Here is a 91,168-nt window from a genome sequence, read left to right as displayed (position 1 = left end):
CTAATTCATTGAAAAGTGTTTGCGGCATTGCTTCGACCAAGGCATTGACCGCAAAAGCGACATCTGATTCTGGAATAAGCTGTTCCAACTCTAATGGTAAAATCGTTTGATTGATGGTATAATTTTTAAACATAAAAGCACGCTCCTTTGGGTTTCGGTTTGGTCACTTTAATCTTATAAGGTTGCGTGCTTTTTGTGTACCCCTAAATCAAAAAAAGTGGGACAATGATCAGATTTTTTCTGACTATTGTCCCACTCTCTTATTGGTATTGCTTCCACTAATAGCTATTATGCTAGGAAGACGGTGGTCGTGGTTAAGAAGCGGTTACTTTTATCGAGTTTATCAGCGGCAAATGTTGGCAAGAATGCTAAAGAGTAGTGGGCTCTTTGAAAAGAAGGAGCAAAAAAATGCCGATCGAACAAAGGAAAAGCTGATTTTTCCTAAAGTTTATTATCGCAATACCAAAGAAATTCTTTATTTAACGGTACCAACAGATGGAATGAACTGGCACGATCACTTCCAAAAAATTGCGAAAACCTTTGAAGAAATGTACATTGCAGACTTTATGGATGAGCAGAAAGAAATGGGATTTACTACGTATTCGTTAATGATAGATGTGATCAGCAAGCGAATCAATAGTTCAGATTGTATGGTCACAAACGGACAAGTGAAGTTGATGGATGGGGGAGTATGGGATTACGCAGAAGTACCGCATATGCTGGTTGTCGGTGGAACTGATGGAGGAAAGACTTATTTTCTTCTCACTCCTATTCAAGCGCTCATCAAAGATGGAACAGTAGATATTTGCGATCCAAAAGAAGCAGATTTAAAGGACTTACATGACCTTTAGTGATGAACATAAGAATAAAGCCTTCATCAACAAACCCATTAAAGGAAGAGGGTATGTGGACGATGGCTCTGGTGTTTCTAGAGAATTTTATGCGCCGTTAGTTCCAAAAAAACTATAACTTTTTGGAAGGGTTCAGAAAAATCGACTCTTTGAAGCTATTGGATACAAGGGAAGTTGATCCAACAGAAGACGAAATTGAAGAGGCGCAGGATGCTTTTAATATTAACAATAATTGTGAATAAAATCTTATTTTATTAAGGTCAGAAAGAAAAGATAAGGGAGAGATTCCTTTTCAACATCAAAATTTATGTAATTTCCATTTATAGAAAAATGTGCACGAATATAAGCATTAACCCGCATGTTTTTGTTTTTTTCCCATTTTTGCATAATGACCGGAAATTCTTTATACAATGTTTCTTTATCAATAAAAAATGCAGGCTTCCCATTTGCATATTTTAAGTTAACGTTGTCAGAAAAGCGAATATTGAAATCTTTACCTTCGGTTTTTGGTTCATTTATATAGGCTTCTCCAAAATAGATAAGAATACGGTCAAATCGTCTTTCGGATGACAAAATATTTTTAGCTACTGGAATAAAAATATTTTTGATTTTGATTGTATTTCCTGTTTTTTTATCGAGTACTTTTTCATCAGGATTTAGTTCATATTCGTTTACTTGTTTCCGTAAACTGTCTATTCGTGTTTGTTTTTGTTGTTTTGGGAGTGAATTTGTATTTTTTGAAGGAACAGTTGATTGTTGTTTAGTTAAATTTTTAGTTCCTTTTTTGCTAGAGATTTTTTGATTTTCTTTAGTAGTCTTGTAAGTAGTATCATAAAGATACAGAATATTTTTACCTGTGAAAACATCTTCAAATTGTTTTTCAGTTGATTGATAATTTGGTTTTGAAGAAGCTTCATCTTCAGTATTCTTATCTGAAAATTTGCAATCAGGGTGATGCTTATTGATGCTTTGACGCCCTTCAACGAATGCTGCTGTTTTATTCTTTTTATCAATACAGCGACAAGTTATTGGTGCTTCACATTTTTCATGTGCAGCACAAATAAAGTCTTTATTATTTGTTATCTTATCAGGATGTAGTAATTGAGCTTCTTTTGGGGAAACCACGGGATGTTCTTCTCGTACCTTTAAGTCTAATGGTACAGCTTCTGGATGTTTTGCAACCATTTGTTCACCTCTTCGATTAGTAAGCGTTTACTTTATGATATCAAATATATTTTTTTTGGCAAATAATTTGTTAAATTATAGATGAAGTCACTCAAAAAACGCATTTTATTGGATTTGATGTAAAAAATTTGACTGCCCATGATGTGACAGCCTATCCCAAAACAAAAGAACAGAAACAAGCTTTTTGTAGAGAAGTGCGACAAATTCAAGAAGCGCATCCTAGGTTTTCAATTGAGGTAACTTATGATTGCTCTCAAATGGAGATACTGTCTAATGTACAACGAAAACAAGAAATTCAAAAGATTGGTGAGTTGGTTAAGCAGTTTGAAGGTTTTATCGAAGTAGATAAGGGCTATCAAGTGAACTGCTATATAAAAACTGAAGGGCGAGCAGAAGTAATTCGGAGCAATCGCTATAAATGATACGATATGATTTTCTGGTTGGATGATAAACATCTCCAGTGTTTATAAATGTGAAAGATCTCTATAGCGATGGAAAAGCGCTATCCTTTAAAGAGTGAAAAATTTTTTCAGCACTTAGAAGACATTGTTACACAATTTCATTCTGAGTTAGAGATTGTTTCTCGTTCAGAATTATTGATTTATGCAAGTTCAGAAAAAAGACAAGAGATTTCAAAAAATGCCATGAAAAAATATAATCAACTGAGAGTTCATATTACAGAAGGACAGATTGAAAATCTTTTAATCCAAGTTTTGTTAAAGGAACCTGCTAAGTAGTTAGAAGACAAACTAGTAAATATAAAAAAACCAATTAATAACCAATGAAAAAAGGAAAGGGAAAAGTATTTTCGGTTTCTTTTTTTCGTTGCCAACCGTTCGAAGTTGGAACGGTTTAAAGGATACGCTTCGTGGGTGAACAAGGTCTCCTTGTGAGAGCTAGGTATTGAACGACCAGTGGTCAAACGAAAAGAAGCAGAAAGGTGTCCTTTCTGCGACTGTGCGTGGGTCAAGGAGGGCGAAGCCCTTCTTGACCGTTACCCCAACGAATAACATGGGGGTAACTTTTTAATAATAGTCTTAAATAACAGCTAAAAACCTTTCAAACGAATGGTTTTTGACAGATTTATGCAATGAAACTTTTTTCTGGTTTTAGGAAACTATTTTATTGAGTATATTTGTAAGTCATATATCCTCTAGAGTCACCACTAAATCCTAATTTATTATAAAACTTGATTAATTGTTCTTGGTTTAGTTCATTATAAAAGCTTATAGCAGAGGTACTTGCAAATAATGATATGCTTGAGAAGAGTTCAACTTTCCCCCAATGAATTGCTTTAGTCATCATATAAGTAGCATCCCCTTGATTTCGATAATTATTAGAAACTCCTAATTTCCTTATTCTTAGTGCATTTTCATTTATCATGACACCTAATTCCAGTTTTCCAATTAAAGTAGCAAAATCTTCAAATTGTAAGTTAAATCCTAAGTCAAACATCCATTGTTCACTGGGACGATTTAGTTCGTAAATATATATGGCTTTACTAGGATAATTATCTAGCTTATCAATAATCATTACATTTTTATTGGCTAAAAAATATTCATATTCTGAACAACGTTGATTTCCTTTCTTTTTTTCATGATATTGATTTTTATAATATTCAAGATCCTTAATTTTTCTCTCTAATTGATTCATTTTTATTTTAGAAATAAACACAAATTTCCTCCTTCTATATTAAATATTGTTATACTTAAATTATATCAAAATTGAGTATGGAGGGACAATTGTGGGGAGATCATATGAAAGTCAGTTAAAGTATATAGAACAAGAAGAGGTAAAAATTAAGGATAGAATTCAAAAAGTGTATGGGAAACATTCTAATTCAGATTGGAGATTAGAAGATGTTGACTATTACAAAAAAAAAACTGCTTGTGATTATCCTGATTGTCGTCATGGAAGTGTGAAAAATGGCATTAATAATGTATGTATGGTTATTAATGTGAGAACAGATGAACGTCTAAATTTAGGAACAAGATGCTATTTTAAATTTTTATTTGGTATTTCAGATTTAAGTGAGTGTCAAAAGAAGGCTGCGAATCATTTAGTCAAAACGATAAAGAGAGAAAAGATAGCGATGGCTAATTTATCAAAGGAAAAGGAAATTACAATAGATGAAATATTTCAAAAACTGGAAGGGATGCGAAAAAAGTTAGCGAGCATAGGTATTTTCATGAGTGATGGACTTTATAAAACAATAGAAGAAGATAGCGATCTGGAGATGTTACGTCTTGCTAAAATTTTGGATAACTCTATTGAAAAATATAACGTTGAAATAGATAAACTAAAAGAAAAAGATGATAAGAGAATGGAAACGAATAGACAGAATCATGAGGCTAATGAAGCGGATAATAGAAAACGTAATTATTCAGAACAGCTTGTGAATAATAGCTTAGATAATTTTTGGAAAGTCCATAAAGAAAACAATGGAATTCGTAATTGGAAAAGGAGGTAATATGCAAGGAAAAGAAATCAAAAAAGTACGTCAGCAGCTTAATATGAAACAAAATATTTTTGCAGGTAGGTTAGGCATTTCTAAATCCTATTTGTCTAAAATAGAAAATAATGAACAAGTGTGCAAAAAATATTCAGGATTGACTCCAAAACAGTTGTTTTGAAAGATTCAATGTTGTGAGGCAAAGCGTCTATCGTTGAATACCTCTCTGACTAATCAAGAGATTTCAGAAAAACTAGGCTTTAAAAATAGTTCTCACTTTTCAACAGTTTTTAAAAAGACTGAGGGGGGGGGGGCTCTCCACATGAGATGCGCAAACAAAATTTATTAATTGATGGATATTGATATTAAGGAAACAGAAGCGATTTATCAGTAAATGACTTTGTTGCTCAAAGAAATCAATCAACTAACAGATAATTACGAGGATTGGAAGAATTACTTATTTGGAAATAGTGTGGAACAAAAGGAAGCTTCAACTAGTTTCTTTAAAAAAGAATTGGAATATCAACAATACATGAAGGAAAAATCTACTTGAATAATAAAGGAAGGATATTTTCCATCTGTAAAGGGTAGGTAGAGTTATACGAATATCAAAAAACTCTTTTGACGACTGGCTAAACAATTTTTTAGATGCTTAATTGTCGCTAGGAGAGGTTAACTATGACTACAGTAATTCAATGAAATAATTCATGTGTTGTTGTATACAGATACATGGATTCTGAGAACAAAAATGGAATTCTTACTCTACTAAAACAGAGGCGAATAAACGCAAGAAGTTTGTTGAATATTATTCAATCATTACCTAATGAATTGAAAGAAAAGTTGCTACGCTTCGATGAAGATAATTAATAGGTTAGGTTTATGAAATAATTGATTAGGTAAAATGTATTAGCAACTGGTTAGCAAAAGTGTTAGCAGAAACGAGGTATTTTGATGATTTTTCGAGAAAACAAAAAATCTGTTAGCAGATTTTAAAATCAACTAACAGATTTGTTAGGAAAACATTAACAAAAAAATTCAATTTGCTAACAAATTAAAAAATTACCAAAATATTTTTACATCAACGTTTATGACGTGCCAGGAGGGATTCGAACCCCCGACCGCTCGCTTAGAAGGCGAGTGCTCTATCCAGCTGAGCTACTAGCACAGTTAGTAGTTATTCTACTGTTATAGTGTTGGGATAAACACATAAAATGACTTACCTGTAAATCAGCAACATCAATATCTTAACAAAAAAGCGAGTCTCTTGCAAGGGAAAATTTCACTTTAAAAATAACTATTTTTTTGAAGATTGATTCATAGTTGAAACAGCTGACAAATTCGCCTCTAAATAGAAAAGAGTCAACGTTATTATATAGTAGGGAATAAAAGAAAATGAGTAGGTTCAGAGCTATGAATCTGTGATGCAAAGCTGTTTCTTCATCGATACAGCTTTGCATCACCATAGCTTTTATCCGTTGATTAATAAAATGTAGTATGGCTGACTTTCCATTGCTCCAGCTTGATATTCAGCCAGAAGCTATAGATCCCCAATGTGATGATCGTCAGCAGCAGCCATTTGATCCAGCTGCCGAATAGTCCAACTGCTGTACCAGTGAATTGACAACGACGACCGTCAATCACTGTGTGCTCGATTTTCCAACGATACATCATGCAGATTCCCCATGGTGCACAAATACCAAACGTAAGACCGGTGATAAGACTAGCAATAATAGCAGTAATAATATAACTACCAAGCCCTCCGTCAAAATAAGACCCTTTCATCATGAACTCCTCCTTGATTTTGATTTCAAATAAATACAAGTATCTATTTTATCATAGGGAGAAGAAAACTGCGAAAAAATATGGGTCAGTTCAAAAGTTAGAAAGGGGATAAAGACATGGAAATGATTCGTTTTTCTGGAAGTTTTCATTGACTGTATAGAAGGTTTTTGGTATGATATTAATGTTGTAATTGTGGTCTCCACAGCTACAACCGCTCAGAACAAGTCATGTAAGTACATTTTTGTCACTTGGGATGGCGAGTCTAAGTCTAGAAGAAGGAGGTGCTGTATAGCATGTACGCAATTATCAAAACTGGTGGTAAACAAGTTAAAGTTGAAGTAGGTCAAGCAATTTACGTTGAAAAGTTAGACGTAGAAGCTGGCGAAAAAGTTGTTTTTGAAGAGGTGATCCTAGTTGGTGGCGAATCTACGAAAGTAGGAGCTCCAACAGTTGCAGGTGCAACAGTTGAAGGAACTGTTGAAAAACACGGCAAACAGAAAAAAGTGGTTACTTACAAATACAAACCGAAAAAACATACCCATCGTAAACAAGGTCACCGTCAACCATATACAAAAGTAGTTATTGAAGCAATCAATGCTTAATTACTTGTATTGACAGGAAAGAAGGCCTAACTTATGATTAAAGGTTCTTTCAAACGAAATGAAGCAGGAATGATTGTTTCATTTGAGTTAAGCGGACATGCCATGGCAGCCGAACATGGTGAGGATATCATCTGTGCTGCTGTTTCGATTCTTGCCTTTAATACGGTAAATGGGATCGAGGCTTTAGCTGGATTTCAGCCCATTGTTGATATGGATGAAGTTGAAGAAGGCTACATGTACGTGGAAACGATTTTTGATGTAAATCAGGAACAGACGAATATCTCTCAGATTTTGCTTGAAAGTCTTTTGATAGGCCTTCAAGGGATTGAAGAAGAGCATTCGGCGTTCATTCAAATTATTACTGAAAATTAGGAGGTGCGATCATATGTTAAAAATTAACTTACAGTTTTTTGCCCATAAAAAAGGTGGAGGTTCTACTTCCAACGGACGTGATTCTGAATCTAAACGTCTAGGCGCGAAAAGTGCTGATGGCCAAACAGTTACAGGTGGTTCAATTTTATACCGTCAACGCGGAACTAAAATTTATCCAGGTGCTAACGTTGGTATCGGTGGAGATGATACATTGTTTGCAAAAGTTGACGGAGTTGTACGTTTCGAACGTAAAGGCCGCGACAAAAAACAAGTATCAGTATACCCAGTAGCTAACTAATCTTTTAAAGATATGGCTAGAATCCTTATATGATAAGGGTTCTAGCTTTTTTATTTTCTCTAAATGTTCAGTTGTTTTTCAAAGGAGACGGCAACAGGATGTTGAGTCAAGCTCTAAAGATCAAGATAGAAGAGAACAAAGCAGAATAGAAGAACAAATGAAAACAAATCAATCGTTAGCTTGATCGATGGAAATGACCTGAGATTGATGTAGTTACAAGAACTTCTTTGGGATTGATTTCTAATTCACTCACAAGGAGTGCTTTCACTTCTTCTACTGAATATGTTGTATTCAATCGATAAAGCTTAGACCCATAATCCTGCCATTCGCCCAGCTGCATTAATTTCTCGGAGAAAAGGATGTCTGGTTTTCCTTTTTCAAATAAAGCAAAAAAATCATCAATATATTGACCATCTGGGGTTATAAATGGATTATCTGATGAGCGTTCTATCGTTTTTCCAAATTTCTCATAATTTTTCTTAGGTGTACTCAGGTAACGCTGATTATTTGCCGGGATAATCATTCTTTTGAATGAATCAACTTCTCGTTTAAACATAAAGCTCCCTCCAATTAGTGAATTTAATTAGAGTATAGCCCATTAAAGGAATAAAGCAATACTTTAACTATGTAAAGAAAGGCTGTGTGGGCGGAACAAAATCAGATTTGGTAAAACCTAAGCAAAACAGATGAAACTGAAGGTCTCTTTATTGTCTTTTTTTAAATATATACTGGAAAATGATCTAAATCCTCTTTTTATCGATATTTATTCGTTTTTTATCTGAAAATAAAAAAACAATCGTGATTTTATGTTAATAAAACATGGATTATCTGCTATCATTGAGGTAGTGCTGACTTCCTATTATTTTTAAGGTATTAGAAGCTATAAGAGGAGCGGCATTCAAGAACTCATTTAGATTTGCAGTGAGTGAAAACAGTAAGGGAATGGGGAGAAAAGAGTGATTAAAAAAACAAGGAATAAGAGGAAAATGGGGATAGTTAGTGTTCTATTTTCGTTGTCGGTATTCTCGTTTTCAGGCGATTATTCTGCGCAAGCAGTTGAACTACCGATTTATAATCTAAATCAAGCGTTAAGAGATGATGCTGCTTCTACAGTGCACTTGAACTATCGAACTGCAGAGGTCAGTTCTAGTCGCGATGCTCAGCCGGAAACAACGATCTACTATTACTTGGCAGATGAAAGCTTCAACCTTGAAACGAACAAAAAAGTTTCAGCTGCAGCAACTAAAAGCAGCAAGATCTCTTACCACAAAGCAGATATCAATAATCTGATACAAGGAACAACCTACAGCTATCGAATCGTTGATGATGTTACTGGAGCAGTTTCAAAGGAATATTCATTTACAACAAAAGCAGCGACAAACAGCTTTTCATTTATTGCCGCTTCAGATGCGAATTATCGAACAACATCTTCGTACCAGAATTTTTATGGGAACACATTAAATACAGCAGTTGCAAAATATCCGGAATCAGCTTTTATTATGCATACTGGGCAAGCGAATAGCTCGCTTTCCTCTGAAGCCTATTGGAATGGGTATTTCCAACAGGCAGGAAGTACCTACGAAAACTATCCGTTAGTTGCTTCGACTCTGTCAACAGGATCAAGCAATAAGGCATTCATGCTGAATCATAATCTAGCAGCATCAGGAAATGACATGGCAAATTCTTCCTTCGTCTATGGAGATGCACTATTTCTACAGTTGAACACTAAGCTGACCTCTACTGCAAATATTACTAGTCATATCAAATGGTTAGGTGAAGAGGTAGCAGCTAAAGGACAGAATAAATGGAAGATCGTTTCGATCGGTGACAGCTTTTATGGCGCTTCTTCAAATACATCGACAATCAAAAAGAAACTGGAAGAAGCTTTTGCCAACTTAGGTATCCATCTAGTTATTCAAGGAAATGAGGCGGCTTATCAACGTTCTTATCCAGTGAAAAATGGTACAGTGCTTTCTGATTATCCAAGTAATCAAACGATTGCTGCACAGGATGGAACAATCTATGTTTCGCCGGGAGCTTCCGGAATTGAGCAGAAAGCTGGCAATTCCAGCAAACGTGAATGGATCAACGTAGCCAGTGATTTCAGCAGCAGCGGAGAAAAGAAGCTTGCTGAGAAAAAAATGTACACAAACATTCAGGTTACAGCAGAAAAAATTGAAGTTACAGCCTTAACAGTTGATGGTGAGCAGGTTGACTTCTTTGAAATCAATCATTCTGCAACACCTGAACGTGAAGCGAAAGAGCTGACACTCTATGCATTGAATAATGCGTTTGGTACAGATGCGAAAACTACTCGTTCAATCAGCTGGCAGACAGATACAACGATGACATTTAGTCAGCCATTTGTAGAGGTTGTTCCAGAAGGATCAGCCTTCACAGCTGAAAACTGGAAGGTATATTCCGGTACATTGGAAAAAAATAAGCAAATCTTTACCAAGAAAGCGACAAGTAAAGTTCAGCTTGACGGATTAACACCGGGAACGACCTATCAATACAGGGTTGGGAATATCTTTACGAATGCAAAAACTGGTTCTAAAACGACTTACTATAGCTCAATCTATAGCTTTACAACAGATACTGAACAGGCAGAGCCGTTTACGTTTCTGCATTTGGCAGATTCCCAGAGCTCGATTGCCGGCTATGCTCCATATTTTGGAAATACTTTGAATCAAGCCTTGAATCGTTTCCCTGATGCATCGCTTGTTATCCATACAGGCGATATGGTGGAAACGCCGAACGAAGCCAATTTTACCAGCTTCTTCAATGCAATGGGAACTAAGATGTCAGGAACAGCCTTTCTACCAGTGTTAGGAAATCATGAGTATAAAACGAGTGAGTCCTTCTATCAGTCTGTTTTCAATGTAGACTCAGTCAATGGTTTTCCTTTGAACTATTCATATGTTTATGGGGATGTCCTATTTTTCAATATTAATTCAAACTATGATTCTACTGCAAATCTCGATAAGCAGATTGCTTGGATGAGAGCAGAAGCGGAAGCGAACGGAAAAGGGAAGTATATCGTAGTTTCCTTCCATAAGAGTCCGTATGGCGGGAAATGGACAAGCTCATCCAGTTCGGTATTAGGATCAAAAAACATTAAAGCGAAGCTTGTTCCTGTGATGGAAGACTTGGGCGTAAATCTAGTATTGTCTGGTCATGACCATAACTATATCCGCAGCTATCCAATCAAAAATGGGCAGCCTGTGACAAATATGACAGATACCTCAGTGATTTCAACGAGTCAAAATGGGACTATCTACATGGTTTCTAGAAACAGTGGAGAAAAGACTTATAAGCTGGAAGATCCGAAGGCTTGGACAGATGTTCGCTGGGCGCCGACAGGGGATATCACAGGTAAGGATAATCTACCGGAAAATACAGTCTTTTCCGCAGTTAGTGTAACTGACAGCGGCTTGAAAGTGACAGTTTACACTGCGGCTTATCAGGTAATTGACAGTTATATGATCACTAAATAATCTTCGTTCAGCTCAATAAGAGAAGTAGAGAGAACAGATACGAGATCAACGAAGCACCTTCGACCTTTTTGGAGTAGGAGGTGCTTTTTTTATAATCATATCAGCTGTGTTTTAACTTGAATCTGTAATAAGTCTTTTGAAGTGAAGAACTGAGTAGGGATGCTGAATTTATCTATAAAGATGACGTTTTTCTGTATTCTTGAGCGTATTAGTTGATTCAAATGGCAAAGTTATGTATCTTCGGTCTTAGGAGAGTGCTTCTGCCGTTTTAAAGTGATGGAAGCATCTCAAATAAAGGAGGTGAGAAGGTGTATGCGGTGAAAGTCTTTCATGGATATATTGACAGCTGCGGCAGACGAACACGCAAAAAGGAAGAAGCGTTGATCTTTTATGATATTGGTCAAGCGGAGCAGTTTGCGAAAAAAATCGGCGGCCGTGTAAAAGAGTTGATGATCGTTGTTGAAAAATCAGAGAAAACAGGAGCGTTAATGTAGCGATGGATGAATGTTTTATGCAAAGAAATAGTTGTTTTTAAGACAGAAGCTGACCCTAAAGAAGGTTCGCTTCTGTTTTTTATTGTGGTAAAAACTCTCTAAAGAGTTCGTATTTAAAAAATATTAACTTTATTACATTATAATATTTAAAAAACCGTTTGAATATGGTACACTCAGTTTGGAAACGCAAACAATAAGATACAAGGAGAGAATTTATGGATAAAATGAAAAAAATAGTTCCTTTGTTATTTGCTATTATTTTGGGGTTATTCACAACGAGTGCATCATTGACAGGAACTGGTTCTGGGGAAATCGTTCATGCAGAAAGTAAACAGTCAGACTATCGCAATGTTATGTATTATGGTGACTGGTCAATTGAGGACAGCGAAGGGAATTTTTTCCCGAAGGATATTCCAGCTGAAAAGCTGACTCACTTGAATTTTGCCTTTTTGGATTTTGATGTGGAGGGAAATCTGGAATGGACGGATGAGTTTGCGGCATTAGGAACAGCTGGGGGAGAAAGTACCGTTGTCGAGTATGCGCCAAATGCAGGTTTGCTGAATGGATTGCAGGAACTTCGCCTGAAGAATCCTAACTTAAAGGTTGGTATCTCTGTTGGCGGCTGGACGAAATCAGGAGATTTTGCATTGAATGCTCAAAATGAGACATATCGAAAGAATTTTGTTTCAAATCTGATCAAGTTTGTTGAATACAACCAAATGGACTTTTTAGATATTGACTGGGAGTATCCGGGCAGTGTCAGACAACCGGATTTGGTAGATAGTAAAGAAGATGAAGGAACGCCGGAGGCTTCTGAAAAAGACCGTGAGAACTTTGTTACTTTACTAAAGGAATTAAGAGCAGGTCTGGAAACATTAGGCAAGAAAACCGGAAAGGATTATGAGCTTTCTGTTGCTTTAGCGGCAGGACCTTATACTCTGAATATGGGAACGGATATTGCCGGGGTATTTGAAGTGGTCGATTTTGCAAACTTGATGACTTATGATATCCACGGAGCATGGGAAAATACAACGAATCATCATAGTGGTTTGTATACTAGCTCTAAGGCACCTCAAGGGAACGGACAGCCTTGGTCTTTCAGTACGAATGACAGTGTGAATTTTTTCCTTAATAATGGAGCAACACCGGAAAAAATTGTCATTGGTGCTGCTTTCTATAGCAGAGGTTGGGGAAATGTGGAAAATGATGGCCCTGATCCTGAAAATCTTCCCGGCATGTTCGGTAGTGCAGCTCTTGCGACAACTGATGCAGATGGGAACAAGAGTAGAGGGGCAGAAAATGAAAAGCCTTTAGTCAATGGAGATGGTGGACGTAATGGCGGAATCTGGGCTTATCGCTCATTCGATTTGTTGAAGAAAAAATATCCAGATTTAACGGAATACTGGGATGATGAATCAAAAGCTTCTTATATGTATAGTGAATCATCAAAGGTTTTCTTCACTTATGATAGTGAGCGGTCGATTGCAGAAAAAACAAAATACATTCGAGAAAAAGGCCTGGGTGGAGTAATCACTTGGATGCAGTCTCAGGATAAACCATCAAATGAAGAAAGTTTGAAGCGGGATACATTGACGACCGCTATCTATAATGGATTATACAAAGACACAGACCTGCAGGTAAATGAGGTCGAATCATTGCCTTTGACAGTCAAAACAGAAGTAGAGCCTCTAGTTAATGGAACAGAGGGATATAAAGTAACAATCACAAATGAAGAAACATTAACAGAGACAGACAGTGTATTAAAAGCAGTTGAAAAAAATCATAAAACCATCAAAAATCCTGTATTGTCTGTCCCTTCCGAATCAGGAGAGACATTCAGCCTGTCAGCTGGAGCAGAGAAATCAGCTAAAACCTCTGTAAAACCGTTTCAAACATTGGATCTGTCGGCAGCAGGAATATCATTTATTGCACCTGGCGAGACTGTGACATTTGAGGTGTATACAGATGCTGACTTTGCTCATATGAAGCGCTTGACTTATTTGAACTTGGAACAAAGAATTTTGACAGATGGTGTGGCATATGGCACACAGAAAATTTATGATTTACCAGCTTCTTATGAAAGTACGGGAAAAATAGCGATTCGTCTAGTTAATGAAAAGAATGAGCTTTTGGCGGAAGAACTTGTTCGCCAAGGAGAAGTAGGAACGACGCTTGAAATGGCAGCACCTGCTGTGGAGGGATATAAGACAGCCACTACCACAATCAATGAGGTGTTCAAATATTCTCCTCAAAGTATTTCGATTGCCTATACATTAGACGATCCTGAAGCAGTTACTGGCAAAGTAATTATCAGTCATGTGGATGGCAAAGGAACTAAATTAGCTGAGGATGTGGAGCTTGTCGGTGTCGTTGGAGCAGAATACCAGACAACAGTAAAGGAATTTTCAGGCTATAAACTGGAAAAAACACCGGAAAATGCTGTCGGTAAATTTACAGCTGAGACGCAGCAGGTAAGCTATGTTTATGAAAAGCTGCCGGAGGAAACAACAGATTCTTCTTCCAGCTCAACGTCAGAGACAAGCAGCAGCTCGACATCTGATTCTTCAACATCATCTTCATCGACAAGCACAACAGGCAGCACTACTACAGAAGCAGCAGCTGAAACCACTAAGAAACCAGGCGGCGGAAAGTATCCTGAAACTGGGGAGCAAAGCCAAAATATTTATCGACTTCTTGGATTTGTTGGGCTGATCGGTGTATTGTTGAGCTTTGGCTATATTCAAAAACAGAAAAAGAATGCTTGATGTAATGTGTGAACAAAAAGCATAGAATGAACGCTCACTCCTAATAAAAATATAGATAGTAATAAAAAACCGACTTGAAAAAAGTCGGTTTTTTATTGCTGTCTATCTTAAAAGTTATTGAATCCTAAAAAAAACACGAGGAATGTTTATGCAAATATACAAACGATTATACATTTTTTTTGGAATTGACTGAATATTATGAATTCATATTGAAATTTCATTCTTTTTCAACAGATCGAGAGTGGAAATCGGCATTTGTTTTGTGATGAATCTCACAACGGTGCCAATTTCCAAATGCTACAATTACGCTATAAAAGCAGAAACAAGTGAAGGAAGCAGCTAAATCCCATCAAGCAAGGAGAGCCAATGGGTATCTATATGCGTAGCTGCTATTTTTTCATGTATGGGAGAAGTGGATTCAACTTGTTTGCATCTAACGAAATGGAAGCGTATACATTCTCGGGTGTAAAGAATTTTTTGACTGAGGGGAGGAGGAATTCGTGCAATTGGATGAATCACGTTTCGTGGGATCAAAAAAAGGCTGTATATCCTGTTAAATAAATGATTTATATCTAGCATTCATTTATCTATACCATGCTTAAAAGCCAATGGATTTTGGCCCAATGATGGATGTTGCAAATTCATAGAGCGTTCCTGTCATTTCACTCTTCATCCTTGTATATGGGGGAATTCTTCACGCAACAAATCATTGAATAGGATACGTATATAAGCCTGTAATTAAATTATTTGAGAGTGGAGGAAAGATATGGAAGAGAAGCGAAAAGGTATTAGTAAAATAGGGCTTGTTGCTTTGGTAGTCAGTTCTTCAATAGGAAGTGGTGTTTTCGGGATAACAAGTGATTTAGCTGGTTCTGCTGCACCGGGGCCAGCCATTATAGCTTGGGTGATCGTAGGGATTGGAATTCTAGCATTGGTACTTTCTCTGAATAATCTTGGGGAAAAACGTCCGGACCTAGACGGCGGGATTTTTGGTTATGCTGAAGCAGCCTTCGGGAAGCTGGGTGGTTTTATCAGCGGCTGGGGTTATTGGTTATCCGCATGGTTAGGTAATGTGGCCTTTGCGACTATGTTGATGAGTGCTCTTGGGGAGTTTATTCCGGTTTTTAAAGGAGGGCAAAATGTTCCCTCGATTTTACTTGCCAGTGTATTTATTTGGAGCCTGACATTTTTAGTGAACAATGGGATAGAGAGTGCCAGTTTTATCAATACGATCGTTACGATATGTAAATTAGTACCACTGTTTCTATTTCTAGTTATGGGGATAGTGGCCTTTAAAGCCGGGGTTTTTACTGCTGATTTTTGGGGAAATGCAGTAGATAATCTGGGAAATGCCGGCAATAGTGCGACTGGTCTTTGGGATCAAATCAAAGGCTGCTTGATGGTTATGATGTGGGTGTTTGTAGGAATAGAAGGAGCCAGTGTTTTGGCCAATCGTGCAGAAAAGCGTTCGGATGCACAAAAAGCTTCAATCATCGGATTACTGGTATTGTTATTCATTTATATTTTAGCATCACTGCTGCCTTATGGTGTGATGACACAAGCTGAGCTAGCTGAGATTTCTCAACCGGCTATGGGAAATATTTTAAGGTATATTGTTGGCGGTTGGGGAGCTGCGGTCATTAATATCGGCTTGATTATTTCAATTATTGGTTGCTGGTTGTCTTGGACAATGCTTCCTGCAGAAACGACACTGCTGATGGCTCGCGACGGGATGCTTCCAAAGAGCTGGGGGAAACTGAACTCTAAAAAAGCACCGAGTTATTCCTTATTTGTCACAGCAGGCTTGACCAATGTTTTCTTACTTACGTTTCTAGTTACAGATTATGCGTACCAATTTGCTTATTCATTATGTACAGCGGCAATTCTGATTTGTTATCTACTGGTAGGTCTTTATCAAATGATCTATTCCCGACAGCAAGGGGATACGAAGCAATTATTGATTGGTGTGCTTGCCACTGCATTTCAGATTGTTGGGATCATGCTGGCTGGCTTCACTTATGTCCTGATGTGCAGCATTGCATATATTCCGGGCTTTTATTTCTATATGAAAGCTTGTCAGGAAAAGGGCTATGCAATTAGCGGGAAAGAAAAAATGATCATGGGCTGTATTGCTGCAGCAGCAGTTGTATCAATTGTGATGATTGCAACTGGAATGATTACTGTATAGGAGGTAGAAAAAATGCAAATAGCAAATTTTGGAGTGGAAGAATGGCTAAATACATGGGAAAAAAAAGCAAAATATGATATTTCTCAGAGCTCTATTGAGGCATTGACCTTGGAAGAATTGATTGGTTTAGATGGAACCTCTGTCAGAGATTACTTTGAAGGTCTAGGTAAGCGGGCGTTGGATTATGGTTGGATCGAAGGTTCAAATGAGTTCAAAGAGCTTGTTGCTTCCCTTTATCAAACCGTACAGTCAGAAAATATTTTACAGACAAATGGTGCGACGGGTGCCAATCTATTGGCATTATTTGCATTGATCGAACCGGGGGATCATGTAGTATCCATGCTGCCGACGTATCAGCAATTATATGATATTCCTAAATCACTTGGAGCCAGTGTTGATTTTGTTGAGCTGAGAGAAGAAGATCAATGGCAATTAGATTTGGATGTGTTGAAAGCGAAAATTCAGCCAAATACAAAAATGATTTGCTTAAACAGTGCGAATAATCCGACAGGAACTCTTCTTGATAAAGCGACAATGTCGGCAATTGTGGACATGGCGCAGGTGGTAGGGGCTTACATTGTTGTAGATGAGGTTTATGCACCATTGACAGATGAAGGTGAATTTGTATCGATAGCGGATCTCTATGAAAAGGGAATAGCAACGAATTCTTTATCAAAAACGTACTCTATCCCAGGTATTCGAATTGGTTGGACTGCTTCAAGCAGTGAGGTTGCAGAGCTTTTTCGTAAATATCGTGATTATACAATGATCTGCGGCGGTGTGGTAGCTGATGAACTGGCTATTCATGCACTGAAAAATAAAGATAAAATTTTAAAACGGAATAAAAAAATCGTTGCGGATAATTTGGCCATTCTAAAAGAATGGGTAGAGCAAGAGCCGAGGGTAAGCCTCGTTTCTCCTCATTACGTATCAACGTCATTTATTAAACTGGACATTCCTCAAGATGATCATTCCTTTTGCATTGAGCTATTGGAAGAAACAGGTGTCCTATTGGTTCCGGGGACTGCTTTCGATTTACCCCAGCATGCTCGCTTGGGTTACTGTTGTCGAGAAGAAAATTTGCGTAAAGGGCTGGAACTATTATCTGAGTATCTTAGAAGGTTCGATTGAAGGGGAAAGGAAATCTGAGCTTTAGCGGAACAGAGTAATGACTCAAAGGATGGGGGAGTTCAAACACTGATTTTGTTGAGTCAACTTAGTTGTGACCTCATTGGAAGCAACACAATAGAGAGTGGGACAATAATCTGTTGCCACTCTTTTCCATACCCTAAATCCGAATAAACGGCGAGTCAGAAGTAGCTCCTACGACAATAAGCCGGAATTCAACAAAAATTTGTGAAACAATTTTCGTGCATTCCGGCTTATTGCTTGTAGCTAAACACTTCTGTCTCAGCCTCTATTGTACTGAATAGCTGCAGACAGACGACAGGAAATTCATCTGTGTTGCGGATACTATTTATAATGTATCACTCATGGATTTCAAGGGGCAAACCATCCGGATCAAAAAAGAAGGTCATCTTTTCTCCAGTAAACTCATCTGTTCGAATCGGCTCACACATGATTTGGTGCTGTTCTAAATAAGCCTTGACCTCATCAACGCTGTCTACTCTGAAAGCGAGATGTCTTAGGCCCAATGCCTCAGGATAGGATGGTCGCTTTGGAAAGACATCGCTGATAAAAATCTCCAGTTCCTGATTGCCCAGCTTTAAATCCAGCTTGATATCATTTTTCTCACTGCGGATATTCTCACGAATAATAGCAAAGCCTAGAACATCTACATAGAAATGCTTGGTTTTTTCATAGTTTGATGCATTGACTGCAATATGGTGAATTTGTTGGAAAAACATAAAAGGAAAACCTCCTGAAAAGTTGTGATTATTGAACACTATGATTATAACAAAAAAGAAGAAAGAGTGATAAATTTTCCCTTTGGAGTGCTGAAAAATGGATATAGCTTAGTGATTTGAGAAACTATTGGTATAATGAAAGAAAGTAGAGGGGAGATGGGTTTTATGGAGCTACATGAACGAATTCTCAAATTATTGAGTTCGAGTACAGTATTTTTGATTGCAACGGTCGATCAGAGGGGCTTTCCCAATGTCATCACTGTATCCAGACCATTATGGCGAGAAGGATTGTTGAGAATGCGCTTTTACATCGATGGGGATGGAGAGACAGTTCAAAATATTTTGAGAAACCCGAACGGCTCAGTCTGCTGCTATCAGGAGATGCAGTTTGAAAGTATGGCGCTTAAAGGCAAATTTACGATCGAACCGATAGATTCCATAGATGAGGTTGAATCATCTCTTACGGATTATCAACGAGCATTAGCACATAAACAACCCGTCATTCTTACCTTTGAAACATGGACGGCGAAGATTCATACGGATAAACAAACGAAGGAAATTATTGTATAAAAATGGAGTAAGCAGTCATCAGGTCGTGAAGACAAGACCATGATTGCTTACTCCATTTTTTATATATACAAATCAAATACAACGATTTGCGGCGGGACTCCTATTCTAACTGGAATCATGGAGGTTCCCAGCCCGGTATTCACGTAGAGCTCAGTCTGATCTCCCAGAGAATAAAAGCCGCTGATATATTTTTCGGCTAAAGCAGTTGTTACTGGGAAAAAAGGGATGTTCACTTGACCACCATGGCTGTGACCGCTAAGAATGAGTGAGACGTCAAAATCAACTGCAGGCTCAACAACATCCGGTTCGTGACTCAATAACACGGAGTATGCCGCATCTGTTCGATAGCTCATAGCGCTCTCAATAGATGGGGAACCAAATAGCGAATCATCGATACCTGAGAGATAGAGATTTTTTTGGTTGCTGGTCTGGATCATTTCTCCGGTATTTTCCAATAATTTAAAACCACCAGCTGCCATGAGTTGCGCATAAGCGTTTACTGCACCACCACCATAATCGTGATTTCCCCACACGGCAAATTTTCCTAAAGGAGCTTCGATCCTGCTTAACAAAGCGGCGGTTTCTTCTACCGGACCATAGTTAGCGAAGTTATCGAACAAATCTCCGGTAAAGGCAACGATATCAGGTTTTTCTTCATTTACAGCGGCAACGATCTTTTCCAACTGTTCAATGGAATAATTCTTTTGAAGATGGATATCTGAAAGTTGAAGTAATCTGATTGAATTTTGTCCATTGTTTTCGCCTAACTCGTGGTGTTTTACGGTAATTCTTTTTGGTTCTATAAAAAAGCCATAGACGGTCAAACTGACGCCTAAAACTAGAAGACTGACAAAGCTGAAAAGAACAAATTTTTTCATGACATTCCTTCTTTCGGTAATTTTTATAAAGTGTGTGTCTGAAAATTTGGATTCTATCACGTCTTTCAGATATGCTCTAGTATAAAGGAAATGTTGCGGGAAAATTCGTTTTTTACGGATTCTTTAAAGTAAATTAGAAAAAATGATAAAAGTTGTTTCAGCGTTGAACTTTGATATAATAAATAGAAGCAACTAACTTGGGAAAGAAGGAATGATCAATGATCGTAAGAGTAAATAAATTAAGACAGGAAATGAAGAAAAATGATATTTCTGCTTTTCTGGTCACCAGCCCATATAACTTACGCTACCTGACTAATTTTACAGGTTCGACTGGCTTGGCTGTAATCACGATGGATAAAGCATTTTTTATCACGGATTTTCGCTATACAGAACAGGCAGCACAGCAAGCAGCAGGTTTTGAAATCATCAAGAATACCGGACCAATCTTCGATGAGCTGACGAAGCTTGAGGCTTCTGAAAAGCTTGCAAATATTGCCTTTGAGGAAAACCATGTCAGCTTTGCTGAATACAGTGTCTTAGAAGAAGTGTTGGCTTGTGAGTTGATCCCTGTTGCAGGGATGATCGAAGAGCTGAGAGAAGTAAAAGATGAAGAAGAAATTGCTATCATCGAGAAGGCTTGCGGCATTGCAGATTCTGCGTTTGATCATATTCTTAAGGTGATCAAACCGGGGATGACTGAAATCGAAGTAGCAAACCAGCTGGACTTCTATATGCGTTCCTTAGGTGCCTCTGGCGTATCCTTTGATACAATTGTAGCAAGTGGTTTGAGATCAGCGATGCCCCATGGGGTTGCCAGTGAGAAGCTGATTGAAAAAGGTGATTTTGTGACACTGGACTTTGGCTGCTACTATCAAGGTTATGTTTCTGACATGACAAGAACTTTTGCTGTCGGCGAACCTGATCCTAAGTTGAAGGAAATCTATCAGATTGTGCTGGAAGCACAATTGAAGGTGTTGGATGAGGCAAAACCTGGATTGACAGGGATTCAACTGGATGCAGTGGCTCGCGACCATATTGCTTCTTATGGTCACGGTGAAGCATTTGGTCATAGTACTGGACATGGAATCGGTCTTGAAATTCATGAAGGACCAAATGTGTCATTCAAATCTGATAAGCAATTTGTTGTAGGAAATGTGATTACTGATGAGCCGGGTATTTATATTCCGGGACTGGGCGGTGTGCGAATTGAAGATGATTTGCTGATCACCTCCGAAGGTAATCGTGTGCTGACGCATTCACCAAAAGAATTGATTATATTATAGAAGAGTAGTGAAATAGTGGGAACTGAACATTCAGTACCTTAATAAGAAACGGTTTAATGAGGAGATGCTGTCTCTACGATTCGGCATTATTCAATTATAATGACTGAAGCACCATTATTTCATTTTTGAGAGTTGGGACATACTGTTTATCACAGCCATCTTTCAACTTTTTCTGGTAGCGTAACGAATCGTTTAATGTTAAACTAGGAACGAGTAAAAAGTATGGACGATAGAGGAGGACTCAGATGATTTCTGTTAATGATTTCAAAACAGGTTTAACAATTGAGGTAGATGGCGCCATTTGGCGTGTCATAGACTTTCAGCATGTAAAACCTGGAAAGGGAGCTGCCTTTGTCCGTTCTAAGCTTAAAAATCTCCGCACTGGCGGTGTTCAGGAAAAGACATTCCGTGCGGGTGAAAAAGTAGCGAAAGCTCAAATCGACAATCGAAAAATGCAGTACTTATATGAAAGTGGCGGAAGCCGTGTCTTTATGGATCTGGAAACCTATGAACAAATTGAACTTCCGGATGAACAAATCAAAGACGAACTGAAATATATGCTGGAAAATATGGAGTTGAACATCATTATGTTCGGTTCAGAAATTTTAGGTGTTGATTTGCCGAATACAGTGATGCTTGAAGTAACAGCGACAGACCCGAATATCAAAGGCGATACTTCTTCAGGCGGTTCTAAACCCGCTACGATGGAGACAGGACTAGTTGTCAACGTACCGTTTTTTGTGAATGAAGGCGATCGTCTGATTGTGAATACAGCAGATGGAACTTATGTGTCACGGGCTTAATAAAAGGGAGGACCTATAATGGCAGAAGAAAAGAATCTTATTATTAATACAAAAGATGCTCTTGGAGAAATCGTGATTGCTCCGGAAGTTATCGAAGTTATCATCGGTATTGCAGCATCTAAGGTAGAGGGCGTTTACGGCATGAGAGGAACCTTTGCCAATAACGTCACAGAATTTCTTGGACGTGCAGCGCATGGAAAAGGGATTTATTTGAATGCTGAAGAAGAAGGCTTGAAGGTCGATGTTTATTGCTATCTGAACTATGGTGTTTCTGTTCCTAAAGTAGCGCTTGAAATGCAAGAACGTGTGAAGCAGCAAGTACTATTCATGACAGATATCGATCTTATCGAAGTAAATATCCATGTTGTGGCTGTTATTCCGGAAAGAATACCTGAGCCTGATTTCTCTGAACTGTTCCCGGAGGATGGGGAAGAGAATGAGTAAAGAGTTTACTCGTCACGAGATTAGAGAAAAAGCACTACAGTCCTTGTTTCCGCTTGATTTCAACAGCGATCTGACAAAACAGGATGCCATTACTCATGCTTTAGAGCTGGATCACGCTGAAATGATCAGCGAAGACGGCGAAGACTTTGTTCCTGTCTACTTAGATGTTTTGGTTGGCGGCGTCTGTGAGAAAAAGGACGAGCTGGATCAGACGATCAATACGCATCTAGGGAAAAACTGGACGATACAGCGTATTGCAAAAATGGATTTGATCATTCTGAGAATGGCCATTTTTGAAATGAATTATGTTAATGATGTACCCAACACAGTTGCGTTGAATGAAGCGATCGAGCTTGCTAAGAAGTATAGTGACGACCGCTCCAGAAAATTCGTCAACGGTGTGTTGTCTAATGTAATGAAGGAAATAGAATAAACTGAAACTCCCGAGCTGTCCATAACTGCCGTACAATAACGGCTGAGGATCGTTCCGGGAGTTTTTTGACTTCCTATCGATAGCCGATTCCGCCTAAAAAGTACAAAACACTACTACTTATAGTGTCAAGCAAGAGGGATTTATGCTAGAATAAAAGCATTGAAAAATTCTGTCAGAGAAGGCTTCTATTTACTTATTTGTAAGAGACAAATTTGTTAAGCTGCCGAATCGTACATTGTTGAGCCGCTTATTTGAAAATGGCTTTGTCTATGGTGGTCATTTTTTTAGTGACGGCTGCGGGAAAGACAACGATTAATCAGCCAGAAAGTAATGCAATGAAGCGCAACGCAATATAACGTGCATAGCTATAGGGAAAAGCTGACAATAAAATGAAGGAGTGACACCATGGGACAATTGATCAACGGACGTGAGTTAGCAGATAAAATGCAAGAAGAAATGAAACACGAGGTCAGCCAACTGGCAAAAGAGGGCATCCGCCCAGGCTTAGTTGTTTTATTGGTTGGGGAAAATCCAGCCAGCCAGACCTATGTGAAGAATAAAGATTTAGCTGCTGAGAAAATTGGTATCCTTTCCAAGGTAGAACGATTGCCTGAAACGATTTCAGAAGAAAAACTGTTGGAAAGAATCGACTATTATAACCAATCGGAAGATTTTCACGGCATTTTAGTTCAGCTGCCGCTTCCGGCTCATATTGATGAAGAAAAGGTATTGCTGGCGATTGATCCAAAGAAGGATGTGGACGGATTTCATCCAATGAATCTGGGTCACTTGTTTATCGGCAATCCAACAATGATTCCCTGTACTCCTTATGGGATCATGAAAATGTTTGAGGCTTATGATATCAATCTTGAAGGAAAACGTGCAGTTGTGATTGGCAGAAGTAACATTGTTGGTAAACCAATGGCACAGCTGATGCTGATGAAGAACGCGACAGTAACCATTGCGCATTCTCGTACGAAGGATCTTCCGGCATTAGCGAAGGAAGCGGATATCTTAGTGGTTGCCATCGGCAGAGGTCATTTTGTGACAAAGGAGTTTGTTAAACCTGGTGCTGTGGTTATCGATGTAGGAATGAATAGAGATGAGAACGGCAAGCTGATTGGCGATGTGAAATTCGACGAAGTATCAGAGCTTGCAGAATATATTACACCGGTTCCTAAGGGTGTTGGCCCGATGACCATCACAATGTTGATGTATCAGACGATTGAAGCCGCAAAAAAGTTGAAATAGGGTGAGTACAATGACGCAGCAGTATTTGACAGTAACTGCATTAACTAAATATTTAAAACGAAAATTTGATGCAGATCCTTATCTGGGAAGGGTGTACTTGACTGGTGAAATCTCTAATTTTCGCTTGCGGGCCAATGCGCACCAGTATTTCAGCTTGAAGGATGATCGGGCAAAAATTTCTGCGATCATGTTCAAATCAGCGTTCCAGAAATTGAAATTCCAGCCAAAAGAAGGCATGAAGGTTCTAGTTGTCGGACGTATTTCACTTTATGAAAATGGCGGTTCTTATCAGATCTATATAGAACATATGGAGCCAGACGGTGTAGGCGCACTTTATCAGGCTTTAGCCGAGCTGAAGGAAAAGCTGTCGAAAGAAGGACTTTTCAATGGAATCAAGAAGCCGTTGCCGAGATACCCGAAACGCATTGCTGTTGTTACCAGTCCAAGTGGGGCAGTTATCAGGGATATCATAACTACGGTAAAACGCAGATACCCAATCGCTCAACTGGTGCTGTTTCCAACGCTGGTTCAGGGGGATCAGGCTGCAGCGGATATTGTTCGGAACATTCATCGGGTGGAAGAACAGGGAGATTTTGATACCTTGATCATCGGGCGTGGTGGTGGTTCGATCGAAGACTTGTGGCCCTTCAATGAAGAACAGGTTGCCAGAGCCATTTATCAAACGGAGATACCAGTCATTTCATCTGTCGGGCATGAGACCGATGTGACGATCGCTGATCTAGTGGCAGATGTTCGAGCTGCGACACCGACAGCTGCCGCTGAACTGGCTGTGCCGGTATTGGCAGAAGAGCTTTTGCGGATCAGAGAGAAGCAGACTCGCTTGGAGCAAAGTTTTCTCTATCAGCTGCAGCAAAAGAACGAGCGCTTTAAGCGACTACGTAATTCCTACGTTTTTCTTCAACCGGATCGTTTATATGAAGGACAACAGGTAAAGCTGGATAAAATGACCCAGCGATTAAGTCAAAGTATGCAGACAATCTACCATGAGAAGTACCAGGATAAGCAACGCATTGCCAATCGGTTGGAGCAGCAGAACCCTTCAGGGCGAATCAGAGAAACTGCTCAGCAGCTGGCGTTCATCGATCGACGATTGAATGAGCGGATGACACATTATATGGAGACTCGTCAGCAGCGACTGGTGTCTGCTATTCAGCAGTTGGATTTGCTTAGTCCATTGAAGATCATGGGACGGGGCTACAGCTATACAACCAAAGAAGAGACCGTTGTAAAGTCAGTAGAGGAATTGAACAAAGAGGATCAAGTGACGATCCACTATAGTGACGGGAAAATCCGTGCAGCTGTAATTGATATAGAACGATTTGAGAAGGAGTAAAGAGATGCCTAAAAAAGAAGCAACATTCGAAGAATCATTGAATGAACTGGAAGAAATCGTCCAACGTCTGGAAAGAGGCGATGTTCCTTTGGAAGAAGCATTAGATGCCTTTCAAAAAGGAATGCTTTTGAGCAAACATTGTCAGGATACGCTGGAAAAAGCAGAAAAAACACTGACAAAAATGATGTCGGAAACAAACGAAGAAATCCCTTTTGAAGAGAGTGAACAGGCATGACGGAATTCAGTCAATTTCAACAGCAGCATATCCCTCTAATCGAAGAAGAAATGACTGCTTTTCTTGAAAAATATACTGCCAATACATACCTGAAAGAAAGTATGTTGTATTCTGTTCAATCAGGAGGTAAACGACTGCGGCCGTTATTGTTACTTGCAGTTGTGTTATCCTTCGGCAAAGAGCTGGAGAAAAAAGATTTTCAGGCTGCAGCTGCACTGGAGATGATCCATACGTATTCATTGATTCATGATGATCTGCCGGCGATGGATGATGACGACTTGCGAAGAGGGAAGCCTACCAACCATAAAATCTATGGAGATGCACATGCTATCTTAGCCGGTGACGGCTTACTGACGGCAGCATTTCAGCTGCTTGCTTTAAGTCAGCTGGAAATGGATGAGAAGGTGCTTTTGATTCAATTATTGACCAAGGCGGCAGGGACAGAGGGAATGGTTTCTGGTCAGGCAGGAGATCTTCAAGGCGAAACACGTTCACTTACACTGGAAGAGCTGATTGAGGTTCATGAAAGAAAAACAGGAGCATTGATCGAATTTGCTTTGTTGGCAGGGGGGATTCTTGCTGATCAGACGGAAGCGATCGTTGCGCTGTTGGGTGATTTTGCTAAGCATTTAGGTTTAGCTTTTCAAATCAGAGATGATTTGTTGGATGCTACCAGCTCAGAGGAAGAGCTGGGCAAACAAGTTGGAAGAGATGAAACGCTCCATAAAAGTACTTATCCTGGGCTGTTGGGAATTGAGGGAGCGACGAAAGCCTTCGAGGAACAGATGACCTTGGCAAATGACCAGCTGTTGGATATCCAACAGAATAATAGTGAATTTCAGCCGGAACTGCTTCAGGGAATCTTAAAGCAGCTTGAGCTTCAGTGAGGGAGAATAGCGCATGAAAAAAGAACGTGTAGATGTTCTAGCCTTTAATCAAGGGCTGTTTGAAACAAGAGAAAAAGCTAAACGTGCAGTGATGGCCGGATTGGTTTATGACGGAAAAAATGAGCGGCTGGATAAGCCGGGAGAAAAGATAGATATAGAAACAGCACTTCATATCAAAGGACAGGTTCTTCCTTATGTTTCAAGGGGAGGGCTCAAGCTGGAAAAAGCTCTGAAGGTTTTTTCAGTGGATGTGAAGGATAAAATCATGCTGGATATCGGCTCTTCAACAGGCGGTTTTACAGATGTTGCCCTGCAAAATGGTGCAAAGCTCAGCTATGCCTTGGATGTCGGCTACAATCAGCTGGCTTGGAAAATCCGACAGGATGAGCGGGTCGAAGTCATGGAGCGGACGAATTTCCGTTACAGTAAACTTGAAGACTTTACGAAAGGACAGCCGGAGATTGCAACGATTGATGTTTCCTTTATTTCTTTACGATTGATTCTGCCTCCGCTTCACGAGATATTGAAGCCAGGAGGAGATGTGGTTGCACTGATCAAGCCTCAGTTTGAAGCTGGAAAAGAACAGGTTGGGAAAAAAGGGATTGTTCGTGATCCTACAGTTCATCAAGCTGTTCTTGAAGATATCTTGACCTTCTCAGCTAATCACGGGTATCAGGTAGATGCTCTGGATTATTCCCCGATTACTGGCGGGGAAGGTAATATTGAATTTCTAGTTCATTTGGTCTCAGCAAAAGAAGGAGCGATCGCTTCTGAGGTAAGCATAGAAGAGATTGTCCAACGCGCCCATCAGGAGCTGAAAGGTGAACACTGATTTTTATACTGAGGCAGAGACGGCACAGTGCTGTTCTGGCTCAGTTTTTTTGTTTATCTTTGCAGGAAAGCTATATATGAAAATCCTTTTACTACTTGATAGAATCGTGAAAAATTAGAAAAGCACTTTTTATTGCTTTAAAAAGAGAAAAAAATAGGCTATGATAAAAAGGAAATGAACCTGAAAAGGAGTAGTTTAGTATGAGGAAGAAAGATCGTCATCGAATGATCGCACGTCTGCTTGCAGACAATAATATACAAAAGCAGGAGGACTTTGTTGCCTTACTTCAGGAAAAAGGCGTTGAAGTCACGCAAGCGACAATTTCACGTGATATCAAAGAGATGAAGCTGGTAAAGGTCCCTTCGGCAGATAATCGTTACCGCTACAGTATACCGGTCGAAACAAAGGAGAATACCTCACAGCGTCTGGAAAAGCTGATGAAGGAAGCATTTGTTTCTGTTGATCAGATGGAGAAATTTGTTGTTTTACATACCATTCCGGGGAATGCAAAAGCATCTGCTGACTTGATTGAAAAGCAATATAAAGAACAGCTTTTTTCAACGATTTGTGATGATGACAGTATTTTGATGGTAGCTCGGACCGAAGAGGACGCACGATTTTTAAGAGAAGAATTTTTCAAATACTTATGATGATCAGAGGTGACAAGATATGCTGCAGCAGCTTTCAGTAAAGAATTTTGCAATAATCTCTTCACTTGAGCTTGAATTTCAAAAAGGAATGACGGTACTTACAGGGGAGACCGGTGCTGGAAAATCAATCATTATTGATGCAGTCGGTCTGTTGACTGGCGGACGAGGGTCCAGTGACTTTATTCGGCAAGGCGCTTCAAAATGTACCTTGGAAGGATTGTTTGCTTTGCCGGAGCATCCCGAGCTTGCGGTACTGCTGGATGAGCAGGGGATCGATCAAGAAGAAAATGTGCTGATCCTGCAACGGGATATTTTTACATCAGGAAAGAATATCTGTCGAGTTAACGGGCGGATCATCACGATCGCCATGCTTCGAAAAATCGGTGAATTTCTAGTGGATATTCACGGACAGAATGAACATCAGGAACTGATGAACAGCGAAAGACACCTGGGAATGCTGGATGATTTTGGCGACAATGAATTGCATAAAATCAAGTTGACGTATACAACGGCTTATCAGGAATATCGGCAGTTGGAAAAAAAGGTACGAAATCTTCAGAATAATGAAAAGGCCTTCGCTCAGCGAATCGATATGCTGCAGTTCCAGAGTAATGAAATTGCAGAAGCTAAATTACAGTTGGGAGAAGAAGAAGCGCTGATCGATGAACGAAACAAGTTAGCGAATTTTCAAAAAATCGCAGATGCTCTTGCCGGCAGCTACGAAGCAATCAACAGTGAAGAAAGCAGCAGCTTGGACAATATTGCTTATGCGATGAATGAACTTGCGACGATTGAAATGCTGGACCCGGATTATCAATCGATTTCAGAAACTGTTCAAAACGGTTACTACCAACTACAGGAGGCTAGTGCTGATTTGGCTCGTCATCTGGGACAGTTGGAACTAGATGAAAACAGATTGGATGAAGTAGAGAATCGTCTGGAACTGATTCGTCAGCTCAAAAGAAAATACGGCGAATCTGTAGCAGCTGTTTTGTCCTATTATGAAGAAATCACGGAAGAACTTGCTGAAAATGGACTGCTTGATGGGAAAGCAGATGAGCTTGAGCAAATATTAGTAGAAAAGCAGCAGCAGGTTGAAAAAATCGGCAATCAGCTTAGCGCCATACGCAAAAAAGCAGCAGCAACTCTTGAAAAGAGTATTTTAGATGAGCTGAAAGGGCTATATATGGAACGAACATTGTTTGAAGTTCGCTTTCTGGAACAGCCGGAAGTCGTGTTGACAGAGGATGGTTTGGATAAGGTAGAATTTTATATCACGACAAATCCGGGGGAGCCGTTGAAACCGTTGGTCAAGGTTGCTTCTGGCGGAGAATTGTCACGGGTCATGCTGGCGTTGAAAACAATTTTTTCAAAAACACAGGGGATCACGAGTATTGTATTTGATGAAGTGGACACTGGGGTCAGTGGTCGAGTAGCCCAGGCGATCGCAGATAAAATCTATCAGATATCAAGTGAATCACAAGTTCTATGTATTACTCATTTACCTCAGGTTGCAGCGGTTGCGGACTATCAATACTTCATTTCAAAAGAGATCATCGCTGATCGGACAGAAACCCGTGTGATTATGCTTTCCGGAGAAGAGCGAACAAAGGAAATTGCTCGTATGCTTGCCGGAAGTGAAATCACTCCTCTGACGATGGAGCATGCCAAAGAACTTCTGAACATGGCTCAGAAGGAAAAACGTTGATCATCAATAAAAAAGCAGTTGGTTCTGATGAGCCAACTGCTTTTCTTTGGAAAACGAAGGGCAGTACAAAAATCGCTGCACCATCGTTTATTTTTAAATTGGAATAAACAGCATCTTATGTAAAACAATTCTGTCTTGTTCTTATCTAAAAGTCGAGATCACGGTGACTAGCGTTGAACCGATAATGGCAATCAGCATCAGCCAAACAACTACTTTTGTGACTTTCGAGAATGTACTGGTTTTCTTCTTTTCCACTATTATTCACATCCTTTGCCTCTTTACATTTTACCTCCTTTTATAAAAGGAGGCAATAAAAAAATTAAAGAAGATTCCTTTTCTTTAAAAAATAGATGACAGCACCGCAAAGAAACGATGTGATAAGGAAAATCCAGAGAAAGGCATCTTCTCGGTTTGCAAAAGGCAACTTGATATTCATTCCGTAAACTCCGCCGATGATAGTTGGGATCGTCAGGACAATCGTCAAGGATGTCAGGATCTTCATGACGATATTCAGATTGTTGGATACAATGGATGAAAAGGTATTGCTGATTTGGTCAACAAGCTTAAGCTGAATACTGGTTGTTGTCAGTCCTTGCTTCATTTCAACGAGAATATCATGCAGATGGGGAAGATGATCATATGAGTCTGGGCTTTCCCTATCATCGTAAAGACGTTTGACGACATTGATATTTTCGGAAAGAGCCGACTCAAAATAAACCAGACTTTTTTGAATATCCATCATTTGATACAACTGGCTGTTTTCTGTAGCTATTTTTAATTCACCTTCAAGGTGGCCGATTTCTGCAATGACTTTGGAAAGAAAGCCGTTAAAGCTTTTTGAAATCTCCCAGAGCAGCCGGAAGAGCAAGGTGCTGTGTACCGAAAGCTCAGAATCCTGAAGGCCATTCATTTTGACTTTTTCAATAAAATCAGTAGACTGATCAGTGATTGTAATGATCTTGTTTTCTTTTGTTCGAATGACAGAGAGAGGGTACGTATTCAGCTGCATATAGCCGCTTGGGCTGACCGATGCCTTTGGAAATTGAATCAGGATCAGTGCAGCACGCTCACTGATATCGTGCCAGTTACCCTCAGATCGTGCTTTTTCATTTTCATCAAGAACACTGGTCACATAATCAGAAGGTAAATGATAGGTGGAAATCAGCTGGTCGATCTCATCACGTGCAGGAGACTCTACGATGATCCATTTGACCTCGTCGCTATCTGTATTTTCATGAATAAACTGTTGGTTTTCCCTTTTTAAATAAGTGATCACTGGTGCTGCCTCCTTTTGATTTTGGTAACTATTTTCATTATAAGCTATATACTACTTGTTTAGGAACTGATTGCCTTGTAAAATAGTATTATTTAGGCATGAATTTTTAAAGGAAATGAAACATGTATGTAAACTAAATAAAGTATATTTAAATCAAGTGTTATGAAAGGAATTGTTTGGGATGGTCTCTTTTTCAATTGTTATGCTTCTTTGGTATGTTTTTCCGGTTGTCGTTTTGTTTGCGGCAAATTATCTTGTTACTAGATTAAATTTGGCGGAACGCTATAAAATCAAGGCTCCGGATATTTCCATTCCATTTTTACTGATCGGTCTGCATGCCTTATCTAAGGATACTTATAATCAGACGATCATTCCCTATATGTTTATCTCGATTTTATTATTAGGGATCTGTGTTGCTTTGTTTCAAGCATATTACTACGGGGAATTGATCTATGGTCGGTTTTTCAAGATGTTCTGGCGTCTGAACTTTTTGCTGGTTCTTCTTGTTTATGCGTTTCTGATTTTGACAAATATCGGTCATTATCTATTTTAGTTAGGAGATCAATAAAGAAAGCGCGGGATATAAACGTTGGTTGCGTTTTCTGTTAGAAATATAAAAAAGGTCAAATATTACAAACTTTTTAAATAACAGCTAATTGGGGGAAGTTTTCCGGTTTTAAGTGGTAGAAAGTGGTGGAATGTGGTAGACTGTTTCTATCAAGTGGAAAAGCGGGGAAATCAGCTATGTTGATCGGCGAATTTCAACATAATATTGATGCCAAAGGCAGATTGATCGTTCCAGCCAAACTTCGAGATGAACTTGGAGAGAAGTTTATTGTTACAAGAGGGATGGATGGGTGTCTGTTTGGCTATCCTTTATCAGAATGGGCAATATTAGAAGAAAAGTTGAAAGAAATGCCGTTAGCAAAGAAAGATGCCCGTACTTTCGTCCGCTTTTTTTATTCCGCTGCGACAGAGTGTGAGGTAGATAAACAGGGAAGAATCAATATTCCTGCAACGCTGCGTACACATGGAAAGCTTGAAAAAGGCTGTGTCATCATAGGGGTTTCCAATCGAATTGAGATTTGGGACGAAGAGCGATGGGCAGCATTTTCAACAGAAGCAGAAGAGAATTTTGATGAGATTGCAGAGACAATGATTGATTTTGGTTTTTAAGGATGAGGAGCATAGATGGTGGAGTTTCAGCATTATACTGTACTGTTAAAAGAGACAGTAGATGGATTGGCAATTAAGAAAAATGGGGTTTACGTTGACTGTACGCTAGGCGGCGCAGGTCACAGTGAGTATTTATTGTCCCAATTAGATGAAACCGGGCATCTGTATGCTTTTGATCAGGATCAGAAAGCATTGGATTTTGCGGCGCAACGATTAAAAGAATATGTTGACAAAGGGATGGTCACATTTGTTAAATCAAATTTTCGTTATTTGAAGGACAGATTGGCTGACCTTGGTGTGTACGGCGTAGACGGCGTACTTTACGACCTTGGTGTTTCCTCTCCACAATTGGATGAAGCAGAACGAGGATTTAGCTACCACAAAGATGCTCCTTTAGATATGCGGATGGATCAGAGTGCGGAGCTAAGTGCCTATGAGGTAGTGAATGACTATTCTTATCAGGAACTGATAAAGATTTTTTTCCGTTATGGGGAAGAAAAATTTTCAAAGCAGATTGCCAGAGAGATTGAGCGGGTTCGTGAGAAACGTGCAATCGAAACAACAGGAGAACTGGTTGATATTATCAAAACAGCAATCCCGGCACCGGCAAGAAGAAATGGCGGACATCCTGCTAAGCGAGTATTTCAGGCGATTCGTATCGCTGTGAATGATGAACTTAGTGTTGTTGAAGAGTCATTAGAGCAAGCAATTGATTTACTGAATATGGATGGACGAATCAGTGTGATCACATTCCATTCCTTAGAGGACAGAATCGTGAAAACGATGTTCAAGGAGTACAGTTCAGTCAAAGATTTGCCGCCAGGCCTTCCAATGATACCGGAAGAATTTCAGCCTGAGATGAAGGTCGTGACAAGAAAGCCTATCTTGCCAAGCAAGGAAGAGCTGGAAGAAAACAACCGCTCACGAAGCGCTAAATTGAGAATTGCAGAAAGAATAAAAGAGAAATAATTCTGTTGAGAATAGCGAGCTGTTGAGCAGAAATAGCTCAACAAGGATCATTCTCAGTAACGGATCAGATTGATCCGAATTTATATAGGTAACAATTATTGACACTACACAATTAAGTAATGTGCACACATTACATTTCAAAAGACGAGGAGGGCAGGACATGGCTGAGTTGAAAAAATATGACGAAACACAATACAACATGCAGATTATTGACGAAGCCGTGATCGAAACAGAGGTTCCTGTGAAGAAGACAGAACCTGCTGATGACTTGCTCTACTCTCCTAAGAGACGTTTGAGAAACGTTTCTCTATTCGAAAAATTTCTAACAGTTCTTTTGTTAGGAGCCGTTATCAGTATTGCAGTATTTACAATACAGGTAAGGACGGCAATCGTTCAAACAACAAATGAAATTACTGATGCTCAAGCAGAAATTACTCAAAAAGAAGAAACAGCCTTAAAGCTTGAACAAGAAAGAAATGAACTATCTAAAGCAGATCGAATCAAAGATATTGCTGAAAAACAGGGACTTTCAGAAAATGATGGAAACTTAAGGAAAGTGAATTGATATGAGCGTAAAAAGCAAAATAAAGCAGTTTATTCGTAAAAAGAATTTAAATCCAATGAACAATCGCAAAAAAGTAGGCATTATTTTATTTGCTACAAGTATTGGGTTGTTCTTTTTGTTTGCATTCAGATTATCTTATATTATTGGCTCCGGAGAAGTTGCGGGAGTTTCGTTGAAGGAAAAAACCGAGGAGCTTTACAACGGCAGTACAGTAATCAAAGCTAAAAGAGGATCGATACTGGATAGAAATGGTCAGGTCATTGCAGAAGATGCGACCTCATATTCTTTATACGCTGTTCTTTCAGAGGACTTTTTAGGTCAGGATAAGAAAAAGCTGTATGCACAGAAAAAGGACTTCGATGCAATTGCAGCAGTGTTGGAGAGCAACACTGAGCTGTCAAAGGAAGATGCGTTGAAATACCTGAATAGTGGTACAAATGAAGATGGTTCGACAAAGTTTCAAGTTGAGTTTGGATCGAATGGTAAAAATTTGACCTTGGAACAAAAGCAAAATATTGAAACGGCATTGGCAGAACAAGAAATAGAAGGTATCTATTTTGAAGATCATCCGGATCGCATCTATCCTAATGGTGTTTTTGCGTCCCATCTTATTGGCTATACAGACTTGGCAAATCAGGAGGATGAGTCTGTTGGACTGACAGGAATGATGGGGATCGAAAAATCCTATAATGATATTCTGAGCGGAACAGATGGAAAGATAGATTATCAGAAGAACGTGAGCGGTAATCCAGTTCCCGGAACAGTAGTAGAAGAAAGTCAAGTACAGGATGGTCAGGATATCGTGACTACGTTGGATATTCGTTTGCAGACACGGTTGGAAAGCTTACTTGATCCTTTGGTAGAGAAATATGAGCCAAAGGAAGTTACAGCTGTATTAATGGAAGCAAAAAGCGGTGATATCGTAGCAATGTCTCAACGACCTTCCTTTAACCCTGAAACAAAAGAGGGCTTGGAATTGTGGCGTAACATCCTGGTGGAAGATAAATATGAACCGGGCTCAACGATCAAAATCATCACCTCTGCTGCGGCAATTCAAGAAGGTGTTTTCAATCCGGACGAAACATTTGCTTATCCCTATGGCGGAGTTGTTCTTGATGACACGCCGGGAAATGAAACAATTGTTAACGACTGGGATAAAGGCGAAAAAGGAACCTTGAATTTCCGTCAGGCAATCTCTTGGTCCAGTAACGTGGGGATGCTTGAGCTTGAACGACGTATGGGCGGGCAAAAATGGCAGGAGTACCTGACAAAATTCGGCTTTGGTGCATCAACGAATTCCGGCTTGGAGAATGAATCATTAGGTTCTATTCCAGGCGATAACACTGTCGATCAGGCAATGTCTGCTTTTGGACAGGCAATTTCAGTCACTAATTTTCAAATGATGCAGGCCTTCAGTGCCTTTGCTAATGAAGGAACAATGATCAAACCGCAGTATATACGCGAGATTGTGGACCCTCAAACTGGGGAGAAAAAAGTGACGCAGCGAGAAGAAGTTGGGACGCCAGTCAGCGCACAGGCGGTCAACGATGTACGGACGTATATGGTAGATACTGTTGAAGATCCGACTTACGGAATTGCTTATGATGTCTACACAGTACCAGGCTATCATGTTGCTGCTAAAACAGGGACAGCCCAGATCGTTGATCAAGAAACAGGGGTATACTACACTGGAGCAACAGATTACCTTTACTCTGTAGTTGAAATGGTTCCTGCGGAGAATCCGGAATATATCCTCTATATAACAATGAAGCAGCCAAATACAAATTATAGTAAAGTTGCAATGGCTGAAGTAGCCAATCCGTTGATGAAATTGGCGATGGAAATTAAAGAAACCGATGTTAATACACAGACAGCTGCAGATACAACTGCTGTTGAAAGTAATGAATAATGAGTTTGAAGTGAATTAGGAGAGATAATATGGAGTGGACACAGATTTTTATTCCCATAGCGTTTAGTTTTGCGCTGACTGTTTCGATCATGCCGATGTTTATTGGCTATTTCCAAATGAAAAAGCAAGGGCAAGTAACGAGAGAAGAAGGCCCAACTTGGCACAACGTCAAATCAGGAACACCGACAATGGGCGGAGCAGTCTTTTTAACTGCAGCTTTCATTACAACCTTGATTGCAGGAATATGGTTGAAGCAATTAACATCTTCTGTGTTGGTCCTGTTGTTTATCTTAGTGTTATATGGAATGTTGGGATTTTTAGATGATTTCATCAAAATTTTTAAGAAAAGAAATATGGGGCTTAACTCAAAACAGAAACTGATTGGTCAGATATTAGGCGGAATCGTCTTCTATCTAGTTTATCGAATGGATAATATGCCTGACAGCTTAAATTTGTTTGGTGTGGCTGAATTGCCATTGGGAATTTTTTATGGCGCGTTCATCATCGTCTGGCTGGTGGGTTTCTCAAACGCAGTCAATCTTACTGATGGGATCGATGGACTGGTTTCGGGTCTGGGAACAATCTCCTTTGGAACCTACGCCATCATCGCATGGAAACAGCAGCAGTATGATGTCGTACTCGTTTGCCTAGCAGTGATTGGCGGTCTTATCGGTTTCTTCCCATACAATAAGAAACCAGCTAAGATATTTATGGGAGATGTCGGCTCGTTGGCTCTAGGTGGGTTGTTAGCCGCTATTTCAATCATTCTCAGACAGGAATGGACGCTTCTGCTGATTGGTCTGGTCTATGTCTGTGAAACAGCTAGTGTGATGCTTCAAGTGTTTTCATTCAAAGTTTTTGGAAAGCGAATTTTCAAGATGTCTCCAATTCACCATCATTTTGAAATGAGCGGCTGGTCGGAATGGAAGATCGACATCATTTTCTGGCTGACAAGTCTGATCTGTTCGGCCATTACGCTTTGGATTATTTTCTAAGGAAGTGAAGGGGATTAATCATGAAAAAAATTACGACATATGAAAACAAAAAAATCTTAGTTCTTGGTCTTGCAAAAAGTGGGGTAAGTGCAGCTAGATTGCTGCAGGAACTAGGCGCACTGGTGACTGTTAATGACTTTAAACAATTCGATCAAAATCCTGATGCCCAAGATTTGTTAAGCTTGGGTATTCGTGTTGTTACAGGTGGACATCCGATTGAGCTTTTAGATGAAGATTTTTCCATGGTTGTCAAAAACCCGGGGATACCTTATACCAATACATTAGTGCAGAAAGCGTTGGAAAAAGGCTTGCCTGTACTTACAGAGGTTGAATTGGCGTATCAAGTTGCTGAGTGTCCAATCATCGGTATCACAGGGACAAATGGAAAAACGACGACGACAACGATGATCGGTCTTTTATTGAATGCAGATAGGGAATCCGGAAGAGCACGCCTTGCAGGAAATATTGGTTTTCCGGCAAGCCAGGTGGCACAGGAATCCGACGCATCAGATGAATTGGTTATGGAGCTTTCAAGCTTCCAATTAATGGGAATCGACACCTTCAAACCAGAGATTGCTGTGATTACGAACTTGTATGAAGCACATTTGGATTATCATGGTACACGGGAGGATTATGTCCAAGCGAAATGGAATCTGCAAATGAATATGACTGCTTCAGAGTATCTGATCCTGAATTGGGCGCAGGAGGAATTGCGTCAGCTGAGTGAAGGAACGAAAGCGACGATTGTTCCATTCTCGATTGAAGAGAAGGTTCCTGGTGCTTACTTTAGTAACGGTAGTCTCTATTTCAAAGAAGACTATATAATGGAAGCTTCTGAACTAGGCGTACCAGGCAGTCACAATATTGAAAACGCTCTGGCAGCAATTGCTGTGGCGAAATTAAAAGGTGTTTCCAGTGAAGCAATCAGAGAGACCTTGAAAAACTTTACAGGTGTGCCTCACCGAACCCAATATGTCGGCGAGCTTCATGGACGCAGATTTTTCAATGATTCTAAAGCAACGAATATTCTGGCTACAGAGAAGGCATTGAGTGGGTTTGAAAATAAACAATTGATTCTTCTGGCGGGAGGCTTGGATCGCGGCAACGATTTTGATGAGTTGGTTCCTTTCTTGACAGGACTAAAAGGAATCGTTCTTTTTGGGGAGACGAAAGACAAATTGTATCAAGCGGCAGTTCAGGCTGGGATCACGAAAATCGTTTTAACTGAAAATGTCGAGACGGCTGTAAAAGAAGCCTATGATTTTTCGGAAAAAAATGATACTATCTTATTGTCGCCCGCTTGCGCAAGTTGGGATCAATACCCCAATTTTGAGATACGCGGAGAGAAATTTATGCAGGCATTTCAGCTGCTAAAACAAAAAGAAAAGTGAGAAAAAAGCATGAAGATACTAGTAACAGGTGGAGGGACAGGCGGACATATTTACCCGGCACTGGCTTTTATCAACTATGTGAAAAAAACACAGCCGAATGCTGAGTTCATGTATGTTGGGACAGAGCGCGGATTGGAAAGCAAAATTGTCCCGACTTACGGTATTCCATTCAGCACAATCAAGATCCAAGGATTTCGTCGGTCATTAAGTCCTCAGAATTTCAAAACAATCTATCTTTTTTTATCCAGTATAGGAAAAGCTAAAAAAATCATTCGTTCGTTTCAGCCTGACATAGTGATAGGAACGGGCGGTTATGTTTCAGGTTCAGTCGTTTTTGCGGCGAAGCAGCTTGGCATACCAACAATTGTGCATGAACAGAACAGTGTCCCGGGAGTAACAAACAAGTTTTTAAGCAAATTCGCTTCACGTGTTGCTGTTTGTTTTCCGGACGTGGCTTCTTATTTTCCAGAAGAAAAGGTTGTTCTAACTGGTAACCCGAGAGCGCAGGAGGTAGCTGATGTACAAAAATCGGCTATTTTGGCGGAATACGGTTTGGAAACTGATAAACCGACTGTGGTCATTTTCGGAGGCAGTCAAGGAGCTTTAAAAATCAATCAGGCCTTTTTAGAGGCTTTACCTTTTTTTGAAGACAAACCATATCAAGTGCTGTATGCTTCCGGTGAACGTTATTTTGAAGAGCTTCAAGAAAAGTTAAATCTTTCTAAAAGAAAGCTGAAAAATGTGAGCATCCAACCATATATTGATAAAATGGCAGATGTCATGGGGAATGTTCAACTGATTGTTGGACGAGCAGGGGCAACTTCGATTGCCGAAATCACTGCTTTAGGTCTTCCTTCGATCCTGATTCCCAGCCCTTATGTCACGAATGATCATCAAACCAAGAATGCTCAAAGCCTGGTAAAGGCAGGAGCTGCCGAGATGGTCAGTGATGAAGAACTTACCGGTTCCCGACTAGTTGCTGCTATTGAAGAAATCCTGTTGAATGACGGGGTTCACGATAAGATGGCTGAGAATTCCAGAAAAGAAGGAATCCCCAATGCCAGTGAACGTCTTTATCATGTAGTAGAGGAGCTTGTACGATGACAGGAGGTGTAGAAGATTAGTGAGAAGGATCTTGACAACAAAGAGAACGACCAGCATAAATCAGAGAATGATGAGCTTCAGCTGACTCCTTGGCAGAAAGAAAACCTGGAATATATGCGGAATCAAGGCGATACACCTATCTGGCATCCTGAAAAGAGAGCGGATGAAGAGAAGGAAGAAGTGCCGGATTCCGAAGAAGAGAATGTCAAAGAAGAGCTTGCTGAAGAAACACAGGATCAAAACGATGAGCTGGAAACCCCTCAGAGTACTTACGAATCTTTTGCTGACCGACTGCCAAATGTAAAAAAAGTACGGAACACGCGTCTGATTCGTCGGCTGTCATTTATCATTTCGATTTCAGCGATTGCCATTTTGATTTTATGCTATTTCGTTTCGCCATTGAGTAAATTGTCAGGCGTAACTGTCACAGGAAACGAAAACGTAGATTCACAGGCAGTGATCACCGATTCAAAATTGGCAATCGATGGTTCTTTATGGACGCAGTATTTTGACCGTTCTGCTAATGAAAAAAATATTGAGAAAAAATTTCCTCGTGTTAAACAAGCTAGTGTGTCACTAAATGGCATCAACAGCTTCAAAATTACTATACAAGAGTATAAGGTTTTGGCAGTTGATTACCTGGATGGTTTTTACTATCCTATTTTAGAAAATGGTAAGGTATTGACTGACAAGCTGGATAATCCAATCAGTGGAATGCCTGTATTTGCTAATTTTGAAGATGAGAAGTATATCAAATCATTGATGGAATCATACAATGGATTGCCTGATGAGTTGAAGGAACAGATTTCAGAAATCAAGTATTCGCCATCGGAATCCAACAAAGAGCTGATTACTCTCTATATGAAAGACACAAACCAAGTAATTGTAAATATTTCTCAATTAGTCGAAAAAATGAACTACTACTCTCAGGTTTCCGGACAGATGACAGAACCCGGTGTGATCGATATGGAGGTTGGAATTTTCTCTTACTCCCATAAGAAAGAAACAGAGAATAGCGACACTTCTGAAAGCACAGCAGACAGCTCTTTGACTGCTGAAGAAGGACAGTAAAAAAATAAATTAGAAAATAGTAGAATCTTCTTTCTAAAAAGCCCTTGTTTATGGTAGAATTGAAAGAAGTGAGTATTGACAAAAAATAGATAAACGAGCGTATAGGTTCGCTTACATATTGGATTAATTAGGAGGAGGAACCCCATTCATGGCAAAAACAGGAATGTATGTAGGCCTTGATATTGGTACAACATCAGTAAAAGTTGTCGTAGCCGAATTTATTGAAGGCCAAATGAATATAATTGGCGTGGGAAACGCGAAATCTGATGGTTTAAACAGAGGAATCATCGTTGATATTGATAAAACCGTAAATGCGATCCAGCGTGCTGTCAGGCAGGCGGAAGAAAAAGCGGGGATTCAAATCAAGAGTGTTAACGTAGGTTTGCCGGCTAATATGTTGGAAGTAGAAAACTGCCAAGGAATGATTGCTGTAAGCAGTGAATCAAAAGAAATCAACGATGAGGATGTACGAAATGTGGCATCTGCAGCTTTGGTTCGTTCAACTCCTCCAGAACGTCAAATCGTTGCGATTTTACCTCAGGAATTTACTGTCGATGGATTTGAAGGGATCAAAGATCCTCGCGGAATGATCGGTGTTCGTCTTGAAATGCTGGGCGTTGTCTTTACAGGGCCTAAAACGATCATTCATAACACAAGAAAATGCGTAGAAAAAGCTGGACTGTCTGTGAACGAAATGGTCATTGCGCCACTTGCATTGACTGAGACGATCCTTTCAGATGGTGAAAAAGAATTTGGAACCATTGTTATCGACATGGGCGGCGGTCAAACAACGACAGCTGTCATGCATGATAAACAATTAAAGTTCAATCATGTGAATCAAGAAGGCGGAGAGTTTGTTACAAAAGATATTTCTATTGTATTGAACACTTCCTTCAATAATGCTGAAGCATTGAAAATCAACTATGGTGATGCGTTCCCTGAACGTACATCTGTAAGTGAAGAGTTTCCTGTTGATGTGATTGGAAAATCTGAACCTGTAAAAGTTGATGAACGTTATCTTTCCGAAGTGATCGAAGCACGAGTAGAGCAAATTTTCAGAAAATCAAAAGAAGTACTGGATGAGATCGATGCATTGGAATTGCCGGGCGGTATTATTTTAACCGGCGGCGGCGCAAGCCTTCCAGGTGTTGTTGATTTGGCACAGGAAATTTTTGATACAGGCGTGAAACTTTATGTGCCGAACCATATGGGACTACGCAATCCTGTTTTCACGAATGTTATCAGTATTGTTGAATACTCTGCACAGCTTCCGGAGATTTATCACATTGCCAAAGGCGCAGTTCCCGGAGGAAAATCGACACCTTCTGCTCCTCAGATATCTGTACAGCAGCAAGAGGCCGCTTCCTATGAAAACTATCAGGATGAGCCGATGGAAACTAATTATGAAAATGCTGAAAATCATGAATCAAATGAAAAAGTTACCGGAAAAATCAAAGACTTTTTCTCAAATATCTTTGATTAATCACTAAAACAGGAGGAAACGATAATATGGAATTTTCTTTAGATAACAACATCAATAACGGCGCTGTCATTAAAGTCATCGGTGTCGGCGGCGGCGGCGGCAATGCTGTCAACCGTATGATTGAAGAAAATGTCAAGGGCGTAGAGTTTATCGCAGCGAATACAGACGTTCAAGCGTTAAAAAGCTCAAAAGCTGAGACAGTGATCCAGCTTGGTCCTAAATATACAAGAGGTTTAGGTGCCGGTTCTCAGCCGGAAGTAGGCCAAAAAGCAGCTGAAGAAAGCGAACAAGTTATTTCAGACTCATTGCAGGGAGCAGATATGATTTTTATCACTGCCGGAATGGGTGGAGGAACTGGTACTGGTGCGGCACCTGTTGTTGCCAAAATCGCTAAAGAATTAGGCGCTTTGACAGTCGGCGTGGTTACTCGTCCATTCAGCTTTGAAGGTCCGAAGAGAGGCCGATTTGCTGCTGAGGGTATTGCACTCCTTAAAGAAAACGTTGATACACTTCTTATTATTTCGAACAATCGATTATTAGAAGTTGTAGATAAAAAGACACCTATGCTTGAAGCATTCCGTGAAGCAGATAATGTTTTACGTCAAGGTGTTCAAGGTATCTCTGATTTAATCACTGCACCTGGTTACGTAAACTTGGACTTCGCTGATGTGAAGACAGTTATGGAAAATCAAGGAACTGCTTTGATGGGTATCGGTGTTGCCAGCGGTGAAGACCGTGTGATCGAAGCAACGAAGAAAGCTATTTCTTCTCCATTGCTTGAAACTTCTATTGATGGAGCTGAGCAAGTATTGCTGAACATTACTGGCGGACTGGACATGACCTTGTTTGAAGCTCAGGATGCATCTGATATCGTAACAAGTGCTGCTACCGGAGATGTTAATATTATCTTGGGTACATCGATCAATGAAGATCTTGGCGATGAGATTCGTGTAACAGTTATTGCAACTGGGATCGATCCTTCTAAAAAGGAACAACGCCGTCCGCAAAGACAAAGACAGACAAATACACAGATTCAATCTGTTCAGCAGGCACCTGTGTTGGATATGGAACAGGCTAGAAATACACAGCCTCAACAATCACAACAGCAGGAAGAAGCAAGTGCTTTTGGAGACTGGGACATTCGTCGTGAACAAAACGTGCGTCCGAAGGTTGAAGAAACAACGATTGAAAACGTAGATAAAAAAGAATTCGAAACATTCCATCGTGAAGAATCTTCTCATGGTGATGACGAGTTGAACACACCACCGTTTTTCAGAAGAAAAAGATAAGAGAGGCAATGACACATGCTGGCAGATAATTTGAATGAAATCAAAGAAACTATCAAGCTGGCATGTGAAAATGCCCATCGTTCAGAATCAGAGGTAACGGTAGTTGCTGTAACAAAGTCAGTTGATAGTGAGACAGCTGAACAGCTGGCGAAACTAGGTGTTGAGGATTTTGCTGAAAACCGTGTAGATAAATTATTAGAGAAAAAAGCTGCTTTGAAGGATTATTCTTCAATAAGGTGGCATTTGATTGGTAATTTACAGCGGAGAAAGGTAAAATTAGTTATCAATGACATCGACTATTTTCATGCTTTGGACAGTTTGAGCTTAGCAGAGGAAATACAGAAGCGGGCACAGAAAACAATTTCTTGTTTTGTTGAAGTAAATATTTCTGCTGAAGAGAGTAAACATGGACTAAGAAAAGAAAAATTAAAGGATTTTATCAGTCAATTGAGTAACATGGATAAAATTCGTGTTGTTGGTCTTATGACCATGGCACCTTTGAATGCCGATGATCAGGAGCTCCATAAGATTTTCTCGGAGCTAAAAGATGCTCAGAATATGGTAAAAGAAATGCACCTGTCCTATGCACCGTGTACGGAGCTTAGTATGGGCATGTCAAATGACTTTTCTATAGCCGTAGAAGAGGGCGCAACATTTGTTCGCGTCGGCAGAGGATTATTTAGAGGTGCGTAAAGGAGGGGAATCTATGTCAATTTTTAATAAGAATGCATTATCAAACTTTTTTGGATTATCTGGTGAAGATGAATATGATGACAGCTACGAAAGCTATTCAGAGCAAAGTGCTGTAAATGAGCAGCCGAGACAACAGCCGCGTGTAAGACAACAGCCGAGAGCGCAGCAGACGGTTCCTCAGCAGCAAACTGTCCAACAGCAGACATATCAACAGTCTGGTTCAGAACCTTTGAGAGAAAGACCATCAGCTCGTTATCGTTCAACAGAAAAACATCAGAATCCAACAAGTGGTAGTCATCAGACAAGATCATACAATGAGAAAAAGGTTGTCTCCATGCGCAATTCTAATACGTCGTCTGTACCACGGGAGAGCAATCGTTATGATGAGCCAATGAAGATTTCGATTATTGAACCTAGAGTTTACTCAGAAGCAATGAATATTGCAAAACATATTATTGTTGAGGAAGCTGTATTGATCAATTTTCATCTGATTGAAGAGGGTCAAGCGAGAAGAATCGTCGATTTTCTTACAGGGACAGTTTATGCTTTAGATGGTGATATTCAACGTGTAGGGGATGAAATCTTCCTATGCACACCACCAAATATGGAAATAGACAGTGCAACAGCACAATCATTAGCTAAAAAACAAATGTTTGATTTTTAGTTTAGGAGGTAATCGCTATTCTTCAGATTTTATTTCTTATAGACAAGGGTGTCCAGATATATTCTGGTTTATTGGTTATCTACGCATTACTTTCATGGTTTCCTGGTGCTCAGGATTCCTTTTTGGGACGATTGGTCGCTAGGTTGTGTGAGCCCTATTTAAGTTTGTTTGATCGATTAAATTTGAATATTGGAATGGTTAGCTTTAATGTAATGATAGGAATTATTGTGTTGAATTTGGCAAGCGGCGGCTTGAATATGATTATTTTGTCACTTATAGGTTAGCAATAAAAGAAGGGTGGTTTATCTATGAATGCAAATGTGTATCAGCATTTTCGAAAAGATGAACATCCTTTTATTGATTCCGCCGGTGATTGGATTGAAAAAGTCGAAAGTCAATATGCTCCTTATTTAACTGAATTTTTAGATCCCAGACAGGCGTACATTCTTGAAACGATCATTCGGCAGAACAGTGATCTGTCTTTTCGTTTTTATGGAGGGTATGAACAAGCTGAGAGAAAGAGATGTTTGATTTTTCCAGATTATTATGAGCCGACAACAGAGGATTTTAATATCAATTTGATTGAAATCGTCTACCCAGTGAAGTTTACATCGCTTTCTCACGGAAAAATATTAGGAACATTAATGAGTACTGGGATGAAACGCCAGTATTTTGGGGATATTATTTCTGATGGAGAACAGTGGCAAGTGTTTCTTGCGGAAGAAACGATGAACTTTGTGATTGCTCAAGTAGACAAGATTGGAAAAATAGCTGTAAGGCTAGAGGAAAGAAAATATACGGAGATCATTGTTCCTAAGGACGAATGGACGATTGAACAAGTGACGGTCAGCTCTATGCGGCTGGATAATTTGATTTCAACAGTATATAACATTTCCAGACAGCGTTCCAAACAGCTGATAGAATCTGGAAAGGTCAAAATCAACTGGGCTGAAAATATACGTCCGGATTTTCCTTTGGAGTTGTTGGATATTGTATCGATTAGAGGCTTTGGCCGCATACAGGTACAGGAGTTAGAAGGCAAAACGAAAAAAGAAAAATATCGTTTGTTATTGGGAGTACTGCGAAAATAAAAATCAATGAGGTGAATAATTATGGCGTTAACCCCGTTAGATATCCAGAATAAAGTTTTCTCTACGAAAATGAGAGGCTACAATCAGGATGAAGTAGATGATTTTCTTGATCAGGTAACAAAAGATTATGAAGATTCTCTTCAGAAAGTCCGTGAATTAGAAAAATCATTGAAGCATGCGGAAGAAAAACTACAATACTTCAATGAACTAAAAGATGCATTGAATCAATCAATTATCGTGGCTCAGGATACTGCTGATAAAGTAAAATCAAGTGCTACAAAAGAGTCAGAAGTTATTGTTACTTCTGCTGAAAATACAGCAAATGAGATGGTAAGTAATGCAGAGAGACGTTCGAATGCATTGATTACAGCTGCTGAGGATAAGGCTTCTGAAATCCTTACAGAAGCGACGGATCGTGCAAGACAGCTTGCCGCTGAGACAGATGATTTGAAGAAGAAAACACGAGTGTTCCACCAACGCTTGAATTTGATGTTGGAAACACAGCTTGAACAAGTCAAAAGTGAAGAATGGAATGACTTGCTGAAACCATTCTCAAGTTATGTAAGTGATAGCCATACTGTGATTCAGGAAGTTCTTTCTAAAGAACTGACTAGTGACGAGATGAATGCAACAGGAACAATCCCTGTAGTTGAGCCGACAGCGGCACCTACTACTGTTTCTTCTTTGGAAGATGCAAAAAAACTGAGTGAAGAGCTTTCAGAATCTTTAGAGTTTCTAGACAGTAAATCTTCAACTGACGAATAAATTCTAATGAATAGAACAGAAAAGCCGATAGCATTTCTTTAAAGCGAGTCAATGACGGTGGAAGATTGACAGGACCCTGCTAACGGAAAGATCCTCTATTCAAGATCAGGCTTGAAAACAAGTAAAGTCTGACGTGTGATTGCGTTACAAATCATCAGAGGGAATCATTTATTGAATGATTCTAAATTTGGGTGGTAACACGAGCACTTTCGTCCCTTGGGATGGAAGTGTTTTTTTGTTTTATTGATTATGGATAAATTTTTATGCTTCTCAAAGAAGCAGAATTTAGACTATTTTAGTAGAAGGATATGAGTATGAAGAGAAAATGGACTTTCAACAGAGCAAATCTATCTTCGTAAGTCAATTGGTCTCTTCATAGAGGTCGACTAGAGTAAATAGTTATCCGGTTATCTATTTTGTTGTATTTATATATTGAAAGTGAGGAAACGAGAATGAAAATGAAAGAAACGCTGCAACTTGGTAAAACAGCTTTTCCAATGCGGGGCAATCTGCCTAACAGAGAAGTAGAATGGCAGAAAGACTGGGAAGAGAAAAAAATCTACGAGAAAAGACAAGAATTGAATGAAGGGAAGCCTTCGTTTATTCTTCATGACGGCCCTCCCTATGCAAACGGGAATATCCATATCGGGCATTCACTGAATAAGATCAGTAAGGATATCATCATTCGTTTCAAATCAATGTCTGGTTTCCGTTCACCCTATGTTCCTGGTTGGGATACACATGGTTTGCCGATTGAACAGGTATTGACAAACAAGGGTGTAAAGCGAAAAGAAATGAGCCTAGCTGAATATCGTAAAAAGTGTGAAGAGTATGCTCGTTCTCAAGTAGATACTCAAAGAGCTGATTTCAAGCGTTTGGGAATCGGCGGCGATTGGGAGCATCCATATATTACTCTTGATCCATCTTACGAAGCAGCGGAAATCCGTGTGTTTGGGAAAATGGCTGAGAAGGGCTATATCTATAAGGGCCTGAAACCAATCTATTGGTCCCCTTCAAGTGAATCATCATTAGCAGAAGCGGAAATCGAGTACCAAGATGTGAAATCTCCATCTATCTACGTAGCATTCAAAATCGTTGATGGAAAAGGAATCTTAGATACGGACACATCACTAGTTATCTGGACAACAACACCATGGACATTACCTGCAAACTTAGGTATCTCAGTAAATGCAGACTACCAATATGTAGTAGTAAAGGCTTATGGGAAAAAATATGTTGTAGCCAAAGATTTATTAGATCAAGTAAAAGAAGCAATTGATTGGGAAGACGTGGAAATCATCGACACAATCAGCGGAAAAGACATGGAGTACATGACAGTGCAGCATCCGTTTTATGATCGCACTTCCTTAGTAATGCTGGGAGACCATGTAACATTGGAAGCTGGTACAGGTCTAGTGCATACTGCTCCGGGACATGGTGAAGATGACTATATCGTAAGTAAAAAATATGGTTTAGACGTTTTATCTCCAGTTGATAATCGTGGTGTATTTACAGATGAAGCACCTGGATTTGAGGGAATCTTTTATGACAAAGCGAATCCAATGATCACAGCTTTGTTGGATGAGAAGGATGCCTTGTTGAAGATGGACTTCTTTACTCATAGCTACCCACATGACTGGCGTACGAAAAAACCAGTTATCTATCGTGCGACACCACAATGGTTCGCATCTATCGATAAATTCCGTCAGGATATCTTGGACGAAGTAGAGAAGGTTGACTGGATCATTCCTTGGGGTAAAACACGTCTTTATAATATGATCCGTGACCGCGGCGATTGGGTTATTTCCCGTCAACGTGTTTGGGGTGTACCACTGCCGATTTTTTATGCGGAAAACGGTGAAGCAATCATCACACCTGAAACAATCGATCATGTAGCAAACTTATTTGCAGAACATGGCTCAAATATTTGGTATGAAAAAGAAGCAGAAGAACTATTGCCGGCAGGATTTACACACGAAGGTTCGCCAAATGGCAAGTTTACAAAAGAAACAGACATCATGGACGTATGGTTTGATTCCGGTTCATCACATGAAGCGGTACTGCGTCAACGCCCTGAGCTGACTTTCCCAGCGGATATGTATCTTGAAGGATCAGATCAATACCGCGGCTGGTTCAACTCAAGTATCACAACAAGTGTTGCAATCAATGGTGTTGCACCTTACAAAGCTGTTCTTTCTCAAGGTTTTACCTTAGATGGCGAAGGACGTAAGATGAGTAAATCACTAGGGAACACGATCGTTCCTGAAAAAGTGATCAAGCAAATGGGTGCAGATATCCTAAGACTATGGGTAAGCAGCGTGGATTCTGAATCTGATGTACGTGTCTCTATGGATATCCTGAATCAGGTATCAGAGGTCTACAGAAAGATCAGAAATACAATGCGTTTCCTGTTAGCCAATACAAGCGACTTTGAACCAGCAGAGCACACAGTTCCTTTTGAAGAGCTTCGTTCTGTTGATAAGTACATGACGGTGAAGCTGAATCAAGTCATCAAAGAAATCCGTGAAAAAGGCTATGAAAAATACAATTTCATGCAAATCTATCGTTCTGTCATGAATTTCCTGACAGTTGATCTATCTGCATTTTATCTGGATTTTGCAAAAGATGTTGTTTATATCGAAGCAGAAAATGATTATCAACGTCGTTGTATGCAAACAGTCTTTTATCAGACTGCTGTTGCACTGACGAAGCTCTTGACGCCAATCATCCCTCACACTTCAGAAGAAATCTGGAGCTTCCTGAAGGAAGAGGAGGATTATGTTCAGCTTTCAGAATTCCCAGGCTACGAAGAGTTTCCGAATCAGTCTGAGTTGATGGATACATGGGAAGCATTCATGAGCTTCCGTGACAATGTGCTGAAGGCACTGGAAGAAGCACGTAATTCTAAATTGATCGGTAAATCTTTAGAAGCGAAGGTCACTGTTTACCCTAATGAGCAGATTCGTGCATTACTGACCGCGGCAGATGCTGATATTGCTCAGCTGCTCATCGTTTCAGGATTTGAGCTTGCACAAGGCGAAGCTCCGGCTGAAGCGGTTGTCTTTGAGGACATGAAGGTTCTTGTTGAGGCGGCCCCTGGTGAAACCTGTGATCGTTGCCGTTCAGTTCGAACAGATGTTGGGTCAGATGAAAAATTACCAACACTTTGCGGTCGCTGTGCGAAAATCGTCGAAGAAAACTATCCGGAAGCAGTTGCTGAAGGATTTGAAAACTAAGCTTAATTAGTTGAAGAAAGAGAGTGGGACAATAATCTGTTGCCACTCTTTTCCATACCCTAAATCCGAATAAACGGCGAGTCAGAAGTAGCTCCTACGACAATAAGCCGGAATTCAACAAAAATTTGTGAAACAATTTTCGTGAATTCCGGCTTATTGCTTGTAGCTAAACACTTCTGTCTCAGCCTCTTTCTTTTATGCATGCTGAATTTCAATTAAAAAAAAGATTCATTGAAGCTGGCAATCGTTGTTCATTGTCTGGCAAATACGACAGATATTTTTCCTTTGCTTAGTTTATTGATGTGAGTTTAAATTAATTGGATGATCAATTGTGTTGTATGGGTTTGTAGCTGTATATAAGTTAAAAAGCTGGAGAACTACTCAAATTGAGTAATGCTCCAGCTTTTGATTTTTATCTAATCCAATTGTCCGCGTTCACGATACCAGACATCTGGTTCCCACGTCCATTGGAAGCCATCTGCTTCCAATAGTTTGAAGGCTGCCTCTGGCCCCATCGTTCCAGCAGCATAGTTAGGGAAGTCGACAGTTGTCTTATCCCACGCATGACGAATGATGTCAATGATTTTCCATGATTGTGCTACCTCATCCCAATGGGAGAAGTTTGTTCCATCACCGTTCAGACTATCCAATAACAGCTTTTCATAGGCTTCAGGACTATTTTCTGTCATTTCAGCGCTATGACGGAAATCTAGTTTGACAGGTGCTGTAGTGAAGCCTTGTCCAATTTCTTTTCCGTTCAAGGTCATTGAGAAGCCTTCTGTCGGCTGAATGTAAATCGTCAGAACGTTTGGCGGCAAATCTGTTTTTTCTATACATTGTTCGATGTCATCTTTAAAGACGTTGACTGGTACCTGCTTGAAAACAATATTGATCCGAGTTCCTTTTTCTGTCAGACGTTTTCCAGTACGGATATAGAAGGGAACACCTGACCAGCGGAAGTTATCGATGTAGAATTTTCCGGCAGCAAAGGTTTCCGTCTGTGAATCTTCAGAAACATTTGGTTCTTCACGGTAACCCGTAAAGGAATCGTCTCCCAGTTCGCCGGGACCGTATTGTCCACGAACAAAATTCTTCAAGGCTTCTTCTTCGTTGTACAGTCTGATGGCTTTCAACGCTTTGACTTTTTCGGAACGAATTTCCTTTTCAGAGAAGGTAACAGGAGGTTCCATCGCAAGCAATGCCAATACTTGAAGAATGTGATTTTGCACCATGTCCTTCAATGCGCCGCTTTCTTCATAGTACCCGCCACGGTCTTCCACACCCAAGCTCTCAGCAAAAGTGATTTGAACATTGTCAATGTAACGATTGTTCCACTGTGATTCAAAAATATTGTTGGCAAAACGAATAGCTGAGATGTTCTGGATCATTTCTTTTCCTAAATAGTGGTCGATACGGAAAATATCGTCCTCAGGGAAAACAGCACGGATTTCCTCATTCAGCTTGTGCGCACTATCATAATCGGTACCAAATGGTTTTTCAATGATCAGTCGATCAAAACCGTCCTCTGTTAAAATATTTTGGGACTTCAGATGGTTGACGATTGTCCCGAAGAATTGAGGAGCCATCGCCAGATAATAGATTCTATTCCCTTGCAGCTGATATTCGTCATTCAATCTATCAGATAGAGTTTTCAAGGTGTCGTAATGCTCAGTGTCGTTCACGTTGTGGGACTGATAGTAAAAATGGCTGGCAAATGCCTCTGCTTCTTCCTGCGTCGGATTCAAATCAGCAATTGTATCACGAACGATTTCTCTGTAGTAGTCATCTGACCACTCTCTTCTCGCTGTGCCAATCACAGCGAAATGATCGCCCAGATTGCCTTTTTTGTATAATCTAAAAAGTGAAGGATAGAGCTTTCTTTTTGCAAGGTCTCCCGTTCCTCCAAATATTGTAAACAGCGCTATTTTTTCGTTCATTTTTTTCCTCCCCTTCTATAATGGATCGACAAAGATTGTACTGGCAGCTTTATAGCTCACAGCCAATTTCTTTTCGGTATTACTGATAGTGATAGGTCCTTCATAAGCAGCAATATCCTCGATCGAAAATTCATCATGAATATTCAAATTAATGGAAACCAGATAATCCAGTAAGTCTTTTTCATCCAAGACTCTCGCAATGCGAATCTTCGTGCCGATTGGATAATTGACTAGTGTTTGATGACGTTCTTCGTGAACAGGCTCGCCTGCTTTAGGAATCACTCCGCCATGAGGACAGAATTTTGGATTCCCCAGATAATCTGATAAACGGTCAGCCAGTGTCGGCGACGTTACATGTTCCAGTACTTCGGCATCATCATGAACTTCATTCCATGAATAATTCAGATGCTCAACCAGAAATACCTCCCACAGCCGGTGCTTGCGAATCAACGTGCTGGCTTTTGTTAGTCCCAGTTCTGTCAGCTGAACGCCTTGGTAGGGAGAATGGTGAACCAGTTCTTCCTTAACTAGCTTTGAAATCATTTCACTGACTGAGGCTGCTGAAACATTCAGTCCGGAGACGATATGCTTGTTGTTGATTTTATTCTCATCTCCGCCTAATTCGAAGATCAGTTTAAGGTAGTCTTCTCGATTTGGTGTCATATTTTTCATCCTTTCTCAGGAGTCATCAAAAACAGTTTATCAGAAAAGCATCTATTTGACCATTTAATAAGATATTAATCTGAAAACTTTACGTCCATTTTCCATTCTTTTCAAAAATTCATTGAATTGATAATGTTACATGCGTTATTCTTTCTGAAATTTTCAGGTTAATGTTGTAAAATTTAGCAGAAGCGTGTAAACTATTAAAAATAAATTAGAATTTTCAAACTATTTGAAAGAGGAATGATGTGAATGGGAAAACAGACCAAGAGTAGAAAGAATATGATGTACGATCCTTCTTTTGAAAAAGATGCCTGCGGAATGGGCTTTATCGCACAAATTGATGGAATGGCTTCTCATCAACTGATCGATCATGCGCTTACGATGCTGGAAAGAATGAATCATCGAGGCGGAACAGGTGCAGAGCCTGATACTGGAGACGGTGCCGGGATATTGATGGCCATGCCGGATACTTTTTTTCAAAAGAAAGCCGCCGCTCAAAAAATCAGCTTGCCTGATAAGGGAGACTATGCTGTTGCCATGCTCTTTTTACCTGAGGAAGAAACAGAGAAAAGAGCACTACTGAAATCTGTAACCGGAGAAATCAATGCTGCCGGCTATCGTGTGCTTTGGGAAAGAAATGTTCCCTTTGCTTTTGAATATTGTGGTCCTGGCGCTCAAAAGGTTATGCCGGGCTTTATTCAGCTTTTTATTGAAAAGCCTATTGATATTGAAGCAGGAAGAGCTTTTGAAGACTGCCTTTTCCGACTTCGTAGAGAAATCGAAAAAATCTATTCTCCTGATGAACTGGCGATATGCAGTCTTTCTTCTAAAACAATCGTCTACAAAGGAATGCTTCATGCTTATCAAGTGCGTCTTTTTTATCCTGATCTACAGGACAAAACGATGGAAAGTCATATCGCACTGATCCACTCACGTTTTTCAACCAATACGTTTCCAAGCTGGGATCGAGCACAGCCTTTTCGATTCTTAGCGCATAATGGAGAAATCAATACCCTTCGCGGGGCAGAAAACTGGATGCATAGTCACCATATCGATGTATATAACGAAGAGAACTCTGATTCAGCAAAGCTGGAAAACTGTATGGAACATTTATATCGTAATGGCAGAGATATCCCTCATGCCTTAATGATGATGATTCCTGAGGCTTGGTCTGAAGAAGCAAATTTAAAGGATGAAACTGCGGCATTTTATGAATACAATTCCAGCTTTACAGCTCCGTGGGATGGCCCGGCAGCTCTCTGCTTTACTGATGGGGATATGGTTGGTGCTGCACTAGATAGAAATGGTCTGCGTCCGTCACGCTATTCGATCACAAAGGATAATTTCATTGTGGTTGCTTCTGAGTCTGGCGTTGTTGATTTAGAGCCGTCCAGAGTTGTGGAAAAAGGTGTTTTAGGACCTGCGAATATGATTTTAGTCGATACGGTTTCGGGGAGATTTTATCGTAATGAAGAAATCAAAGAACGTTATGCAGCTAAGCATCCATATCGTGAGTGGTTGAATGACCAGCTCTTGACAGTTGATCAGTTGGCATCAGCTGAAGCTGATGAAACAAGGATGTCTGAAGTGGAGCTGAATCATTTGTGGAAGTTGAATGGCTACACCGATGAAATCATTCGAATGACGGTCTTGCCGATGGCAGAAAAAGGCGAGGAACCTGTTATTTCAATGGGCTATGACTCCCCTTTAGCAGTATTGAGCGAAAAGCCGCAATCTTTGTTTACTTATTTCAAACAGCAGTTTGCCCAAGTGACAAATCCACCCATCGATGCAATCCGTGAAAAGCTGGTCATTGGAACAGAGATGTTTCTAGGCCGAGACGGGAATCTCTTGATCGATCAGCCGGAAAACTGTAATAAGCTGAAAATCGAAAGTCCCGTTCTTTCTACTGATGACTTCCTAAAAATCAGAAGTTTGAATGTGCATGGACAAAAAAGTATGGTCCAATCAATCAGCTATTCATTGACTCCTGAGGTTCCAAACCGTTTACAGCGAGTGCTGGAAAATATGTTTAAGGAAGCAGAGGAAAAAATCGATAGTGGTGCAACGATCATCATTCTTTCCGACAGAGATAGAGGAAGAGGAAAATTAGCAATCCCGATCTTATTGGCTGTTTCAGGGCTTCATAATTATCTTGTAGAGCAAGGGAAAAGAGGACTGGTGTCCATTATTGCCGATTCAGCTGAGATCTGTGAAGTTCATCATTACGCGATGCTGATTGGCTATGGTGTGAGTGCAATCCATCCTTATGGGACTTATGAGACGTTAAAGGACTATCATTTGGCAGATAAAGTAGAAACCTATCGTCAGGCAGCAGAAAAGGGAATTGTAAAAGTCATGTCTCGTATGGGGATCTCAACAATTGCCGGTTATCATGGAGCACAGCTTTTTGAAGCAGTCGGACTTTCTGAAAAAGTGATCGATCAGTTCTTTACTGGAACAGCTAGTCGAATCGGCGGATTGTCCCTGAATCAAATCGAAAAGGAATATCTTGAACGTTACGAATCGGCCTATGGCGAAAAGGAAAATGATTTTCTACCATCCGGCGGAAGCTTCCAATTCAAGGCAGACGGTGAGCATCATTTGTTCAATCCGCAAACAATCTATAACTTCCAGCAGGCTGTTCGTCAAGGGGATTATGCGCTATATAAAAAATATGCTCAGCAGTTGAATAAGGAAGAGCTTGAAACACCAGCAACCTTACGGGCTATGTGGGAGTTTACTAGTGAACGTCAACCAGTCAAGCTGACTGAAGTGGAACCGGCAGAAACAATCGTCAAGCGTTTCAAGGTCGGTGCTATGAGCTATGGGTCTTTAAGTCAGGAAGCACATGAATGTATTGCGGAAGCGATGAATCGTATCGGTGCGAAGTCCAATAGCGGAGAAGGCGGTGAAAATCGCAACCGTTTCAAGCCGAGAGCGAATGGTGTGAACTTGAATAGCAAGATCAAGCAAGTGGCATCTGGTCGTTTTGGCGTTAATGCGGAATATTTGATGAGTGCTGAAGAGCTGCAAATTAAGGTTGCTCAGGGAGCGAAGCCGGGAGAAGGCGGACAGCTGCCTGGAAATAAAGTCTTTCCGTGGGTTGCGGAAATTCGTGGTTCAACACCTGGTGTGCGTCTGATTTCACCACCGCCGCATCATGATATTTACTCCATTGAGGATTTGGCCCAGTTGATTTACGATTTGAAAACAATCAATCCTTATGCGAAGATCAACGTCAAGCTAGTATCAAGCACCGGCGTTGGAACGATTGCAACAGGTGTGGTCAAAGCAGGTGCAGATGTCGTCGTGATTTCAGGCTACGATGGCGGAACAGGTGCTTCTCCAAGAAATTCTGTCAGGGATGCCGGGCTTCCATGGGAAATGGGATTGGTTGAGGCACACCAGACATTGTCCTTGAACGATTTGCGTCAGCGGATGACGCTTGAAACAGATGGGAAATTGATGACAGGACGAGATGTTGCTGTCGCAGCACTTTTAGGTGCTGAGGAATACAGTTTTGCCTCTTTAGCGTTAGTCGCAGTAGGCTGTGTGATGATGCGTGTCTGCAGCTTGAATACGTGCCCTGTCGGTGTAGCTACTCAAGATCCGGAGCTGCGAAAATTCTTTGTAGGAAAACCGGAGCATATCATCAATGCTATGATGTTTATCGCTGAAGATTTAAGAGAGATCATGGCAGAGCTGGGCTTTAGAACCATCGATGAAATGATTGGCCATGCGGAAATGCTGAAGCCGAAATTTGTAGCAAAAGGGAAAGCAAAATCTCTTGATTTCTCTAGAATGCTGGGGCATACCTTGGGCATCGAACGCAAGTGTGAAGATCCGTTTCAGGAGCAGCGTCAATGGAAAGAGCTGGATGCCTTTGCCGGAGCTGCAATTAAGAATAATCAGAAAATCTACGTGGAAGAAACGATCAATAATGTGAATCGAACAGTTGGGGCTCGAATGGGCGGCTGGATTGCCGAACGGTTCGGCAATTATGAACTTGAACCGGGATTGATCAATTATCACTATCGAGGAATTGCCGGACAGAGCTTTGGCGCCTTCATTACACAGGGCATGGAGCTGAAGCTAACTGGGGAAGCAAATGATTATGTAGGAAAAGGTCTAAGTGGTGGGCGTTTAGTCATCGTACCGCCGGAGGATGCCGGTTATAAGGCAGAAAGCTCCCCAATTGTTGGGAATGTTGCCTGCTTTGGCGCGAACAAGGGAGAAGCCTATTTCAGAGGCCGAGGCGGTGAACGTTTCTGTGTTCGGAATAGTGGAGCGAACGTTGTTGTCGAAGGTGTCGGCGACCATGGCTGTGAATACATGACAGGCGGTGTTGCAGTGATTTTGGGAGAAACTGGTCGTAATTTCGGTGCTGGGATGTCCGGTGGTGTCGCGTATATCTACGATCCGGACGAACAATTTGCACAACGCTGTAATATGGAAATGGTTGAGCTGTTCCGATTAGGAGAATCAGGTGACGATCTTATTTTGAAGGAGCTGCTTGAAAAGCATTATCAGCATACCGGATCAGAAAAGGCAGAGGAGATTCTGGCTGGCTGGGAAAATCTGCAGCAGCATTTTATCAAGGTTTATCCAAAAGAGTATCATGAAATGGTTACCGTCACTGAAAAGCTTCGTGAAGAAGGACTTTCTGGTGAAACATTGCTAGAGTCAGCATTTGAGGCAGTAATTGGTGCGCAGAATGCACCACAGAAACCAACAGTAAAGGAGCGTGGCTAATATGGCAGATCCATTCGGCTTTTTAAAGTACGACCGTAAGGAAAATCCATATCGTCCGATTGCAGAACGAATCACCGATTGGGAAGAATTGCAGGTTCCTTTGAATGAAGAGGAGCGTCAGGAGCAAGCAGCCAGATGTATGAACTGCGGGATTCCTTTCTGCCATACAGGTGTCTTTTACGGAGAAAAGCGAGCTGTTTCCGGCTGTCCTAACGATAACCTGATTCCGGAATGGAACGATTTAGTTTATCGCGGGGAATATAAGAAGGCCTGGGAACGACTGAGCAGAACCAATCCGTTGCCGGAAATGACAGGTCGTGTTTGTCCTGCTCCCTGTGAAAAGTCTTGTACAGAGGCGCTAAATGGTTCTGGTGTATCAATCCATGACAACGAACGTTTTATTATCGATACAGCGTTTGAAAATGGTTGGGTCAAACCAACCGGTATTCCGAAGGAAAAAACTGGATTTAAAATTGCTGTTATTGGAAGTGGACCTGCAGGTCTTTCCGCAGCTTGGCGTTTGAATCAGCTTGGCCATGAGGTCACTATCTATGAGCGTTCTGACAGATTTGGCGGTCTACTGATGTATGGCATTCCTAATATGAAGCTGGATAAAAAAGTCGTTCAGCGTCGTATTGATGTAATGCAGGAAGTTGGTATTCACTTTGTCGCAAATACAGAAATTGGTGTGGACATCACTGCAGAAGAGCTGTACCAGCAGTTTGATCGGGTGATTGCAGCAACAGGTGCGAGTGTACCAAGGGACTTGAAGGTCAACGGACGAGAGGTACAAGGCGTTCAGTTTGCAGTTGATTATCTGACTGAAGCAACCAAGGATGTATTGAAATATGGAACAGAGGCAACCAGCAAGAAGCTGGAAGGCAAGCATGTTGTTGTGATCGGTGGTGGGGATACAGGAAATGACTGTATCGGTTCAGCTATCCGTCAGGGCTGTGCATCGGTCAGACAGCTGGAGATCACCCCTAAGATGCCTGCTGTGAGAAACTCAAGCAATCCTTGGCCGGAATATCCATTTGTTGATAAAGAAGGCTATGGACAAGCTGAGGCGAACCATTTACAAAAAGAAGAGCTGACCCTTCATCAAACGTCAACGACTGCATTCATTGGTGCGGAAAGAGGTCAGGTCATCGGTTTGGAAACTGTTCAGGTCGATCAAAGCTTCCAACCAATTGAGGGAACAGAGAAGACCTTGAAGGCTGATTTGGTACTGTTGGCGATGGGCTTTATCGGACCGGAAAAAAGTCTGCTTGATCAATTAGAAGTGACAGAGGTTTTCGATGATTATACGACAAACAATGAGCGAGTCTATGTAGCTGGAGACGCCAAGAGAGGCCCTAGTTTAGTGATTTGGGCTATTCGAGAAGGTCGATTGGCTGCTGAAACTGTTGATCAGTCTTTACGAGCTCTTGTGGCACAAGCGCAGTAAACTAGCGACATAGGTTGAAAGAAAGCAGCTTTTCGCTATTTTCTTTTGAAAATCAGTTGACTAATCTGACTATCCATGATAAAGTTTTTAGAAATAAATGAGAATACGATGAAAAAATAATGATCAGAATAGTAGATGATTTTTGTTGCCTCAGAGAGTTTCCGGCTGGTGAAAGGAAATAGCAGCATACCATCGAACACGCCTGTAAATTGTTTTTCTGAATAACTGTAGGAAAAATCGGGACTGCCCGTTATCGCTTTTAGTCGCAGACTAACAGAGTTTTTCGCTGAGAGGCGGAAATGAATCTGAGGTGGGACCACGTGAAAAAAACTTTCTCGTCCTCTTGGCTTATTTGCCAAGAGGATTTTTTGTTTATAAAAATATCTTAACGAGGAAAAAACCAGCAGCTAAAAAATAGTCTTTAATGATCGATTTTTGAAAGGGAGTGTGCGTAATGAAATGGAATCTGAGCTTACCATCGGGAACAAAAGATAAATTATTCCGTGAAGCAAATGGTGCTTATGAGTTGGAGCAAAAGGTCAATCAAATCGTACGAAAACGAGGGTATCAGCGGGTAGATACGCCATTGATCGAGTTTGAGGATGTTTTTCAGGCAGATGAGATCGAAGGTCTATTGTATCGCTTTTTTGACAAACAGGGGCGTTTGCTTGTATTACGTCCGGACATGACGATGCCGATTGGACGAGTGGCGGCGACAGCCGGTATCCAGCCTCCGTTGAAGCTGTCTTATAGCGGAAGAGTTTTTCGCTTCAACAGTGAAATGACAGGGGAGCAAAATGAGCTGACTCAGGCAGGGATCGAGCTGATTGGTTTTTCTTCTGTCAAAGCTGAGCTGGAATGTATATCCTGTGCGGTAGAGATACTGACGGAGCTGAATATCCCCAATTTTCATTTTGAACTGGGACATGCAGGCTTATTGAAAGAAATTTCTACTTATCTACAACTGAATGCCGAGGGAAAAAGAACCTTGAAGGAATTACTGAGTAATAAGAACCTAAGCGCCTTGAACGAGTTTGTTCAGCAGCACCCCAGCAAGCTGGATCGATTCATCAAGGAATTGCCTAAGCTGTTTGGTGATGTATCAGTGGTTCTGGCTGCTGCTGAGGCGATGCTGCCGGAAGAGACTGCCATTGCCGCAGTTCTGGAAGAAATTAATAAGATGGCACAGTTGATCACTTTGACACATCCTGATATCTCTCTAACAGTCGATCTTGGTTCGGTGGCATTGATGGATTACTATACTGGGATTTTATTCAACGGCTATGCGGATCTGATTCCTGAGATATTTCTAAGAGGCGGACGTTACGATCACTTAGTCGAGCAGTTTGGCCATACGCGAATTCCCGCAGTTGGTCTGGGAATCAATTTGGACACGCTAGTCGCACTTCAGTATCGTTTGGGGATTTTGGCAGATTTGGAGCATGCAAAGGTGTTGGTTCACGCCTCGCTTGAGGATATTGCCATAGCTCAGAAATTTGTCTGTCAGAGCGAAAACAGTGAGCTTTCGTTGTTTGATACGTGGGAGGAAGCCTTGGCTTATGGTGAAAAATGGGCGTATGATGAGGTGATCCTTATCCAAGGAAAAGAGATTATTCGAGTAAAAGCAGGTGAGCAGAATGAAGAATAATTTGACGATAGCTTTGACAAAGGGCAGACTGGAGAAGCAAACCTTAGAATTATTTGAACAGGCGGGGATCGATGTTTCATTCATGAAGGATAAACAAAGAAAGCTGGTTTTTCACAACGAGGATCATACCTTGACCTTTCTATTAGTCAAAGCCGCAGATGTAACAACCTATGTTAGACATGGCGTAGCGGATCTTGGAGTCGTAGGAAAGGATGTCTTGCTGGAGCACCCGCATGGGTATTATGAGATGCTGGATCTGGCAATTGGAAAATGCAAATTTTCAGTTGCATCAACAAGCGATTATCAGCCGGATGACCATAAGCGTAAACGGATTGCCACAAAGTATCCGACCATCGCTTCTGCACATTTTCGCAGTAAAGGAGAAGATGTGGACATTATCAAAATCGAAGGCTCTGTAGAAATTGCACCGGTTCTCGGATTAGCAGATGCGATCGTTGATATTGTTGAGACCGGAACGACATTGAAGGAAAATGGCTTAAGTATTTATGAGGATATTTGTAAGATTTCTGCTCGAATGATTGTGAATAAGGCAACATTGAAACGAAAGCGTCAGGAAATTTTTGATCTGTTTGAAAAACTGGAAACGGTAATCGGAAAAGAGGGATGAGCAATGAGATGGCTATCGGGAACAAGACAGGAAATCCTATCTGAACTAGATAAAGAGAAGTATATGAGAAAGGCTGATGATCAACAAATCGAAGCTGCAACAAAGGAAATCATCGACAATGTTGTTTCTTCAGGGGATCGAGCGTTGTTTGAATATTCCAGAAAATTTGATCAAACAGAATTGGATGAACTGGAAATATCACAGGATGCGATCAATCAGGCCTATCAGCAGCTGGAAGACTCAGTAAAAACAGCACTTGAAAAGGCCAAGGAAAATATTATCAGCTACCATAAAAAGCAAAAGCAATATGATTTTATGGATAGTGAAAAAAGCGGTGTTATCAGAGGACAGCTGGTCCGGCCGTTAGAACGAGTTGGGGTCTATGTTCCAGGAGGGACAGCAGCGTATCCTTCTTCTGTTCTGATGAATGTGCTGCCGGCAAAAATCGCTGGTGTCGACGAAGTGATCATGGTTACCCCACCTTCGCCTGAAGGTGTACCGTCAATCATTTTGGCAGCTGCAAAAATTGCGGGAGTGGATCGGGTATTCCAAGTTGGCGGTGCTCAAGCAATTGCTGCCTTAGCTTATGGAACAGCCACTATTCCAAAAGTAGATAAGATTGTTGGACCGGGAAATATTTATGTTGCGACAGCGAAAAAGCAAGTGTTTGGTACAGTGGGGATCGACATGATTGCGGGGCCGTCAGAAATTGGTGTTCTGGCAGATGCTCAGGCTGATCCAGCATTCATCGCAGCGGACTTGCTGTCTCAGGCAGAACATGATGTATTGGCTCGTACTTTTCTAGTAACGGATTCAAAGAGATTGGCTGAAGAGGTGGAACGGGAGATTGCGGAACAGTTGATCACGTTGCCGCGAAAAGAAATTGCCGAACGCTCGATAGTTGATCATAGCTGGATCATTCTAGCCAGTGGTACAACCGATATGTTTGATATCATGAATGAGATTGCACCAGAGCATTTGGAGGTACAGATGGAAGATCCAATGAGCCGTTTGCATGACATCAGAAATGCTGGTTCAATCTTTTTAGGGGCATACACCTCTGAACCAGTCGGAGACTATCTGTCAGGTACGAACCACGTACTGCCGACGAGTGGAACAGCGAAGTTTTATTCTCCACTAGGTGTATATGATTTTGTGAAATACAGCCAGGTCAGCTACTATACGAAAGAGGCATTGGCAGAGGTACAGGCGGATATTGCTTTATTGGCCAGGAAAGAAGGGCTTGAAGCACATGCTCGTGCTGTTGAATATCGATTTAAGGAGGAAGATAAATGAGAACAGCAGGCTTAAAGAGAGAGACAGCGGAAACGTCGATTGAGCTTTCATTGGATTTAGATAAACAGGAGCCGGTCCTAATTGATACTGGTGTCGGATTTTTCAATCATATGCTGACCTTGTTTGCTCGTCATAGCAGAATGTCGTTGGAGGTCAAAGTATCTGGAGATTTAGAAGTAGACAGTCATCATACTGTGGAAGATGTGGGGATCGTATTAGGACAATGTCTGAAAGAAGCATTAGGAGATAAGGCGGGGATCAATCGCTATGGGACTAGCTTTGTTCCAATGGATGAAACACTAGGGATGGCTTCTCTTGATTTAAGCGGCAGAGCGTATCTGGTTTTTGATGCAGTATTTGATAATCCTAAGCTAGGGGCATTTGATACAGAGTTGACCGAAGAATTTTTTCAAGCGTTAGCCTTCAATACTCAGATGAATCTTCATTTGAAAATTTTACATGGAAAAAATACCCATCATAAAATAGAAGCATTATTTAAAGCAACCGGGAGAGCATTGAGAGAAGCGGTTACCTTCAATTCGGAGATCCACGGAGTAAATTCCACGAAAGGAACGTTGTAGATGATCGTCATAATTGATTACGATACAGGAAATACTCGCAATGTCCAGAAAGCATTGGATTATGTCGGACTTGAAAATAAGCTGTCGTCGGATCTGGATGAAATTGCTCAGGCAGATGGACTGATTTTGCCGGGCGTTGGCGCCTTTTCTCTGGCAATGGAAGCATTGAATGAACGAGGCTTGACTGTAGCGATCAAACAAGCAGCCAAAAATGGTGTTCCAATCCTAGGTGTCTGTCTGGGTATGCAGTTGCTGCTGGAGGGCAGTATGGAAAATGGCTTCACTCGAGGACTTGAGTTGATAGAAGGGATTTGTGAACAGTTGCCTGCTGAAAAAGGGTTTCCAGTTCCTCATATGGGTTGGAACGAACTGTTGATAACTAATGATACAGCATTGACAAAGGATATGGCAGGCGAATACGTCTATTTTGTTCATTCCTATTATGCAGACTGTGATCCAGACAACATTGATGCCCTTACTCAATACTCACTTAAGGTTCCGGCAATGATTTCAAAGGGGAATATCTATGGTACACAATTTCATCCGGAAAAAAGCGGGGAAGTTGGACTGAAAATATTAAGAGGATTCAAGGAGGTTGTGGATCATGTACGTGTTGCCGGCAATTGATATTCGTGAGGGAGAAGCAGTTCGTCTAGTAAAAGGAGATTTTTCACAAAAAACTGTTGTTCATTCTGATCCATTGGCGCAAGCCCATATTTTTAAAGAAGCTGGAATCAAAACGCTTCATATTGTTGATTTGGATGGGGCTTTGGAGGGGACGACGACGAATGCACCGCTGATCGAACATATCAAAAAAGAAACCGGGTTGATGCTTGAAGTTGGAGGCGGTATTCGTTCAATGGAACAAATCAAGCAATACATCGATCTTGGTGTGGATCGAGTCATTATTGGTTCTTCCGCACTGAAAAATCCAGAATTGGTCAAGGAAGCAGTAGGAAGATATAAGGAAAAAATTGCTGTGGGGATCGATGCCAAAGATGGCAAAGTGGCAGTTAGCGGTTGGCTGGAAGTCAGTGAAACAGACTATCTGACAATGGCTAAGGAAATGGCAGGAATCGGAGTACAGACGCTAATTTACACTGATATTTCAAAAGACGGTACATTGACCGGACCTAGTCTGTCCCATTACCAAGCTTTACAACAGGCTGTTCCGGACGTGGCAATCATTGCTTCCGGCGGAGTCAGCGATAAACAAGATTTGAAAGAGCTTGTAGAAATCGGTGTTTATGGGGCAATCGTAGGTAAAGCTTATTATGAAGGTCGGATAACACTGGAAGAAATGCAGGAGGTGGAAGCCTTATGCTGACAAAAAGAATCATTCCTTGTCTGGATGTGACAGATGGTCAGGTGGTAAAAGGAGTTAATTTTGTCAATCTGCAAAGTATCGGGGACCCTGTAGAAATCGCGCGAGCGTACAATGAGCAAGGTGCCGATGAGCTGGTTTTTCTGGATATCACGGCAACCAGTGATGAACGTGAGACGATGGTTGAGGTTATTGAACGGACAGCGGCTGAGGTGTTTATTCCATTGACGGTCGGCGGAGGTATTCGTTCAGTAGCAGATATGAAAAAAATGCTTCAAGCAGGTGCTGATAAAATATCCCTGAATTCAGCGGCCATTCAGAATCCTGAGCTAATCCGTCAAGGGGCGGAAAAATTCGGTTCTCAATGCATTGTTGTTGCGGTTGATGCTAAAAGAATCGCTGATGACAGTTGGCACGTGTTTGTAAAGGGCGGTAGAGAAGATACGGGTTTGGATGTTATTGACTGGGTCAAGAAGGCAGTTTCACTGGGCGCAGGAGAAATCCTGCTGACAAGTATGGATGCGGATGGAACAAAGCAAGGGTATGATTTAGCCTTGAATCAAGCGGTTTGTGAAGCAGTTACTGTACCAGTAATTGCTTCCGGCGGCTGTGGGAAAAAAGAAGATATCCTCGAGGTCTTTGAAGAAACAGCAGTTACAGCAGCGCTTGCTGCGAGTATTTTCCATTATGGAGAGGTAGGAATTCCTGAGCTGAAGGAGTTCTTGCAAGACGAAGGAGTGACGGTACGCAGATGAAACCAGATTTTTCGAAGGGCTTAGTTCCGGCTATCATCATCGAAGATCAGACAGATGAAGTACTGATGCTGGCCTATATGAACGAAGAAAGCTTCAATAAAACACTTGAAACAAAGACGACTTGGTTCTATTCCCGCTCTCGTGAGTCATTATGGAATAAGGGCGAGACAAGCGGGCATACTCAAAAGGTAAAGAAAATCACTACAGACTGTGACCAAGACACATTACTTATCCGTGTCGACCAAACAGGACCGGCCTGTCATACAGGTGCCCATAGTTGTTTTTTCAATCTCATTTTTGAGGAGGGACAGGAAGATGCTTGAATCACTATATAATGAAATCGTTGAAAGAAAAGAACAACCGAAAGAAGGCTCTTATACTAACTATCTATTTGATAAGGGGCTGGATAAAATCTTGAAAAAGGTCGGTGAGGAGACCACAGAGGTCATCATTGCAGCCAAAAATGATCAAAAAGAGCTGGTTTATGAAACAGCAGATCTCGTATATCATATGCTGGTCTTACTTGCAGAAAAGAATATTCCCTTGTCTGATATTGAGAAAGAGCTTGGGAAACGGCAAGGAAAATTAAGCCTGACAAGAGACAGAAAAGAGATTGACGAGCTATAAAAAAGACAAGCACCTGAAACAGGTGCCTGTCTTTTTTTATTCAAACGAATCTCATTTGCTGTTTTTCCTGTTTTATAAACAACAAAGTCAGATCAATCGTTTTCCATCAATTTGTCAACTGGTACTACAGCCTCTAAAAGATAGGTGCTGTCATCTGCTTCGTCATATAACGTAGCAGGATTGTCAGATTTTGTCTCAATAATCAAATGGAAGCCAAAAGAATCCTGAATCGTCAGACGCTTCATATTCCACTCGATCAGCGCAAAATCCAACTCTTTTCCATCCATACTGATTTTCAACTTATCGTCGATCACCAGCTGATGCTGTGTCGCCTTTTTCTTATCAACAAACCACCACTGTCCTTGGTATACCTTTATCAAATCAGCCGTCGACCGATTCTCATCCAACTTCTTCTTACCGTGCTTAAAAAGTAATGAACTGGCAATCCCAGTGACGACAGAAGCCCCAAGTAAAAATGACCAATGCTTTTTCAAATTTTCAACCTCCGGCTTTTCTTTTTATGATAGCATGGATTAAGAAAAGTTGATGAAGTGAAGATAGCATCATTAACAAAATTTAAGAATATAAAAATAGGACAAGCATTTTTGCACATGAAAAATAGAAAAACGATAAAAAATCTCGAAAATAATCAAAATTGCCTACGCAACAACGACCGTTGCGTGTATTTCTGATGGGTGGAAGGTAAAGTCAAAGCAGGAGGTAAAGGGAAAAATGGATTTAGGAAAGAAATTAAAGAACAAAAGAAATGAGTTGGGATTGACTCAACAGGAGGTTGCAGATAAGGTATTTGTTACTCGACAAACGATTTCCAAGTGGGAGCTTGGAAAAAGCAGACCTGATCTTATCTCACTAAAATTATTAGAAGAGCTGCTTCAGGAAAATCTTCTGGAACAGCCGAGAAAGAGGGGAAATAAAATGAAAATAACTAAGACGGATATTTTGATGACCATACTGTTTGGTGTTCTATTTTTACCCATACGCTTTTTGATCACATGGATCAAGCCGAGATTCAGCACTCCGGTATTAAAGTATATTCTGGCACCAATTTTTCTAACAGCAGGCAGTCTGTACTTGCATTCATTGAATACACAGGCATTTTCTGTCGTTTGGGTCTTGGTACTGTGCTTCTACTTTCCAATCGTTAAGTATTATACACAATCTGAACCATCAGAATAAGGAATGACTAAAAAAGAGGCTGAGACAGAAGTGTTTAGCTACAAGCAATAAGCCGGAATTCACGAAAATTGTTTCACAAATTTTTGTTGAATTCCGGCTTATTGTCGTAGGAGCTACTTCTGACTCGCCGTTTATTCGGATTTAGGGTATGGAAAAGAGTGGCAACAGATCATTGTCCCACTCTCGTTTTTCCATAATACGCCGTTTCTGAAACATTTCTCGCTTTCAAAGCAGAAGCTGCCATTTCTTTTTTTGAGTGTTACAACTTAGTTGTCTAAAAGCCGTAAAATGTGGTATTGTGATGAGGAAAGGGTGTTCTTATGATTGTATATCCGGATGTTCATTTGGCGCGATTTTTGAACCGGCCAAATCGTTTTATCGCTGAATGCGAGCTGGTAGAAACAGGTGAACAGGTAACCGTTCACGTGAAGAATACAGGCAGAGGAAGAGAAGTTTTTTTACAGGGGGCACAAGTAGCCCTGAGCCATCAGCCTTCTTCTAAAAGAAAAACAGCGTATGATTTAGTTGCTGTAAAAAAAGGTGAGCAGTGGTTTAATATAGACAGCCAGATTCCCAATGCCTTGGCTGCTCAAGGATTGCTCGAAGGAAAGATCGTATTGCCGGATTTAAATGGAGAAATCAGCTTTTTAAAGCGTGAACAGCGCTATGGTCATTCAAAGTTTGATATATTCATTGAGACGGATACAGGTCAAAAAGCTTTTGTTGAAGTGAAAGGAATGACCTTGGAAAATCAAGGGATTGGTGCTTTTCCAGATGCACCGACGCTCAGAGGCCTGAAGCATGTAAAAGAGCTGACAGAGGCATTAGAAGATGGATATCAGTGCTATGTTCTGTTTATTGCTCAGTTCGAAAAAGTGATTCGAACAACACTTAACCGGGAGATGCAGCCGGAATTGGTACAGGCAGTCGAAGAAGGGCAGCAATTAGGACTGAAGGTTCTTACCTATAACTGTCGTGTGAAACCAGAATCCATTCAGGTTTTATCAGAAACACCTTTTGATTTGAATCAGAGATTCGTTCAGCCTGACTAAGGAAGGCACTATCTTATAGAAAGAATCCGCTGATATAATCTAGCGAATACCATGATCCAGGCTTCAATACTCTCAAAATTTCTTTCAGTAAAAGAAGTTTTTGAGATTGAACATATACAGCCGTAAGGCTATGTTGCAAATAGAGAGATGAAGAAAGGTGAGGATAAAATGATTCATTTAGGCGTGATTGGAACAAATTGGATCAGTGATCAGTTTGTACAGGCAGCATTGGAGACAGGAAAATATGATTTGGCAGCTGTTTATTCCAGAAAGTTGGAAACAGCTCAAAAATTTGGTGAAAAATATGGTGATGTAGAATATGCAATCGATCTGAAAACATTTTTTGGGATCGATCATATGAGTACGGTGTATATTGCTTCACCAAATTCGTTGCACTTTGAACAGGCTAAGCAGGCAATCTTGGCTGGGAAAAACGTGATTGTAGAGAAACCGGCATTTTCAACGCCGGCAGAAATGGATGAGATCATTACACTTGCAAACGAGAAAAAGGTTCTCTTCTTTGAAGCGGCCCGTAATATTCACGAAAAAAGCTTCAAAAAAATCGGTGATCTATTGCCGTTGAAAAATGAAATCATTGGTGCGAATTTTACTTATATGAAATATTCTTCACGTTATGATCAGGTATTGGATGGACAGGAGCCGAACATTTTCTCTCCTCATTTTTCTGGTGGTGCATTGATGGACTTAGGTGTGTATCTGGTATACGCAGCAGTTGCGTGGTTCGGTATGCCGCAGGAAAGTCACTACTTTGCTCGTAAAATCCAAACAGGCGTGGATGGATTGGGCACTGCGATTTTACGCTATGATCATTTTGATGTGACGATCCATGCTGGGAAAATCGGTGATTCTGCCTTATCTTCTGAAATTTATTTTGACAACGGTACGCTGTTGCTAGATGGTATCAATGCGATTTCCCAAGCGGAATTCCATGATCGAAATCAACAGAGAACGGAAGTTATTGCATTAACGACAGAAGAAAATCCAATGGTAGAAGAAGTAGCAGACTTTGCACATGTAATTGAGAATCCGGAAGATAAAAACTGGGGAGTCGCTTACGAAGAATGGGTGGAGCTTGCTCGCAATGTCAATCAGGTATTAACTGATTTAAGAGCCAGTGCAGGTATTGTATTTGACGCAGATAAAAAGTAAAATAGAAGTAGGCATTTTGCACTTAATATTATGAGAAAATCGGGGAGCATTTCAGGACTTATCAGGCGGAAAAAACTGTCAGAAACTGTCAGCGCAATTTTAGCGTAGTTAGAGTAAAACGACAAACAGTTCGAAAGAGGATTTGAAGCCAAAACTTGTTGATTGATCATAGAAGTCAATAATAGCTTAAACCAATAAATGACAGGGTTGTGACATAAATCAATTGGAAACATTAATGTTGAAATGAACGGCGTTTCCATAAAACAGCTTTTTACCGCTTACGTAAGGCTCGATACAGTATAGAGTCTACGAATGCGGGAAGCAAATTGTGTCACGACCTTGCTCTTGAAAGAGGATACATATGGATTTTGTAAAACAGTTACCAGAAGGATGGCAGAAGCAATGGCAGACTTCTGGTTTTGATGAACCTTCAGCTATACAGGAGCAGAGCTTTTTACCTTTGTCAGAAGGAAAAAATGTACGAGGGATCTCGCCAACGGGAACTGGGAAAACGTTGGCTTATTTGCTGCCGTTGTTGTTGAATGTGAAGAAGCAGGAAGGTAGTCAGTTGCTGATTTTGGCACCTTCTCAGGAGCTTGCCATGCAAATCGGACAGGTTGCTCAGGAATGGGGCAAGGTGCTTGAGCTGAAGTCCCAAACCTTAATCGGCGGAGCCAATGTTAAACGTCAAATCGAGAAGCTTAAGAAGAAGCCGGAAATATTGATTGGAACACCGGGAAGAATCCTGGAGTTGATTCGTTCAAAAAAAATCAAGAGCCACCAATTGAAAACGATCGTTATGGACGAAGCAGATCTGCTGCTGCAAAAAAGTGAACTGGATCTGACGAGACAGATTTTGCAAAGTGCACCAGTAGACTACCAGCTGGTGTTTTATTCTGCGACTGCTGACACGATCGAAAATGAAGTCAATGAACTGGCTGATGATGTTTTGACTGTCGATGCTGTAAAAGAAGACCAATCTGCTGGTAAAATCCAACATTTTTACATAGATGTGCCTTTCAGAAAAAGAAAGGATTTTCTGCAGAAAATGCTTCATATCCCATCATTTTATGGGATGGTATTTTTCAACCAACTGGCTGATTTAGGAGCTATAGAAGAGAAATTGTCTTACGAGGCGTTACCAGTTGTCGGTCTGGCTTCTGATCAGAACAAGCAGATGCGGAAACTGGCAATCAGCCAATTTTCTCAGAAACGAGCAAAAATGCTTTTAACAACAGATGTGGGAGCCAGAGGCTTGGATTTTCCAGCTATTGATTTTGTTGTGAACGTTGATGTTCCACAGGACAGTGTAAGCTATGCTCATCGAGCAGGACGTACGGGAAGAATGGGAGCAGAAGGTGCAGTCATAACATTTATCAATGACCGAACGAAACGTGATTTTCAACGGTTGATGAAGGATGCTGGGCAAACAGCCGAGGAACTATTTATTTATGATGCCGGATTCCATAAAGAGAGGAAAGAGGCAGATAGAAAAAATAGTGGAAAAGAGAGAAAAGGGAAATGATTGTTGACTGTTGTGTTTGGATTCATCGGGCATAAGGGAGGCTAAGCATGAAATCCAGAAAAGAAGAAATTTTAGCATTGCTGCAGAAAAAGAAAATCGGTATGACAGCGGCTGATATTGCAGAAAAGCTGCAGATCGATCGAAGCAATGCAAGTAGATACTTAAGTGAACTTTCAAAAGAAAGTAGAATTGTCAAAGGAGAGGGCAGACCAGTCATTTATTCTGTCCGCTTTGAAGAAGACGAGGATCAGATACATGTGGATAATTCAAGCGAGGTTTCATTTGAAAACCTTGTAGGAGCGAATGACTCATTGAAGGTCAGCATCCAGCAGGCGAAGGCTGCGATCCTGTACCCGCCAAGGGGACTTCATACAATCATATTTGGGGAAACAGGGACAGGGAAGTCACTGTTTGCTGAATGTATGTATCATTTTGCGGTAGAATCAAAAACGTTGCCGGAGGATGCTCCTTTTGTTTCTTTCAACTGTGCAGACTATGCGCAGAATCCACAGCTGCTTTTTGGACATATTTTTGGTGTGAAAAAGGGAGCATATACGGGGGCCGAAAACGACAGCCCCGGATTGATCTCAGAAGCAGACGGCGGTGTGCTGTTCCTTGATGAGATACATCGCTTGCCGCCGGAAGGTCAAGAGATGCTGTTCACCTTTATCGATAAAGGAATTTATCGTCCTTTGGGAGAAAGCGGGAAGACCTACAACGCTTCGGTACAAATCATTGGCGCAACGACAGAGTCCTCTGAAAGCTTTTTGACTACCTTTAACCGCCGAATCCCGATGGCAATCACATTGCCGAATTTGGAAGGACGTTCTCTTGATGAACGTTATGATATCATTGCGTTGTTTATCAAACAGGAAGCGAATCGACTGAATCAGCGAATCAATATCGAAAGAGAAGCTGTGCTGGCATTCATGCTTTATGATGCAGAGGGGAATATCGGTCAAGTGAAGCGTGATCTGAAATTAGTGTGTGCGAAATCATTCCTGCACTATCGGACGCATAACTCTGCTTCACTGATGATTAGAAAAAAAGACCTTCCATTACAAGTCCAAAAAGGGCTGCTGAAAATCAAAGAAGTCTCTGATCGATTAGATCGTTTTGTCGATGCAAAAAATAATTACCTGACCTTTGAACCGGGAACAAACGAGGTTGTCTGGTCCAGAGACCCGGCAAGAGACATGCAAGTCTATAATGAAATCGAGGAAAAAGTATCGACGCTTTCCCAAAATGATTTGGAAAATGTTGATTTGGAAGAATTGATTTCTACAGATATGGACGCTTATTTCCAGACGTATGTGGAAGAGCTGACACAAAGCTCAGTCCACAAAGAGCTGTTGCCGGAAAGCATTTGGAAATCAACAAACCGTCTCTATGATATTGCTGAAAAGCGGTTGTCTCGTAAATATAACGAAAATGCTCGATTTGCTTTTGCTCTGCATTTGCAAAGTACGATCGATCGTGTCAGAGAAGGGCATATGATCGTCCATCCTAACTTGAATAATATCCGTAAGCAAATGAAGGAAGAGTTTCAGGTGGCAATCGATCTGTCTGCAATCATTGAAGAGGAAAATGATATTGAGATTCCTTTTGACGAAATTGGCTTCATCAGCATGTTTCTTTCTATAGATGTAGGAAATAAGGAAACGATTGAGGTAAACAATGTTGGTGTAGTTGTTTTGATGCATGGGGATTCAACAGCCTCAAGCATGTTGAAAACAGCACAGGAACTGTTGGGCATATCTACTGGGAAAGCAATGAACATGCCGCTGACCATGGAAGTTCAGACAATGTATGAAAAATTACGCAGCTACGTTATGGATAATCAAGAAACCTTGAGCAATGGGATGCTGCTATTAACAGATATGGGCTCATTGAACTCCTTTGGAAACATGATTTATGAAGAAACTGGGATTCGCACGAAAGCTATCTCAATGACCAGTACAATGATTGTTTTGGAAGCAATTAGAATGGCAGGTGTTGGAAGAAGTCTGGAGGATATTTATCAAAATATCCAGATGTCCTTTGAAGGAATCATCCGTGAGCAATTCCGCAGCAGCCTGAAGAATCCGAATCAGGTCAAAAAAGCAGTTGTAGTGACTTGCTTTACCGGAGAAGGTGTAGCAGCCAGATTGTACCAGCGAATTCTTCCGGTGATCGATGAGGACAAGGTAGAGATCATCCAAATGCAGTTTTTAGAACGGGAAGCGTTCAAGAAGCACATTGACAGCTTGATGGAAGAATATGAAATCAAGGCAATTGCAGGAACTGTTGATGTAGAGTATCAAAATATTCCATTCTTTTCAGCTTATGATATATTTGATGATGAGAAGCTGAATGTGCTGAAACGCATTGCTGGTGACGAAGTGCCGACAGAAAAAATTGTTAAATCCTTAAGTGACACGATAACAGCAGTTGACTCGCTGCAGAAGCTGATTGTAATGCTGCAAAAGACTGTTCATCAAATCCAGACGGACATGCATATCATTGTAGAGCCGGGAGTTGATGCAGGAATTGTGATCCATCTTGCCTTTTTGGTCGACTCCATTTTAAAAGGAGAAGAAACAAAAAGCTTTGAAGGTCTGACAGAGTTCGTGAAGAAGAATCGCTTGGAGACAGACGTTGCTCGTACGAATCTGATGGCCATCGAGAAGGCATATCGCATTACCATACCTGAAACAGAAGTAGCGCATTTGACTAAAATGTTTTTAGAGAATAAAATCAGAAAATCATGATTTACACACTAATGTTTGTGTGTAAACAGAAAAATAGAGTGTGTAGCTCTAAGTGATATAGACCAAAGCCTTGATAATAAAGGGTTTGGTCTATATCTTTTTTTGGCACGGTTCTTGCTTATATAAATGTGTAATTAAAAATTATTAAGGAGTGAACAACATGTCAAAAAAAACGATAATGCTGGTTTGTTCAGCAGGAATGAGCACAAGCTTACTAGTAACAAAAATGCAAAAAGCCGCTGAAGCGCGTGGAATGGACGCAGATATCTTTGCAGTATCAGCTTCTGATGCAGATAATAACTTGGAAGCAAAAGATGTAAATGTATTGCTTTTAGGCCCACAAGTACGTTTCATGAAAGCTCAGTTTGAACAAAAATTGGAACCAAAAGGTATTCCTTTAGATGTTATCAACATGGCTGACTACGGCATGATGAACGGGGAAAAAGTTCTAGATCAAGCAATCGCTTTAATGGGCTAATCGAATCACTGAAAGACCAACTATCAATAATCGAAGGAGAAATGAAAATGGAAGAAAAGAATTTAGAAGCTATCATGGGTTTAATCATGTTTGGCGGTAACGCGAAAAGCGACGCAATGGAAGCAATTGCAGCAGCTAAAGAAGGTAAATTCGAAGAAGCTGACCAAAAAATTGCAGATGCGGAAGCTTCTCTAGTTGAAGCACACCATTCTCAAACAGGTCTATTGACTCAAGAAGCACAAGGAAACAATATGACAGTGACTTTATTAACAGTACACAGTCAAGATCACCTGATGACTTCAATTGCTTTCACAGATTTAGCAAAAGAAATCATCGATGTTTACCGTCGTATGGACAGTAAATAAGCTTAACATTCTTTTTTGAACGGAAGAGTGATAGGGAACGGATAAAAACTTTTTGAACGGAGTTTTATCTATTGATTTGATTTAAAGGGAATGCTCTCTTTAGATAAATAATTGTTTATAGGAGGAAATAAAAATGAACGGATTAGTAAGCTGGATGGAGAAATACATCCTACCGGTTGCTGCTAAGATTGGCTCAGAGAAACACTTGGTTGCATTGCGTGATGCTTTTATCACAATGATGCCTGCAACTATGGCCGGTGCGGTTGCAACTCTTCTAAATGCCTTTATGCGTGATTTTCCAAATACGTATATTGGTGCAGACAACGCAATCACAAACTTCTTTACACCTGTAATTGCAATCAACGGTTTGGTATGGACAGGAACATTGGCTATCATGGCCGTAGTATTCTCAGTTTCATTTGGTTACAATTTAGCTAAAGCCTATGAAGTGGATACTTTATCAGGTGCAATTGTTTCGCTTGTTGCTTTCATTATGGGGATTCCACAAACTGCAACAGCTACTCTAGCTTTGACTGGTGTATTACCAAAAGATGCTGCTGATATGATTACTGAAGCAGGTGGTACAATTACTACTGCTGATGGCGTTTCAAGTATTGCATCAGGTGCATGGGGTTACTTCCCATTCAGTAAATACATGGGTGGTACTGGTTTATTTACAGCAATGATTTTCGGCTTTATTTCAGTTATTATTTTCGCTAAATTAATGAAGAAAAATGTTATTATCAAAATGCCGGATTCAGTTCCACCAGCAGTATCAAAAGCATTTGCCGCTATTATTCCTGGGGTTGCTGCTTTGTATGTTTCAGGTTTGATTTATTACTTGTTTGAACGTTTTGTAGGTATGCCTTTGATTGACTGGATTTCTGAATCTATTCAGGCTCCGCTACTAGGCTTATCTCAAGGTTACGGCGCAGTATTTGTTATCGTATTGCTTGTACACGTTCTTTGGTTCTTCGGTTTACATGGTACAAACATCATGGGACCTGTTTTACAATCTATCTACGGTGTTGCAATGGTAGAAAATTCAAATGCTTACCAAACTGGGGAAGCAATTCCTTATAAATGGGTTGCTGGTTCATTTGAAGCATTTGTATGGCCTGGTGGGGCAGGGGTAACATTGGTACTCTTGATCACTATCCTGATTTTCTCTAAACGTGCAGACTACAAAACAATCGGTACATTAGGTATCGGACCTGGTTTGTTCAATATCAATGAACCTGTAATGTTTGGGTTGCCAGTTGTATTGAACCCACTATTAGGTATTCCATTTATTCTTGCACCAATTGCAACTGCAACTATTGCTTACTTTGCAACAATGGCTGGATTGGTTAACCCAGTAGTAGTAAACGTTATTTGGGTAATGCCTACAGCATTGAGCGGATTCTTGGCTACTGCAGGTGACTGGAGAGCAATTGTATTGACATTAGTCAATCTAGCAGTTGCCTTCGCTATCTGGGCGCCATTCGTTATTGCGGCGAATAAAATGGATCCAGCTTTAGGTGAAAAAGAATAATCAAGTAAATAATTTTAGGTATAGGACAATCGTCGGATTTGATGGTTGTCCTAACCTTAAAATTTTAGTAGTATAGTTTTAAAGACAAGTGAAATTATTGCACAGGAGCAAATTTTCGGCTCTGAGGATCGTAGTGTACAGGGGAATTTTTCTGTCTCGACCTCATTCTTACATAAACTGAAAGGGGAACATACAAATGATCGGAATTAGTTCAGCGATGCAGCAGGATGCAATCAAAGATTTATTAAACAACTATGATGGAGGAGACTTCACATACAGCTTTAAAGAAAAACAAGGTATTAAATTAGTTTTTGACGTAACAGGAGATGCTGCCGCTGCAGCAACAAAAGCAAAAGATTTGATTAAAGCACAATCTTGGGGAAATGTTCTTTACTTCCAAGCAGCTGCTGTGTAATCTATTAATTAGATAGGGACTGGTAATCATGTTAAAAAATGGACTGTTCTTGATGAGTATAGGGTTGTTGATTTTTGTATACAGTGCAAATGCAAAAACTGGGGTTTATGATTTTTTAAGCATTATCACTGCAGCATCATTTTTTGGCGCTGGATTATTTTTCTTCCTAAGAGGAAGAAAGCGAGAGAAACAAGAACAACATACTGAGGTGAAGAAGAATGGAAATCGTTAAAAAATTGAATGTGCCAGCCACCTACTTCTATGACAAAGTGATTGAGTCTATTTTATTCGATGTCAATCGAAGTACTGGAAAGAAATTAAAACCAATGCAGTTAAATAATTTTGAGTATGTGAAGGAATTTTCTAAAAATAGCCGTGCAAAAATCAAAATTGAAAAATTGGTGGAAAATGAAACCTATGCATATAGGACATCTACTGTAAAAAATGAGTATTTTGCTCAGTATACTGTTAAGCCTGTGGATGAAAAATCTTGTGAAGTGCATTATACTGAAAAAATGGAGTCTTTTGGAACTTTGCAGAAGATGAATGATGCTATAGTAGGTGTACTGATTGGCTTTCTTAAGAAAAGACAGTTCAAAAAAATGCTTCAGCAGATAGAAAGTTCTTATTAATTAAAATAGTAGGGGAATGGAACGGTTCAGTAATTCTGGCGTTCCTTCCTTTTTTGTCTTTTAGAAAGGGGCAGATTGACAGTGGAAAATTTACGAAAAATGACAGTGGAAGATACACCTAAAATGTTCGAGCTTGCGGCATACGCATTCAATTCTGAAACGACGGATAGTCGGAAACAGCGTTTTAACTGGATCACTGAGCGTTCTGCTTGTTATGGCTCTTTTGATGGAAATCAGTTGACTAGCCAATTGCTGGCGACACCGCTTGTAGTAAACTTTCATGGTGTTGAATATAAAATGGGCGGGATTGGTTGTGTTTCTTCTTATCCTGAATATCGCGGACAAGGTGGAATCACAGCATTGATGAAAAAAATGCTGGAAGATCTGGCAAAAGAAAAAACAGCGTTGTCCTATTTAGCCCCTTTTTCTTATCCTTTTTATCGACGCTATGGTTATGAACAGATTTTTGAACAGATCGAATATACAGTAGAGCCTCGTAACTGGCCGAATATACGTGCTGTGACAGGGAGAGTTCGCCGACTGGATTGGACGCAGGCAAAGGAAATCATTCAATCAATTTATAGTCAAGCTGCTGAAGTTCAACGTGGAGGCTTGAAGCGTGAGGACTGGTGGCAGGAATACAAATTTGCGTTGGGGAAAGAGCACCAATTTGCAATCTATGAAAATGAGCAGGGGCAAGCAGAAGGGTACCTGGTGTACCAGACGAATGTAGAGCGGTTTACAATCGTTGAATGGCAGTCGTTAAGTAAAGACGGCTACTCTGCATTAGCAAGGTTTGTGGGATCTCATAGTGGTGCAACCCATCAATTTTATTTCAAAAAAGGATTCGCTGGAGAAGATTTAAGCTGGCTGCTGCCGTCGCCGCTTCTGGAGATGCAGCTTAAGCCTTATATGATGGGACGAATCGTCGATCTTCAGACATTTATATCTGCGTATCCTTTTCAAGTCCGTGATGCTGAAAAAGTTTTTTATTTAGACGTTTCCGATGAGTTCGGCCCTTGGAATGAAGGGGTATGGAAGCTCAAGGTAGTACATGGGCAAGCAGAACTAAGTAAAGGAGATGCTTCAGGTAATGGTGATATTCTAACGGCATCGATTCAAAGTTGGACGCAGCTATTCATGGGCTATCGCTCTGCAGAAGCTTTACATTTTCATAATCAACTCTCCGGTCAAGAAACACAGTTACAAGAATTGATGGCTTTACTACCAATCGGTAAGCCTATTTTAGAAGATTATTTTTGATAAGTAAAAGGCTCGAACCACTTCAAATGAATGGTTCGAGCCTTTTCGTTATTCTTTGTTTTTCTTCTCTTCAGCTTTTTCTTTTTCTTCTTTTAATGCCTTTTTAAATATTTCTTCTTTTTCCTGCTTGTAGTTGTCTTGACGTTCAGCAAAGACTTCTTCTTTTGATTTATCAGTCATAATACAACACTCCTTTGTTTCTTCTATCTTCATCATAGCACTCACGATGTTGCTTTACGACTTATTTGCTTAAACAGATTGAAGGAAAACAAGCTCCAACACCAGACCACGGATTGACAGAAGCCGGTTCTCAAAGTAGAATATAACTTGCAGGAATTTTTGTTGCTGCAATTAGAAGCGGTTCGAGAAACTCAATAGAGTAGGATGATGTGCTGTCAATCAGCGGATATTTTTATTCCAAAAGAGTGAAAGGATTGAATCATTTTTTTCTGCCCCCGTAGTTAAACGGATATAACGGACCCCTCCTAAGGGTCAATTATCAGTTCGATTCTGGTCGGGGGTGTCATACAGACTAGGCTGAAGCTCTTTGAAATCAAGAGCTTCATTTTTTTTGTGATTCAACGCATTGCGGAATAGGTTTGCTTTCCTTAGTCAAATACCGCCTTGAAAATTTATTTCATCGATATTGGATGTCACATGATTCTATTGAATCAAGTAAAAAAGAAAAGCATATCAGATTTATTAAGGAAGCAACTGCAGATGATGAGATAATAATGTAGAGTTTGGATAAAAAAATGTGCTCCAAAGCGAAGGCGACTTGATTTGCTTTGGAGTACATTTATGTGTTTTAAGGAGATGTACAGTCAATCCGAAAATATCGGCTCATATTTTTTGAAATGCTTGATTCCCTAAGCCTTGATCTCTTAATGAGTATTTGCGGGAAGAAAGTCATACAAATATCATGCTTAATACTTTATATGGAAAACGTCATGTCCATTGCATCAAAATCGATCGTCCACTTATATTGCTTCAAATAATTATGGCTGATCAAGGCATCAGTGATAAAGCCTGTATCATCGTACATATCTAGAGTATCACCAGTGAAATAGAAGCCTCGACCATTCTTCAACTGCAGGTTGCCCAGCCCATAGGAATCGACATCAAAGGAAGCCTCTTGGTAATCGCTTCCGCCCATTCCGCCGCCTACGGCATCTTCTAACTCGGGCATAGGAATATCAGTCAAATCCATTGTTTCTTCCGGAAGGATCATTCCAGCATCGTCTTCTGCAGCAAGTCCGGAGTCAACAAACATATTCAATCCATCGTAACCATTGATCGAACCCTTTGCGAACATGTAGTGTGTACTAGCAAGTGTGAATGGAATTTTTTCTGCAATTTCTTCTGTTTTTTGTTCCTCCTTCAATTGACTCTGGCCAACTTCATTTCTTGGGCGTAATACTAATTGTCCAGTTGTATAATCCATGGTCGGTATGAATTGCTGTAGGACATTTGTTCCTATGATCGCATGGATATTATCAACATCTGGAAAAGCATCTGTGAATCCATCAAAGGGGCCAATCATAACTGGGATATTATGAATATCTATACCACCCATGCTCAAGGACTCAGCTTTACCGAATCCGATATCTGCAGTATTTCCTCCAGCAAATGAGCCTGTATCCTGTGCTATCGTATCGATTCCCAGCTCCGCAGTCTTCTTCTGATCGATCACAAGGTTGTCGCCGCCTGTATCGATCAAGGCGTTCATTTTCACGCCATTTACTTCAATAGGAATAATTGGTAACGGGTCAGTTATGGTAAAGGGAATCTCTGTTTTTTCTTTTCCATTCCAATCGATTTGATAAGGATCGCCGCTGTCAAAGGCCTGCATCATATCAAGTAGCGGCTTAGTGGAATCGTCATCTTCCATAGAAAGTTCTTGGGCTTTACTATATTGGTTTGTTTGATAATAGACCATCTGCAGGCCAACTGTTGCTTTTTGACCAAAGCTATCTGAATGCTCTTCAAGTAGTCCATTATATAATTCCTCTGCCGTATCATAGTTACCATTCAAATAATGGATTTGTGCAGAAAGATAGCTAGCTTCCGGTAAAGGCTGCTTATTATTCATTAATGGGGCGATGATTTCCTGAGCCTGATCGAAGCTGCCAAGCGAGAATAAGGCTTGTGCGTATTGAAGAGCATACGCTTCATTTTCTGTGTCTCTGTTGTATTGTTGTTCAGCAGTTTCTAGTTGCTTCTGATAATATTCTCGAGTATGTTCATTTTCCGCTGCAGTAAGGGTCTCACTGCTAAGAGTTGTTTTTTCAGCTTCCGATTCTTTTGCGGATACTTGCTGTGAAGAAGAATCAGCTGCTTGGCAAGCAGTCAGGGTACTGACCAGAAATCCTGTACACAGGAGCGCACTCATTATTTTGGTTGTTAATTGTTTGTTCATGATAATCCTCCGTTTCTTTAAGTTGCTATTAGTATAAAAGACGACTTCTAAATTTAGGTAAAGTGAAAGTAAAATAAAAAAAACATTTTGCTTTCATTTTATGGGTGTGATAGTATGAACAAAAATTTAGATGGAGGAAAGAGCTATCAACAAGAATCAATTGACTCATTCAGAAAAAATTCTGATCATAGATGATGAACATGGTTTACTGACCTTGGTAAAGATCACATTGAATAAAGAGGGATACCAAGAAATCATGACTGCGGAAACTGGAGAAGAGGCGCTTCTATCTATAAAAAATAATCATTTTGATTTGATTCTTTTGGATATCATGCTGCCGGACTATTCAGGGTTTGAATTGTGTACGGAAATTCGTCGTTATACAACAGCACCAATCATTTTTTTGACAGCAAGAACCAGCGACTATGATAAGCTGTCCGGCTTTGCTATTGGAGGAGATGATTACATCACAAAACCCTTTAATACAATGGAGCTTGTTGCCAGAATCAAAGCAATTTTTCGTCGCCGACAGCTTGATCGTTCCTCTGTACAGGTATCATCAGAAAGCGAAAAGCTATATCAGTATGGATCGATTTCTTTAGATATGTCCTGTGCGGTACTTAATGTAGAGGGAAGAGAGATCCTTTGTACAGCGAAGGAACTAGAACTAATGGAATTCTTTTGCAAGCATCCGAATAAGGTGTTTACGACTGCTCATTTATACGAGGCTGTTTGGGGCGTATCCGAATACGGCGATGAAAAGACCGTGACGATCCATATCTCTAAGCTGAGAAAGAAGCTTAAGGATGAAAGCAAGCCTTACAAGGTGATAACAAATCTTCGAGGGATCGGCTATAAGTTTATTCCGCCGACAGGAGAGGAATGGTAATGAAGAATCTGCATATGCGCTTTATCTTATACTGTACAGCAGGCTTGTTTCTTTTTCTTATTTACTTTCTTTTTTTGTTTACCTTTCTTAATACACTGATTAATCCGAATGGATTTGTCATGCTGTCGTATGAAAGCGTCACAATCGCTAATATACTGGTTTTCATTTTCTGTTTTGCTACAGGCGGTCTGTTGTTTAGCGTGTTTATTGTTCAGCCGCTTTCGCGAATTATTCGGACAATCAACGAATTATCCCATGGAAAGTACAATACTGCAGCTGCAGGATTCATGAAAGATGGAAAAATCAAATGGTATTATTTCTTATATCAGGAAGTCATTTTGAATATAGCAGCTTTGGGGAAAGGACTGGAACAAGCTGATAATGAGCAGGAGGAGCTGGATCAAGCCAAAAATGATTGGATTGCCGGCGTTTCTCATGATTTGAAAACACCCCTTTCCTACATTAATGGCTATTCTTCACTTTTGTTGAATGAAAACCATCAGTTCAGCGAGCAGGAAAGAACGACTTATATAAGTGAAATCTATAAGAAAGGCGTTTATATCGAGGAATTGATCAATGAACTGAATCTTACGTTCTTTTTTGAGGCAGTAGGGAATCAGCAACTACGTTATTCTCAAATAGAGCTCATTTCTTTTCTTCAAAATATTCTTGCTGATGTAGTCAATGATCCAAAAGCTGAAAAATATGTTATTGAATATGTCCCCTCGATTAGCAGAAAAATGATGGTGCTGGATGAGGAACTGATGCGTAGAGCTATGCATAATTTATTGATGAATGCTGTTGAGCATAATCCAAAGGGTACGAGAATCACAGTTAGGGTGGAACAAAGAGCGAAGCAGATTTGCATAGAAATCGCAGATGATGGGGACGGATTAACTGAGAGAGCTGCTGGACGTATTTTTGATAAATATTTTAGTACTAAGGAGCAAGAGCAAAGCAAGGGATTAGGATTGTTTGTAGTCAAGCAGGTTATCAAAGCCCATGATGGGGACATTACCGTTTCCAGCAAGATAGGAAAAGGAACAATTTTCCATGTTTTTTTGAGTGATAAGGAAGATCGGAATTAGCCAGTTTTGAGATACTCAGGGGATTGACTTTTACTTGTGTTCCTTACAGGAGGAAGGTATGGATTCCTGTTCTTGCTGAAAGGTGGGTTGTCGTAGCCATTGTCTGTTATGCTATAATGAAGCGAAGAAAACAGTTCTAAAAAGGGATTGAAAAAGTCGTTAGAAAGTAAAGGAGAGTCGCGTTGAATACACAAGTGGACCCAATATTAGAGAAAAAGCTGAAAGACTTGTTGGCAAATGCCTATAATGATTACTATAGGATGAATGGTGAGCATTTGGAGCTTAGTGAGAAAATCAGCTCTGAAATGGGCAGCTTCTACATGAAGGAATTTACAAATCTGGCTTTTAAAGATACAAGAGTATTTCCTTTCAAGATGGGAGAAGGCTCATTTGTAGGTTATCTTTTATGGTCGAAGGAGCTTGATATTTATGGAACAGATTCAAGTCGATTCTTTGTCTTATTGACGGGATTTGGTTTTATTTCCGGAGTTGAGATTCTTGATAAGGGAGAACTAAAGTCAACACTATGGACAGATCTCACTGGAGAGAAACCAGTTAAAGAACTGTTAAGCAACCTGAAAGAGATCAATAAGAAGGCTGATTTTACCGCAGAAAGCCCACTGATTCAGAAATATGTCGAGATATTAGAGCAGAATTAGAGTAAGAGATTGGGTCGGAAATGATAAACTGCAAGCACAAGTAGGAACTTTTCATCATCTGCTTTGCTTATGATGTAAGTAGAGCAGTGATGGTAGACAATAAGAAGTTACTTCTGCATCTACGGTTCTCACGAGACGGTGTTCTGATTTCACTAAGCTCTAAATGGCAATGCTATTAAGAATTGAAGGCCTATGCTCCAATCTTAGAAGCGTGGAAGAGCTTTGTGATACCGTTTATTTCGGTTTTAAAAAGAAAAGAGTTTGGGACTTTTTTGTCCAAACTCTTTTTCTGTCTTCAATTGTCCTTAAGTAATTCTTCAAACCATTGAACATTGACTAAATGATGAGAGCGGGAATTTTCCAGCATTTTTCTGAATGAGGGCTGTAGGTTCTCGTTTTGCTCAAGGGATTCATTCAGTGCAGAAATTTTTTTCTGGGTCTGATCGATTTGAGTCTGAATCAGCTTCCTCATATCTTCATGATCATATTCATCAGTGAACAGCATAGCGGCGTAAAAAGAAAGGTTGATATAATCTGTTTGTGCACCATATTTTTCCATGAGCCTTTCGAACTCTCTATTGCCATCTTCTGTAATGACATAATCATGTGTTTCCCTATTGCTGTCGTGGGAAGAATCGATTTTTTTGATTTGCTTCTTTTCTTCCAGCTGCTGAAGATTGTAGTAAAACGACCCTTTAGTGAAATTGACAATATATTTATAATGTCTTTCTTTCATCAAAGCCAGCAGTTCATAGCCGTGTGATCCCGGGTTCTGTTTTAGCAAACCCAAAATAAGTAATGGTATCAAAAGAACAACCCCTTCTCGATAAATGTTGTTAGTTACAGGATATTTTCATTATGGAGTTACTTGCTGTTGATTTGAACCATCCGTGCATTAAATTCCTCATAGGTGATTTTACCAAGGGCGAAATCCATACTGGCTAGATAGAGCTTTTCAGCAGCAGTATGTACTTGTTTAATTGACTGGCTGCGCTTTTCTTCGTCTTCTAAAGGAGCAGTAACGTGATCCAGCATAGCATAAGCTTCGTAATAGCGTAAACCAAATATTCGTTGTGAGGCGGCATCAAGATGGATACCGTCAGGATTTGCAGTTAAACCAGCTGCTGTGACAAAGTAGCAATTATCCTGCTCAGAAGCGAATCGTTCTAATTCTTGATTAATAAGCTCATGTTCTGTCGCATAGGTTCCAAAACCCTTTTTACCAAGATAATCTCCTAAACCGCCAATAATAAGCGGTACTGTTGGAGCATTTAGTTCTTTTCGAAGTGCTTCAATGATCGTAAGTAATTTTTGGTAGTAGTCCTTGTAATTACCGTTGCTGCTGTCGCTTTCTCCTTGATGCCACAAAATCCCAGTAAGTATACTGCCCTCCATGGCAAATCTTGCTTCACTGACTGCATGCTTGAACAATGGGCCGTCAACTGCCCATTCATCTAATGTACTACCGCCCTCAGCGCAAGGAATCAACCCAATCGTGTCTTCAGAATTCTCCTGACTCCATGTATCTGCGAATGAAGCTGCTAGGCTGACTCCGGAAACAGGTCGATCATAATTGATCGGTTCAACCATCATCTGCCATCTGCCGTTTCTCAGCATGTGTATCTTTTCGTTATAAATTGGCGTTACCTCATGAAGAAATCCTCGTCCGGCCATATTTGACTGACCTATCATTAAAAATGAATGCATCTTCTTTCCGTCCTTCCATTACTCAGCTGAAAAATGATTCGCTGTTTTCAGCTTATTTACTTTAGCGGTTTACGTCTTCTCTTTACTGTATGCTAAGAGGGCTGTTGGCCGACATGCAAGCATATTATTGAACTGTGAATCAATTGTTTGGTCTAACTAGACTATTACATTTTATTATTATAGTCTAATTAGACTGTTTGTCAATTAAAAAATACCCCACAGCGACAGACAAAGCGTGTCCTAGGTGTGGAGTATCTATTTTCTAAAGGTAAGTTATCTAATTTTCTGTTACAGGAATCCATGTTTCCAATGTATCGTCTTTACCATAGACCTCAAGATCTGGTCCAAAGGCAAATTGATAGCCGCTGGAAGGAAGCCAGTCCATAACGATTTGATGCTGGAACTTCTGCATATCTTCAGGATTTGTCAGCTTATGAGGGAAAGCCGCCCAAGTAGCTGCCGGAATCGTTAGTTCCTCATATCCTTCAGGTGTAGGTAAGGTGGTCGCTGCGGCAATATAGTAATCAAATTCACTTTGATCTAAATTAGGGTTGTAGTCGCTGACGCCTAATAACCCCATTGGCTGCTGGTTCATCAAGCTGAGGATTCCGGGAATCTCACCATTTTGTTGTATTTGCTGCCAAAACTCAGGCAGTTCTCGATAGCTGATGCCGTTCTCCATGGTTGTATGGATTTTTTTTCCAACTATTTTGAAGGCCTCCGTATGAACAACACGGTAGTCAAGGCTGCTGGCACCTTTGATGGATAGTTCGAACGTAAGCGGTGGATAGGCCTTGATCACTACACTATCCTTTTTCAGTTCCTTAGGTGTTACTCCATGAAAGGCTTTGAAAGCTCGGTTAAATGAGGTAGGAGAGCTATAGCCGTATTTATAAGCAAGGTCAATGATTTTGCTGTTTTGACTGATCAGCTCCTGTGCTGCTTTTGATAAGCGTCGGCAGCGAATATATTCAGAAAGTGATACACCTGCAACCATTAGAAACAATCGTTGAAGATGATAAATGGAGTAGCCCATCATTTTACTCAGCTCATCATAAGAAATTTCTTCTTCGAGATTATTTTCAATATAAGTAATTATTTCGTTTAAGCTGTCAAACCAATTTTTCATTTATTATCCCTCACTTTTTTCTTTTACAGGCACCCAAATTTCTACATCGTCGCCCATACCATACACTTCAAGATCGGGAGCCGCAGAGGTCATTTTTCCAGAGGCATATCCAGTATTGAGAAGAATATAATCGGAAGTTGGTGCCCAATTTTTTACTATAGCCATTTGTGTTTTACCGGATGTCTTTCTGGTGCAGGGGAAGACTGCCCAAGTCATCGCAGGAACCGTATAGTCGCTCATTCCCGCAGGTGTTTCCTGAGTCGTCGCAGCAGCGATATAATAATCAAATTTCTTTGGATCAGTACTGTCTACATTATACACGCTGGCTCCAAGCAATCCAAACGGCTTTCTATTGATCAAAGGGACTAGCTGTTCATTTTTTTCTTCCTTGATGATTTTCTTCCAGAAAGCAGGACAGTCTCTCATTCCTTTCAGCCAAGCATTGGTAGAGTGGATAGCGAAGCCTGCGATTTTGAATGTTTCTAATTTTTCAATTCTATAGTCCATGGTTGTTTGCTCCTTTTCCATTTGTCTTTGTTATCTACAGTGTAGCAAAGGCAAAAAAGGAAAACCTTACAATTCTTGCGAGAAAGTGTAAGGTTTTACAAAATAGAAAAACAGAGCCAGTCAATATCTGACAAAAGCTCTGCTTTAGTTGATTAGCAAATCACGAAATTCCGAACCAATGCGGCTGTCTCCTCTGCATTGGTTGCGATAGCCGGATGTCCACCAGTCGGGAATACATGGCTTTCAGCATTTGGAAGAAGGGCACATATTTCTCTGAACTCCTCTTCAATATCGTCTCGAAGAAGAGCATCTTCTTTGCTGGCTATAAGCAGCACAGGCAGCTGCAGCTTTTCAATAGGCTGATGGAGGGGCGGTATATTCTCTTTTTGATAGTCGATCAGTATTTCTGTATCTAGATCCACGATAGTTTCCCAATCGTCTCCCTGACACCACTCGTAGAATTGCCTGCTCATTGTATCCTGGCGAGCAAAAGCACGATCTGCAATAAGGTTCTCACTAAAATGCTTGTTCAGGCTTCGCCCGTCAAAGCTGTCAGCGACAATTTTATCGATTAAGTCAGGGCGCTCAAGCGCTGCATTGATTGCCGTCCAAGCACCACCGCTAGTTCCCAATAGGTTGACCTTATCATAGCCAAGATGCTCAAGTAGAGCAATGACCTGTAATGACTGATCATACCAGAGGTCTTTGGGAAATGCTTCGATTCGTTCTGATCGGCCATTACCAAGAAAATCGATCAAAATCACACGGAACTGCTCTGTATATAAAGGCAGCAGTAAATCAAACATCTTTGCAGATGCTGTATTTCCATGGAGCATAAGCAGTGGTGCGCCGTTTCCGATTTCTTCAAAATAGATTTGTTTTGATTGATACGTAAAGTAAGTCATGGTTTTGCCTCCTAATTTTTGTGAGTGATCAGGTTGATTAGTAAGGCGTAGTTGATGATAGCAGCCTTACAATTAGGCTTCTGTCCAGATTCCCATGATGAATCCCTCCTTTTATCTCTCTTATATTATAACGCGGTTTTTGATTTTCAGATACAATGCTCTCATTTCTTTTTAGAGGAAGAAATATCCTTTTAATGATAGAAAAAAACGCCGGAAAGCTCTCAAAGGAAAGCTTTTCAGCGTTTTTTTTAATCAGGCCCAATCTCCATTACGGAAAACAGGAACTTTTGTTCCATCTTTTTTAATGCCGTCAATATCCATTTTTGCAGATCCAACCATGAAGTCCACATGTGTCTGACTACGGTTCAAACCGGCAGCAATGAGTTCTTCTTCGCTCATTGTCGTTCCGTTTTCGATATTGAACGCATAGGCGGAGCCAAGAGCCAAATGATTTGATGCATTCTCATCAAACAACGTATTATAAAAAATCAATCCAGATTGAGAAATAGGAGAAGGATCTGGAACCAAAGCAACTTCACCCAGTCGTTTTGCCCCATCATCCGTTGCCAGCAGTCTTTCAAGAACATCTTGTCCTTTTTCAGCTGAGAAATCGACTACCTGTCCATCCTTGAAGGTAAATTTCATACCGGAAATAGTTGTACCTGCATAGCTTAAGGGTCTTGTACTGGAAATATATCCATCAACACGATGAGAATCAGGTGCTGTAAAGACTTCTTCTGTAGGCATATTTGCCATGAAGAGGTCGCCGCGAGCATTATGACTTCCCGGGCCTTCCCATATATGATTTTTAGGTAAACCGATCGTTAAATCTGTTCCAGGAGCAGTATAGTGAAGGGAAGTAAACTGTTCTTTGTTCAGCTCGGCAGCTTTAGCAGTTAATAATTCATCATGCTTTGTCCAAGCGGCAACAGGGTCTTCTTCATAAACTCTTGTCGTTTTGAAAATTTGATTCCAAAGTGCATCGACTTGTTCATCGTTTGATTTCAGCTCTGGAAAGACCATTGCCGCCCAATCCGATCCGGCAGCCGCCGCAACGACCCAACTGATTTTATTTGCTTGAGTCAGTTTTCTTAGCCCAAGCATTGATTTCCCTGAAACTGATTGATACAAAGCCACACGCTCCGGATCAACACCGGCTAAAGCATCAGGATTAGAGGAAACAATGTTGATTCTGCTCACTTCACGTTCGATCCAATCATTGATTTGATCTGCCTTGTAAGTAGGTACTGATTCTAAGTATTTTTGGTCTGCGTGAGTCAGAAATTGTCTTTGAATGGCATCATCTGTCCATTGAACAATTACTTCAGCTGCACCCAGTTCATAAGCTTCTTTGGTGATTGCTCTAGCTAGCGGTGCTTGATCAACGGCAATTTGAAGTACAATTGTTTGCCCCTTTTGTACATTTACACCGATTTCTGAAATCAGACGAGCATATTTTTGTAATAAATTATCAAAGTTTGGTAAAGTCATAAAGCATCCTCCTTATTGAGTGTGGTTTAAAAAAATATTCAGCATTCTGAAGTAGAAAACAGCCTCTAGTATACGTCATAGAAATCAAAAAAATTTGTCTGTTTTTGCAGCTGAAATCAATTTATTTCTTCGTGTATTAGGGTCATCTCTATCTCCAATCTAAAATATCATAACATGGATAAAAAACAAACTCAATTGAATTGAAAGAGGAAACATCGCATGTGCTAAATGAGAAAGAAGGAATATAAAATAATGAAAAAACAAGAGTAGAATTTTGCAGAAATCTGTAATCGTGTTACAATAACGTTAGGTGTAGAATCAGGGAGCTTTGTTAGAGAATAGGTAGAGAGGATTGAGAATATGGCAAGAAAAAAGACGATCACAAAAGACCAAATACTGAATGCTGCCTATGAAGTAGTAGCAACTGAAGGTTTTTCCAAGTTTACTGCCAGAAATATTGCAGCAAAAATGAAATGTTCAACTCAACCAATTTATTTAGAATTTGAAAATATGGATGATTTAAAAGAAGCGCTATTTGATAAGATTCATCATTATCTATCTACAGAAGTGTTTCCTGTGGAGCATACAGGAAATCTAATTGTGGACTTAGCCTTAAACTACGTTCACTTTGCAAAAAATGAAAGCAAGCTGTATCGAGCTCTTTATCTAGAAGAATACGGCGGCGGACAGAGAATGCAGGAATTCTCCTATGGTTACTTTTCTAATGCAGTGAAGCAGGATTCTGAATACAAAACACTTAATGAGGTTCAAATCAATTCTTTACATATGGGGACATGGATTGTCGCGACAGGAATTGGTTCATTGATGACATCTGGTATCATCACACCTACTGATGAACAGATCGAGGACATCATGAAGGAAAGTATCCGTACGATCATGGAGCGAGAAAGACCAATAGATATTAGATAGATTAGATAACTACGAAAAAAGACCGAATGATACCTTAATGGGAATCGTTCGGTCTTTCTTATCGTGACAGAAAAATAGGTAAAGTGATTAAGAAGCTACTTCTGCTAATTTTTTAGCGAAAGCTTCAAGGTTTTGAATATCCTCTTCTTCAGCGGCTAAATCAACTTTCACGCTTTCAGCGCCTTTAGTTGCACCGATTTTTGCAAAGACAGCGTCAAAATCATCGATCGATTTACAATACTCTTCATAAAAAGTATCGCCGGAGCCGCAAACACCGTAAATTTTACCTTTTAAATCTACTTCCTGTAAATCCTCATAAAAATCAACGATTTCATCAGGCAGCTCGCCGTCGCCATAAGTATAAGTAGCCACAACACAAATATCTGCATCAGCAAAATCTTCAGCATCCACTTGCGTGCACTCATCGATTTCTACTTCAATATTTAATTTCTCAAATGCTTCTGCAACGATATCAGCAATTTCTTCTGTATTTCCTGTCATACTTGCATAAACAATTTTAGCTAAGGTCATTTTGTTCCTCCTCAAAATTAGTACAAGGTTGATTATAACAGAAAGTCATTAAAGATGTAAATTGCAAAAACTCCTGTTTAGAGTAACGAAACAAGAAGAAGGAGGGAGTGAATCCTGATTATTCGCTGTTTCTTTGGGCTTACGAGGTAGGTGTATTTATTTTACAATAAGTAATAAATCGGTTGTTCGAGATGATTCTGCTTGGCTGAGACATTTTCCAATGTACAGATAATTATTCTCTTTTACAAAAAAACAGGAAAGCCAATAAATGACCTCCCTGTTTTTAATTATTGAATCACTGCGTCGACTACACCGACATTTTCTTCAGCAGGTACTTCCGGAGTAGGTTCACCCTCGACTGCTGGAGTGTTTGCTTCAACTCCATCTACTGAAGTTACACTATCAACCGTTTCTTCAAGTGCTTTAGTGGTACTTGAAGTTGTTGAGTTTTCCTCTTCTTTTTGAGATTTATAATTATCTGGATCGAATTTCAAGATGTGCTCATTATAAAAATCAGATTGTTGAGAAAGCTGGTTTTGAATATCTTCTAATGTACTGTTTTCAACGATTGTTTTTCTATTGGAGAAAAGATTTGTTCCAAGACCTAATCGTTCACCAGCAATTGTAACATTCAAACTAGCTAATGTTGTTGGGAAAAGATCCATACTTGTAAATTGTCTATTCTTGACTCTTTCTGAATCCGGATCGATCGGTGAATTAATGAACAGGTTGAAAATCGTCCGATCATAATCTTGAAGGTACTCATCAATGAATTTCTGATCCATTGTTAGATGATCTCCAGTAACAATAATTGTTGTATTTTCGTAGAATGGCTGTGTGCTGCACCATTTGATAAAATCCGCAATCTGTTTGCTTGAATACGCAACAACATTTGCATATTGATTATCATAAGGTGTAGGTTTATCAGCTAGATAGCCATCAGGGAAATGAGTATCTGCAGTCAGCATGGTCAGATTAAAAGGTTCCCCTTCTTCGTAAAGTCTGGTTGCCTCATCTTGTGCATATTGAAAAAGTTTCTCATCTTCATAGCCCCACCATTGAACATAGCCGGAAGGAATCAACCCTAACTCTACAGCTTTTCCAACATCAAGAATATCATAATCCCCATGTTGCTCAAGGTAGGTTCTACGACCGCCAAAGCTGGCATTGGAACCCATAACGAAGGATTGGTTGTAGCCTTGGGCACCTAGCAATTCTCCTAAAGAAGTAATCCCCGGAAGAAATGCTTCACCATCACTGTAAGAATCTTGATCTCCAAAGTTGTTTCTATTAGAGGTAGGAGCCTTCAAAGGGATACCGGATGTCTGAGAAACGATTCCAGCAGCTGTATAGTCTGTTCCCGGCACTTGCTGTGCTCCACCGACTTTATCTGTGTTGGAAAAGTTGATAGCTCCCTCGTCAAGCAGATCTGTCAGCTCTTGAAGTAAATTGTGCTCCTGATTTCCGCCAAGCTCGACACTGGTATAGCTTGCTTCCATAGATTCAGCG

The 91,168-nt window shown here is 40.3% G+C and carries 90 protein-coding genes, 2 tRNA genes and 3 other annotated features (1 of these 95 running past the window's edge); of the genes, 70 read left to right on the top strand and 22 right to left on the bottom strand.

Features of this window, described 5'->3' with window-relative positions:
* Positions 1–365: 365 nt before the first annotated feature.
* Complete coding sequence (locus I6N96_RS19930; protein ID WP_347339059.1) at positions 366–851, top strand: hypothetical protein; 486 nt, start codon at positions 366–368, stop codon at positions 849–851.
* 246 nt (positions 852–1,097) lie between these two features.
* Here I6N96_RS19930 and I6N96_RS04025 read toward each other — a convergent pair whose 3' ends face one another.
* On the bottom strand, positions 1,098–2,036 hold the full coding sequence (locus I6N96_RS04025; RefSeq protein WP_209556189.1) for a hypothetical protein: 939 nt from the start codon (positions 2,034–2,036) through the stop codon (positions 1,098–1,100).
* Positions 2,037–2,164: 128 nt separating this feature from the next.
* Between I6N96_RS04025 and I6N96_RS04020 the strand changes: the two genes are divergently transcribed.
* Complete coding sequence (locus I6N96_RS04020) at positions 2,165–2,458, top strand: hypothetical protein (RefSeq protein ID WP_209556188.1); 294 nt, start codon at positions 2,165–2,167, stop codon at positions 2,456–2,458.
* A gap of 69 nt (positions 2,459–2,527) precedes the next feature.
* Positions 2,528–2,773, top strand: coding sequence for a hypothetical protein (locus I6N96_RS04015; protein WP_209556187.1), 246 nt, complete (start codon positions 2,528–2,530; stop codon positions 2,771–2,773).
* Between the two features lie 385 nt (positions 2,774–3,158).
* On the opposite strand, the gene I6N96_RS04010 is transcribed toward I6N96_RS04015, so the two are convergent.
* Complete coding sequence (locus tag I6N96_RS04010) at positions 3,159–3,710, bottom strand: GNAT family N-acetyltransferase (RefSeq protein WP_347339058.1); 552 nt, start codon at positions 3,708–3,710, stop codon at positions 3,159–3,161.
* 70 nt (positions 3,711–3,780) lie between these two features.
* Here I6N96_RS04010 and I6N96_RS04005 point away from each other — a divergent pair, with 70 nt between their 5' ends.
* Both I6N96_RS04005 and I6N96_RS04000 read left to right on the top strand, forming a co-directional pair.
* Positions 3,781–4,506, top strand: coding sequence for a hypothetical protein (locus I6N96_RS04005; protein ID WP_209556186.1), 726 nt, complete (start codon positions 3,781–3,783; stop codon positions 4,504–4,506).
* 1 nt (position 4,507) lies between these two features.
* Positions 4,508–4,669, top strand: a complete 162-nt coding sequence (locus I6N96_RS04000) for a helix-turn-helix domain-containing protein (RefSeq protein WP_209556185.1) — start codon at positions 4,508–4,510, stop codon at positions 4,667–4,669.
* A 910-nt stretch (positions 4,670–5,579) separates the two neighbouring features.
* On the opposite strand, the gene I6N96_RS03995 is transcribed toward I6N96_RS04000, so the two are convergent.
* Both I6N96_RS03995 and I6N96_RS03990 read right to left on the bottom strand, forming a co-directional pair.
* Positions 5,580–5,653: transfer RNA gene (locus I6N96_RS03995), tRNA-Arg, on the bottom strand.
* Between the two features lie 314 nt (positions 5,654–5,967).
* Positions 5,968–6,270 carry a DUF898 family protein gene (locus I6N96_RS03990; protein WP_209556232.1) on the bottom strand — a complete coding sequence of 101 codons (303 nt, stop codon included), beginning with the start codon at positions 6,268–6,270 and terminating at the stop codon, positions 5,968–5,970.
* 199 nt (positions 6,271–6,469) lie between these two features.
* Positions 6,470–6,544, top strand: a sequence feature (ribosomal protein L21 leader region).
* Positions 6,545–6,563: 19 nt separating this feature from the next.
* Between I6N96_RS03990 and rplU the strand changes: the two genes are divergently transcribed.
* Genes rplU through rpmA form a run of 3 tightly spaced genes read left to right on the top strand, consistent with a single transcriptional unit; the run spans position 6,564 to position 7,542 of the window.
* Complete coding sequence (gene rplU / locus I6N96_RS03985; RefSeq protein ID WP_086350198.1) at positions 6,564–6,872, top strand: 50S ribosomal protein L21; 309 nt, start codon at positions 6,564–6,566, stop codon at positions 6,870–6,872.
* Positions 6,873–6,905: 33 nt separating this feature from the next.
* A complete protein-coding gene (locus I6N96_RS03980) occupies positions 6,906–7,244 on the top strand; it encodes a ribosomal-processing cysteine protease Prp (RefSeq protein ID WP_209556184.1) in 339 nt (112 codons plus the stop codon).
* A 13-nt stretch (positions 7,245–7,257) separates the two neighbouring features.
* A complete protein-coding gene (gene rpmA / locus I6N96_RS03975) occupies positions 7,258–7,542 on the top strand; it encodes a 50S ribosomal protein L27 (RefSeq protein WP_202056116.1) in 285 nt (94 codons plus the stop codon).
* 175 nt (positions 7,543–7,717) lie between these two features.
* Here rpmA and I6N96_RS03970 read toward each other — a convergent pair whose 3' ends face one another.
* Positions 7,718–8,098, bottom strand: coding sequence for a hypothetical protein (locus I6N96_RS03970; RefSeq protein ID WP_209556183.1), 381 nt, complete (start codon positions 8,096–8,098; stop codon positions 7,718–7,720).
* 430 nt (positions 8,099–8,528) lie between these two features.
* Here I6N96_RS03970 and I6N96_RS03965 point away from each other — a divergent pair, with 430 nt between their 5' ends.
* From I6N96_RS03965 to I6N96_RS03945, 5 genes are all read left to right on the top strand, one after another.
* Positions 8,529–11,039, top strand: coding sequence for a fibronectin type III domain-containing protein (locus tag I6N96_RS03965; RefSeq protein WP_209556182.1), 2,511 nt, complete (start codon positions 8,529–8,531; stop codon positions 11,037–11,039).
* A gap of 308 nt (positions 11,040–11,347) precedes the next feature.
* Positions 11,348–11,533: a hypothetical protein gene (locus I6N96_RS03960; RefSeq protein ID WP_209556181.1), complete on the top strand. Its 186-nt coding sequence runs from the start codon at positions 11,348–11,350 to the stop codon at positions 11,531–11,533.
* Between the two features lie 215 nt (positions 11,534–11,748).
* Positions 11,749–14,298, top strand: a complete 2,550-nt coding sequence (locus I6N96_RS03955) for a glycosyl hydrolase family 18 protein (protein ID WP_209556180.1) — start codon at positions 11,749–11,751, stop codon at positions 14,296–14,298.
* Positions 14,299–15,064: 766 nt separating this feature from the next.
* Positions 15,065–16,486 carry an arginine-ornithine antiporter gene (gene arcD, locus I6N96_RS03950; protein ID WP_209556179.1) on the top strand — a complete coding sequence of 474 codons (1,422 nt, stop codon included), beginning with the start codon at positions 15,065–15,067 and terminating at the stop codon, positions 16,484–16,486.
* A gap of 12 nt (positions 16,487–16,498) precedes the next feature.
* Entirely contained in the window at positions 16,499–17,617 is a 1,119-nt protein-coding gene (locus I6N96_RS03945; RefSeq protein ID WP_209556178.1) for an aminotransferase, read from the top strand.
* Between the two features lie 356 nt (positions 17,618–17,973).
* Here the strand turns inward: I6N96_RS03945 and gloA2 are convergent, their stop codons facing one another.
* Positions 17,974–18,354 carry an SMU1112c/YaeR family gloxylase I-like metalloprotein gene (gene gloA2 / locus I6N96_RS03940; RefSeq protein WP_209556177.1) on the bottom strand — a complete coding sequence of 127 codons (381 nt, stop codon included), beginning with the start codon at positions 18,352–18,354 and terminating at the stop codon, positions 17,974–17,976.
* A 165-nt stretch (positions 18,355–18,519) separates the two neighbouring features.
* Here gloA2 and I6N96_RS03935 point away from each other — a divergent pair, with 165 nt between their 5' ends.
* A complete protein-coding gene (locus I6N96_RS03935; protein ID WP_209556176.1) occupies positions 18,520–18,924 on the top strand; it encodes a pyridoxamine 5'-phosphate oxidase family protein in 405 nt (134 codons plus the stop codon).
* A gap of 59 nt (positions 18,925–18,983) precedes the next feature.
* On the opposite strand, the gene I6N96_RS03930 is transcribed toward I6N96_RS03935, so the two are convergent.
* The gene (locus tag I6N96_RS03930; RefSeq protein WP_209556175.1) at positions 18,984–19,802 is read right to left on the bottom strand and encodes a metallophosphoesterase; all 819 of its coding nucleotides are present in this window, start codon (positions 19,800–19,802) and stop codon (positions 18,984–18,986) included.
* A 218-nt stretch (positions 19,803–20,020) separates the two neighbouring features.
* Here I6N96_RS03930 and I6N96_RS03925 point away from each other — a divergent pair, with 218 nt between their 5' ends.
* From I6N96_RS03925 to recN, 11 genes are all read left to right on the top strand, one after another.
* Positions 20,021–21,085 (top strand): M24 family metallopeptidase, encoded by a 1,065-nt coding sequence (locus I6N96_RS03925; protein ID WP_209556174.1) that lies wholly within the window; start codon positions 20,021–20,023, stop codon positions 21,083–21,085.
* A gap of 245 nt (positions 21,086–21,330) precedes the next feature.
* Positions 21,331–21,888, top strand: coding sequence for an elongation factor P (efp, locus tag I6N96_RS03920; protein WP_209556173.1), 558 nt, complete (start codon positions 21,331–21,333; stop codon positions 21,886–21,888).
* A gap of 18 nt (positions 21,889–21,906) precedes the next feature.
* The gene (locus I6N96_RS03915) at positions 21,907–22,332 is read left to right on the top strand and encodes an Asp23/Gls24 family envelope stress response protein (RefSeq protein ID WP_209556172.1); all 426 of its coding nucleotides are present in this window, start codon (positions 21,907–21,909) and stop codon (positions 22,330–22,332) included.
* On the top strand, positions 22,325–22,765 hold the full coding sequence (gene nusB, locus I6N96_RS03910) for a transcription antitermination factor NusB (protein WP_209556171.1): 441 nt from the start codon (positions 22,325–22,327) through the stop codon (positions 22,763–22,765). The genes I6N96_RS03915 and nusB overlap by 8 nt, the downstream gene beginning before the upstream one ends.
* A 405-nt stretch (positions 22,766–23,170) precedes the next feature.
* The gene (locus I6N96_RS03905) at positions 23,171–24,016 is read left to right on the top strand and encodes a bifunctional methylenetetrahydrofolate dehydrogenase/methenyltetrahydrofolate cyclohydrolase (RefSeq protein WP_209556170.1); all 846 of its coding nucleotides are present in this window, start codon (positions 23,171–23,173) and stop codon (positions 24,014–24,016) included.
* Positions 24,017–24,026: 10 nt separating this feature from the next.
* Positions 24,027–25,370 (top strand): exodeoxyribonuclease VII large subunit, encoded by a 1,344-nt coding sequence (gene xseA, locus I6N96_RS03900; RefSeq protein ID WP_209556169.1) that lies wholly within the window; start codon positions 24,027–24,029, stop codon positions 25,368–25,370.
* Between the two features lie 4 nt (positions 25,371–25,374).
* Positions 25,375–25,605, top strand: coding sequence for an exodeoxyribonuclease VII small subunit (locus I6N96_RS03895; RefSeq protein ID WP_209556168.1), 231 nt, complete (start codon positions 25,375–25,377; stop codon positions 25,603–25,605).
* Complete coding sequence (locus I6N96_RS03890; protein WP_209556167.1) at positions 25,602–26,492, top strand: polyprenyl synthetase family protein; 891 nt, start codon at positions 25,602–25,604, stop codon at positions 26,490–26,492. Before I6N96_RS03895 ends, I6N96_RS03890 begins: the two co-directional genes overlap by 4 nt.
* Positions 26,493–26,505: 13 nt before the next feature.
* Positions 26,506–27,324, top strand: coding sequence for a TlyA family RNA methyltransferase (locus tag I6N96_RS03885; RefSeq protein WP_209556166.1), 819 nt, complete (start codon positions 26,506–26,508; stop codon positions 27,322–27,324).
* Between the two features lie 200 nt (positions 27,325–27,524).
* Positions 27,525–27,974, top strand: a complete 450-nt coding sequence (gene argR / locus I6N96_RS03880; protein WP_209556165.1) for an arginine repressor — start codon at positions 27,525–27,527, stop codon at positions 27,972–27,974.
* Positions 27,975–27,993: 19 nt separating this feature from the next.
* Positions 27,994–29,682: a DNA repair protein RecN gene (recN, locus tag I6N96_RS03875; protein WP_209556164.1), complete on the top strand. Its 1,689-nt coding sequence runs from the start codon at positions 27,994–27,996 to the stop codon at positions 29,680–29,682.
* A 141-nt stretch (positions 29,683–29,823) separates the two neighbouring features.
* Here recN and prli42 read toward each other — a convergent pair whose 3' ends face one another.
* Entirely contained in the window at positions 29,824–29,940 is a 117-nt protein-coding gene (prli42, locus tag I6N96_RS03870) for a stressosome-associated protein Prli42 (protein WP_209556231.1), read from the bottom strand.
* 61 nt (positions 29,941–30,001) lie between these two features.
* A complete protein-coding gene (locus tag I6N96_RS03865) occupies positions 30,002–30,958 on the bottom strand; it encodes a magnesium transporter CorA family protein (protein WP_209556163.1) in 957 nt (318 codons plus the stop codon).
* A gap of 181 nt (positions 30,959–31,139) precedes the next feature.
* Between I6N96_RS03865 and I6N96_RS03860 the strand changes: the two genes are divergently transcribed.
* From I6N96_RS03860 to ileS, 17 genes are all read left to right on the top strand, one after another.
* The gene (locus I6N96_RS03860) at positions 31,140–31,511 is read left to right on the top strand and encodes a DUF3397 domain-containing protein (protein WP_209556162.1); all 372 of its coding nucleotides are present in this window, start codon (positions 31,140–31,142) and stop codon (positions 31,509–31,511) included.
* 137 nt (positions 31,512–31,648) lie between these two features.
* Positions 31,649–32,134, top strand: a complete 486-nt coding sequence (mraZ, locus tag I6N96_RS03855) for a division/cell wall cluster transcriptional repressor MraZ (RefSeq protein ID WP_209556161.1) — start codon at positions 31,649–31,651, stop codon at positions 32,132–32,134.
* 15 nt (positions 32,135–32,149) lie between these two features.
* Positions 32,150–33,103, top strand: coding sequence for a 16S rRNA (cytosine(1402)-N(4))-methyltransferase RsmH (gene rsmH / locus I6N96_RS03850; protein WP_209556160.1), 954 nt, complete (start codon positions 32,150–32,152; stop codon positions 33,101–33,103).
* A gap of 160 nt (positions 33,104–33,263) precedes the next feature.
* Entirely contained in the window at positions 33,264–33,668 is a 405-nt protein-coding gene (ftsL, locus tag I6N96_RS03845; RefSeq protein ID WP_209556159.1) for a cell division protein FtsL, read from the top strand.
* A gap of 1 nt (position 33,669) precedes the next feature.
* The gene (locus I6N96_RS03840) at positions 33,670–35,577 is read left to right on the top strand and encodes a peptidoglycan D,D-transpeptidase FtsI family protein (protein ID WP_209556158.1); all 1,908 of its coding nucleotides are present in this window, start codon (positions 33,670–33,672) and stop codon (positions 35,575–35,577) included.
* A gap of 29 nt (positions 35,578–35,606) precedes the next feature.
* Positions 35,607–36,572, top strand: coding sequence for a phospho-N-acetylmuramoyl-pentapeptide-transferase (gene mraY / locus I6N96_RS03835; protein ID WP_209556157.1), 966 nt, complete (start codon positions 35,607–35,609; stop codon positions 36,570–36,572).
* A 20-nt stretch (positions 36,573–36,592) separates the two neighbouring features.
* Positions 36,593–37,963: a UDP-N-acetylmuramoyl-L-alanine--D-glutamate ligase gene (gene murD, locus I6N96_RS03830; protein WP_209556156.1), complete on the top strand. Its 1,371-nt coding sequence runs from the start codon at positions 36,593–36,595 to the stop codon at positions 37,961–37,963.
* Positions 37,964–37,972: 9 nt separating this feature from the next.
* The gene (gene murG, locus I6N96_RS03825) at positions 37,973–39,067 is read left to right on the top strand and encodes an undecaprenyldiphospho-muramoylpentapeptide beta-N-acetylglucosaminyltransferase (protein ID WP_209556155.1); all 1,095 of its coding nucleotides are present in this window, start codon (positions 37,973–37,975) and stop codon (positions 39,065–39,067) included.
* Between the two features lie 114 nt (positions 39,068–39,181).
* On the top strand, positions 39,182–40,138 hold the full coding sequence (locus tag I6N96_RS03820) for a cell division protein FtsQ/DivIB (protein ID WP_245186819.1): 957 nt from the start codon (positions 39,182–39,184) through the stop codon (positions 40,136–40,138).
* Between the two features lie 148 nt (positions 40,139–40,286).
* Positions 40,287–41,621 (top strand): cell division protein FtsA, encoded by a 1,335-nt coding sequence (gene ftsA, locus I6N96_RS03815; protein ID WP_209556154.1) that lies wholly within the window; start codon positions 40,287–40,289, stop codon positions 41,619–41,621.
* Positions 41,622–41,647: 26 nt separating this feature from the next.
* Positions 41,648–42,910: a cell division protein FtsZ gene (gene ftsZ / locus I6N96_RS03810; RefSeq protein WP_209556153.1), complete on the top strand. Its 1,263-nt coding sequence runs from the start codon at positions 41,648–41,650 to the stop codon at positions 42,908–42,910.
* Positions 42,911–42,925: 15 nt separating this feature from the next.
* Complete coding sequence (locus I6N96_RS03805) at positions 42,926–43,603, top strand: YggS family pyridoxal phosphate-dependent enzyme (RefSeq protein ID WP_209556152.1); 678 nt, start codon at positions 42,926–42,928, stop codon at positions 43,601–43,603.
* Positions 43,604–43,616: 13 nt separating this feature from the next.
* Entirely contained in the window at positions 43,617–44,267 is a 651-nt protein-coding gene (locus I6N96_RS03800; RefSeq protein WP_209556151.1) for a cell division protein SepF, read from the top strand.
* A gap of 11 nt (positions 44,268–44,278) precedes the next feature.
* Complete coding sequence (locus I6N96_RS03795) at positions 44,279–44,551, top strand: YggT family protein (protein ID WP_209556229.1); 273 nt, start codon at positions 44,279–44,281, stop codon at positions 44,549–44,551.
* Between the two features lie 24 nt (positions 44,552–44,575).
* On the top strand, positions 44,576–45,358 hold the full coding sequence (locus tag I6N96_RS03790; protein WP_209556150.1) for a YlmH family RNA-binding protein: 783 nt from the start codon (positions 44,576–44,578) through the stop codon (positions 45,356–45,358).
* A gap of 21 nt (positions 45,359–45,379) precedes the next feature.
* Positions 45,380–46,123 (top strand): DivIVA domain-containing protein, encoded by a 744-nt coding sequence (locus I6N96_RS03785; RefSeq protein ID WP_209556149.1) that lies wholly within the window; start codon positions 45,380–45,382, stop codon positions 46,121–46,123.
* Positions 46,121–46,343 (top strand) — a binding site (T-box leader). It overlaps the preceding gene by 3 nt.
* 232 nt (positions 46,344–46,575) lie before the next feature.
* Complete coding sequence (gene ileS, locus I6N96_RS03780) at positions 46,576–49,359, top strand: isoleucine--tRNA ligase (RefSeq protein ID WP_209556148.1); 2,784 nt, start codon at positions 46,576–46,578, stop codon at positions 49,357–49,359.
* Positions 49,360–49,775: 416 nt separating this feature from the next.
* On the opposite strand, the gene zwf is transcribed toward ileS, so the two are convergent.
* Both zwf and efaR read right to left on the bottom strand, forming a co-directional pair.
* On the bottom strand, positions 49,776–51,296 hold the full coding sequence (zwf, locus tag I6N96_RS03775) for a glucose-6-phosphate dehydrogenase (protein ID WP_209556147.1): 1,521 nt from the start codon (positions 51,294–51,296) through the stop codon (positions 49,776–49,778).
* A 15-nt stretch (positions 51,297–51,311) separates the two neighbouring features.
* Positions 51,312–51,959: a transcriptional regulator EfaR gene (efaR, locus tag I6N96_RS03770; RefSeq protein ID WP_209556146.1), complete on the bottom strand. Its 648-nt coding sequence runs from the start codon at positions 51,957–51,959 to the stop codon at positions 51,312–51,314.
* A 252-nt stretch (positions 51,960–52,211) separates the two neighbouring features.
* Here efaR and gltB point away from each other — a divergent pair, with 252 nt between their 5' ends.
* From gltB to hisE, 11 genes are all read left to right on the top strand, one after another.
* Complete coding sequence (gene gltB, locus I6N96_RS03765; protein ID WP_209556145.1) at positions 52,212–56,717, top strand: glutamate synthase large subunit; 4,506 nt, start codon at positions 52,212–52,214, stop codon at positions 56,715–56,717.
* Between the two features lies 1 nt (position 56,718).
* Positions 56,719–58,164: a glutamate synthase subunit beta gene (locus I6N96_RS03760; protein WP_209556144.1), complete on the top strand. Its 1,446-nt coding sequence runs from the start codon at positions 56,719–56,721 to the stop codon at positions 58,162–58,164.
* Between the two features lie 110 nt (positions 58,165–58,274).
* Positions 58,275–58,510 (top strand) — a binding site (T-box leader).
* 108 nt (positions 58,511–58,618) lie between these two features.
* Positions 58,619–59,812, top strand: coding sequence for an ATP phosphoribosyltransferase regulatory subunit (gene hisZ / locus I6N96_RS03755; RefSeq protein WP_209556143.1), 1,194 nt, complete (start codon positions 58,619–58,621; stop codon positions 59,810–59,812).
* Positions 59,802–60,440: an ATP phosphoribosyltransferase gene (gene hisG, locus I6N96_RS03750; protein ID WP_209556142.1), complete on the top strand. Its 639-nt coding sequence runs from the start codon at positions 59,802–59,804 to the stop codon at positions 60,438–60,440. The genes hisZ and hisG overlap by 11 nt, the downstream gene beginning before the upstream one ends.
* Before the next feature lie 3 nt (positions 60,441–60,443).
* Positions 60,444–61,736, top strand: a complete 1,293-nt coding sequence (hisD, locus tag I6N96_RS03745) for a histidinol dehydrogenase (protein WP_209556141.1) — start codon at positions 60,444–60,446, stop codon at positions 61,734–61,736.
* Complete coding sequence (gene hisB, locus I6N96_RS03740; protein ID WP_209556140.1) at positions 61,733–62,317, top strand: imidazoleglycerol-phosphate dehydratase HisB; 585 nt, start codon at positions 61,733–61,735, stop codon at positions 62,315–62,317. The genes hisD and hisB overlap by 4 nt, the downstream gene beginning before the upstream one ends.
* Positions 62,318–62,944: an imidazole glycerol phosphate synthase subunit HisH gene (gene hisH / locus I6N96_RS03735; protein WP_209556139.1), complete on the top strand. Its 627-nt coding sequence runs from the start codon at positions 62,318–62,320 to the stop codon at positions 62,942–62,944. It begins immediately after the preceding gene.
* Positions 62,922–63,644 carry a 1-(5-phosphoribosyl)-5-[(5-phosphoribosylamino)methylideneamino]imidazole-4-carboxamide isomerase gene (gene hisA / locus I6N96_RS03730; protein ID WP_209556138.1) on the top strand — a complete coding sequence of 241 codons (723 nt, stop codon included), beginning with the start codon at positions 62,922–62,924 and terminating at the stop codon, positions 63,642–63,644. Before hisH ends, hisA begins: the two co-directional genes overlap by 23 nt.
* A complete protein-coding gene (gene hisF, locus I6N96_RS03725; RefSeq protein ID WP_209556137.1) occupies positions 63,638–64,396 on the top strand; it encodes an imidazole glycerol phosphate synthase subunit HisF in 759 nt (252 codons plus the stop codon). The genes hisA and hisF overlap by 7 nt, the downstream gene beginning before the upstream one ends.
* Positions 64,393–64,719, top strand: coding sequence for a phosphoribosyl-AMP cyclohydrolase (gene hisI, locus I6N96_RS03720; protein ID WP_209556136.1), 327 nt, complete (start codon positions 64,393–64,395; stop codon positions 64,717–64,719). The genes hisF and hisI overlap by 4 nt, the downstream gene beginning before the upstream one ends.
* On the top strand, positions 64,712–65,023 hold the full coding sequence (gene hisE, locus I6N96_RS03715) for a phosphoribosyl-ATP diphosphatase (RefSeq protein ID WP_209556135.1): 312 nt from the start codon (positions 64,712–64,714) through the stop codon (positions 65,021–65,023). Before hisI ends, hisE begins: the two co-directional genes overlap by 8 nt.
* A 92-nt stretch (positions 65,024–65,115) precedes the next feature.
* Here hisE and I6N96_RS03710 read toward each other — a convergent pair whose 3' ends face one another.
* Entirely contained in the window at positions 65,116–65,517 is a 402-nt protein-coding gene (locus I6N96_RS03710) for a DUF4828 domain-containing protein (protein ID WP_209556134.1), read from the bottom strand.
* A gap of 238 nt (positions 65,518–65,755) precedes the next feature.
* On the opposite strand from I6N96_RS03710, the gene I6N96_RS03705 reads away from it, so the two are divergent.
* The 12 genes from I6N96_RS03705 to I6N96_RS03650 all read left to right on the top strand — a co-directional run bounded on the left by I6N96_RS03705 (position 65,756) and on the right by I6N96_RS03650 (position 77,404).
* Complete coding sequence (locus tag I6N96_RS03705; protein WP_209556133.1) at positions 65,756–66,220, top strand: helix-turn-helix transcriptional regulator; 465 nt, start codon at positions 65,756–65,758, stop codon at positions 66,218–66,220.
* A 323-nt stretch (positions 66,221–66,543) separates the two neighbouring features.
* Positions 66,544–67,272: a DNA/RNA nuclease SfsA gene (sfsA, locus tag I6N96_RS03700; protein ID WP_209556228.1), complete on the top strand. Its 729-nt coding sequence runs from the start codon at positions 66,544–66,546 to the stop codon at positions 67,270–67,272.
* Positions 67,273–67,440: 168 nt separating this feature from the next.
* The gene (locus I6N96_RS03695; protein ID WP_209556132.1) at positions 67,441–68,442 is read left to right on the top strand and encodes a Gfo/Idh/MocA family protein; all 1,002 of its coding nucleotides are present in this window, start codon (positions 67,441–67,443) and stop codon (positions 68,440–68,442) included.
* 361 nt (positions 68,443–68,803) lie between these two features.
* Positions 68,804–69,967 carry a DEAD/DEAH box helicase gene (locus I6N96_RS03690; protein ID WP_209556131.1) on the top strand — a complete coding sequence of 388 codons (1,164 nt, stop codon included), beginning with the start codon at positions 68,804–68,806 and terminating at the stop codon, positions 69,965–69,967.
* 47 nt (positions 69,968–70,014) lie between these two features.
* On the top strand, positions 70,015–72,717 hold the full coding sequence (locus tag I6N96_RS03685; protein ID WP_209556130.1) for a sigma-54-dependent transcriptional regulator: 2,703 nt from the start codon (positions 70,015–70,017) through the stop codon (positions 72,715–72,717).
* 160 nt (positions 72,718–72,877) lie between these two features.
* Complete coding sequence (locus I6N96_RS03680) at positions 72,878–73,195, top strand: PTS sugar transporter subunit IIB (RefSeq protein WP_086350468.1); 318 nt, start codon at positions 72,878–72,880, stop codon at positions 73,193–73,195.
* Between the two features lie 47 nt (positions 73,196–73,242).
* Positions 73,243–73,560, top strand: coding sequence for a PTS lactose/cellobiose transporter subunit IIA (locus tag I6N96_RS03675; protein ID WP_209556129.1), 318 nt, complete (start codon positions 73,243–73,245; stop codon positions 73,558–73,560).
* A 133-nt stretch (positions 73,561–73,693) separates the two neighbouring features.
* Entirely contained in the window at positions 73,694–75,094 is a 1,401-nt protein-coding gene (locus I6N96_RS03670; protein WP_209556128.1) for a PTS sugar transporter subunit IIC, read from the top strand.
* 196 nt (positions 75,095–75,290) lie between these two features.
* Entirely contained in the window at positions 75,291–75,509 is a 219-nt protein-coding gene (locus I6N96_RS03665) for a hypothetical protein (protein ID WP_209556127.1), read from the top strand.
* Between the two features lie 28 nt (positions 75,510–75,537).
* A complete protein-coding gene (locus I6N96_RS03660) occupies positions 75,538–75,741 on the top strand; it encodes a DUF3188 domain-containing protein (RefSeq protein WP_209556126.1) in 204 nt (67 codons plus the stop codon).
* On the top strand, positions 75,728–76,141 hold the full coding sequence (locus I6N96_RS03655) for a DUF3284 domain-containing protein (protein ID WP_209556125.1): 414 nt from the start codon (positions 75,728–75,730) through the stop codon (positions 76,139–76,141). The genes I6N96_RS03660 and I6N96_RS03655 overlap by 14 nt, the downstream gene beginning before the upstream one ends.
* Positions 76,142–76,222: 81 nt before the next feature.
* A complete protein-coding gene (locus I6N96_RS03650) occupies positions 76,223–77,404 on the top strand; it encodes a GNAT family N-acetyltransferase (RefSeq protein WP_347339057.1) in 1,182 nt (393 codons plus the stop codon).
* A 48-nt stretch (positions 77,405–77,452) separates the two neighbouring features.
* On the opposite strand, the gene I6N96_RS19850 is transcribed toward I6N96_RS03650, so the two are convergent.
* Positions 77,453–77,584 (bottom strand): hypothetical protein, encoded by a 132-nt coding sequence (locus I6N96_RS19850; RefSeq protein WP_283811158.1) that lies wholly within the window; start codon positions 77,582–77,584, stop codon positions 77,453–77,455.
* Positions 77,585–77,855: 271 nt separating this feature from the next.
* Here I6N96_RS19850 and I6N96_RS03645 point away from each other — a divergent pair.
* A tRNA-Arg gene (locus I6N96_RS03645) sits at positions 77,856–77,927 on the top strand.
* Between the two features lie 411 nt (positions 77,928–78,338).
* Here I6N96_RS03645 and I6N96_RS03640 read toward each other — a convergent pair.
* Positions 78,339–79,823, bottom strand: coding sequence for an aspartyl protease family protein (locus tag I6N96_RS03640; protein WP_209556124.1), 1,485 nt, complete (start codon positions 79,821–79,823; stop codon positions 78,339–78,341).
* Between the two features lie 130 nt (positions 79,824–79,953).
* Between I6N96_RS03640 and I6N96_RS03635 the strand changes: the two genes are divergently transcribed.
* The 3 genes from I6N96_RS03635 to I6N96_RS03625 all read left to right on the top strand — a co-directional run bounded on the left by I6N96_RS03635 (position 79,954) and on the right by I6N96_RS03625 (position 82,459).
* Positions 79,954–80,712: a response regulator transcription factor gene (locus I6N96_RS03635; RefSeq protein ID WP_209556123.1), complete on the top strand. Its 759-nt coding sequence runs from the start codon at positions 79,954–79,956 to the stop codon at positions 80,710–80,712.
* Positions 80,712–81,800, top strand: coding sequence for a sensor histidine kinase (locus I6N96_RS03630; protein ID WP_209556122.1), 1,089 nt, complete (start codon positions 80,712–80,714; stop codon positions 81,798–81,800). Before I6N96_RS03635 ends, I6N96_RS03630 begins: the two co-directional genes overlap by 1 nt.
* A gap of 182 nt (positions 81,801–81,982) precedes the next feature.
* A complete protein-coding gene (locus I6N96_RS03625) occupies positions 81,983–82,459 on the top strand; it encodes a hypothetical protein (protein WP_209556121.1) in 477 nt (158 codons plus the stop codon).
* A gap of 295 nt (positions 82,460–82,754) precedes the next feature.
* Here I6N96_RS03625 and I6N96_RS03620 read toward each other — a convergent pair whose 3' ends face one another.
* The 6 genes from I6N96_RS03620 to I6N96_RS03595 form a co-directional block, all read right to left on the bottom strand.
* Positions 82,755–83,267, bottom strand: a complete 513-nt coding sequence (locus I6N96_RS03620) for a PadR family transcriptional regulator (RefSeq protein ID WP_209556120.1) — start codon at positions 83,265–83,267, stop codon at positions 82,755–82,757.
* 56 nt (positions 83,268–83,323) lie between these two features.
* Entirely contained in the window at positions 83,324–84,166 is an 843-nt protein-coding gene (locus I6N96_RS03615) for a sialate O-acetylesterase (RefSeq protein WP_209556119.1), read from the bottom strand.
* Between the two features lie 277 nt (positions 84,167–84,443).
* Positions 84,444–85,295, bottom strand: a complete 852-nt coding sequence (locus I6N96_RS03610) for an AraC family transcriptional regulator (protein WP_209556118.1) — start codon at positions 85,293–85,295, stop codon at positions 84,444–84,446.
* Between the two features lie 3 nt (positions 85,296–85,298).
* Complete coding sequence (locus tag I6N96_RS03605; RefSeq protein ID WP_209556117.1) at positions 85,299–85,802, bottom strand: GyrI-like domain-containing protein; 504 nt, start codon at positions 85,800–85,802, stop codon at positions 85,299–85,301.
* Between the two features lie 152 nt (positions 85,803–85,954).
* Positions 85,955–86,707 carry an alpha/beta fold hydrolase gene (locus I6N96_RS03600; RefSeq protein ID WP_209556116.1) on the bottom strand — a complete coding sequence of 251 codons (753 nt, stop codon included), beginning with the start codon at positions 86,705–86,707 and terminating at the stop codon, positions 85,955–85,957.
* A 252-nt stretch (positions 86,708–86,959) separates the two neighbouring features.
* Entirely contained in the window at positions 86,960–88,198 is a 1,239-nt protein-coding gene (locus tag I6N96_RS03595; RefSeq protein ID WP_209556115.1) for an aminopeptidase, read from the bottom strand.
* Between the two features lie 360 nt (positions 88,199–88,558).
* Between I6N96_RS03595 and I6N96_RS03590 the strand changes: the two genes are divergently transcribed.
* On the top strand, positions 88,559–89,128 hold the full coding sequence (locus I6N96_RS03590) for a TetR/AcrR family transcriptional regulator (RefSeq protein WP_209556114.1): 570 nt from the start codon (positions 88,559–88,561) through the stop codon (positions 89,126–89,128).
* 87 nt (positions 89,129–89,215) lie between these two features.
* On the opposite strand, the gene I6N96_RS03585 is transcribed toward I6N96_RS03590, so the two are convergent.
* Both I6N96_RS03585 and I6N96_RS03580 read right to left on the bottom strand, forming a co-directional pair.
* Entirely contained in the window at positions 89,216–89,659 is a 444-nt protein-coding gene (locus tag I6N96_RS03585) for a flavodoxin (RefSeq protein WP_209556113.1), read from the bottom strand.
* A 287-nt stretch (positions 89,660–89,946) separates the two neighbouring features.
* Positions 89,947–91,168, bottom strand: partial view of an LTA synthase family protein gene (locus tag I6N96_RS03580; RefSeq protein WP_209556112.1) — the 3' portion only. The gene runs 821 nt beyond the window's last position; 1,222 of the gene's 2,043 nt are visible here — the last part of the coding sequence; its start codon lies off the right edge, out of view — the gene reads right to left on this strand; it ends in the stop codon at positions 89,947–89,949.

It is taken from the genome of Enterococcus larvae, assembly GCF_017830045.1.
GTDB lineage: Bacteria > Bacillota > Bacilli > Lactobacillales > Enterococcaceae > Enterococcus_L > Enterococcus_L larvae.
Note: the sequence above shows the minus strand (reverse complement) of the source record. Positions and strands in the feature narration are given on the sequence as shown.

Excerpts from the sequence above, each read along its gene's own strand:
- I6N96_RS03860 (WP_209556162.1), top strand. The coding sequence starts at position 31,140 with ATGGTCTCTTTTTCAATTGTTATGCTTCTTTGGTATGTTTTTCCGGTT.
- I6N96_RS03800 (WP_209556151.1), top strand. The coding sequence starts at position 43,617 with ATGTCAATTTTTAATAAGAATGCATTATCAAACTTTTTTGGATTATCT.
- hisG (WP_209556142.1), top strand. The coding sequence starts at position 59,802 with ATGAAGAATAATTTGACGATAGCTTTGACAAAGGGCAGACTGGAGAAG.
- rpmA (WP_202056116.1), top strand. The coding sequence starts at position 7,258 with ATGTTAAAAATTAACTTACAGTTTTTTGCCCATAAAAAAGGTGGAGGT.
- I6N96_RS03590 (WP_209556114.1), top strand. The coding sequence starts at position 88,559 with ATGGCAAGAAAAAAGACGATCACAAAAGACCAAATACTGAATGCTGCC.
- I6N96_RS03585 (WP_209556113.1), bottom strand. The coding sequence starts at position 89,659 with ATGACCTTAGCTAAAATTGTTTATGCAAGTATGACAGGAAATACAGAA.
- I6N96_RS03935 (WP_209556176.1), top strand. The coding sequence starts at position 18,520 with ATGGAGCTACATGAACGAATTCTCAAATTATTGAGTTCGAGTACAGTA.
- I6N96_RS03990 (WP_209556232.1), bottom strand. The coding sequence starts at position 6,270 with ATGAAAGGGTCTTATTTTGACGGAGGGCTTGGTAGTTATATTATTACT.
- I6N96_RS03760 (WP_209556144.1), top strand. The coding sequence starts at position 56,719 with ATGGCAGATCCATTCGGCTTTTTAAAGTACGACCGTAAGGAAAATCCA.
- I6N96_RS03610 (WP_209556118.1), bottom strand. The coding sequence starts at position 85,295 with ATGAAAAATTGGTTTGACAGCTTAAACGAAATAATTACTTATATTGAA.
- arcD (WP_209556179.1), top strand. The coding sequence starts at position 15,065 with ATGGAAGAGAAGCGAAAAGGTATTAGTAAAATAGGGCTTGTTGCTTTG.
- I6N96_RS03885 (WP_209556166.1), top strand. The coding sequence starts at position 26,506 with ATGAAAAAAGAACGTGTAGATGTTCTAGCCTTTAATCAAGGGCTGTTT.
- murG (WP_209556155.1), top strand. The coding sequence starts at position 37,973 with ATGAAGATACTAGTAACAGGTGGAGGGACAGGCGGACATATTTACCCG.
- efp (WP_209556173.1), top strand. The coding sequence starts at position 21,331 with ATGATTTCTGTTAATGATTTCAAAACAGGTTTAACAATTGAGGTAGAT.
- ftsL (WP_209556159.1), top strand. The coding sequence starts at position 33,264 with ATGGCTGAGTTGAAAAAATATGACGAAACACAATACAACATGCAGATT.
- I6N96_RS19850 (WP_283811158.1), bottom strand. The coding sequence starts at position 77,584 with ATGACTGATAAATCAAAAGAAGAAGTCTTTGCTGAACGTCAAGACAAC.
- hisF (WP_209556137.1), top strand. The coding sequence starts at position 63,638 with ATGCTGACAAAAAGAATCATTCCTTGTCTGGATGTGACAGATGGTCAG.
- ftsA (WP_209556154.1), top strand. The coding sequence starts at position 40,287 with ATGGCAAAAACAGGAATGTATGTAGGCCTTGATATTGGTACAACATCA.
- I6N96_RS03695 (WP_209556132.1), top strand. The coding sequence starts at position 67,441 with ATGATTCATTTAGGCGTGATTGGAACAAATTGGATCAGTGATCAGTTT.
- I6N96_RS03840 (WP_209556158.1), top strand. The coding sequence starts at position 33,670 with ATGAGCGTAAAAAGCAAAATAAAGCAGTTTATTCGTAAAAAGAATTTA.
- hisZ (WP_209556143.1), top strand. The coding sequence starts at position 58,619 with ATGAAATGGAATCTGAGCTTACCATCGGGAACAAAAGATAAATTATTC.
- I6N96_RS03970 (WP_209556183.1), bottom strand. The coding sequence starts at position 8,098 with ATGTTTAAACGAGAAGTTGATTCATTCAAAAGAATGATTATCCCGGCA.
- I6N96_RS03895 (WP_209556168.1), top strand. The coding sequence starts at position 25,375 with ATGCCTAAAAAAGAAGCAACATTCGAAGAATCATTGAATGAACTGGAA.
- argR (WP_209556165.1), top strand. The coding sequence starts at position 27,525 with ATGAGGAAGAAAGATCGTCATCGAATGATCGCACGTCTGCTTGCAGAC.
- I6N96_RS04015 (WP_209556187.1), top strand. The coding sequence starts at position 2,528 with ATGGAAAAGCGCTATCCTTTAAAGAGTGAAAAATTTTTTCAGCACTTA.
- I6N96_RS03595 (WP_209556115.1), bottom strand. The coding sequence starts at position 88,198 with ATGACTTTACCAAACTTTGATAATTTATTACAAAAATATGCTCGTCTG.
- rplU (WP_086350198.1), top strand. The coding sequence starts at position 6,564 with ATGTACGCAATTATCAAAACTGGTGGTAAACAAGTTAAAGTTGAAGTA.
- I6N96_RS03890 (WP_209556167.1), top strand. The coding sequence starts at position 25,602 with ATGACGGAATTCAGTCAATTTCAACAGCAGCATATCCCTCTAATCGAA.
- I6N96_RS03915 (WP_209556172.1), top strand. The coding sequence starts at position 21,907 with ATGGCAGAAGAAAAGAATCTTATTATTAATACAAAAGATGCTCTTGGA.
- I6N96_RS03925 (WP_209556174.1), top strand. The coding sequence starts at position 20,021 with ATGATCGTAAGAGTAAATAAATTAAGACAGGAAATGAAGAAAAATGAT.
- murD (WP_209556156.1), top strand. The coding sequence starts at position 36,593 with ATGAAAAAAATTACGACATATGAAAACAAAAAAATCTTAGTTCTTGGT.
- I6N96_RS04000 (WP_209556185.1), top strand. The coding sequence starts at position 4,508 with ATGCAAGGAAAAGAAATCAAAAAAGTACGTCAGCAGCTTAATATGAAA.
- hisD (WP_209556141.1), top strand. The coding sequence starts at position 60,444 with ATGAGATGGCTATCGGGAACAAGACAGGAAATCCTATCTGAACTAGAT.
- I6N96_RS03955 (WP_209556180.1), top strand. The coding sequence starts at position 11,749 with ATGGATAAAATGAAAAAAATAGTTCCTTTGTTATTTGCTATTATTTTG.
- I6N96_RS03980 (WP_209556184.1), top strand. The coding sequence starts at position 6,906 with ATGATTAAAGGTTCTTTCAAACGAAATGAAGCAGGAATGATTGTTTCA.
- I6N96_RS03600 (WP_209556116.1), bottom strand. The coding sequence starts at position 86,707 with ATGACTTACTTTACGTATCAATCAAAACAAATCTATTTTGAAGAAATC.
- zwf (WP_209556147.1), bottom strand. The coding sequence starts at position 51,296 with ATGAACGAAAAAATAGCGCTGTTTACAATATTTGGAGGAACGGGAGAC.
- I6N96_RS03820 (WP_245186819.1), top strand. The coding sequence starts at position 39,182 with ATGCGGAATCAAGGCGATACACCTATCTGGCATCCTGAAAAGAGAGCG.
- mraY (WP_209556157.1), top strand. The coding sequence starts at position 35,607 with ATGGAGTGGACACAGATTTTTATTCCCATAGCGTTTAGTTTTGCGCTG.
- ileS (WP_209556148.1), top strand. The coding sequence starts at position 46,576 with ATGAAAATGAAAGAAACGCTGCAACTTGGTAAAACAGCTTTTCCAATG.
- hisB (WP_209556140.1), top strand. The coding sequence starts at position 61,733 with ATGAGAACAGCAGGCTTAAAGAGAGAGACAGCGGAAACGTCGATTGAG.
- I6N96_RS03790 (WP_209556150.1), top strand. The coding sequence starts at position 44,576 with ATGAATGCAAATGTGTATCAGCATTTTCGAAAAGATGAACATCCTTTT.
- I6N96_RS03805 (WP_209556152.1), top strand. The coding sequence starts at position 42,926 with ATGCTGGCAGATAATTTGAATGAAATCAAAGAAACTATCAAGCTGGCA.
- I6N96_RS03635 (WP_209556123.1), top strand. The coding sequence starts at position 79,954 with ATGGAGGAAAGAGCTATCAACAAGAATCAATTGACTCATTCAGAAAAA.
- I6N96_RS03965 (WP_209556182.1), top strand. The coding sequence starts at position 8,529 with ATGGGGATAGTTAGTGTTCTATTTTCGTTGTCGGTATTCTCGTTTTCA.
- I6N96_RS03670 (WP_209556128.1), top strand. The coding sequence starts at position 73,694 with ATGAACGGATTAGTAAGCTGGATGGAGAAATACATCCTACCGGTTGCT.
- I6N96_RS03905 (WP_209556170.1), top strand. The coding sequence starts at position 23,171 with ATGGGACAATTGATCAACGGACGTGAGTTAGCAGATAAAATGCAAGAA.
- I6N96_RS03665 (WP_209556127.1), top strand. The coding sequence starts at position 75,291 with ATGATCGGAATTAGTTCAGCGATGCAGCAGGATGCAATCAAAGATTTA.
- I6N96_RS03930 (WP_209556175.1), bottom strand. The coding sequence starts at position 19,802 with ATGAAAAAATTTGTTCTTTTCAGCTTTGTCAGTCTTCTAGTTTTAGGC.
- xseA (WP_209556169.1), top strand. The coding sequence starts at position 24,027 with ATGACGCAGCAGTATTTGACAGTAACTGCATTAACTAAATATTTAAAA.
- gloA2 (WP_209556177.1), bottom strand. The coding sequence starts at position 18,354 with ATGTTTTTCCAACAAATTCACCATATTGCAGTCAATGCATCAAACTAT.
- nusB (WP_209556171.1), top strand. The coding sequence starts at position 22,325 with ATGAGTAAAGAGTTTACTCGTCACGAGATTAGAGAAAAAGCACTACAG.
- I6N96_RS03660 (WP_209556126.1), top strand. The coding sequence starts at position 75,538 with ATGTTAAAAAATGGACTGTTCTTGATGAGTATAGGGTTGTTGATTTTT.
- hisA (WP_209556138.1), top strand. The coding sequence starts at position 62,922 with ATGTACGTGTTGCCGGCAATTGATATTCGTGAGGGAGAAGCAGTTCGT.
- I6N96_RS03630 (WP_209556122.1), top strand. The coding sequence starts at position 80,712 with ATGAAGAATCTGCATATGCGCTTTATCTTATACTGTACAGCAGGCTTG.
- hisE (WP_209556135.1), top strand. The coding sequence starts at position 64,712 with ATGCTTGAATCACTATATAATGAAATCGTTGAAAGAAAAGAACAACCG.
- I6N96_RS03655 (WP_209556125.1), top strand. The coding sequence starts at position 75,728 with ATGGAAATCGTTAAAAAATTGAATGTGCCAGCCACCTACTTCTATGAC.
- gltB (WP_209556145.1), top strand. The coding sequence starts at position 52,212 with ATGGGAAAACAGACCAAGAGTAGAAAGAATATGATGTACGATCCTTCT.
- hisH (WP_209556139.1), top strand. The coding sequence starts at position 62,318 with ATGATCGTCATAATTGATTACGATACAGGAAATACTCGCAATGTCCAG.
- I6N96_RS03640 (WP_209556124.1), bottom strand. The coding sequence starts at position 79,823 with ATGAACAAACAATTAACAACCAAAATAATGAGTGCGCTCCTGTGTACA.
- I6N96_RS03615 (WP_209556119.1), bottom strand. The coding sequence starts at position 84,166 with ATGCATTCATTTTTAATGATAGGTCAGTCAAATATGGCCGGACGAGGA.
- rsmH (WP_209556160.1), top strand. The coding sequence starts at position 32,150 with ATGGTGGAGTTTCAGCATTATACTGTACTGTTAAAAGAGACAGTAGAT.
- I6N96_RS03705 (WP_209556133.1), top strand. The coding sequence starts at position 65,756 with ATGGATTTAGGAAAGAAATTAAAGAACAAAAGAAATGAGTTGGGATTG.
- efaR (WP_209556146.1), bottom strand. The coding sequence starts at position 51,959 with ATGACACCAAATCGAGAAGACTACCTTAAACTGATCTTCGAATTAGGC.
- I6N96_RS03685 (WP_209556130.1), top strand. The coding sequence starts at position 70,015 with ATGAAATCCAGAAAAGAAGAAATTTTAGCATTGCTGCAGAAAAAGAAA.
- I6N96_RS03690 (WP_209556131.1), top strand. The coding sequence starts at position 68,804 with ATGGATTTTGTAAAACAGTTACCAGAAGGATGGCAGAAGCAATGGCAG.
- I6N96_RS03675 (WP_209556129.1), top strand. The coding sequence starts at position 73,243 with ATGGAAGAAAAGAATTTAGAAGCTATCATGGGTTTAATCATGTTTGGC.
- I6N96_RS03945 (WP_209556178.1), top strand. The coding sequence starts at position 16,499 with ATGCAAATAGCAAATTTTGGAGTGGAAGAATGGCTAAATACATGGGAA.
- I6N96_RS03680 (WP_086350468.1), top strand. The coding sequence starts at position 72,878 with ATGTCAAAAAAAACGATAATGCTGGTTTGTTCAGCAGGAATGAGCACA.
- I6N96_RS04025 (WP_209556189.1), bottom strand. The coding sequence starts at position 2,036 with ATGGTTGCAAAACATCCAGAAGCTGTACCATTAGACTTAAAGGTACGA.
- ftsZ (WP_209556153.1), top strand. The coding sequence starts at position 41,648 with ATGGAATTTTCTTTAGATAACAACATCAATAACGGCGCTGTCATTAAA.
- I6N96_RS03605 (WP_209556117.1), bottom strand. The coding sequence starts at position 85,802 with ATGGACTATAGAATTGAAAAATTAGAAACATTCAAAATCGCAGGCTTC.
- recN (WP_209556164.1), top strand. The coding sequence starts at position 27,994 with ATGCTGCAGCAGCTTTCAGTAAAGAATTTTGCAATAATCTCTTCACTT.
- I6N96_RS03785 (WP_209556149.1), top strand. The coding sequence starts at position 45,380 with ATGGCGTTAACCCCGTTAGATATCCAGAATAAAGTTTTCTCTACGAAA.
- hisI (WP_209556136.1), top strand. The coding sequence starts at position 64,393 with ATGAAACCAGATTTTTCGAAGGGCTTAGTTCCGGCTATCATCATCGAA.
- I6N96_RS19930 (WP_347339059.1), top strand. The coding sequence starts at position 366 with ATGCTAAAGAGTAGTGGGCTCTTTGAAAAGAAGGAGCAAAAAAATGCC.